This is a genomic window from Mesorhizobium sp. M0051 (genome assembly GCF_040323235.1).
Lineage (GTDB): Bacteria > Pseudomonadota > Alphaproteobacteria > Rhizobiales > Rhizobiaceae > Mesorhizobium.
On sequence record NZ_JAMYUT010000017.1, the window covers coordinates 1 to 108,097 of the forward strand.

Genomic DNA, 108,097 nt, shown 5'->3' on the forward strand with positions numbered 1-108,097 from the left:
AGGGTTTTTTGTCCCTCTTGATCGCTCTCTTCCAACTCCGGCCTAAGCCGGTCGCCGCTTAGGGGCCGGATTGTTCACGGTCGACAAAGTCGTAGAGTCCGTTGAGCCTCATTCGCGCATGATCGAACGCCATGTTCCAGCCATGCCCGTCGAAGAATCCATAGATAATCCCGTGCGGGTCCGGTGGCAGACTTTCGTATGCCATCAGGGTTGCCTCCGCGCGGGCGAGTAGCCGAGGCGCCAGCAAGGGCAGCGCCTTCGCGCGGATTGTGCTCGGTGCCTGCCAGGTACCTACCGGCTCGGCGCCAGCGGCCGCCATCTGGTTCAGGTCGAGCCGATGAAGCTCGGCGTAAAAGCGGCCCAGATCGTTGCCCAAGCGTTGGCGGGCATGTTCGGGCAATTCTTCATATCGTGCTGCCAGCAGATGTTCCCCTTTCAGTTTCTCATGTCTGGAGAACAGCGGCGGCCCCTCATGGATGCTCATATCGGGGACCGGCATCGACAGGCAAGGGCGGATCAGGGCCAGCAGGGCGGCTTCCCTGAGAAGCGCTCGTTCAGCAACCTTGTGACGCGGGAACTTGAACACCAGCCTGTCGTCGACATCGACCGCCGTCGAGTGCCAACCTGCCGTCATCAGCCGGAAGCTTGAAGTCTTCAATTCCGGGAAGACACGAATTATTGCTCGTGAGAATGTGTCCAGGTTCGGTTCAGGCATGGCCGTGTTGTAGGGGAGCTTCCCAGCCACGTGAAGGGACGGCGGTCAGGTCGGTGCAAGCTCTGCTTCCGGCTGCCTGAGATCGGCGCATTTCCCGACGCCATACAGATCGCCGGCGATCCGGGCTTCGACGCTTTTGGCGATAATCCGCAGATCGACATCCTTGCCGGAGACCTTCTCGATGGCACCAATGACGAGATCGGGCGCAATCCAGTCCGGCTTGTGGCCGAGATTATGCACCCAGACGAGTTGGGCGCCCGGTATGTCGCGCTGGAGCTCGATCGAGTGAATCTCCGCATAGACGACCTTGTCGCGATCACCCGAAATGACCACGGTCGGGGCCCTGATCTGGTTGTAGTGCGGTGCGGCGCCAAGGGCATAGCGATAGAGCCCGGCGACATCGGTGGCGTTGGCACGAAAGGCCGATGGTCGCAGGACCAACGGGATGGAGGCCGCGTCGAGATAGTTGTCCGGCACCCTGTTGGGCGAGAAGACGCAGGTCGTGGCGTCTTCCATCCGCAGCGTTCCCGTCGGATAGGTCAGCGTCTCGGAAAACAGCCAGCCGATCACCGGAATGGTCGTCAGATCGTAATACCATGAGGTTGCCCCGCCCGGCCACGGATGAGTTGCCGGCGCGAGAAAGACCAGGCCAAGCGTCTTGTCGGGATGCTCGCGGCCGAAAGTCGATGTCACCACACCACCGAAAGAATGACCGACTATAACCGCCTTCCTGATGCCCAGACGGTCCATCAACGCAGCGATGGTGTTGGCCTGAGCCGACGGGTCTTCGTTGTTGCCGGGACCACGGCCCGACCAGCCATGGCCTGGCCGGTCGAAGAACAGCATTTCGGCGCGGCCTTCGAGCAATGGCAGCAGCGGCAGCATTTGATCCCTGAGATTGGCGCTGGCACCGTGGATGAAGACGATCGGCGGCAGCTCGGCGTTCGCGGGCCCCGGAATATGGACATAGTGAATGCGGGCGCCATCGATGTCGGCGAATTCACCAATCGACGGATTGCGGCGTTCAATCAGCCATGAACCGGCGCGGGTGATGCCGACAAAGCCGAAGACAAGCGCCATCAGGAAGGCAAGGGCGGCGTAGATCAGGTTCATGGGGGAGATACGGGGATGGAGGGGGATAAGTTGTGCAGTAGGCAGCAGGGCAACCCGCAGCTTACTGCCTATTCCCTTAAATGCCTTCGCCGGCAAGTTCTTCGGACAGGGTGCCGACCTGGTCCTGGGCGCTGCGCATCATTGGATAAATCGCCAGAACCTTCTGCCAGGCCTCGAGTGCCGATTGCTTGTGGCCGGTCAGAGCCATGATCTGCGCCAGGCCGGACAGCGCGCCGAAATGGCGAGGCTCGAGTTGCAGCGTATGGTCGATGTCGGACATCGACTTGCCGTAGTTTTTCATCATGAAATGCACGGTGGCGCGCCGGTTCCAGCCCTCGGCATAGGTCGGCTGCAAGATCACCACTTGGTCGAGGAAATCGAGGGCGACGTCGAACTTCTGACCTTCGATGGCCTTCTGCGACCACTGCATCATCAGATCGATCGAGGCGCTGCCGGATTGAGACCACTCATTCCAGATGTTGCCGGCAATACGCTCGGCTGCCTTTTCGTTGCGCTCGCGCTTCAAATCGTTGAACAGCTGATCGAGACGGGCCTGCTTCGTCGTTGCCACCGGCGGCACGTCCTTGCTGGCCGGCGGCGCGACAGCATCATCCGCGTGTGCCGGGCCATAAATGGCGCTGGAAACAAGCAGAGACGTCAAAAATGCAAAAAGAATCCGCATCGCCGGACTCTAATCCCGGGCGGCGGAACGTCAAACTGAATTTGGCGTGAATGAGCCGGCAGGCGGGCAACAAGCATCACTGGGCGGAGGCAGCAGCCTCCAGCCCGAAACTCAGCCCTGGCGTGCCTTGTAGCGCGGGGCGGTCTTGTTGATGATGTAGACACGGCCTTTGCGGCGAACCAGCTGGTTGTCGCGGTGACGCGCCTTCAGCGCCTTGAGCGAATTCTTGATCTTCATGGTCTTGCCTGTCGGTGTGGACCCGGTTCGGGTCGAAATTTTAAGGCGCGCCAGAAGACGCGCCTTTGAACTGTGGGTGGCTCATAAACGAGGAGCCTTGTCCGTGTCAACCGCAAGCGTGCTCCGTCTCTCCATATCATCAAATATCCGCCATGTCGGCCTTGCGGCATTGCGCGGGCTTCAGTCGGCTGGGATGATGCGCCCGCCATGACGTGATTTGGGGATGGATATGCGCCGAATTTTCCTGTCCGCCTGCATTCTCGTGCTGGCGGGAGCCTCGGCTGCCCGCGCGCAGGAGTGCGACCGCAGCGACGACAGCCAGCAGATGATGAACATCTGCGCCGGCGAGGATTACCAGGAGGCCGACGCCAGGCTCAACAAGGCCTACCAGGATCTCATCAGCGCGGATGACGCCGACGGCAAGAGACTGCTGCAGGTGGCGCAACGCGCCTGGATCGCCTTTCGCGATGCAGAGTGCGCGCATTCCACCGCAGCCAGCGCGGGCGGTTCGATCCATCCGATGGAAGTTTCGCAATGCCTGGCCAGGCTGACCAATGATCGCATCGAGCAGCTCGCTGCCGCCGCCAATTGCGAGGAAGGCGATGCCAGTTGCGCCAGCCCTGACCAAGACGAGAGCGACGACGTGCAGTAGGCCTGTTTCGGGGGTTAGGCGCGACGGCCGATCCTGGTGAAATGGCCCATCTTGCGGCCGGGGCGTGCCTCGGCCTTGCCATAGAGATGCAGCATCAGGTCCGGCTCGGCGAGCAGGGCCGGAACACGCAGCACATCGTCGCCGATCAGGTTCTCCATCACGCAATCGGAATGACGCTGGGGATTTCCAAGCGGCAGGCCGGCGACGGCGCGGATGTGCTGCTCGAACTGCGAAACGATGCAGGCTGCTTCCGTCCAATGGCCGGAATTGTGCACCCGCGGCGCGATCTCGTTGGCCAGCAGCGAGCCGTCGGCGAGCACGAAGAACTCCACGCCGATGACACCGACATAGTTCAGCGCCGACAATATTTTAGACGCCGCTGCTCGCGCCGCTTCCGCCGTTTCGGGCCTTATTCGGGCCGGCAGGGTGGACGTATGGAGAATGCCGCTGCGGTGGACATTCTCGGCCGGATCGTAGGCAGCGACAGTGCCGTCGATGCCGCGCGCGGCGATCACCGAAATCTCGCGCTCGAACGACACGAAGCTTTCCAGGATCAGCGGCACATTGCCCATCGCCTCGCAGGTGCCGGCGAAGCCGCCCGTTTCCATGTTGCGGAAGACGCGCTGGCCCTTGCCGTCATAGCCCATGCGGCGCGTCTTCAGGATGCCGCTGCCGTCGAATGCTTCCAGTGCTGCCGTCAGTTCGTCATCATTGTCGACGGCGTGGAAATCCGCGGTGGCAATGCCGATGGCATTGAGGAATGTCTTCTCGCTCATCCGATCCTGCGCCACATCAAGCGCCCGCGCCGGCGGATAAACCGGAACCTGGATGGCAAGCGCGCTGGCGGCCGCAACCGGCACGTTCTCGAACTCGTAGGTAACGACGGAACTCGACGCGGCCAGTTCGGCAAGGGCTGCTGGGTCGTCATAGGCAGCCGCTATCTGCTGGTTCGCGACCTGCGCCGCCGGGCAATCCGCTTGCGGCTCCAGCACCACCGTGCGGTAGCCGAGGCGGGCGGCGGCAACAGCCAGCATGCGGCCGAGCTGGCCGCCGCCAATGATGCCGATGGTCGATCCAGCGGGCAGGGTCACAGCGTGTCCGTCGGTTCGGTCGCGACCTTGGCGGTCTGCGCGGCGCGCCAGGCATCCAGACGGACGGCGAGCTTGTCATCGTTCAGCGCCAGCACGGCGGCGGCCAGAAGGGCTGCGTTGGTGGCACCGGCCTTGCCGATGGCCAGCGTCCCCACGGGAATGCCGGCGGGCATCTGGACGATGGACAGCAGCGAATCCTGACCGGAGAGCGCCTTCGATTCCACCGGCACGCCAAACACCGGCAGCGGCGTCATTGCCGCCGTCATGCCGGGCAGATGCGCGGCACCACCGGCGCCGGCAATGATCACCTTGTAGCCCGCTGCCTTGGCGCCCCTGGCGAAATCGTAGAGCCGGTCTGGCGTGCGATGCGCGGAAACGATCAGCCGCTTGTGTGGAATGCCCAGGGCTTCCAGGGTTTCGGCCGCATGGCGCATCGTCGCCCAGTCGGACTGGCTGCCCATGATGATGGCGACGTCGGCGCGTTGATCGTCCAAGTCCGTGTTTCCCGGCGACAAAGGCGCGCCTTAGCGGAATTCGCGCGAAGCCGCAAGGATCGGCGGCCGCCGCAGCGGATTGGCAAGACGCAAACCATCCAGTCAGATGCCGTCGCGCTCGGCCTCGGGTGTCGAGACCAGCAAGGCCGAAGCCGCATTGGCGGCGGTGACGGCCGCTTGCATGGTCTCCCCACGGGCAAGCCCCGCGGCCAGCGCACCGACGAATTCATCGCCGGCGCCATGCGTGCTGACGACCTTGACCGGGATGGCCGGCAGCGCGAAGGCCTCGCCGGTCCGCTCGCAGCAGGCAACACCTTCGCCGCCCGCCGTGACAATCGCGACAGGCCAAAGATCGGCCAGCAGCCGCGCGGCTTGCGCGGCACCGTCCAGCGTCTCGACGACCGCCATGCCGGCCAGGAACTCCGCCTCGATGGCGTTGACCACCAATATGTCGACCAGCGCGGTCAACTCGCCGGAGAGTTTGCGCGCGGGGGCGGCGTTGAGCACGACTCGGCCGCCTTGCGCCTTCGCCGCGCGTGCGGCGGCAATATTGGCCGCTTCCGGCACCTCGTTCTGCAGCAGGAGCACCGCCGTTTGGGACATCATTTCGGAAGCGGCGGCAATATCGGCATTGCCCAGCGTGAGATTGCTGCCCGAGACGATCACCGCGCCATAATCGCCGCCTTGATCGAAGATCGCCACGCTCATTCCGGAGCCGGCACCAGCGGCCACCCTCACGAAACGACGGTCGACCCTGGCGCGATCGAGATTGGCCAGCAACGCCCGCCCGAAATCATCGTTGCCAACCGCGCCGATCATCGCCGCGCGCACGCCGGCCCTTGCCGCCGACACGGCCTGGTTGCCGCCCTTGCCGCCGCATTTCGGGTGCCAGGCATGGCCGGTCACCGTCTCGCCCTTGCGCGGACGGTCGGGCGCGTCGACCATGATGTCGTAATGCAGGCTGCCGAACACGGTGACCAGCGGCGGTGTCCTCATGAGCCCCGGTCTTTTCGCTTCGATGTCACCGCCGACATGGTGCGGCCGAGATTGCGCTCCGCCGCCTGATAGTCGCGCTGCGCGACCGCGACGAACAGAGCATCGAGGATGTTGAGCTGGGCGATACGCGCCGCCGCGTTCTCGCCCATTAATGGCGATCCCTGCGCGGTCGAGCACAGCACGATGTCGGCCACTGCAGCCAACGGCGAGTTGTCGTAATTGGTGATGGCCAGCGTCCTTGCGCCGTTCTTGCGGGCCAGTTGGATGGCGTCGATGACGGCAGAGGTGTTGCCCGAATGCGAGAAGCCGACGGCGATATCATCGCCGCCGAGCAGCGAGGCCGACATCAGCATCATGTGCGAATCGTCGTAGACGGAGGCGCGAATGCCGATGCGCAGGAACTTGTGCGAGACGTCGCGCGCAATCTGCGCCGAGCCGCCGACGCCATAGAAATCCCGGTTCTTCGCACGGTGGAGAAGCTCGGCGGCGCGGTCGAAATCCTCGATGTCGAGGATCGCCAGTGTCTCCTCCAGTGCCTGGATGGAGGTGCGGAACACTTTTTGCACGATCTCGGCCGAACTGTCGTCGGATGACAGTTCCTGATGCATCTCGGCAGTCGGCAGGCGGCTGTATTCATAGACGGCGGTGCGAAAGTCGCGATAGCCGGAAAAACCGAGCTTCTTGGCGATCTTGACCACCATTGCCTCGGACACGCCGGCCTCCTCGGCGATCTGCTTCAGCGGGATGCTCTCGTCAAAGCCGCGCCGGCCAAAGACGGTTTCCACCACCTTCGCCTCCAGTGGGGTGAGATGCGGCATCATCATGCGGATACGCGGTCCTACCGCTTTCAGGTCCAGCCCGCTCAAGGTCATCCACGCCCCCTCGTCACGCGATCGATAAGCATCGCGGCGAGGATTATAAGACCAGTTGCCAGAAGCTGATAGAAGGACTGCACGTTCATCAGCGTCAAACCGTTGCGCATCGCGCCGAGGATGACGGCGCCCAGGATCGTGCCGACGACACTGCCCTTGCCGCCCATCAGCGAGGCGCCGCCGATGGCGGCAGCTGCAATGGCGTCGAGTTCCCAGAGATTGCCGAGGATGGGCTCGGCCGCACCGAGCCGGCCGATCAGGATCTGCGCGGCAAGGGCCGCCAACAGCCCGGAGATCATGTAGGCAGCAATCTTGGTGCGGGCGATCGGCACGCCGGCGATGTAGGCAGCCTCCTCATTGCCGCCGACGGCGAGCAGATATTCGCCGAATGGCGTCTTCTTCAAAACGACCCAGGCGACGACAGCCACGAAGGCCACGATGATAACCGCCAGCGGCAGCCCGAACAGCGAGCCGTTGAAGACGGCGCGAAAGCCTGCCGGCAGGCCGAGCACCGGATTGCCGCCGGTATAGATCAGCGCCAGCGCCCGATAGGTGCTGAGTGTACCCAATGTGACGATGAAAGGCTGCAGCCCGACAAAAGCGACGAGAAGGCCGTTGACGAGGCCGCAGGCAAGGCCAATGGCGAAGCCGGCGGCGATGGCGAGCGGAAACGGTACGCCGGCGACCATCATCGAGGCCGAGATGACGGCCGAAAGGGCTGCCGTCGGCCCGACAGACAGGTCGATGCCGCCGGAGATGATGACCAGCGTCATGCCCAGCGCCAGGCAGGCATTGATGCTCGACTGTTGCAGGATGTTGATCAGGTTGCGCTCGGCGAAGAAGCCTGGCACCAGTGCCCCGAACACGGCCAAGATCACGACAAGGCCGATCAATGTGCCGGCGTCGCGCATGGAGACCCCGCGCATGAATTCGGCCCGTGGCTGCACCAGAATGGTATCCGACATATCCGTCACCTACTGTCTTGAGTCTGCGGGATGGCGTGCGCCGCGATCGCCTGTTCGCTGATGTCGTCCCTGTGGAGTTCGGCCGCGATCGAGCCGTCGCGCATCACCAGCACGCGGTCGGCGAGCCGGATCACCTCGGGCAGTTCGGAGGAGACGACGATGACACCGTGGCCTTCCCGGGCGAGCTCCTCGATCAGATGATAGATCTCCGCCTTGGCGCCGACATCGATGCCGCGCGTCGGTTCGTCGAACAAAAGGATGCGTGTTCCGGCCGCAAGCCAGCGGCCGATGATCGCCTTCTGCTGGTTGCCACCGCTGAACAGGCGGATCGGCCGATCGAGCAGGAATGGGCGCAGGTTGACGCGGCCCATCTTGTCGATTGCCACCCGTTTCAACCTGGCGTGATCGATGACGCCGCGCGGCGCGAATACGCCCATCGAGGCCAACGCCATGTTGCTGGTGATCGAGCGCAGCGGCACGATGCCCTCGCGCTTGCGCTCCTCCGGCACCAGGCCGATGCCGGCGGCAATCGCATCGCGCGGGCTGGAGAATCGCGTCGCCTTGCCATCAATTGCGATCGTACCGGCGGTGGCGCGGTCGGCGCCGGCCAGCAACCGCAGTAATTCGGTGCGGCCTGAGCCGACAAGGCCGGCAATGCCGAGCACCTCGCCACGATGCAGCTCGAACGACACATCGCGCACCTTCGTTGTCGAGGAGAGCCCGCGCGCGCTCAGCATCACCTCATTCGAGGCGTGAGAGGTATGCCGTTCCTGCGCCAGTTCGCGGCCGACCATCATCGCCACGACCGCCTTTTCCGACAGGCCTTTCAGGTCGACGGAATCGATGACCACGCCGTCACGCATGATGGTGGCGCGCCGGCAGATGCCGAACACCTCGTCCAGCTTGTGCGAGACATAGACGACGGCGACGCCGTCGCGAGCGAGACCGGTGATGACTTGTGCCAGCCGTTCGAACTCGCTCGGCGTCAGGCTCGATGTCGGCTCGTCCATGGCGACGATGCGGGCACGGTCAAGCAGCGCGCGGGCGATCTCGACGATCTGCCGTTGCGCCACCTTCAGGGTTCCGAGGGGAGCGGCCGGGTCGATGGACGGGTCAATGGCTGCAAGAGCCTCGGCAGCGCGGCGCTCCTGTTCCCGCCGGGCGACGAAGATACCGCCGCGCGTCAGCGGTTGGCCGAGGAACATGTTCTGGGCGACGCTGAGGCGCGGCACCTCCTGCAATTCCTGATGGATCATGGCGACGCCCGCGGCACGCGCGGCGACCGGATTGGCAAGCGTCACCGGCTTTCCGTCGATGAGGATGCTTCCCGCCGTCGGTCTGTAGACGCCCGACAATATGCGGAGCAGCGTCGACTTGCCGGCACCGTTTTCGCCGAGCAGACCGTGGATTTCACCGGCACTGATCGAGAACGACACGTCGTTGAGCGCCCGCACGGCCGGAAACAGCTTGGAAATGCCCTGGAATTGCAGCCGGGGTGACATTGGGTTCAATCTCCGGGCAACGGTGCCGGCCGGGAGCGAACTGCTCTGGCCGGCACCCGCCGATCGGCTTTACTGGCCCGCAGCGGCATCTTCGAGCAGGGCCTTGCGCGCGCCGGGTCCGGAATAGCGGTCGGCATTGTCCTTGGTGATCAGTGCCTGCGGCGTGGCAACGACGCGCGGCAGCTTTTGTCCAGCCACCAGCCGCAGCGCCGTTTCCAGAGCAACCTCACCGGTTAGCACCGGGAAGCTGTCGACCGTGCCGGTCAGTTCGCCGGCGCGGATCGAGGCATAGGCGTCGGAAATGCCGTCAGTGCCGAACACGGCAACCTTGTCCTGCAGGCCGGCAGCCTTGACCGCCTCGACAATGCCCAGTGCCATGCCGTCATTGTTGGCATAGAAGCCGATCAGGTCGGGGTGCTGCTGCAGGATGTTGACCGCCGCGTCATAGGAGGTCTGGCGGTCCCAGTTGCCGGGAACACTGGCGACGACCTCGAACTTGCCCCCTTCGGTGATGGTGGACTTGAAGCCATCGGTGCGCTGCACGGCTGCATAGACGCCGGCCTGGCCTTCGACGATGGCGACCTTGCCGCCATTCGGACGGTTCTTGATGAACCATTTGGCGACGCGCACGCCATTGTCGCGCTGGACATTGCCGACATAGTGCTCGGCCTGCGGGATGACTGCATCGTTGACGTTGACCACCGGCACATTGGCGGCCTTGGCCTGCTCCATGATCGGCTGCAGATTGGCGTCGGTCTGCGGCGAGACGAGCAGAACGTTGTAGCCCTGCGTGACCAGGCCTTCGGCAATGGTCAGCTGGCCGAGCTGGTCGCCTTCGCTCTGCGCCGCCTGATAGACGACGGGAATGCCGACCTTGTCGCCGAACGCCTTGTAGCCCTCTCCCAGCGAGCGCCAGTATTCATTGGTCAGCGTCTTGGAAACCGCGCCCGCCTTGGTGCCTTCTGGCAGTTTGGGGAACGTGCCGAACTTGGCCTCGACCTGCGACCAGTCGATGCGGTCCTTTTCCGTATCGGAATTGAGCGGCGCGAGATCTGTGGAAAAGGCCGAGCCGATGGATAATGCCATCAGTGCGGCGGTAGCGGTGGCAAGCAGAAGTCTCATTGTATTCCTCCCTTGTTGAAAACGGTGGTGGCTCGGATGCCTCAGCGGTCCGGCCCGAGCATGATTTCCTGGATGATGGCCTGCGACGTCACCGCGTCCTGGCTGTCCATGGCGGCGGACAGGCGATTGTCCTGCTCCAGCCGGTCGACGACGCGCAGCATGCGCTTGACGGTGGCGATGTTGACTTCGCATTCGCGCACCGGATCGAGCCCCGTCATGTCGGGGAACGTGTCGAAATAGATGGCGCCGGCGTAACCGTCGCGGCGGATCTGCCTGAGCAACTCGATGGTCTGAAGCGTATGCACCGCGCCGACCATCAGGCCGTCATCGCGCTTGGCGTAGCCGTCGTTGAGGTGCACGCCGAGCAGCTTGCTGTGATGCGCCACCAGAGCTGCGGCAAAGGCCGGCTGCTCGTCGGCATAGAGCACATGGGCGAAATCGAGCGTAACGCCGAGATTGGGCAGGCCGACATCGCGGATCGCCAGTAAGGTCGTCGCTGCGTCCGGCATCAGGCTGTAGGAGCGCGGTTCGTTGGGCTTGTACTCAAGGCTGATCTGGCAGTCGGGGTCATGCGCGGCCACTTCACGAATTCCATCGATTTCGTGTTGCCAGAGCGAAGCATAGTCAGCCTGGAAGGCGTAATCGAAGCCATCCTGGCCGAGCCACAGCGTCATCAGCTTGGCGCCCGCCTCGCGCACGGCGTCGATTCCCGCTTTGGTCAGGTCGATAGCTTCGCGGCGTACCGCCGGGTCCGGATTGGTGAAGGCGCCAAGTTTGAAGGCCGGATTGGAGTAGTAGCGCATGGCGAAGCCATTGATGGAAAGGCCGAGGTCGCCGAGTTTGCGAGCGATTTCAGCAGGCTTTTCGTCGACATGGTCGGGGTAATTCAGATCGAGGTCGGTCAGTCCGGCAACCTTGGCAGCGCGCGCCGCCATCTGCAGCAGCGACGGCTTGCCGGAGAGGTCGGGCCATTCGGCCTGTGGTCGCGAGGCAAAGGAATTCAGGCGCGTGGCGAAACGATTGGCTGTCATGATTGACCCTTCAATAGCCATAACTTCACATAAACAAAAATATTTGTAAAGTTCTTGTTTTGAGGAGCGGTGAGCAGCCGCTAGGCCGCGGTTGCGGTCGGGACTGAGCCACGTAAAGGCGCGCCGGCAGTTTCCTGGCCGGCGTCGTAGGCTGGAGAATCCGTCAGGCGGTGAATGAGTAGCCGGGCAGGGCCGTCCTTATACCGCCGCCTTGCGGAAGCGGGCGACGAAGTCATCGAGTTCTGGCCGCTCCATGTCCGAGATCGCCCAGTAGGAGAAGGCGCCATCTCTCCAATGCACCAGCGAAAAGCCGCCCGACGAAAGATCGGCGGGCTTGGCGATGCCGCCGCCCTGCTGCGGTTCGGCGACCAGCGTGATCAGGTGCTCGCGGTGGCGGTAGACCAGGGCCGGCACCGGGCGGCCCGATATCACCTCGACCCGGCCGCCGATGAGTGCGTAGCCATCCTGCGCGAGGTCTGGCGACGGCGGCGATACGCCGATCCGGGCATCGAGCCATGGCTTGACCGTATGGCGGTCGGACGAAACGATGTCGATCGGACTGGCGGCGAGCAGGCTGCGGCGATGGCCGCTGGCGACCGCCGCGGCTAAACCGTCGGACGCGTAGTTGACCATCACCCATTGCGTCGCCCCGCTGGCCAGCACCGCGCTGATCATGATCGACGCGGCTAGTGCGCGCCAATCGAAGGGGCCGAAGGTCCGCGACGAACCTGTCCTGGCGTCCCGTCTCCGGCCGCCCCCGACTGACGCCGCGATCAACCCTGGTTGCGCCGACGGCGAGTCCCGCTGCGGTTCGGCTTCGTCTTGCGCCGGTCGTGCCGTGCCTGTCGCACCAAGTGCGGCAATGCGCGCGCGCAAAGCATCGCTGACATTGGGGCGCGGCAAGCGGCCGAGCGCGCCCTGCAAGGCAATGATGCGGGCATGCTCGGCGGCCAGCGCCGGATCGGCGGCGATGCGCCGCTCCACCGCCAGTGCGGCCGCTGCATCGAGTTCGCCATCAATGAGGGCGTGGATCATCAGCCGCATGCCCTCGGGATCGTTGGGCAGCCCGTCGTCATGATTGGTCATGGCGCTCTCCCCAGTTCAGACACAAGCAGGCCGCGGGCCCGGGCCAGCCGCGACATCACTGTGCCCATCGGTACGTCCAGCATGGCCGCTATCTCGCGGTAGCTGAGACCGTTGATGTCGCGCAGCACCAGCGTCTCGCGAAAAGGCTGCGGCAGTGCTGCGATCGCCGCCTCCAGTGCCGCCGTATCGGCCCTGGCGATCAGGCTCGCCTCCGGGCCATCTTCGTCGGGCGGGCTTGTGCCGTGCGCTGCCGCCATTTCGTCGAGATCGCCGAGGTCGCCGACGGCGAGCATGCCGCGCGGCCGGTTGCGAGACATCCAGGTATAGGCGGTGTTGCGCACGATGGTCAGCAGCCAGGCGCGGGCATTGCCGCCGGCATAGCCTGATATGCCAGCATGTGCCTTCACGCAGGCCTCCTGCACCACATCCTCGGCATCGGTGGCGTTGCCGGTCAGCCAGCGGGCGAGCGCAAGCGCATCACCAAGATGGGGCAGCACCACCTCGCCGAAGCGCTCGGCCAGGGCCTTTTCGCTCAACACCGCAGCATGCTCCGGCACTCCCGGCAGGTTCTGCCACGCCCCTTCAGGGAGCGACGGTGATCTTGCCCTGCATGTGCGGGTGAAGCCCGCAGAAATAGGCAAAGTCGCCTGCTTTGGTGAAGGTGAATTCATATGTGTCACCGGTGTCAAGCGCCTTGGAGCGGAAGGAGGAATCGTTGGCGACGACAAGATGCGGGATGTCGTCGTCGTTTCTGAAGATCACCCTGGTGCCGGGCTTGACCGTCAGTTCGTGTGGCGTGAAGGCGAAGTTCTCTATTTTGACCATCGGCGCATCGACCGCCGCGCGCAGCGGCTGACAGGTTCCCGTGGTCAGGGCGAAGGCGGTGAGGATCGCGACCATGTGCCGGGCCGGAAGGCGAATGCAGAGCATGATGATTTCCTTTGCAGTCCAGGCTCAAGCCAGCGTCGAGTCGATGATGGCGAGATCCTTCCCACCTTGCTTCACGTTGACGCTGCTGGTGCCGAGCAGGCCGCGCAGTTGCCCGGCCGGCACCGTCATCGGTCCGGGCGAGGCGGCAGTTCCTGGCGCCGGCTGCGGGAAGGCAGTCGAGCGCGCCGTGTGAAAGGTGACGTTGCCTTCCACCTTCTGCATGATCTGGTGGATGTGGCCGTTGAGCACGGTGACCGAGCCGAAGCGCTTGAGCAGGGCGAGCGCTTGGGCCGCGTCGTCGGTGCCCCAGCCCCATTCGGGATAGACCGCCCACAGCGGGATATGAGCGAAGACGACAATCGGGGTCGACGCGCTGACGGCCTTCAGGTCGTCTGCCAGCCAGGCCAGCTGTTCGGGGCCGAGATTGCCGAGCCCGCCCGCCTTCAGGTTGACGACATTGACCAGCGCCACGAAATGCACGCCGTTCTGGTCGAACGAGTACCAGCCGGCACCCCTGGTGCCCTTGCCGTAGCGGTCGAGATAGGCCTTGCCGTTGCCGTCGTCGATCAAATCGTGCTCGCCCGGCACGTAGTGCACGTCGAAGCCGGCGCCGTCGATAATCTGCGCCGCATTGTCGAACTGTGCCGGCTTGGACAGATGGGTGATATCGCCGGTGTGGATCATGAAGGCGGGCTTTTGCGGCAGCGCCTGGATCTTGCCCATCGCTTCCTTCAGCGTGTCGATGGCATGCGGGTTGGCCGCCTTGTCGAAGCCGATATGGCTGTCGGATATCTGCAGGAAGGTGAAGCCGGAGGCCATGGCTTCGGCAGCTTGTGCGGCGCCGAGCAGGTTGAGCGACACCGGTATGCCACCTGAAATCGTCCAGAGTACGCCGGTGCCGGCCCAGATCATGCATTCCAGCGCATGCCGGCGGCTGATGCCGTCGCGCCCGCTGTCTTCATCGTGGTGATGGGTCATGTCGCTCTCCTCAACGCCTGGAGTGGCGTATGCTGAGGAGACCCGGAGCGGCGACGGTTTATTCCCGGCTGGGGAGGATCCGGCCGTTCACGGTCGCGTGATGGCGCGCGCCGATCGCGGCCGGCGCATTTTCAGGTGATTACCTGGCGTTTCAATCCGGCCAGCGCAAGACACCGGACGAATCCTTGCGGGCAGGCTTCATGGCATTGGCGGGCCGCTCGGCCGCGGTCAGCGTGGCGCGCAGCCGTTCTGCGACGATCTCCGCCTCGCCGCGATGAAGATTGCAGGGGTCGAGGAAGAAATGGCCGCGCTCCACCTCATGGTTGCGCACGATGATCGGCGGCGAGCCCATAGCCAATGCGGAGGCCAGACCGGCCGCCGTGAACCGGCTCTCGGGCAATACAAAGATCTGCAACCGATCCAGCGGGTTGGCGGTGGGGTCGGGGATGATCTGCGCGACGATGCCCGGCAGCCCCTGCAACGCATTCTTCCACAGGTTCAGTGCCGCTTCTTCGCGCCGTCGGATGCCGGCATGGTCGCGCTTTTCCCAGGCTTCCAGTGCGGCCATGGTGCCGGCGATGCTTTCCTTGCCGACCTTCATGGCGCGCGCGACACCGCGGTTCTGCAGGTAGGCGGCCCGCACCAGATCCTTGCGCCCGGTGACGATGCCACTGGTCGGTCCGCTCAGGAATTTATGTCCGCTGTAGATGACGATGTCGGCGCCGCGCGCAAGAAAGCCGCGCAGATCATATTCGGAGGCCGCATCGACGATCACCGGGACGCCTCTGGCGTGGCAGATCTCGCAGAATTCCTCTAGGGACAGCATGCCGTACTGCACGGTGTGGTGGGCGACGACATAGAGACCCGCTGCCGTGCGATCGTTGATCGCCTCACGCACATGGTAATCCTGCGTAACGCTGACGGTGCCAGCCGGCACGACCTTTGCGCCGGCCAGCCGGACCGACTGATCGATTGGCGCGCCGTAGTTGACGATGTGGCCGAGCTGGACGATGACCTCCGACTTCAGCCCTTCGGTGTCGTCCGGCAGCCGCTCGATGGCGAGCAGGTTGGTTCCCGTCATCGCGCCGGCAATCGCCATGGTGATGCCGCTGGCGCAGCAGGCGGTGATGAAACCGGCCTCGCCGCCGGTGAGGCGCGCAACGATCGTGCCTGCGGCACGCTGCAGATCGTCCATCTCCACCCATTGCGAGGCCATCTCCGCCATGGCGCTGATCGCTTCAGGCACGATGATCGATGCGCCAAGCGCTGTCATCGTGCCGGAGACGTTGATGATCGGGCGAAGGCCGAGCCGTTCGCGGATGGTGGTGTTGGAGCCGTCGGTGGAAGTGGTTTTCATCTCTCAAGATTCCATTTCTAACGGGTCAGGCGGCGATCTCGACGACCGCCTCGATTTCGACGGTGATGTTCCCAGGCAAGGAGCCGACGCCGATCGCCGAGCGGGCATGGCCGCCGATGGTGTCGAACACATCGGCGAACAGATCGGAACAGCCATTGACCACCTTCGGGTGATCGCTGAAGGTTGGTATCGCGTTGACGAAGCCGAGCAGCTTGACGATGCGCACGATCCGGCAAAGATCGCCAGTGGCTGCGTGCATGACGGCCAGCAGGTTAAGGCCGGTGAGACGGGCATGGCCATAGGCCTCTTCGACGGTGACATCATCCCCCACCTTGCCGGTGAACAGCGTGCCGTCGGTCCGCAGCGGCCCCTGGCCGGACAGGAAGATCAGCCGGCCGCTTTCGGCATGGGTGACGAAATTGGCGATCGGGGTCGGCGGCTCCGGCAGCGTCAGGCCCAGCGCGGCGAGCCGGATATAAGGCGTCATGAAAGAAGGCTCCTTGCGACAGCGCTCGCTGTCCCGTTTAGAAATGCGAGGCGCGGAAACGTGCCAGGAAGGTGCGCAGGCGCTCATTGTCAGTGTCCGCCGCCAGGATTTCGGCGGGCGGACCCGCCGCGCTAACGCCGCCGTCAGCCATGAAGACGATGCGGCTCGAGGCATCGCGGGCAAAGGCCATTTCGTGCGTGACCATCACCATTGTCATGCCGTCCTCGGCCAGGCTGCGCACGACCTCGAGCACTTCGCCGACCAGCTCCGGGTCGAGCGCGGAGGTTATCTCGTCGAGAAGCAGGATCTTCGGCCCCATGGCTACGGCGCGAGCGATGCCGACACGCTGCTGCTGGCCGCCGGACAGTTCGGCGGGCAGACTGTCGGCCTTGTGGGCGAGGCCGACCCGGCCGAGCCAGTGTTCGGCGATCGTGCGGGCCTCCGCACTGCTCTTGCCGCGCACCTTGGTTAGACCAAGCATGATGTTGCCGGCGGCTGTCAGATGCGGAAAGAGGTTGAAGCTCTGGAACACCATGCCGGTCTCGGCCCGCATGGCGGCCAGATCGCGTTCGCTGCGGCGCTGGCGGGCTCCGGCTTCGCGAAAGCCGACCTCTTTGCCATCGATGCGAATCGAGCCGCTGTCGTAGCTTTCGAGGAAGTTGACGCAGCGCAGCAGTGTGGTCTTGCCGCTGCCCGAGGGGCCGATGACCGTCACCACTTCGCCGCGCGTCACCTGCAGGCTGACCGAACGCAGAACCTGGACGGTTCCAAAGGCTTTGGAAACGTCGCGGATGTCGAGAAGCGCCGGGGTGTCGTTCGAGCCTGTGGACATTGCTAATCCCGAATGAAGGAGAAACGCCGCTCGAGCCGGCGGCTGGCCTGCGAGAGGGCATAATTGACCGCGAAATAGATGAGCGCGCCGAGGAGGTAGAGCGGCATCGCCTCATAGGTGCGGCCGATGACCTGGTTTATGGCCTGCATCAGATCGGTGATGCCGAGCAGCGACACCAGCGCGCTGCCCTTGACCGCGTCGGTGACGCCATTGATCCAGGGCGGCAGGAAACGCCTGAACGCCTGCGGGAAGATGACGTAGGTGAGGCGCTGGCGAAAGGTCAGTCCGATCGCCATTGCCGCCTCGGACTGTCCCTTCGGAATGGATCCGACCGCACCCCTGAGATATTCGACGACCTGCGCGGTCTTGAACAAGGTCAGCGCGAGCACGGCGGCCCAGAAGGACGGCAGATGAAGCCCGACGGCCGGCAGGCCATAATAGACAAAGAAGATGAGCACCAGGATTGGTATGCCGCGAATGGTATCGCTGAAGATGCGCACCGCCCATTGCAGTGGCATGGGGCCATAGACGAGACCGACGCCCATGATCACGCCAGCGATCAGGGAGAACACCACGACAAGCAAGGATACCCATAGTGTCAGGGCAAAGCCCTGGGCGAGGAAAGGCAAGGCATAGGCGATCTGGGTCAGCATGTCAGCGCGCCGCCCTGAACCGGCGTTCGACAAGCCGAAGCGCAAAAAGCAGTATGTAGCCGGTAAGCAGGTACATCGCAGTCACGACGAGATAGACCTCGACGATCCGGAACGTGTTGAAGTTGATCCACTGGGCGCCGTAGGTCAGTTCCGGCACCGAAATGACCGAGGCGACGGAGGTGTCCTTAAACAGCGATATGAAGGTGTTGGACAATGCCGGCAGCGTGATGCGCAGCATCGTCGGAAGGCGGACGTTGAGCAGCCTTTGCCAGGGCGTCAGGCCGATCGCCTTGCCGGCGTCCAGCTGTCCGCGCGGAACCGCCTCGAGCCCGGAACGGAACACCTCGACCAGATATGCGCCGCTGTAGAGCGAGAGCGTGACGACAAATGAGGTCGGCGCGCTGTAGGCGATATCGACCACTGTCGGCAAGCCGTAGAAGACGAGATAGACGAGCAGGATCAGCGGCACGTTGCGGATGAATTCGACATAGGCGGCGATGATGGTGCGCACCACCCGCCCGGCCGAAACGTACCAGACCGCCAGGACTAGGCCGATGACGATGCCGATGGCGATCGAGATGACGGCGAGTTCGAGACTGAGCAGCAGGCCGCTCCACAGCTTGTCGAAATGCCGCCAGATCAGATTGAAGTTGAGGGCGTAGCCCATGCGTCCGCCTCGGTTGCCGCAGGCCTTAGAGCAGTTCACCGTTTCACGGAAACGGCAAACCGCTCTAACTCTGTTTTGACGCAATTCCGGACGGAAAACCGTTTCACACTTTTCCTGGAATTGCTCTAGGGAGGCGGAAGGGCGCTGGATACGCCCTCCCGCCTGATGCAGGTCAAATGGCTGGGAAGCCCGGATGGCGCGCCGGAGGCTCCTGTCCGAAATAGTCCTTGAACGCGGCGTCGTAGAGGGCATTTTCGTGGCCGAACATGGCGATGGTGAAAGTTGAGTTGACGAAAGTCAGCCAGTCAAGGTCGCCTTGCCGCAGAGCCGCGCCATAAAGCATGCTCAGCCAGCTCTTGCCCGCATCGAAATATTTGTCCGGATTGCGCGAGGCGAGCCAGCGCACCGTGGACAGATCGACGGCAGCGGCGTCGACGCGTTTCGATTCCAGCGCCTGCAGCACGTTGGCCTGGGTATCGATCTGCATGACCTGACACTCGGGCAGCACCGAATGCACCTGCGCCTCGGCATCGACATTCTGCAGGATGGAGATGCGCGTTGCGGCGCCGCCGGCAAGCAGCTTGTCGAAAGTCCTGTTCTCGGCGGTCGGCAGGCTCAGCAGGGCAACGCCCTCGACATAATAGGGCCGGGAAAAATTGACCAGCTGCGAGCGTTGGGCGCTCATGGTCATGAACTGGATGGTGATGTCGACCTTGTTGGTGGTCACGTTGGGGATGCGCTGTGCCGGATCCTGCATGACGAACTCGACCTTGGTCGGATCGTCGAAAAGGCCCTTGGCGAGAATGCGCCCCATGGTGATGTCCATGCCGACCAATTCGCCGGCATCGTTCTCGAAGTGCCAGGGTGCGTTGGTGCTGCCGGTACCGACGATCAGCTTGCCACGATCGAGCACGGTGCGCAGCAGGCTGTCGGACGCTGCCTGGGCCGCGGCTTTCTGGGCATCGACGGTTGCCAGCACGCCAGCCGTGGCCAGCCCAGCCATTCCAAGTTTCAGAAAATCACGTCTTCCGGATGTGTCGTTCACGGCGACCTCCTTTCGTGTTGTGTTCCCCTTGTGCACAGGCAAGACACGCGTCCGGTGATTTTGTCTCTTACAAGAGACGAGTGTATCCTGTACAAGACAGATATTAACACCGGGAAGCGACAATGCAAGACGGCAATGCCACCGCGATTTCAGCCGACGAGAAAATTTCGGGCTCCCGTGAAAAGGGACTTAACCGGGTGCTCGAGATTCTGGAGTTTCTTCACACGACCCAGCGGGCGATCGGCATTGGCGACCTTGCCAAAGGGGTGAATGCACCCCGTTCGACGACCTATACGCTGGTGCGGTCGCTGGTCGATGCGGGCCTGCTGGAATTGGAAAGCGACGGCAATCGCGTCTATTTCGGCAAGAAGCTCTATCTCTATGGAATGGACTATGTGCGGGGCAACGACCTCCTCAGACGAGGGCGTCAGGAGGTCGACAATCTATCGCGCGAGACCGGCGAGACGTCCGAACTGTGCATGCTGCAGAGCGGTCGCTACACGATCGTCCACGCGAGCCCAGGCACCAGGCCTTTTCGCATCAGCTCTGCCACCGGCCTGCAGATACCGCTGCCCTGGACGGCCTCGGGGCGACTGCTTCTGGCGGGGTTGGACAGGGCTGAAATCGAAGCCATGGTGTCGGACGACGATCTCGTGCTGCCCGACGGTCGCAAACTGCGGCTTGACGATTTTGTCACCGACATCGCAAAGGCACAAGTCGCCGGCTATTGCGTCACCTCGGGCCTGGTCGATGCCTATACGAAATGCCTTGCCGCGCCGGTCTTTTCGGCGCCGGGCAAGGTCGAGGCGACGATGTGCCTGGTGGTTCCCATCGACACGTCGGAGGAACGGACCGGCAAACTCATCGGCCTGCTGCGTGATCGTGCCGCGAGACTTTCGACCGCCGGATAGGCGGTCGAAAGCGTACGCGCCCTTCAGGCAATGATGTCGGGAATGATCTTGTCTTCCAGCGCCATCAGCCGGTCCTTGAGGAACAGCTTCTTCTTCTTCATGCGCTGGATCTGCAGTGGATCGCAGGCCATGGCGATCATCGCGTTGATGGCCGCATCGAAATCGGCGTGCTCCTGCTTCAGCCGGGAATATTCGAGCCGGATATCAGCCTGTTCCTGATCGGACATTATCTACCGTCTGCACGTCTGCGGCGCCCAAAAATGGGCCTGATTGGGCGGGGCCGGTGGGATTTTGCAACCGGCGCGCAGCCCATATCACATTTCACATTGTCGTGGAATGCTACCACGGATCATTCGACATCGCTGCCGGAAGGTGACACACTGTCATCATGCCGTCACAGAAGCGAACCTGCGGTGGACGCGCCATGACGGCTGCAATCGAGGAAACCATGAAAGGGAGAACCAATCATGTCTCTTGCATCCCATCTTGATGAGTTGCAGCGGAAACACGGCGACATCGAACGTGAAATCGATGACGCGATGAACCATCCATCGGTCGATGACCTCGAAATCGTGAATCTCAAGCGACGCAAGTTGGCACTCAAGGACGAGATTGAAAAACTCAGAGGGAAACCGACCACGCATTGATGCCCTCCTGACATAGCCGCTCACCGTCCGCGGCTTCTTTTCCCGGCGGGTGCCATCCGCCGGCCTGGGAGGTTTTGATTTCCGGCACTGGGCCATCAGCCTGAGCCGGATTCCCACCCGGCTTAATTTCCGCTTCGGCCGTCGCCGGATTTCGCCAGATCATCGATTGTTTCTGGTCCTTGGCGGCGGGTCGATTCCGGCCAGTGGCGACCTGTCGCCATTGACAAGCCATCTTTGCTCATCCACCTCATGCCCGGACTTTAGCGCATCGCCCGGGGCGCCCTCTGTCGTCCAAGGGGACGTTCGGCGCTCCAGAGACAAAAGGCTGGCCGGCATGACCGGATATTTTTCCTCTCCTTTCCCTCGCCGCACCTCGGTCGGCGTCGATGTCGGCGGCGTGGTCGTCGGCGGCGGAGCGCCCATTGTCGTGCAGTCGATGACCAATACCGATACGGCCGATATCGACCGGACAGTTGCGCAAGTTGCAGCACTTCACCGGGCGGGCTCCGAGATCGTGCGCATCACCGTCGATCGCGACGAGAGCGCCGCCGCGGTGCCGCGCATTCATGAGCGGCTTCAGCGGCTTGGCATCGACGTGCCGATGGTCGGCGATTTCCACTATATCGGCCACAAGCTTTTGGCAGACCATCCGGCCTGCGCCGAAGCGCTGGCCAAATATCGCATCAACCCGGGCAATGTCGGATTCAAGGACAAGAAGGACCGGCAATTCGGGGCGATCGTCGAGATGGCGATCAGACACGACAAGCCGGTGCGCATCGGCGTCAACTGGGGGTCGCTCGATCAGGAACTGCTGACCCGGCTGATGGATGACAACCAGGCCAAGGGGTTTCCGCTGACGGCGCAGGAAGTGACGCGCGAGGCGATCGTGCAATCGGCGATCCTGTCGGCCGAGTTGGCGGAAGAGATCGGGCTTGGCCGCGAGAAAATCATCCTGTCGGCCAAGGTCAGCGGCGTGCAGGACCTGATCGCCGTCTATACCGAGCTAGCCACCCGCTCCAACCATGCGCTGCACCTCGGCCTCACCGAGGCAGGCATGGGCTCGAAAGGCATCGTGGCTTCGTCGGCTGCCATGGGCATCCTGCTCCAGCAAGGCATCGGGGATACCATCCGCATCTCGCTGACGCCGGAGCCGAACGGCGACCGCACACGCGAGGTGCAAGTGTCGCAGGAATTGCTGCAGACCATGGGGTTCAGGCAGTTCGTGCCGATCGTCGCCGCTTGCCCCGGCTGCGGCCGCACGACCTCCACCGTGTTCCAGGAACTCGCCCAGAACATACAGGCGGATCTGCGGAAAAACATGCCGGTGTGGCGCGAAAAATATCCCGGCGTCGAGAACCTCAAGGTCGCCGTGATGGGTTGTATCGTCAACGGCCCGGGCGAATCCAAGCATGCCGACATTGGCATTTCGCTGCCCGGCACCGGCGAGACGCCGACAGCGCCTGTCTTCGTCGACGGCAAGAAGGCGGCGACGTTGCGCGGGCCTTCGATCGCGGCGGATTTCGAGAAAATGGTCGCCGACTATATCGAGCAACGGTTTGGCCGCGGCAAGGCCGCAGCCGAGTGAGCCCATGCCGAAACTCTACTCCGGCGGCCACCTGAAGGCGTCTTCTGCGCTTCCGGTGCTCACGGACCAAATGTCCGCTGCGCGCGTCGCCGGGGCGACCACGAAGCCACCATCACCTGGCTCGCCGGAGCGACTTTCGGCACGGGCTCAGCGCTCGATGCAGCGTTTTCTCGGGGCTACGCTGGTTCTGCTTTGCGCCTTGGGTTGGGCGACGCTGGTTCAGGCGGATCCGCCGCAATCCGCCAAGCAACGGCTGATAGGCAAGGTCTGTAACCTGATCCAGGCGCATGCCGACCAGAATGGTCTGCCCAGGGATTTCTTCGCCCGGCTGATCTGGAAGGAAAGCCGTTTCGATCCCAACGCCGTCAGCCCGGTCGGCGCCGAAGGCATCGCCCAGTTCATGCCGGGCACCGCCAAGATGCGCGGGCTGGCCAATTCCTTCGACATCAACCAGGCGATCCCGGCATCGGCGAAATATCTCGCCGAAATGAAAACCGGCTACGGCAATCTCGGGCTGGCGGCGGCCGCCTACAATGCCGGCGAAAGTCGGGTGTCGCGCTGGCTCAGTTCCGGCGGCTTCCTGCCAATGGAGACCGAGAGCTATGTCTTCGACATCATGGGCGAGCCGGCCGACAAGTTCACCGACCGGGCCTATGCCGGAACGATCGAGCCGCTCGACGCAAAGGCGGACTTTGCCTACGCCTGCCGCAGGCTACCGGTGATCATGTCGCAGACGGTGGCGATGGCGTCGATCAACATAAAACCGTGGGGCATCCAGGTGGCCGGCAACTTCCGCCGCAGTGCAGCGATCAACCAGTGGCTGCGGGTAAGAAGCCGGTTCCCGGCCCTGCTCAGCGGGCATGATCCGGTGGTCAGCCGGGTGCGCACCCCGATCGGCCGGCGCGGCATCTACGCGGTCAGGATCGGTGTCGATGACCGTGCGGCCGCCAATGTCATCTGCCAGAAATTGCAAAGCATCGGCGGGGCGTGCGTGGTGGTTCGCAACCGGTAGCGACAAATGCGACGAATTTATTTCGAGCTCTCGTCGCGCGCCCATTCGACCGAGCAACGGCTCGGCAGTTGGCAGGGAGATCCTTATGTTGCGACCTCGCCGGAAATCATCCCAGTCGGCCGGCTGCGTTGATCCTGCAAGCCAGCGCTAAGGTCTGCCTCAAGCAATCTTTGCTGCCACCGTCTCGCTGAGCCAAGTGCCGATCTTGGTGCCGAGGCGGTCGGGTGAAACCGGCTTCGGCAGATAGTCGTCCATTCCGGCTTCGATGCACTTGTCGCGATCGCCCTTCAGCGCATGCGCGGTGACGCCGATGATCGGTATGTGGGTGCCCGTTGACACCTCTATCGTCCGGATGGCGCGGGTTGCTTCGTAGCCGTTCATTTCCGGCATCGAGACGTCCATCAGGATCAGCTTGGGGCGCAGCGCCCTGTACATCTCGACCGCCGTGCGGCCGTTGCCGGCGATGCGGTAGCTGAGCCCAAGGCCGTTGAGGATTTGGCCGAACACCAACTGGTTCACGTCGTTGTCCTCGGCAATGAGGATGTCGATCGGTCCGTTCGGCGTTGCCGATTCCGGCACCACCGCGACCGGCATCGCCGGGCCGCGGATGACAGTGAAGGCAGGTGGTGCCGCCGGGGGAGCCGGCACGATCGGTTCGCGGACGAACTGCGCCTTGCCGACCTGCGAGCGGGCCCTCTGGACGACCGAGATAACGGTGCCGAGCAGGACCGCGGAGCGGGCCGGCTTGGTCAGGTGCGCGGCGATGCCGAAGTCGATGATCATCTTGCCGAAATCGACTTGGTCGACCGAGGTCAGCAACACCACCGGGATGGAGGACAGCCTGCTGTCCAAGGCGATGGCTCTGGCGACGTCGGCGCCGTTCATGCCTGGCATCTGGTAGTCGAGGATGATGCAGTCGACGGCGGCGCCCAGCTGAAAGGCGCGATCGAGGAAGGCCAGGCCTACAGCGCCGCTTTCGGCGGCGGCACAATCGAAGCTCCAGCTTCTGAGCTGCTCGAGCAGGATTTCGCGGTTGACCGGATTGTCGTCAATGACCAGCACGCGCGCGCCGGTGACGTCGACCGGCACGATCTCGTCGCGAGCCCCGGCCTGATGCGCCGGCAGCGGCACCGCGAACCAGAACACCGAGCCGCGGCCGATCTCGCTCTCGACGCCGATCTTGCCTGCCATCAGGTCGACGAGGCGGGCGGCGATGGCAAGGCCGAGGCCGGTCCCCTCGTGGCGGCGGGTCGACGAACCGTCGACCTGGGCGAATTTTTCGAACACGTTCTGCAGTTTCTCGGCTGGTATGCCGATGCCGGTGTCCTCGACGCGAACCTTAAGCTGGACCACGTCGTTGACGATCTCGCCGCCGACATCGATCAGCACGTGACCCTTTTCGGTGAACTTCACCGCGTTGCCGAGCAGGTTTGTGACGATCTGCCGGAACCGGCCGGCGTCGCCGACGACATGGGCCGGCAGCCGCGGGTCGACACGCACGATCAATTCGAGGTTCTTTTCGGCGACGCGCGCCGATACCAGCGTCGCCACATCCTCGACCGCCTCGGAGAGACGGAAGGGAGCGGGGTCGAGGGTGAGTTGCCCGGCATTGATCTTCGAGAAATCAAGGATATCGTTGATGATGGTGAGCAGTGCATTGCCGGATTTGACGATGACGTCGGTGAAGGTCTTTTGGCGCGCCGTCAGATCGGTCTTGGCCAGCAGTTCTGCCATACCGAGCACACCGTTCATCGGCGTACGGATTTCATGGCTCATATTGGCCAGGAATTCCGACTTGGCGCGGTCGGCGGCCTCGGCCTTGAACAGGGATTCTGCGGATTCGGCAAAGGCGCGGCGGATTGCCACTTCCATCGGGCGGAAAATCCAGAAGGCGACGATGGTAAGGGCCGCGAACAGGATGGCGCTTGCCCACAGCAGCAGCCTGTCGCTGGAGGCGTCCGCCAGATGGCGTTCATCATCCATTGCGGTGCGGACGCGGACCAGCATGGGCTGGGCGAACAGGTCGTTCTGGTTGCGGATTTCGCGATAGCTCCACTCATCGACTTTCTGCGCCACCGACATCAGGTTGAAGTTGCGCACCATGTCGCGCGGCGACCAGAACAGATCGCCGTTGACGGAAGCCGATTGGAGCTCGTTGGCAGTCTTGGTCGACAGCCGCGGCTTGATCGCCGCAAGCTGCGCGGTCAGCGACTCGATCTCGCCGGTCAGGCGTTCCGAATGGCCGCGCGCCGATGAGGTCAGCGCATCGCGTGTCTCCGCCCGCCAGGCGGTGCCGGTCGTCTCGGCAAAGCTGGTCGCGTTGCGCAGGTCGCGGGTGAAGACGACGAGGTTGCTGCTCAGCGCATCGATGTCACGGCGAAAGGAATTGACACGATCAAGCGCAACCACGATTGCCACGGAAGCCAGCGCGAAGATCAGCAACCCTGAAATATAGCGAATCCGGACTGATCGGATGAAGGACGAATATTCCGGCATGCGCAACCCCAACACATACGCACCATTTTAATGGTCGGGATTACGCTTCATTTACATTAAAATTTCGTGTGGATAGCCGAGCCACGCGAACAGCCGGATGGATGACAGCTTTGACCTGACAATCCTTGCGCAACGAAAGCCTGTCGCGTCTGGACGGATTCAGACGATCCGCTTCAGGTCTTCGTTTTGATGCATGTCGTTCTCGCAAAACCGAGCAGACTTTTGAGCGACATGCATCAGGCTGCCGTCACGACGAGGGCGTGGATGCGGCCACTCACCGGACCTTCCCCGAACCGTTTCTCCATGGCATTTGCAACGTGTCGCGTCGCCTCCTCCAGCGAGCCGCCGCGCGCCTCGATCTCGGCACGCAGAAGTGTTCCCTGGCAATAGGCCGCGGCCGCGTCATGCGGCGACGGAGCGGCACTCACGGCACCCAGAGCCTCGATGCTGACATCGTGGAAGCCTGCCGCATGCACGTCGGCACGGATGGCGTCCGCATTGTGATAGCCGTGCGGCGTCCTGGCCAAGAAGCGAGGCGGATCGGCGGGGAAGAGAGTGCCGAGCGCTCGCGTCACTTCTTCGGCGAACTCGTTCTCTTCGATGGCGCTCCAGACGTTGAATACGAAATGTCCGCCCGGCCGCATCACCCGCCGGGCTTGTCCATAGGCGGCCACCCGATCGGGGAAGAACATCGCGCCAAATTGGCAGACCACGGCGTCAAACCATGCGTTCTCGAAGGGCAGCTCCTGGGCGTCGGCCTGTTGCCAGGTGATACGAGGATCGTCCGCCATGCGTGTGCGCGCGTGGTCGAGCATGGGCTGGTTAAGGTCGGTGGCCACGATGCGTGTCGGCGCCGGCAGCTTTGCTGCGAGCGCGCGTGTCACCACACCGGTGCCCGCCGCCACTTCGAGCACCGATTGAGGTCCGAGCTTCGCCACCCGCTCCGCCAGATCCCGCGCATAGGGCTCGAAGATCAGCGGCACCATTGCCCGGTCGTAGACTTCGGGAATGGAACCTGCGAACAGCGTGTCGGTTGTCGACATGGCATCTCTCCAACTGTGTCCGCACCGCGTCGTTGCCGTGTGGATGGCAAAGCCGTACCGATCCTCTGCTTTGGCAGGCGTCCGCTCAAGCTCTATTTCTGAATGGGGTGGCGGAGGACGAGCGGCCTAAATCGGCCCGATGTCCTGGTTTGACCAAACCTCAGCTGTTCCGAGCCGCCACGAACGTCGCTGCTTCCCTCAGGAGCTTGGCGCCGTCGCCATAGGGCTCAAGCAGTGCATGGGCCTGTTCGACGAGGCCGTGAAGCTGGCTGCGTGCCCAATTCGCACCGTGCAGCGCCACCAGCGTCGCCTTGCCGGCAGCGGCGTCCTTGCCGGTCGCCTTGCCCATCTGGCTGGCATCGGCGGTCAGGTCGAGCAGGTCGTCGGCGAGCTGGAAGGCAAGTCCGATCGCGGAGCCGAATTCGGCAAGTCGCTCACGGTCCTCTGCGGGAGCGCCGGCAATGAGTGCACCGGCCTCGCAGGCAAAGCGGATCAGCGCGCCGGTCTTCATCGCCTGCAGCCGGATGATGCCGGCCTCGTCCGGCGGCGTCTGTTCAGCTTCGAGGTCGAGCTTCTGGCCACCGACCATGCCGCCAACCCCGGCCCCACGGGCCAGTGCGAACACCAGTGCTATCCGCCGCTCCGCCGGCAGAGCGGTCGCCTCGCCGGCGATGATGTCGAAGGCAAGCGTCAGCAAGGCGTCGCCAGCCAGGATGGCGGTGGCCTCGTCGAAGGCCTTATGCACCGTCGGCTGGCCACGCCGCAGATCATCGTCGTCCATGGCCGGCAGATCGTCGTGGATCAGCGAATAGCAATGCACGCATTCAAGCGCTGCCGCGACGCGCAGTGCCGCCTCGCCGTCAGCGGAAAAAAGTGCCGCACTTTCCATCACCAGGAAAGGCCGCAAGCGCTTGCCACCATTCAGCACGCCGTGGCACATCGCCGCCATCAAGCGCTCAGGCCGGGCGATCTCGCCCGAAAGCGCGCGGTCGTCGAGCAACCGCCTCAGCAGCACCTCGACGGCGGCTGCCCGTCTGATGAGCGCCATTTCGAACGCCATTTCGTCGTCACTCGTCATGATCGGGACCGGTAGCCGACACTCAGACGTTGCGCAAGAAGCCAAGCGCCATTATGCCGGGGGCAGGGAGAGCACGGGTTGGGCGGCTTGGCGGAACCGATCGTCGATCATGAAACCGAAAAGCTGGACATGGCGACGAGATCGCGAGGCGTGAACCGCCGCAGTCTCAAACGCTGGGTCCGGCGCGGTATCACCGTGGCCGCGGTGCTGGCGGTTATTCCAACGCTGCTGACGGTCCTGTACCTGCCATCGTTCGTGCATCCGGTCTCGATGCTGATGTTTAAGGACCTGGCGACATTCTCGGGCTATGAGCGCCGCTGGGCGTCGATCGACGACGTGGCGCCGGTGCTGGCCAATTCCGTCATCATGTCGGAGGATGGGCAGTTCTGCTTCCATCGCGGTGTCGATCTCGGCGAATTGCGGGGCGTCGTCGACGACGCGCTGGCTGGCGAAGCAACGCGCGGCGCTTCGACCATCACCATGCAGACGGTGAAGAACCTCTTCCTCTGGTCGCGGCCGCTGGGTTCGGTGCGCAAAGTGTTCGAGCTGCCGCTGGCCGTCTATTTCGACGCAGTGATGTCGAAACGGCGCATCATGGAAATCTATCTCAACATCGCCGAATGGGGGCCGGGCATCTACGGTATCGAGGCCGCGGCACAGCATCATTTTGGCGTTTCGGCAAAACAGCTGTCGCGGCGGCAGGCCGCACTGCTCGCCGTCTCCTTGCCCAATCCGATTGCCCGCAACCCGGCCAAACCCGGACCGGGCCTGAGGAGGCTTGCCAATTTGATCGAGCGGCGCGCCGGCCGCTCCGGCGCCTATGTTGGTTGCCTCCGCTAGCCAACTCAAAAAAATTCGCTCCAGTGCTGGCCAAAACGGCACAGGGCGTGTATAGGCACCCGACTTTCTCAGATTCCGGCCCCGACATGGCCCTTTCACGAGGGCAGGCGGGGCTTTTTGACCATGTAGTGGAGCATATCCATGGCCGTTCCGAAACGAAAAACCTCTCCGTCCAAGCGCGGCATGCGCCGCTCGGCTGACGCACTCAAGGCCCCGACCTATGTCGAGGACAAGAATTCCGGCGAAATGCGCCGTCCGCACCACATCGACCTGAAGACCGGCATGTATCGCGGTCGCCAGGTGTTGACGCCCAAGGAAAGCTGAGAACAGCTTTTTCGAAGTTTTGAATTAAAAAAGGACCGGCCACTGGCCGGTCCTTTTTGCGTTTGGCGGCCGGGGAGCGCGCATTGCGAAGCGTGGACGGCAATCGCCGAGATACTCCAGACGGGGAACCGGCTGACATGCTTGTTGCGTGCGGTCTTCGACCGTGTTCGGCGCTGCCACCGAAACATCTTGACGGCGTGCCTGTGGCGCATTCTACAAGGATTGCCCCCACATGGAGACGCCAGATGTTCGGTGCCATTCCGCTGCTGATCGTGCCTTTCGTGCTCTACAACCTCGGACTTCTGGGAATATTCGGCAGCGGCGACGATCCGTGGGCGAGCGAGGTCTTCTCCTTCAGCATGATGTCGGGCGGAGTGTTCTCGATGACGCTGGGCGACTTGATGGTGCTGCTCGGGCTGATCTTCCTTTTCCTAGAAATGGCGAAGTCGGCGCGCACGACCAATGCCTCGATCATGGACCACCTTCTGTCGACGCTGGTCTTCGTGGCCTTCCTGGTCGAATTCCTGCTGGTGAAGGGCGCCGCCCATTCCGTCTTCTTCACGCTGATGGTCATCGCGCTGTTCGATGTGCTGGCCGGATTCGCGGTGTCGATGCGGTCGGCGAGCCGGGACATCAATTTGAATTAGGCCGCATTGACATTCGGGTAATGCCGGCCTGATCTGAATCTCAACGCAGCCTCGCCTCAATGTCGAAGGCTGCTCAGCCCGGATCGGCGGTGAAACCGGCTGCCTCGGTGCCGGCGATCGCCGCGGCCTCGTCATTGTCCGACGTGTCGCCGGAAATGCCGACGGCGCCGATGATGGCAGCGGCCTTGTCGCGGATCAGCACGCCGCCCACCACCGGTAGCACGCGCCCGCCCGAGACGTCCGAGATGCCGGCGACGAGATGCGGGCGCTCCTTGGCGAAGGCCTCGACTTTGCGCGAGCCCATGCCGATGGCGAGCGCGCCATAGGCCTTGCCGGCCGACATTTGCGGGCGCAGAAACGAGGCGCCGTCCTGGCGTTGGAAGGCGACCAGATGTCCACCGGCATCAAGCACCGAGACGCCGAGCGGCTTGAGCTTGAGATCGGCGCCTTTGGCAAAGGCGGCGTCGATGATTTGCCTGGCTTTTTCGAGCGGCAGTGCGGTCATGGCAGTCTCCAGTTTGGAACGCGTCGATCATTGAACGTCAGCGGGCGAGATAACATCCCCGTTTCGGTTGAAATTGCTTCGCGCAAAAAAGGCGGGAGGGAAGCGGCTTTCACCGACACCATCCGGACAGGCGTAGCGTTTGGGGTTCCGGGCGCGGCTGCTATTTTTTCTTGGCGCGGGCCGGTTTCTTGACGGGCGCCGCCGGTGCATTGGCAAGATCTTCCGCTTCCTTGGCAAGACGGAGCGCCCGCAGCTTGTTGGTTTTGGCCTGGCGGGCGTCGCTCTCGGCGACGTATTCGGCCATCGCCTTCTGGCGCACGGTTACCGCCTCTTCCTGCTTCTTGAAACGCAGGTCGGCGCGCGCGCGGGCAGCATCCCGAGGATTCTCAACCAAGAGCTTTATCCAATCCCGTGACTGTTAATTTTCCGCCTATTGTAGCAGAGCCGGCCCGAAAACGGGAAAAATAAGTTGGTCAAGCGGCCGGGCTGGCGGCGAGCGCCTTGCTGGCAACCACCGCCTCATAGGCGGCCTGCAAGGTCGCGCGGACAGAAGGACCGGAAGCTGTATCGAGCGGCATGCCGAGATGTTCGTGGCGCAACTCGTCCATGAACTTATCCCACATCGGCTGTCCGCCCTTTTCCAGCAGTTCGGCACGGATCGAGAGTTCTTCACTGACCGGCAGCCAGACGCGGCCCCAGGCACCGAGATGGGCAAGGATCGGCACCAGCGTGATTGCCATCTCGGTCAGGCTGTAGATCGCCTTCTGCTTGTGCGAGGGGTCGTCGGCCTTGGTCAGCATGCCCAATTCCATCAGCCGCTTCAGCCGGTCGGCGAGTATGTTGGAAGCGATGCCTTCCATCGACCCGTTGAGCAACTCGCGAAAATGGCGTCTGCCGCCAAAGATCATGTCGCGAAGGATGATCAGGCTCCAGCGGTCGCCGAACACTTCCAGCGACAGGTTGATCGGGCATCCGGATCGGCGATCAATGCTCATAGGATATTTTCTCCATAACCGGTTGCAATATCGTATCAGTTTAATTATCGTTCAACCGATTGCAAAACGCAATCAGTATTATGGAGTAGGAGATCGCGCCGTGACGACCATCGAACGACCCGAGATCATATCCGAAGCCTTTGGCGATCCGGCGAACCCGCCGCTGTTGCTGATCATGGGCGCGATGGCCTCCATGCTGTGGTGGCCGGAGCAGCTGTGCCGGAAGCTGGCCTACTCCGGCCTGTTCGTGATCCGCTATGACAATCGCGATACCGGCCGTTCGACCAAATATAGACCGGGCGAGCCGCCCTACACGTTCGACGACATGGCGGACGATGCGATGCAGGTTCTCGACGAGCGCGGCATCGACAAGGCTCATGTCGCCGGCATGTCGATGGGCGGCATGATCGCTCAGCTTGTGGCGCTCAAGCAACCGTCCCGCGTCGCATCGCTGACCGTGATCAGCAGCTCGCCGCTCGGGCTCGACACGTCGCATCTGCCGCAAACCAGTGATGCCTATGCCGAGCATTCAGCCGAGGGAGCCAAGGTCGATTGGTCGGATCGTGGCCAGGTCATCGATTTCATCGTCAGGGATGCGAGGGCGATCGCCAGCACCGCTCACCCATTCGACGAGGTTCGGACGAGAGCGTTCGTCGAGCAGGATTACGACCGTTCCGGCGGCTATCTGAGCGCGACCAACCATTTCATGCTCGGGGGTGGCGATGGATGGAAGGGTCGGCTGCACGAGATGATGGCGCCGTTGCTGGTGATTCATGGCACGGCGGATCCGATCTTCCCGGTGCAGCATGGCGAGGCGCTGGCCAAGGCTGTGCCCGGCGCGAAAATCATTCGAATCGAAGGCGGCGGCCATGAGCTGCATCCGGACGACTGGACGGAGATATCCGCAGCCATCGTCGCTCACATCCAGGCCAATTAATCGGCGAGTCTTGACGGATGAGTAAATGCTTCATTGTTTACCCTTGGCAAACAGAACAGCGCCAGCCATCGACAAACCACGAGACAGGCGAGCAAAAGATGTCCCTCACGCTTCATTTCCATCCGCTGGCCTCCTTCTGCTGGAAACCGTTGATCGCGCTCTATGAGAACGCCACGCCGTTCTCGCCGGTCATTGTTGATCTCGGCGATGCCGAGTCGCGCGCGGCCTTCCTGAGGATTTCGCCGACCGGCAAGATGCCGGCGCTGCGCGACGATGCGCGCGACCGCACGGTGCTGGAATCGACCATCGTCGTCGAATATCTGGCCGCACACTATCCGGGGCCGGTCGACCTCGTTCCAGCAGACGTCGACCTGGCGCTGGCAGTCCGCCAGGCCGACCGCTTTTATGATTTTTATGTGCAGGAGCCTATGCAGAAGATCGTCGGCGACCGGTTGCGGCCGCAGGACAAGACCGATCCGTTCGGCGTCGAGCAGGCTCGCGCTCAGCTGCGCAACTCCTACGCCATCATCGAAGAGGACATGCGCTCGAAGAGCTGGGCGATGGGCGACGCCTTCACCATGGCCGATTGCGCGGCCTCCCCCGCGCTGTTCTATGCCAACAAGGTCGAGCCGTTCGGCGACAACTACCCGGCCGTGACGCGCTATCACGACCGGCTGCTGCAGCGGCCATCGTTCGCCCGGGTGATCGAGGAGGCCCAGCCCTACTTCAAGTTCTTCCCCTACAACAACGGCTGATCGCGATGCTGCACGATCCCGCCCAGCTCGGCCGGATGATCCAGGCACTCGCCGACCCGGCGCGGCGGAAGATGGTCGATCGGCTGTCGCGCGGGCCTGCTTCGGTCAGCCACCTGCAGCGAGCTTGTCAGTTTTCCCAGAACTGATCGAGCCAGATGTTGAGTTTGAGGAAGCCGGTATTGCTCACGGCATAGACGCGTCTTGTCCCTTCCGGCTTGGCATTGACCAGGCCGGCATCGAGCAGCACTTTCAGATGTTGCGACACGGCTGGACGTGAGACCGGCAAGCCGGCAGCCAGTTCGGTGACGGTTTTGGGGCCGCGGCGAAGTTCTTCCAGAAGATGGCGCCGGTTGGGATCGGCAATCGCCATGAAGGCGTCGGAAAACATCATGCCTTATTTGTGGGGCAAAGCCTTTCGAATCTCAACCGTCTGCTTCTGCTTTTCTTCTGGGATCAAGCCGCAATGCTTCCGGCGTCACCGAACGGTCGGCCGGCTGCGTCTTGAAGGCATCACGATCGCCGATCGGCACCGGGGCGCGGCGGCTGATGCGCAGCAGCGTATAGCCAGCCAGGCAGAGATGCGCGAAGGCGGTGGCCAGGAACAGCCCTTCCGGGCGCATCCAGCCCATCAGGGCCGCTGCCAGCAAGGGTCCGATCATCGTGCCGAAGCCGTAGAGCAGCAACAGGCCGCCCGACACCTTGACGAAATCCTCGGAGCGCGCGTGATCATTGGCATGCGCCACGGCGATCGAATAGAGCGTATAGGCGAAGGCACCGTAGGCTGCGGTGAAGACGATGACGAAGACGCCGGAGCGTGGCTCGAACAGGAAGATCATGAGCGCGAACAAGGCCGCGCCGAAAGCCGCCCCCGCCAGCACGAAACGCCTGTCGGTCTGGTCGGACAGGCGCCCGGCCGGAAGCTGCATGGCGGCACCGGCAACGACCACGAGGCTCATCATCAGGGCGATCTCGGCGGTGGAAATGCCGATGCGGGCGCCATAGACCGCGCCTAGCGTGCCCCAGGCACCGTTGGCGATGCCGATCAATACGCATGCGACCGCCGAAACCGGCGAGTTGGCATAAAGGCCTTTGACGTCGAGCGAAACATCCTGCAGCGGCTTGGGGTGGGAGGCGCTCGAAACCGCGGTCGGAATGAGCGACAGGCAAAACAGGATGCCGGTGATCATGAACAGCGACGCCGATTTCACGTCGCCGCCGGCGACGATCATCTGCCCGCCCATGATCGAGGCATAGGTGACCATCATGTAGAGGCCGAAGACGGTGCCGCGATTCTCGTTGCTGGCCTTCTCGTTCAGCCAGCTTTCGATGACCATGAAGGCGCCGGCCATGGTGAAGCCGGTGAAGGCGCGCAGCAGGATCCAGACATATTCGTCGATGACCAGGCCGGTGAGCAGCGCCACGATGGCGCCCGACGCGGCAAAGGCGCCGAAGGCGCGCACATGGCCCGCGCGGCGCACGATGCGCGGCGCAAAGAAGCAGCCGGTGACGAAGCCGCCGGCCCAGGCCGTGCCCATCAGGCCGAGCGACGCTGTCGAGAAGCCTTCCAGCTGACCGCGCAGGGGCAGCAACAGCCCATGCAATCCAGACGCCGCCAGCAGGAAGGCGGTGCCGCGAAGCAGAGAGAGGATCGGGCGGTAGGTTGCGAACATTGTGTGATCCGGCTCGTGTTTGACAGGGCGCTGGGTCTGGAGACTGCCGCATTCGGGCTTTTCGGCGGCGGACCTTCACCGGCGCTTCTATCCGCGGCGGAACAGCGCCTCGGCAGCCGATTTGGTGGTGTCCTTGGCCTTGAGCTCAGCCTCCAGCCTGGCGATCTCGTCTCGCAGGATGCCGATGCGTTCCGACAATTCACCAACGGAAAGCAGTGACAGGTCCTGCCCGATCTCGTGCGGGCGCGCCTTCTTGGGTTCGTCGTCGAAGATCGCCATCGTCGCTCCTCCCTGATTGGCCATTTGCCTGATTTCGCAATCAGCATACATAGGGCAGGGGCGTCGATGCAAACAGCCGATCGGACAACGGCGAGGAAAGACGGGAATCTCATGGCGAGCGGACAGCAAATTCCGGCAAGAATGACGGCCATTGCGATCTCGGAGCCGGGTGGCCCGAGGGTGCTGAAGCCGGAAACGCGCGACGTGCCGCAGCCCGGTCCCGGCGAGATACTGATCAAGGTGCATGCCGCCGGCGTCAACCGGCCCGATATCCAGCAGCGCAAGGGCGCCTATCCGCCGCCGCCCGGCGCGTCGGACCTGCCGGGCCTCGAGGCGTCGGGCGAAGTGGCGGCCGTTGGCGACGACATATCGCGCTGGCGCATCGGCGACCGCGTCTGCGCGCTGACGCCCGGTGGCGGCTATGCCGAGTATGTCAAGGTTCATGCCGGCAGCGTCCTGCCGCTGCCGGCCGGCTTCACCCACACCGAAGCCGCGGCCGTGCCGGAAAACTATTTTACCGTCTGGCACAATGTGTTCGAGCGCGGCGGCCTGAAGCGCGGCGAGACGCTGCTCGTCCATGGCGGCTCTTCCGGCATCGGCACCACCGCAATCCAGCTGGCCTCGGCCTTCGGCGCCTATGTCATCACCACCGCCGGCAGCAAGGAGAAATGCGATGCCTGCCTGAAGCTCGGCGCCGACCGCGCGATCAACTATCGCGAGGGTGATTTCGTCGCCGCGGTGAAGGAGGCAACGGGCGGCAAGGGCGCCAATGTGATCCTCGACATGGTCGGCGGCGACTACGTGGCGCGCAACTACGAGGCCGCGGCGGTCGAAGGCCGTATCGTCCAGATCGCCGTGCAGGCCGGTGCTGTCGCAAGCGCGGACTTTTCGAAGATCATGGTCAAGCGGCTCGTCCACACCGGCTCGACGCTGAGGCCTCGCACCGTCGAGTTCAAGGCGGCGATCGCGGCGGCACTGGAAGCGCAGGTGTGGCCACTGCTCGGTACGCGCAAGATCGCTCCCGTGATGGACATGATCTTCCCGCTCAGCGAAGCCTGGCGGGCTCATGAGCGCATGGAAGACGGCGAGAATATCGGCAAGATCGTGCTCGACGTCGGCTAGGCCGGGATCACTTGAATCCGGATTTGTCCTGGGCGTGCGCCTCACTGCCTACAAGATGAACAGTTGTTTAATGCTGCAATGCACCATTTGCATCATTGCTATGCAAAATCGGCCATTCAAGTCCTCATCGATGATGCCTATTTGAGCATCATCAAAACGAACACTGATTTGGAGGACTACCATGAACCCGATCCGCGCTTACCGTAACTGGCGTATGTACACCGAGACCGTCCGCGAACTGAATCGCCTCAACGCACGTCAGCTCAGCGACCTCGGCATCAACCGAGGCGACATCGAAAAGATCGCCCGCAGGGCCATCTAACGTCGAGCGTGACCTGCGAAGGTCACGCCTGGCAAGCCAGAGCCGCATCAGACGGGTTTTCCGTCGCGGTTCCGAGCCCGCTGGACGCAGTCCGGCGGGTTTTGTCGTTTTGGGCGCAGTTTCGCTCGCGGCAATGGCGGGAGCGCCATCCAGTCATTGCTTCCAAAAACATTGCGAAACAACAATGGAACGGTTATACAGGCCGCGAATTTCCCATTTTGGTGGCTCTAAACCACCGCCCGCGCGGGAACGCGGGCGAACGAGAAGGATTTTTAAATGGCCAATACGCTGCTGATGCCCAAGGCGACCGCCGTCTGGCTGGTCGACAATACCGCGCTTTCCTTCGAGCAGATCGCGCAGTTCTGCGGTCTGCATCCGCTCGAGGTCAAGGCGATCGCCGACGGCGAATCGGCGCAAGGCATCAAGGGCATGGATCCGATCATGACCGGCCAGCTGACCCGCGACGAGATCGCACGCGCCGAGAAAGACCCGAACCAGCGCCTCAAGCTTTCGGACCCCAAGGTGCGGGTGCCCGAATCCAAGCGCAAGGGTCCGCGCTACACGCCGCTTTCGAAGCGCCAGGACCGGCCAAACGCCATCCTCTGGCTGGTTCGCAACCATCCCGAGCTCAAGGATGCGCAAATCTCGCGCCTCGTCGGCACCACCAAGTCGACGATCGAGCAGATCCGCGAGCGCAAGCACTGGAACTCGGCCAATCTGCAGCCGATGGACCCGGTGACGCTGGGCCTCGCCTCGCAGATCGACCTCGACATGGAAGTCAATCGCGCCTCGCGCGGTCGCGAGCAGGCGCAGCCGGCTGGTGACACGCTGCTGCCGGCGGCCTTGACCGAGCGGCTGGTGCCGGCTCCCGAGAAGCCGAAGGACGAGGATGCCGAACTCGACGCCAACGCCGTGTTCGCCAAGCTCTCGGCCTTGAAGTCGAAGAAAACCGACAACGACGACGAGGAGTGAGATTTCGACACTCTCGGCAAAAAAGCCCGCTTTCAAGCGGGCTTTTTTGTTGCGTGCGCCGGGCCTCAGCTCCGCGCGGAGCGGTCCGGCGCCATGCCATAATCCTCGCTGCGCTCGACCGCCCGGTAGAAGTCGGCAAGCTGCTTGCCGCGCTCCGGCTTGAAGATGCGGCCGGCGATGATCACCGATGCGATACGATCGATGCGGAAGGCGCGGAAGTCGTCGCGCATCTCGCACCAGGCGACCAGCGTCCACACCTTGCCCCAGAACCACAGGCCGAGCGGACGGATATCGCGGGCCGTGCCGCGGCCTGCCTCGTCCGAATAGTCGATGGTCAGCACCTGGCGCTTTTCGACCGCACGCTCGATCAGGTCGATCGCCTCACGCGCGGCGTCGCTGACCACCCACATCGGCGTGTGGATCTCGGTGCGGGCGATGCGGTCCTTTTCGGCATCAGGCAGTACCGCGCCGATCTTCACCAGCGCTTCGTCGGCGGCGCGCGCCATGGCAGCACCGCCAAAGGCGCGCACCATGCGGGCGCCCGCAACCAGCGCGACGATCTCGTCACGCGTGAACATCAGCGGTGGAAGGTCGAAACCCTCCCTCATCATATAGCCAACGCCGGCCTCGCCATCGATCGGCACCCCGGTCGACTGCAGGTCGGCAATGTCGCGATAGATGGTTCGCTCGGAAACCTCGAGCCACGTGCCGAGCTTCTGGGCGGTGACCAGACGGCCACCGCGCAGATGCTGCACGATCTGGAAGAGCCTGTCGGCGCGGCGCATCGTTTGCTTCCCCAATGTTGTTCCCATGCATGCCGTGGCTCCCGGACCGGATCCACTTCCAGATGACATGCATTACGGCTTCAGCCCTTCGCACTTGCGCTGCATGGCGACGAATTCCGCGCCGAAGGACAGTTTACTCGTTGTGTATCAAGCACGCGCCAGAAAGGGGCGATGTCGCTCAGCGCCATGCCGCGCTCAAGGTCCTCATTGGCGGCATCGGCAATCGTGCGCAGATGATAGCCTATGGTAACCGGACATGTCACTTCGGCGCCATGCTCGATGGCGAGCGCCGTGCGCAGCGGACGCACGTCCATCTCGACGCCTTCCGGAATTGAGCGGATGAAATCATCGACCTGCTGGACCGTCGGCATCAGCATAGGCTGACCTTCGATGACATCGGGCATCGTGCGCGGCCTCGGCTTCACGATGTTGATGCCTGGTGTGTTCAGTCTGTCGTTCCAACTCTTCATCGATCGTCCTTTCGACCGCCGATGCACAGGGTCTGAAGCTTGCACCATTGCACGCCCCCTCCTGACAGCATGCTGTCAGGAGGATTCAGCATACTCCTTGGCGTAAAGTGTCCGCATCTGCGCGAGATCGCCGCCTCTTTCCGGATAAAGCGTCTTCAGAAAGGCAAGCGCGAAAGTGCCCGGCGCCGAGCCCGGGGCGGAGACAATCTTGCCGTCAGCCACAGCATGCGGCACGTCCTGATAGAGGCTGACGCCGGCATAGCCGGCTTGATGACCATTGATCCAGTCGCGGCCATTGCTGGTGTGCCTGGCCTTCTCGAACAGGCCGGCGCGCGCCAGCGCCAAAGTGCCGGCGCAGATGCCGCCGACCACGCCGCCCCGCGATGCAACAGCATTGAGCAGGTCAGCAACATCCGGCGGTGCCTTACCGGCCCATTCGTCGGAGCCGATGACGGCAATGGCGTCGAGATCGGAATTCTCATCGGCTTTTGCCGAGCGATCGGGCGTCAGCTGAAAGCCGCTGATGCCGGTCACCGGCTTGCCGTCAGGCGCTAGCGATACGGCGCGGGCGCCGAACCATTCGACCGCCGAAGCCGCCAGCAGCCCGTACTCCCAGTCGGCAAAACCTTCGATGAAAAGAAAGCCGATTGTCTTCTGTTCGGGCATAAGCTCGCTCCATCCCTCACGCGCCGACCTGTTATCTGGGCGTTGCGGAGCCCACATCCAACCGCAGCGTCGAAAAATTCGTCTCACTCAATTGCCGCGAAAGCGACGGTCGGCATACATGTCCGGCCAGCCGATATCCTTGCGAATGTCCGCTGGCAGCGAGTTCATGAGCCGCCGGGTGCGGATCTCATTGCGCATCGTCCGGATCTTGCCGACATAGTGCTGCATACCGCGCAAAATGGTAAAACCGTTCATGGCTGGTCTCCTCTCTTCTGATGAAGACACTATCGCACACCCCTCCTGACAGCAGTCTGTCAGGAGGGTGGCAGGACGGCGACGATAATTCCGACTGGTGCATTTGCCAGGAAGGGATCCTTCTTTCACTGACGTCAAACCGTGATGCGCACAGGCTTCCCACATCCCGATTGTTCACTGCAACGACGCTGGTCAAGGCCCGTTGTTCAGCTTCCGGCGACGGACTGTCGGAATACGCGGCCTTCAGCGACGTGGCCGCAGTTCTGATATGAGAGGAGAAAATTCGTTCCCAAAACCAGGGAGACGACCATGAGCTTGCAACTGACAGGTATCCACCACCTCACCGCCATCACCGCCAATGCGCCGGGCAATCTTCACTTCTATACGAAGGTGCTGGGTCTGCGGCTGGTCAAGAAGACCGTGAACCAGGATGACACCTCGGCCTACCACCTCTTCTATGCCGATGGCGAAGCCACACCGGGCACCGATCTCACCTTCTTCGACTGGCCGGTCGGACGCGAGAAGCGCGGTACGCACAGCATTGCGCGGACCAGCCTCAGGGTCGGCAACCAAGAGAGCCTTGGCTGGTGGAAGCAGCACTTGGCAGGCGAAGGCATTGTGACGGGAGAGATCGCCGAGATCGGCGGCTACCCGAGTCTGGATTTCGAAGACCCCGAAGGCCAGCGCCTTCGGCTCGTGAGCGACGACGGCAAAGGCGACAGTCATCCCTGGGCGCAGAGCCCGGTGCCGGCCGAGCACCAGATCCGCGGGCTCGGGCCGATCGTCATCAGCGTCCCTGATATCACCAACACCGAGGCAGTCGTGACCAAGGTTATGAACATGCGCAAGGCGCGCGAGTACGCGTCGCCGGAGGGTCAGGTTCACGTCTTCGAAATGGGTGAGGGCGGGCCTGCGGCGGAGTTGCATATTCTGTTGCAGCCGGGGTTGGCGCCGGCACGGCAAGGTGCGGGTGCGGTCCACCATGTCGCCTTCCGGGCGCCGGACCAGGAGACGCTGCATCAATGGACCGCGCGGCTGGCCGAATTCCGGCTGCCGTCGAGCGGCGAGGTCGAGCGCTATTACTTCCGCTCGCTCTATTTCCGCGAGCCGAACGGCATCCTGTTCGAAATCGCCACAGACGGGCCGGGGTTCACTGCCGACGAGCCGCTGGAAACGCTGGGTGAAAGCCTCGCCTTGCCGCCGTTCCTCGAAGCGAAACGCGCCTCGATCGAGGCCGGCCTCAAGCCGCTGAAGTAGGTCGCTCGCCGGTCAATGGCGGGCGCCGCATTCTGGTTCGGGATCGCGGCGCCTGTTGTTCTCGGGTAAGGAACGAGGCGCTTTGACAGCCGGCCGCGTTGCTGGTCAAAGGCGGCATGTCGAAACTCCTCGCGCTCGTCATTGTTGGTATCATGGTCATTCAGCTGATCAAGCCGCTCGGCTGGCCGGGACTGAAACGGCGCAGCGACTTCTGGAAGCTGGCGCTGCTGGCAATGGCCGCGATTTCGATAACGGCCGTGCTTGGGCACTGGGCATAGCCCTCGCCTGCCGGGCGGCCGCGTCAACCTTCAGCCGCCAAGCACCGGGTCGACGAGATGCTCGGCCCAGGCGCGGTAGCCTGCTTCCGAGGCGTGAAAGCCGTCTGAGGCAAAGCCGGCCTCGGGATTGGTGATGGGCAGGCGCGACGCCGGCACCGCGCCGCGCTCCAGGCAGAGGCGTTCGCCCATCCGGTTCATGTCGATGGCGCGGATCTCAAGGATCTTGCCGAGCAACGGCGGCATTGCCGGCGCCCGCGTGAACTCCAGCACCGGCGACCACACCACCCGCGCCTCCGGCCATTTGGCACGGAGCGCATAGAGCAGGCCGCCGAACTCCTTCTTGAAGCGCGGCACGGAATGAAAATTCTTGGTGTCGTTGGTGCCGATGGCGAGCACGATGTGCGTCCATGGATCGGCCGACAGGTTGGGCAGGACATGGTCGCGGATCTGGCCCGACGTTGCCGAATTGAAGCCGGCGGCTCGCCAGCGCACGGCGCGGCCGGTGTTTTGCGCAATCAGCACGGCGAGTTGTGCGGCAAGCCCGTTTTCCGAATTGCCGATGCCGACCGAAGCGGCGGAGGAATCGCCCAGCACCAGAAGCGAGATCGCCGGCGCTATGCCGGCGATTTCGTGCATGACCGGCCCCTGCGCCGGCAGCATGCGCGTCGTGCGGCGGCGCACGCCGAGGCCTTGCCAGACATATACCGGGTAAGCGAGCCAGGTGAGGAGGGCCGGGAAGCGCATGGCAATACCGTTAACGATCGGGGCAGACTTAGCGCAAGTTTGTGCCCGGTTGAAAGCCTTCAGTCGCAGCAGTTCGGCTTTGCCGCCCATCCTTCCTGATATTCGTCGTGCAGCCGCACCCAGTCCATCAAACTGTGATACGGGCCGTTTTCGTTGCGGCCCTTCGGCGTCATATCGAGATAGTCATACGTGCCGATCAGTGACTCGCCGCCACGGGCGCGCGACATGAAGGTGAGGAAGATGTCGCCGGTCTCGTCCCTGTAGAAAACACTGGTGCCGGGAAGCTCCTTCGATGTCCTGGGACGGGTCTCGAAATTGTAGGTGGTATCGCCGGCGGCGATCTGCTTGTCGGTGAAAGAGACCTGCATGTCGAAATTGAAATCCGAGGCATAGGACGACACCCAGTCGAATTTCCAGCCCATGCGCTGCTTGTAGGGCAGAAGTTCCGCTAGCGGCGCGCGGGAGATCACGACCAGAGACACGTCGTGATGTCTCAGATGCTGATTGGCGCCGTCGATATGGTCGGCAAGGAACGAGCAGCCCAGGCAATGATGGCCGCAACCCGGCCCGAACATGAAGTGGTAGACGATCAGCTGGCTGTCGCCGGCAAACAGGTCGGTCAGTTTCTTCGGCCCTTGCTCGGTCTCGAAGACATAGTCCTTCCTGATCTTCAGCCAGGGCAGTTCACGCCGCTCAGCCGCGATCCGCTCGCGAAGCCGCGTCAGTTCCTTCTCGCGCGCCAGATGCGCCTTGTGCGCTTGAAACCAGTCTTCGCGCGAAACAACCTTGCTGCGATGCATGAATCTCTCCCTGTCTGTCATCCCAAGGACGTTCGGGATGGGCGAAAGCCGACATGTCGACTGTTTGGTTGCGCCTTTTTCCGAAACCGGATTCCACTTTTCGGGATCATGCTCCAGCGCCAAAGGGAAATAAGGACGCAGACACTCCACCCCAAGTCGGCACGTCACAAACAAAAACCCGGGCGCATGGCCCGGGCTCGACGGAAGACAGAAGGACTGCAATCAGGCGGCTTGTTCCAGGCTCGCCTTCCATTTTCCAAGCGCCGCCAGATGGTTCATATGGGCACGATGGGTGAAGGCGGCCTGGCCGGCGGCTACGTTCGACGCCTTGCCGCTCCAGGCTTTCTGCGGCGCGGCCTGTAGCGCGCGGCCGTAGGAGAAGGTCAGCTTCCATGGGTGCGGGCCGATGGCATTGATGGCGTTGAGGTTGGCGGTCGCTTCCTCGTCCGCCTGGCCGCCGGAGAGGAAGGCGATGCCCGGCACGGCTGCCGGCACGGTCTCGCGAAACAGTTTTATGGTTTTTTCCGCGACTTGTTCCGGGCTGCTCACCTTGCCCGATTTCTTGCCGGCCAGCACCATGTTGGGCTTCAGGATGGTGCCTTCGAGGACGACTCGCGCCGCATGGAGCTCGTCATAGAGCTTGATTAGCGTCGCCTTCGAAATGTCATAGCAGGTGTGGATGTCGTGGGCGCCGTCCATCAGTACTTCCGGTTCGACGATCGGCACGATGCCGGCCTCCTGGCAAAGGGCCGCATAGCGGGCGAGTGCATGGGCGTTCGAGCTGATCGAATTGGCCGAGGGCACGCCCTTGGCCTGGTCGATGTCGATCACCGCGCGCCATTTGGCGAAGCGGGCGCCGAGCTTGTAGTACTCGGCAAGGCGCTCGCGCAGGCCGTCGAGGCCCTCGGTGATGGTGTCGCCGGGAAAGCCGGCCAGAGGCTTGGCGCCGGCGTCGACCTTGATGCCGGGTATGGCACCAGCAGCCTTGATGATGTCGACCAGCGGCGTGCCGTCGGCAGCTTTCTGGCGGATCGTCTCGTCGTAGAGGATGACGCCGGAAATGTAGCGGGTCATCGCATCTCGGGCGCGAAACATCATCTCGCGATAGTCGCGGCGGCTATCGGCGGTCGATTCGACGCCGATGACGTCGAAGCGCTTCTTGATGGTGCCGGAACTTTCATCGGCTGCCAGCAGGCCCTTGCCATCGGCGACGATCGCGGCGGCAATGTCTTCGAGACGTTCGCTCATTTTGCTTCTCCTGAAGGGTTTCGTTCCGCGCTTAAGGGAAGTCTACCGCCAAAGGAAGAGCCTCGGAAAGCTCGAATCGATTGAAAGTCTCGGGCGACCTTGCCCGTTCTCTCCATGTGTTGATCGGCTTATCCGTTTCCCGCGTTCCGCGACGCCAAGCGCGTCTAGCGTTTCAGCACATCGACGCCGGGCAGCGGCTTGCCTTCCATCCATTCCAGGAAGGCGCCGCCGGCGGTCGAGACATAGGTGAAGTCGTCGGCGACACCGGCATGGTTGAGGGCCGCCACCGTATCGCCGCCGCCGGCAACGGAGACCAGCTTGCCGGCCGCGGTGCGCTGAGCCGCGTGCTTGGCCGCCGCCACCGTCGCATGGTCGAAGGGTGCGATCTCGAAGGCGCCGAGCGGGCCGTTCCACACCAGTGTCGCGGCGCGGTTGATCCATTCGCCGATGGTCGTCACGGTTTTGGCGCCGACATCGAGGATCATGCCGTCGGCCGGCACGTCCGAAATGGCGACGGTCTCGCAGGCCGCGCCTGCCTTGAATTCCTTGGCCACGACGCCGTCGACCGGCAGGATGATGGCGCAGCCGGCCTCGGCCGCTTCGATCATGATCTGCTTGGCGGTCGTGGCGAGATCATGCTCGCACAGTGATTTGCCGATATCGGTGCCGCGCGCGGCCAGGAAGGTGTTGGCCATGCCGCCACCGATGACCAATGCGTCGACCTTCTTCACCAGGTTCATCAGCAGGTCGATCTTGGTCGAGACCTTGGCGCCGCCGACGATGGCAACGACGGGACGGACCGGATTGCCCAGGCCCTTCTCCAGCGCTTCGAGCTCGGCCTGCATGGTGCGGCCGGCAAAGGCCGGCAGTAGATGTGCCAGCCCCTCGGTCGACGAATGGGCGCGGTGCGCGGCGGAAAAGGCGTCGTTGACGAAGATGTCGCCATTGGCGGCAAGCTTTTCGGTGAAAGCCGGATCGTTCTTTTCCTCGGCCTTGTAGAAGCGGGTGTTTTCAAGCAGCAGCACATCGCCCTCGCTCATGGCGGCGACGGCGCTTGCCGCGGTACCGCCAACGCAGTCGCTGGCGAAGCCTACGGGGCGGCCGAGCACGTCGGCCGTCGCCTTGGCGATCGGCTCCAGCGAAAATTCAGGCGAAGGACCATCCTTGGGCCGGCCGAAATGGGCAAGCAGGATGACCTTGGCGCCCTTGCCGGACAGTTCGGCGATGGTCGGTGCAATGCGTTCGATGCGGGTAGCGTCGGTGACCTTGCCTTCGGCGACAGGCACGTTGAGGTCGACGCGCACCAGCACGCGCTTGCCGCTGATGTTGCCGATATCGTCGAGTGTCTTGAAGGCGGCCATGCGGGTTCCTTTCGCGAAAAATCGGGCGACCATACCCCGCGCCAACGATGATGCAAGGCTTAGCCCGGGTTCGAAACGAATTTTTGAAGCCGGCACGATTTCGTGCCGCGGGCGGATGAAGGGCAGCGTCGGCAACCGAAGCTGTCAGTTTCCGGGCGCCGCCTTTTCGGGCGCGGGTTCCGGGGTAGGCATCTCGTCCGCGCGCGCCTCGTCCGCTCGCGTCTCGGTAGGCTTGCGCCAGTTGCGGATGAAGGTGGAGAGACGGTCGGCGATTTCGCCAGCGCTGAGGAAAACCGGCACCCGGGCAACCGGCGCGGTCGGTTCAAAGGAAAGGCCGAGGCCCGTGATCTTGCCCTTGTCGTCGACGTCGCGAACGATCAGTTCGATCGGGCCGATCAGCACCCGGTCGGCATATTCGGCATGGCCGCCGAGCCGCGCCGTGACCAGCGCGCCAACGGTCATTTGCTGCTCCACGTCGGTGAGCCCGGGCGCATAGGCTATTTCCAGTTCGGCGGCAGAGCGTGCAGGATCGACGGCGAAAGCGCCGAAGAAATCGGCGTCCTCGGGATCGACCACGGCGCGGCTGGCGAACAGCTTGTCCAGCAGGCGCGGATAACGGTCCGGCACGAAGATGTAGACCTGGTCGCCGGCGGCGAGCCGGCCCATGTCCTGGAAGCGCATCGAGCGACCGTCGCGCAGCACTAGCGAGGGCCGGGCCCAGCGCGGGATTCGCTCGCCGCGCGCTACCGGGCTGCCGGGTGCGACGCGATAGGCAAGAAGTTCGTGATGGGCCGAGCCCGGCAGTTCCAGCTCGACCTTGTCCAGCGGTCCAAGGCGGGCCGGCACGATCAAACCGAGGCGGCGGGCCAGCGGCCCGACCGTCCAGCCCTGGATGACCAGCGACACCAGCACGATGATGAAGGCGGTATTGAAGATGACGCGGCCGTTTTCCAGGCCGCCGAGCAGCGGGGTGATGGCGAGCAGGATCGACACCGCGCCGCGCAGGCCAACCCAGGAAACGAAGGCGACCTCGGGACGCGGCAGACGGAACGGGACCAGGCAAAGCCAGACCGCGATCGGCCGCGCCACGAACATCAGGAAGAGGCCGAGCAGCACTGCCGGCACCATGATGGCCGGGAACTGCGACGGCGTCGCGAACAAACCAAGGATCAGGAACATGATGATCTGCGCCAGCCAGGACATGCCGTCCTGGAAACGCTTGAGGATGGTGACGGCGCGGATGTCGGAATTGCCGGCGATGAGGCCGGCGAGATAGACCGCCAGGAAGCCGGAGCCGCCAATGGCGCCGGCCGCGGCAAAGACCATCAGGGACAAGGTCAGCACGAAGATCGGCAGCAGGCCGTGGTCGAGATTGAGCCGGTCGACGAGGCGCACGATCGCGAGGCCGCCGAGCACGCCGACGACGGCGCCGAGGCCCATGTTGAGAAGGAAGCCGAGGAACAGGCTGGTGACCAGGACATTGGTCTCGGGGTTGGCGTTAGCGGCGATGACCTCGACCAGAGTGATGGTCAGGAAGATGGCAATCGGGTCGTTGGTGCCGGATTCCACCTCGAGCGTCGAACGCACGCGTTCGCGCAGATTGATCTCGCCGGCGCGCAACAGGAAGAACACGGCCGCGGCATCGGTGGAGGCGACGGCGGCGCCGAGCAGGAAGGATTCCAGCCAGGTGAGGTGGAGCAGATAGTGGGCGGCGGCGCCGAACAGGCCGGTGGTGACAAGCACGCCGAAGGTTGCCAGCGACAGCGCTGGACCGGCGGCCTGCCGCAAGGCGTTGAGTGGAGTGCCGAAGCCGGAATCGAACAGAATGACGGCCAGCGCCAGTGAGCCGGCAAAATAGGCGATGCGGGCATTGTCGAACTGGATGCCGAGACCGTCGGTGCCAGTGGCCAGGCCAATGCAGAGAAACAGGAGCAGAAGCGGGGCGCCGAAGCGGAAGGCGATCAGGCTCGAAAAGGCGGCGGCGACGACAAGCGCTGTACCGACCAGCGTGACGAGATAGATCGCGTGCTCCATCCGTGATTTGGCCCTCGAATTCCTCTTTCTCTCGCTTCACGGCAGAGTGGGGCGAAGACATGACCAGTGCAAGGCAGCGGGGTGGTTTTTTGCCTATGCCGCTGATTTTCGGATGTTTTGGCGCTCAGGACCCCAATTGTGAAGGCGCAAGGCGCACTCATGAAAAACGCCCGGACGAAGCCGGGCGTCTCACGTCTCGAGAAGATGGGTCCGCGATCAGGCGATGGTCTTGCCGAAGGCGACTGCTGTATCGCCCATGCGGTTGGAAAAACCCCATTCGTTGTCGTACCAGGACAGCACCGAAACGAAGTTGCCGTCCATCACCTTGGTCTGGTCGAGCGCCACGATCGAGGAGCGCGGATCGTGATTGAAGTCGATCGAGACGTTCGGGTGATGGGTGACGCCGAGGATACCCTTCAGCTTGCCGTTGGAAGCGGCGATCACTGCGTCGTTGATCTCCTGGACGGTGGTCGCACGCTTGGCGATGAACTTGAAGTCGACGACAGAGACGTTCGGGGTCGGCACGCGGATCGAGATGCCGTCAAGCTTGCCCTTGAGGTCGGGCAGCACGAGGCCGATCGCCTTGGCGGCACCGGTCGAGGTCGGTATCTGCGACAGGGCGGCGGCGCGGGCGCGGTAGAGATCCTTGTGCATGGTGTCCAGCGTCGGCTGGTCGCCTGTATAGGAATGGATGGTCGTCATCATGCCCTTTTCGATGCCGACCGTCTCGTGCAGCACGGCTGCCAGCGGCGCCAGGCAGTTGGTGGTGCAGGACGCATTCGAGATGATGATGTGGTCCTTGGTCAGCTGGTCGTGGTTGATGCCGTAGACCACGGTGAGGTCGGCGCCTTCGGCCGGGGCCGAAACGATGACGCGCTTGGCGCCGGCGGTCAGATGCGCGGCTGCCTTGTCGCGGGCGGTGAAGATGCCGGTGCATTCGAGTGCGATGTCGATGCCAAGTTCCTTCCACGGCAGCTGCGTCGGATCCTTGATTGCGGTGACCTTGAACGTCTCCTTGCCGACGGTGATCTGGTCGCCGGACACCGAGACTTCATGCGGGAAGCGGCCGTGCACGCTGTCGTAGCGCAAGAGGTGCGCGTTGGTCTCGACCGGGCCGAGGTCGTTGACTGCGACGACGTCTATGTCCCTGCGGCCGGATTCATGGATGGCGCGCAGGATGTTGCGGCCGATGCGGCCGAATCCGTTGATGGCAACTCTGACGGTCATTATTCTCTCCCTGGGAGCTGGACGGCAGACGATGGGTCCGCAGTTTCATAGCGGCGGAAGCGGAAAGAATCCAGCCGCAGCGATGTGGATTTAAATCGATTAGGTTGGGCCAGCCCGGCGAAACCGCCTTGCGCGATTTCGCCGGCTTTGAACCAACCTACTTGGCATGCAGGCGGGCTTCCGCCGCGTTGGCCGCAGCTTCGGCGGTGATGCCGAAATGCGGATAAAGCTGTTCGATGCTGCCCGAAGCCCCGAAACCGGTCATGCCGATGAAGATGCCGTCGGAGCCGATCAGATGATCCCAGCCCTGGCGGATGCTGGCTTCAATCGCCATCTTGACCGGCGCGTCGCCGATCGTCGCCTTTCGATAGTCGGCGCTCTGCTGGTCAAACAGCTCGAAGCAAGGCACCGAGACGACGCGTGTGGGATGACCATGCTTTTCAAGCAGGTCGCGGGCACCGAGCGCGATCTCGACCTCGGAGCCGGTGGCGAAGATCGTCACCGCCGCCTCGCCGCTGGCTGCGGCCAGTTCATAGGCGCCCTGGCTGCTCAGGTTCCTGGCAACGAATTCGTTGCGCACCGTCGGCAGGTTCTGGCGGGTCAGCGCCAGCGTCGACGGCGTCTTTTCCGATGCGAGGGCGATCTGCCAGCACTCGGCGGTTTCCACCGCGTCGGCCGGGCGGAAGACATTGTGGTTGGGGATGGCGCGCAATGCGGCCAGATGCTCGACCGGCTGGTGGGTCGGGCCGTCCTCGCCCAGACCGATGGAGTCATGGGTCATGACGAAGATCGAGCGGATGCCCATCAGCGACGCCAGCCGCATCGACGGACGGGCATAGTCGGAGAAGCACAGGAAAGTGCCGCCATAGGCGATGAGGCCGCCATGCAGCGTCAGGCCGTTGATCGCGGCCGCCATGCCGTGCTCACGGATGCCGAAGTGGACATAGCGCTGGCCATAATCGTCTGATGTGATGTTCTTGGTCTGGCTGGTTTTGGTGTTGTTGGAGCCGGTCAGGTCGGCGGAACCGCCGATGGTCTCGGGCACGGCGCCGTTGATAATTTCCAGTGCCATCTCGGACGACTTGCGGGTGGCGACCTTCGGCTTGTCGGCCGAGAGCTTCTTCTTGTAATCGGCAATGACGGCGTCGAAATCAGACGGCAGCTTGCCGCTGATGCGGCGCTCGAACTCGGCCTGCAGCTTCGCGTCGGCCTTGGCGAGGCGGCCTTCCCAGTCGGTGCGCGCCTTGACGCCGGCCTTGCCGGCGGTGCGCCAGGCGTCGAGGATGTCGGCCGGGATCTCGAAGGGCGGCGAATCCCAGTTGAAGAACTTGCGCGCGCCGGCGATCTCGTCGGCGCCGAGCGGTGAGCCGTGCGCCTTGTTGGTGCCGGCCTTGGTCGGTGCGCCGAAGCCGATGGTCGTCTTGCAGGCGATCATCGTCGGCTTGTCGGAATGACGGGCGGCTTCGATCGCATAGGCGATGGCTTCCGGGTCGGTGCCGTCGATGTGGCTGGCATTCCAGCCGGAGGCCTGGAAGCGGGCGACCTGATCGGTGTTGTCGGACAGCGATACCGGACCGTCGATCGAGATGTTGTTGTTGTCCCAGAAGACGATCAGCTTGTTGAGCTTGAGGTGCCCGGCAAGCGCGATGGCTTCCTGGGAGACGCCTTCCATCAGGCAGCCGTCGCCAGCAAGCACGTAGGTGTAGTGATCGACGAGATCGTTGCCGAAGGCGGCGTTCATGATGCGCTCGCCGAGAGCGAAGCCGACCGAATTGGCGAGGCCCTGGCCAAGCGGGCCGGTCGTCGTCTCGATGCCGGTGGCATGGCCGTATTCGGGGTGGCCAGCAGTCTTCGAGCCCAACTGGCGGAAGTGCTTTATCTGGTCGATGGTCATGTCTTCGTAGCCAGTCAGATGCAGCAGCGAATAGAGCAGCATCGAGCCATGGCCGGCCGACAAGATGAAACGATCGCGGTCGGCCCAGTGCGGGGCCTTGGGATCATATTTCAGGAAGCGCGTGAACAGCACCGTGGCGATGTCGGCGCAACCCATCGGCAGGCCGGGATGGCCGGAATTTGCCTTCTCGACTGCATCCATGGAGAGAAAGCGGATCGCATTGGCCATCCGGTCATGTTGTTCACGCGACGTCATGATTCCTCCAGAAGTGGGGGTTTGGGGGCTTGGGAGAGCCCTTGAAAAGGGTGCGCGACACATAGCAGGCGCGCGCTTTTAGTCAACAAATCGGTGCACATTTGCCGGCCTTGTGATGCCGGCGGCGGGTCTACATTAGCGTTAGCAGGGGACAGTCGCGAGAGCTTTGTTGACGTTGCCTTCACCCGGTGCCTAATGTTTCCTGAATAACGCGTTCTGAACGCGAACGATTCGGTGATGGGCAGGGCACAGGAAGAAGGCCATGACCGGGGAAGCCACACTCAAGGAAGTTATCGCCAGGCTGGGAAAGGCCATCGAGGGGCTGGAAAACGCTGTCGCGGCCAAGCTCGAGCATGAGCGCGATTACTCGGAAGCCGAGGCCGAGGTGCAGCGGATGAATGCCGACCGCTCCCGGCTGGCACAGGAACTCGACAATTCCGAAGCGCGTGCCGAACGGCTGGAAGACGCCAACAAGGAAGTCTCGCGACGGCTGGTGACCGCCATGGAAACCATCCGCGCTGTGTTGGACAGGTAGGGGGCTGGACAGGTAGGCTCATGGCTCAAGTCACGGTTTCCATCGACGGCAAACAGTATCGGATGGCCTGCGACGAAGGCCAGGAAGATCATCTGATCGACCTTGCCGAACGTTTCGACCGCTATGTCTCGCATCTGAAGGACTCCTTTGGCGAGATCGGCGACCAGCGGCTGACGGTGATGGCCGGCATCATGGTGATGGACGAACTCTCGGAGCTGCAGAAGCGCGTCAAGGGCATGGAAAGCGAAGTGCTGACCTTGCGCAAGACCCGCGACGACGCCCTGACCAAGGCCGACAAGAACGACAGCGTGCTGACCAATGCGCTTGGCGCGCTGGCGCAGCGGATGGAAGACCTGACGGCGACCTTGGCGGTCAACAAGACCTGAGGCAGCGCGCACTTCGAGTTCAAACCAAAGCTCTCATCCGCTGGCGGTGCCCCCGGCAGCATGAAAATTCTCGCACTTCCGCCGACAAGAGTTTGATATTATCTCGCGGCCGCAATTTTTGCGCTAAGATGGCGATTGCCGGAGCGTGGACATGTGATGGCGGCCATGGTTTGCCGCCTCTTGCTTCTGGCGGAATCTGTTTACAGGGGAGATGTTCCATGAGCCTTCGTATCAACGATATCGCGCCGGATTTCACCGCCGAGACCACGCAAGGGACGATCAAATTCCATGAATGGATCGGTGACGGCTGGGCGATCCTGTTCAGCCACCCGAAGAATTTCACGCCGGTCTGCACGACCGAGCTTGGCACGATGGCCGGGCTTGAGGGTGAGTTCAAGAAGCGCAACGTCAAGATCATCGGCATTTCGGTCGATCCGGTTGCGAGCCACGACAAGTGGCAGGCCGACATCAAGACGGCGACCGGCCAAACGGTGCACTATCCGCTGATCGGCGACAAGGATCTCAAGGTCGCCAAGCTCTATGACATGCTGCCCGCCGGTGCCGGCGAAACGTCGGAGGGCCGCACGCCCGCCGACAACGCCACGGTGCGCTCGGTCTACGTCATCGGACCGGACAAGAAGATCAAGCTGGTGCTGACCTACCCGATGACCACGGGCCGCAACTTCGACGAGATTCTGCGCGCGGTCGATTCCATGCAGCTGACCGCCAAGCATCAGGTGGCGACGCCGGCGAACTGGAAGCAGGGCGAGGACGTCATCATCACCGCCGCCGTTTCCAACGAGGATGCGATCAAGCGTTTCGGCGCTTACGAGACCATCCTGCCCTATCTGAGGAAGACCAAGCAGCCATCCGCCTGATTGCTTCGGAACAGTTTTTGGCGTTCTCGTCGCTGCGAGCGAAATGATACTTGACTGGGTCACCCGAGCGGACGACCATGCTCCTTTCGGGTGCCGTCAGAGAAAATAGTTCCTGCTGGCCAAGCGTGGGGAAGCCGAAATTGGACGTAGCTTTGGCCAGGCCGCAGGTCAGCGGCTTCTACGACAAGCCGACTGGGGCCATTCAGTATGTCGTCGCCGACCAGGCGACGAAGCGATGCGCCATCATCGATCCGATCCTCGATTTCGACGAAAGATCCGGCGCCACGGCAACGAAGAATGCCGATGTCCTGCTCGATTTCATCAGCGAGCAGGGGCTGAGCGTCGAATGGATCCTCGACACCCATCCGCATGCCGACCATTTCTCGGCGGCGCACTATCTGAGAGAGAGGACCGGCGCACCGACGGCGATCGGCGACAGGGTCGTCGGCGTCCAGAAACTGTGGAAGGCGATCTACAACTGGCCGGATTTTCCCGCCGACGGTTCACAGTGGGACAGGCTTTTTGCCGAAGGCGAAACCTTTCAGGTCGGCACGCTTCCGGTCAAGGTGCTGTTCTCGCCCGGGCACACGTTGGCCTCGATCACCTACGTGGTCGGCGATGCCGCCTTTGTCCACGATACACTGTTCATGCCCGACAGCGGTACGGCGAGGACGGATTTTCCCGGCGGCAGTGCCGGGCGGCTCTGGCGATCGATCCAGGACATTCTGGCGCTGCCGGACGAGACGCGCGTCTTCGTCGGCCATGACTATCAGCCCGGCGGCCGCGAGCCCTTGTGGGAAAGCACGGTGGCGGCGCAGAAGGCGACCAACACCCATCTCGTCGCCGCCCGCAGCGAGGCCGAGTTCGTCGCCCTGCGCGAGGCTCGGGACAGGACGCTGCCGATGCCGAGGCTGATCCTGCATGCGCTGCAGGTCAACATGAATGGCGGACGGCTGCCGGAGCCCGAGGCGAATGGCCGGCGGTACCTGAAGTTTCCGCTGGATGGGCTGTGAGAAGTATTTTGTGCCGGGCGCGGCCGGTGAAATTGCCGATCTCCCCCGCAAGGGGGATCGGATGTCGCCCTGGCTTTCGCCAATCGCCGGCGCAAAGGTTAGACACAAAAAAGGCGGCACCAGTTTCCTGACGCCGCCGTTGTTTCATTGCCGATACTGGCTTTACGCCGCCGGTTGGGCTTCGATGGTGCGCAGCGCCTGGGTCTGACGCTTGGCGGCGGCCTTGACCGCATCCTGCACCTTCTCAAAGGCACGCACCTCGATCTGGCGCACGCGCTCGCGGCTGATGTCGAACTCGGACGACAGCTCTTCCAGCGTCAGCGGCTCCTCGGCGAGGCGACGGGCCTCGAAGATGCGCCGCTCGCGCTCGTTGAGCACGGCAAGGGCGCCCGACAGCATGCCGCGCCGGTTCTCCAACTCGTCCTGCTCGATCAGCATCTCTTCCTGGCTTTCGTGGTCGTCGACCAGCCAGTCCTGCCATTCGCCGGACTCACCTTCGCTCGCCCGGATCGGGGCATTGAGCGAGGCGTCGCCCGACAGGCGGCGGTTCATCGACACCACTTCGGCTTCGGAAACGTTCAGCCTGGTGGCGATCTCGGCGATCTGGTCGGGCTTCAAGTCGCCGTCATCGAGCGCCTGGATCTTGCCCTTCACCTTGCGCAGGTTGAAGAACAGGCGCTTCTGGTTGGCGGTCGTGCCCATCTTGACCAGGCTCCACGAGCGCAGGATGTACTCCTGGATCGAGGCCTTGATCCACCACATGGCATAGGTCGCGAGGCGGAAGCCACGCTCCGGTTCGAATTTCTTGACGGCCTGCATCAGGCCGACATTGCCTTCCGAAATCACTTCGCCGATCGGCAAACCGTAGCCGCGATAGCCCATGGCGATCTTGGCGACGAGCCTGAGGTGGCTGGTGACGAGCTTGTGCGCAGCCGTGGTGTCTTCATGCTCGGCATAACGCTTGGCGAGCATGTACTCTTCCTGCGGCTGCAGCATGGGAAAGCGACGGATTTCTTCCAGGTAGCGGCTGAGGCCGCCTTCGCCGGAAACGATACTGGGTAATGACTGGGCCATGATAGCGCCCCCTCTCTATTGGAGTGATGCCCCCGAAACGCGGCGGGCATATGACGCGAGCACCAAACGGCTCGCTCGCGACGTCAGTGGTTATACAGGAACAAAACCAGAAAAGACAGGCATTTGTTCAACACGAAACAGTGTGTCACGCTGAAGTGAACAACGCCGCTCAAGTTTTCTGGAGCAGGTTCAGAGCTTGCGAAAGCCGCATACGAGTTCCTCCATATCCCTCGGTATAGGCGCTTCGAACCTCATCGCTAGATGGGTACTCGGGTGGCGAAATGCAAGGAGCCAGGCGTGCAAAGCTTGCCGGGGAAAGGTCTTGACCTGACTTTTCAGCGGTTCGGGCAGCCGGTTGGCCTTGGTGCGGAAGGCCTGACCATAGTCTGGATCGCCGATCACGGGATGGCCGATATGCGCCATGTGGACGCGGATCTGGTGGGTGCGGCCGGTTTCGAGCCGGCACTCGACCAGACTTGCCGTGGCGAATTCCTGCTGTGTCTCGCCGAAGCGCTCCTGGACGGCAAAGTGGGTAACCGCATGGCGGGCATCGTCGCGTCCTTCCGGCACCACGGCACGGCGCACGCGATCGGCGGCGCGGCCGAGCGGCGCATCGACCTTTCCGGTCGGCCTCTGCGGTATGCCCCAAACCAGTGCCAGATAGGCACGTTCGAGATCGCCGGTCAGGCCGTGATCGGCGAAGGCTTCGGACAGCGACTTGTGGGCGCGGTCGGTCTTGGCGATCACCATGACGCCGCTGGTCTCCTTGTCGAGGCGGTGCACGATGCCGGGCCGGCGCACGCCGCCGATGCCGGAAAGACTGTCGCCACAGTGATGGATCAGCGCATTGACCAGCGTGCCGGTCCAGTTGCCGGCGCCGGGATGCACGACAAGCCCCGCCGGCTTGTTGATGACGATCAGTTCGTCGTCCTCATAGAGCACATCGAGCGCGATGTTTTCGCCTTGCGGCTCCGCCGGTTCCGGCTCCGGCATGACGACCGAGACGCTTTCACCCGGCGTCATCTTGCGCTTGGTCTCGTCGACCGGTTTGCCGTCGACGCTGACCGCGCCCTGCCTGATCAGCATCTGCACGCGGCTGCGCGACATATCCCGGCCGAGGCTTGCCGCCAGCCACTGGTCGAGGCGTTGACCGGCCGCATCCGCGCCCGCCACCAGCACGGTGGGCGCCGCCTCTATCAATTCAGGGGCCTCTTCGCTATGAGCGCTCATCGAAAACCGTTCCGGAATGTTCTGCTATGGCCATCGCCGAGGAAGACCAGGAAAAGCCGCTCGACCCCGAGGTCGAAAAGGTGCGCAGCAAACTCGTCCGCTTCGTCGGGATCAATCTCGGCCTGCTGTTCCTCGCCCTTATGGTGGTGATCGGCGCCCTTGTCTACAAAGCGCGCAACGCACCGCCGGCGAACCCGCCGCTGGCTGGCGATATCCAGACCCCCGCCGGCGAACCGATCAACGGCGATATCGTGCTGCCGGTTGGTGCCAAGGTGATCAGCCAGTCGCTGTCCGGCAATCGAGTCTCCGTCGATGCCGAGCTAGCCGACGGCAGCCGCACGATCTTCGTCTACGACATCACCGAGCGCCGCCTGATCGGGCGCTTTGCGATCCGAAACAAATGAGCGGCAGTAACGATCAGCAAGCCTCAGGCATAACCGGGTTCGCTGAACACCGCCGCGTCGCGACCGTTGCCCTGGTCGTCGCCGATTATGAGGCGGCGATCGACTGGTATGTCGAGCGGCTGGGCTTTCTGCTCATCGAGGACATCGATCTCGGCGGCGGCAAGCGCTGGGTCACGGTGGCGCCGGCCGACGGACAAGGTGCCAAGCTGCTGCTGGCCGAGGCTTCCGACGAGGCACAGAGCAGAAGCATCGGCAACCAGACCGGCGGGCGGGTCTTCCTGTTCCTCGAAACCGACGATTTTGCCCGCGACCATGCAGCGATGCTGGAGAAGGGCGTCGAATTCCGCGAAGCGCCGCGCTTTGAGGCCTACGGCACGGTGGCCGTTTTCGCCGATCCCACGGCAATCTCTGGGACCTGATCGAGCCGAAACGATAGCGCTGGGACCGGTTTTTCTGCAATGCGCTAAAGCGGCCGAACCCCAGTTGCTTTTTCCAAGCCGTCAGCCTATATCGCCGGTTCTTGAACGCGCCCATCGTCTAGCGGTCAGGACACCGCCCTCTCACGGCGGGAACAGGGGTTCGATTCCCCTTGGGCGTACCAAGGATTTCAATAAATTTTGCAGCATGCCGTCGCTCCATCCCGAGCGCCCCACCATGTGGCCGCAACCTTGAAGAGCTCGATGGCACCCGCGGCTCCAGTCTTCATTTCATTTCTCTGGCAAATATTAACGGACTCGCAACCGAGAACCTTAACTGCCCCGCAACTCGCAGGGGGTATATTAGTGCTGCCTTTAGTAGCGCAGGAGATTGAAATGCGGAAAATAATCTACCGTTTCGCCGGGGACGAGTCTGGCGCGACCGCGATCGAGTATGGCCTAATCGCGGCTCTTATCGCGCTGGCGATCATCACCGGCGCCGGCGCGCTGGGCAATTCGCTCAACGGCATGTTCACGAATATCGGCACGACGGTTAACAGCAGCGGTTCGTAAGTCGGGTACACCTTTCCGTTCGACCGCACCGGCTGGATATCCCGATTTCGACCTCCAAATGCGTAGCGTGTAGCGCCAATATCCGGTCGCAGCACGCTACTTTCTGTGCTGGCGACGCCGGGCAAGTCCCGCAGCGGGGCCCGCAAATCTTCCTCACCGCGCAAGTGCTGACGGCTAGCCGGCCCGCATTACCCTTTGCGTCGCCACTTTCGTCGCTTCTGGCGCAGCAGGGCCGATTGCTTTAGCATCGCATCATGGATCCTGGGGCACGGCTCCGCCGACGCCGAGAACGCCGGGTGCCGGGCAGATCCGGACGGGCGGTCGATGCCACGGGGAGAAGGCCAATGCAGAAACTGCAATCGCAGGGCGTTCATCACATCACGCTGGTCGGCGCAGGGCGCCAGACCTCGATTGATTTCTGGGAAGGCGTGCTCGGCATGCCGTTCATCTTCGAGCAGCCCAACCTCGACAAGGCGAGCGAAAGCCATCTCTATTTCGATCCGGGCGACGGCCGGCTGATCACTATCTTCACCGATGAGAGCCGCGTGCCGGAGAAACGGCGCACGCCGACCGATCCGGGTTGCGTCCACCACATCGCCTTTTCGGTGTCGCGCGTCACTTTCCTGCAGGCGGTCGCCCGGCTCGACGCGCGCGCCATCAAGCACAGCGGCGTCAAGGACCGCGGCTTCATGGATTCGATCTATTTCGAGGATCCGCTCGGCCTGCTGATCGAACTGGCCTCCTACCGCTTTGAGCCGCCGGCGGGCTTCACCCATGCCGACGTGCTGATGGAGGCGCACAGGCTGCGTGTCGCGCGCGGCGACTACAACATCGCGGAAGTGCACCTCGCCGATGCGATCCAGTCGCTCGTCGAGCGTTCCCGCGCAACCTTGTCGGAAGACCGGGCACCGAAGAACCCATACTGAACAGACCAGAGGGAGGAACATATGGCCAAGACAGCGACGAACAATGCCGGAAAACCCGCGGCCAAAGCAGCCGCCAAGCCGACTGCAAAAGCTGCGGCGAAGCCGGCGGCCAAGACAACTGCCAAGCCCGCCGTCAAGGCGACGGCAAAAGCCGCCCCTAGAGCCAAAGCGAAGCTGGCGAAGAGGCCTGGCGTGAAGCTCAGCATGCTGAAGCCCAGCGTCAACAACATGACGGTTCGGGTATTTGCGCGCGCGGCCGGGCTGGATGCCGCCGAGACCGATGCCTGGGGTCAGACCCGCTCACCGGAATTCATGGCACGAAACCCCGCCCATTTAACGCCGATGATCGAGGACAAGGGCCTCCCCAGGGGCGTGTTGTGGGAAAGCTGCGCGATCATGCAATATCTCTCCAACAAGCACGGGCTGGAGAAATTCTATCCGAAGGCGCCGGCCAAGCGGGCGATGATCGATAGCGCCATGTTCTACCTGGTTGGTACGCTCTACCCCTATGTGGCGCGCGCCACCTATCCGTTACTCGGTTTTCCGCAATATGCCGGCGAGGTCGGTCACAGCGATGCCCACCCGGACAAGAAGTCCGAAGCCCAGAAGGCCGCGATGGCCGCGATCGCCGAGCCGCTGGAAGTCTTTCACAGCTTCTTCAGGGACGGCAAGCCGTTCATCGGCGGCAAGAATCCATCCATCGCCGACATCCGCCTGGCGGCGACACTCGAATTCCTGGCCGTCATCGACTACGTCCTGCCCAAATGGGCGAAGGACTACGTGGCGGCGATCGAGAAGAAGCTCGGCAATGCCTATAGCGAGCCGGCCGGCGACGTGCGCGGTTACATCGCCTATGTGAAGTCGCAGGCCAAGGTCCAAGGTTAGGGATTCGTTAACCAAAGCCCTGTCTACTGCCAGCAATTCACCCCGCGACCACGGATGTACTGGCGCCGAGTGGAAGGAAAGGTCGGCGCAACGCCGGCCTTTTTGCTTTCGTGCGCCATCGCCGCGCGATCTAGCCGCGATCAGGCCACACGAGCCTCGGTGTCGCATTTTTGGCGTCAACTTTTTGCCGACAGATATTGTCATCGCTTGCTTTGGCCCTACCATCCATTTTGGCAGTCCGGCATGGATTGTCGGTCAGGCGTGAGATGAGGGCTGGCGATGAATAGCGTTGCGAGGTGGCTTGCCGCTGCGGGCATGATGCTGGCGAGCGCCGTTCATTCTTCAAATGCGGCTGAACTCAACACCATGAACGATGTCGGGACCGCGATCCAGGCATGCTGGACACCACCGGCGGACGCCGGAACCGCCAGCGTAACCTTGAGCTTCAGCTTCAAGCGGGACGGCACGCTGATCGGCCCACCGAGGCCGACGGCCGTCAAGGTGGAAGGCGATGCCAAGGCGAAAAACTCGTTTGTCGACGCCGCAACAACGGCCTTGCAGAACTGTCTGCCGCTGACGCTTTCGCCGAAGCTGGCGCAAGGAATTGCCGGCAAAGTGTTCACGTTGCAGTTCTCTTCTCCCAAGTGAGCCTGCAATCAGCGCACGCCGCTGTGCCGTAGCGGTGCGCACAGTTAATCCCATGCCGGCTTAGTGGTGGCTGCGCCTTGCTTCGGCATGCCAGGCAAGGTCAGGCGTTTCGAAGACATAGTCGTTCCAAGCCGACTCCGGAACCCGGCCGGCCAGATAGCATTCCAGCAACAGGCTTTGCTCGGGGTTGAGAGGCCTTGGCTCCAGCCCCAGCGAGTGAAACAGATTTCTTGTCAGGTCCGAGACCGTGAAGTGGATCGACATCTGCGTTCTCCTTAGGCCATTCAACTCCGAAGACGGGGCAAAGGTTTCAAGACCAACCGGCGGCAACGGCGGTTTATCACGGGCTCCTCGCGCCGCAGGCCTTCGACGATCGTTGCCACCCCTACGCGCTGAGCGAACGCCAGCCTTGAAACCGACCAGATGGCCCCACTCGACACGCGCGAGCCCTACACCGAGGTGCCGGCGGCCATCAGATACCGCGTGAATTTCAAGGCTTGCGGCTGTCAAACGCTATTGCAGCGAACCCTGTTGCGATCCGGAACAGAGAGGCGTTCACAGCGTTGTGATCGACATCAGCCAGGAGAAACGCCATGGCCACGTTCAGGGAAATGCGGGTGCTGGAGATCGTCGAAGACGACTCCCTGACCACCGAACAGAAAATCGCTGAACTGCGCGAGATCGAATCCGAGGCGCGCGGGCTGCAGCGGGCGGCCACGGAGAGCCCGATGGACGACGATGATGGCTGGCAGGACGATTTGCGTCAGGTTCGTCTTGCACTCGACAAGCTCGGTGCGAAACAGCCGAAAAAGGGTGCAGCCTCGCTGTGAGGCAGTTCGCCCAAGCTATTTGCCGATCGCTTGTTGTTTGAAAGCGATCTAAAGCGCGTCGCGGTTGAACGGATTCAGGCGACGCGCTTTAGGTCTTGTTTTTATGCATGTCGTTTTCCCAAAACCGAGGTCACTTTTGGGCGACATGCATTAGTCGCAGACCATGCGAGCTCTCTTGCCGGGTTCGCTGACGTTCCTGCATACCAGCGGCTTCGCCGGGGTAGACAGGGAGGCTGACGCGGGCAGGCTCGTCTGGTGCCGTCTCGGCGCGGCATGCGTCATCACTTTGCGGTCGGAAAATCGCCTCGACGGTTGTGGCGCCACCGGAAAGGCACTGTTCTCGACCTCGGAAGGCCCGTAGTCGACATTCGGGGGTGGCCGGTCCCAGAATCGCCGGACATCGAGCGGCCTCGGGATGACGACGGTGCCATCATAACTGCGCGAGCAGCCGCTGCCCAAAAGCAGCGCCAGCCCCATGAAAAAAGGCACGATCCATCCAGACATCAGCATTACCCCTGCTAGCGCTTATATAACGGCTTCAGTCCCGCCGACAACCGGATGGAACAACGCACTCGCGTCGACCAATTTGTCCGACGAATCCGTTATGGTTAGCGGATCGTTAATGCTTATCGGGCACATTCCGCCGACGAACCGCGGAGGAGGGTTCGGCCTTGGGTTGTCGGGGTGGGATTGCATGGCGGAAGCGGACGAAACAACCGGCGCGCGCGGCATGCGTGGGCCTCGCAAACCCACAGCGCGTGGCGACGATGCATCATCGCCCGCCACTGGTATGGATTCGGTCGACGTGCTTCGCCAACTGGTCGAAGCCGGTTCGGACTGGGTCTGGGAGATCGATGCCGAACTGCGCTTCTCCTGGCTCTCGCAAAACTACCAGGCAGCCACCGGCCTCGATCCGGCAAACGTGCTTGGCCGGTTTCGCTTCGACTTCCTCAACCAGGTTCTGAACGGCGACCGCAGCGGCGCCGCGCATCTGGAGGATCTGCAGGCGCACCGGCCGTTTCGCGACTTCGTCTATGAACTGAAAGGTGGCAGGGCCGACTGCCGCTGGGTTTTGACATCAGGCTTTCCAAGGTTCGACGGCGAGGGTAAATTCATCGGTTATCGCGGCATCGGCCGCAATGTCACGGCACTGGCCGGTGCCTTCCAAAACCCGCGGCAGGGACCATCGGCGAGCGGCGAACTCGAGCAGCATCTGATCGATCTCGAGCGGACGATGGACGCCATGCACATGGGCGTCGTGCTTCTCGACGCCAGGCTCGACACGTTGATCGTCAACAAGGCCTATCGCGACCTTTCCAGGATTCCCGACGGTGCCGTGACCGTTGGCGCTCCGTTCAGCCTGTTGATGGAACTCAACCGCCGCAACGGCATCTACGGCGACATCGACGAACCGCAATGGCGGCGCTACCTCGCCACCCGCATCGAGGAGATTCACGCCGGTTCCGTAGCGCCTCGCGAGTTTTCCCATGCCGACGGCAGGACGATGATGTTCTCGGTGACAGCGCTGTCCGGGGGCAAGCGCCTGTTGACCTACTATGAGGTCACCGAAATCAAGCACCGCGATGCCGAGATCGAGAGCGCCAACGCCAAGGTCGCCGAGACCTTCGCCAATCTCCGCACCATGGTCGATCAGATGCCGATCGGCATCCTCGTCCTCGATACCGATATGCGCGCCGAAGTCATCAACCGTGCCTTCTACGATTTCTGGCAGATCGACGCGCGGCGTGCCGAGATCGGCTGCAGCTTCCGCGACCTGATGGATGCCAGCCGTGACATTGACCCGTTTGGTTCCGAAGACGCGGCATGGCAGCGGCATATCGCCGAGCGCGAGGCGGAAATCAGGGCGGGCACCGCCGGATCGCGGCAGTTCCCGCGCAATGACGGCCGCACGCTGATATCATCGATGGCGCCGCTGGCCGGCGGCAAGCGGCTGATCTCCTATGTCGACGTCACCGACATGAAGAATCGCGAGGCCGAGGTTGCCGACGCTCTGGAGAAAGCGCGACTGGCCGAAGCAGTGATCAATGCCGTCAAGGATCCGATCTTCGTCAAGGACGACCATCTGCGCTTCGTTTTCGTCAACGAGGCGTTCGCCGCTTTGTTTGGCCAGACGCCGCAAGCCATGCTCGGCAGGCCCGGCGGCGATTTCCTGCCGGCGAATGCTGTGGCGCTTTTCGAGCAGAGCGAACGGGACGTGCTTGCCAGCGGACGCCCGTACGAAGTGGAAGAAAATTTCGAGGCCGATGGCGCCAGCCGTTCGCGCATCGTCAGGAAAAGCCGCGTCGGCATGGCCAGCGGCCGCAATTGCGTTGCCGGTTTCCTGTTCGACATTTCCGACATGAAGCGCCGCGAGACCGAAGCCGAGGATGCGCGCAAGCATCTCGCCAGCGTGCTGGAATCCTTGCCGGCGGCCGTCATCATCTATGATCGTGACGACAGGTTCGTGTTCGCCAACCGCAAGATTCACGATACGCTTCCGGCCTTGAGGCCGGCATGGCAGCCCGGCTGCACATTGCGCGAGGCGCTCGTCCTCGGCCATGCCAACGGCTATTTCCGCAGCAGCGGCGATCCGCAAGTCGACAAGCTCTACGACGACGATCCCGATCGCTGGCTGGATGCGATCCTCGCCCGCTACCGCTTGCCCAATTCCTCGTTCGAGCGCCACAACCCCGATGGCCGCTGGTATCAGGTCTATGACATGCGGACCGTCGATGGCACATTCATCGGTGTTCGCGTCGACATCTCCGAGATCAAGAGCCGCGAGGCGGCGTTGCGCGACTCGATGCGCCAGATCGATCTGTTCCGGCATGTGCTGGACGAGCTCCCGGTCGCCGCCTTCATCAAGGCGCAGGACCTGAGCATCGAGTTCGTCAACAAGGCCTGGTGCGCGATCACCGGTTTTGCCAAGGAGGATGTCATTGGCCGCACCGACCGCCAGCTGTTCGGAGTGCAGGACGCCGATGGCTACAGCGATGACGACACGCAAGTCGCCGTGACAGGCACCGTCAAGGAGGTCGAGGAACCCGTCACCCATCGCGATGGCACGGTTCGACAATTGATGACGCGCAAGAGCCGGTTGGTGGCGCTGGACGGATCGGTGCATCTGGTCGGTTCCAGCACCGACATCACGGATGTCAAGGCGCGCGAGCGCGCGCTGGAAGAGAGCATGCGCGAGAACGAGGTGTTCCGCAGCCTGATCGACAACGTGCCGGTATCGATCTACGCCAAGCGCTCCGATCTCAGGCAGTTCTACGTCAACAAGGGTTGGAGCGATCTCACCGGCTTCGGCAAGGACGAGGCGATCGGCAAGACCGATATCGAGATATTCGGGTCGGACGGCGAAGCGTTCGTCGACAGCGACCTTGCGGTGCTGCGCACCGGTGAGACCCAGGAGGCCGAGGAGACGGTGACGCTTGCCGACGGCAGCGTCCGGCATCAGTTCGCGCGCAAGGGGGCGATGATCGCGTCCGATGGCTCGCTCTACCTGATCGGCTCGACCACCGATATCACCGAGTTGAAGACGCGCGAGGTCGAACTGCGCGAGGCGCGGCAGCGCGCCGTTCTCGCCGACCGCGCCAAGTCGGAATTTCTCGCCAATATGAGCCACGAGATCCGTACGCCGATGAATGGCGTGCTCGGCATGGCCGAACTCTTGGCCAAATCGGATCTCGACCCGAAGCAGAAGACGTTTACCGACATCATCGTGAAATCGGGCAACGCGCTGCTCACCATCATCAACGACATCCTGGACTTCTCCAAGATCGACGCCGGTCAGCTGGTGCTCGACCCGGCGCCCTTCAATCTTGCCGAGGCGATCGAGGATGTGGCGACACTGGTGTCGACACGCGCCAAGGAGAAGGATCTCGAGCTCATCGTGCGCGTTGAGCCTCGTCTCGAGAGCCTGTTTGTCGGCGATGTCGGCCGCATCAGGCAGATTGTCACCAATTTGCTCGGCAATGCAGTGAAATTCACCGACGAAGGTCATGTGCTGGTCGACGTCACAGGCGAGAGGGTTGCGACCGGAACGAAGCTCACCATCTCGGTCACCGATACGGGCATCGGCATCCCCGAGGAAAAACTGAAACTGGTGTTCGAGAAATTCAGCCAGGTCGACACCTCGTCGACGAGGCGTCACGAAGGAACCGGCCTCGGCCTTGCCATCACTTCGCGGCTCGTCGAGCTGATGGGCGGCGACATCGGTGTCGAGAGCGCCGAAGGCAAGGGCTCGACCTTCTGGTTTGCGGTCACGCTGCCGAGCGCCGGACAGCAGGACGGGCAACGCATCATGCCGATCGACGTGACCGGCGCGCGCGTACTGATCGTCGACGACAACGCGGTCAACAGAGCCATCCTGACCGAACAAATGACATCGTGGACGTTCGATTCCTGCGCGGCCGAGAGCGGCGCCGAGGGCCTCAAGGTGCTGATCGCCGCCGCTGCCTATGGCGTGCCGGTCGATTGCGTCGTGCTCGACTACCAGATGCCTGAGATGAGCGGCGCCGAAATGGCGCGGATCGTGCGCAACACCGCCGGCCTTGCCGGCACGCCGATCATCATGCTGACCTCGGTCGACCAGTCGCTCGCCAACACCGGCTATCGCGATCTCGGCATCGATGCCCAACTGATCAAGCCGGCGCGCTCATCGGTGCTGCTGGAAACGCTGGTCGCAACCATCCAGCGGCATCGCCACAACACGACCGGCAGCGACGCCCTGCCGCTCGCAGGCACCGTCCCTTCGGGCGATATGGTGCCACCACAGCCGTCCGCGCCGGCAGAACAGCGGGCGCTGCTGCAGCCTCCCTCGCTACGCCCTCGGCTGCTCGCGACGGGTCGAGACGACAGGCTGGATATCCTGGTGGCAGAAGACAATGAGGTGAACCAGATGGTGTTCACCCAGATTCTCGGCGAGACCGGTTTCGGTTTCGAGATCGTCGGCAATGGCCGCAAGGCGCTCGACGCCTTCGGCCGGCTCAATCCGTGCATGATCCTGATGGATGTCTCGATGCCGGAGATGAACGGGTTGGAGGCGACCGCCGCCATTCGCCGGCTGGAGGAAGAAACCGGCACTCATGTGCCGATCGTCGGCGTCACCGCGCATGCGCTGAAAGGCGATCGCGAACGCTGCCTGGAGGCAGGCATGGACGACTACCTGTCCAAGCCGATCAGCCCCAGGGCCCTGCTCGAGAAGGTCGAGCGCTGGATGGGCGCCAGCCGCCAAGTTCAGCGCAACGCCGGGTAAGGGGTTCTCGCCGTGCCGGTTCGCGAGAACCAGGCAAAGATTCGCGACGCGTCCCACGCGCAGCACTATGGCGCGATCGCACCATATCAAAACTGTGCCTGATCAAGACAATGGCCATATTCGAATTCCGCTCTTCCCAGTTACGGGCGGGAGCAGCGACCGCCAGCATGGAACAGCGTCAACCTACCCCAACGGACCCTGTTTTTCGGCGATGGCCCGGCCACGACATCGTGGCCGCGAGCAACGCGCTCCCGTCCGGCTTTTTTTATAAGGCCGGCTAATCCCAAAACGCCGGCCAGCCTCGGGCCAAACGCAGCAAGTCCCTGATTTCGAGGACAAAGCCGAGCTCCATCAGGAGTGCTGGTCAGGCCACAATTTGTTCATCCCGATCATGCGTTACCGGGGTGACATCAAACTGTCATGCGACTGTAATAATCGAAGGCTATTGGCCTCAGCGGGCGCCGAGAGGAATGGCGCCGAGAGACCATCTTCCGAACAGGAGCAGGCCACATGAGACATTTCATCCGCTCGGCGGCCGTTGCGATCGCAATGGCTACGGCGTCCACTTTCACCCTTTCCACGGCAATGGCAGCTGATCTTTCCGGCGCCGGCTCGACCTTCATCTATCCGGTGTTCGCCAAATGGGCCGACACCTACAAGAAAGACACCGGCGTCGGCCTCAATTACCAGTCGATCGGTTCGGGCGGCGGCATCAAGCAGGTCATCGCCAAGACCGTGACCTTCGGCGCCACCGACAAGCCAATGTCCGACGCCGACCTGGAAAAGAACGGCCTCGTGCAGTTCCCGATGGTGATGGGCGGCATCGTGCCGATCGTCAACCTGACCGGCATCAAGCCGGGCGAACTTGTTCTTGACGGCGCGACCCTGGCCCAGATCTACCTCGGCGCCATCACCACCTGGGATGATGCGGCGATCAAGGCGCTGAACCCGAACCTGACCCTGCCGTCCACCGCGATTGCCGTCGTGCATCGCTCGGACGGCTCGGGCACGACCTTCAACTTCACTAACTATCTGGTCAAGCTGTCGCCTGACTGGAAGGACAAGGTCGGTTCGGACACAGCCGTCGAATGGCCAACTGGCGTCGGCGCCAAGGGCAGCGAAGGCGTTGCCAATACCGTCAAGCAGACCGACGGCGGCATCGGCTACGTCGAGTATGCCTATGCCAAGCAGAATAGCCTTTCCTACTCCAAGCTGGTGAATGCCGCCGGCAAGGTCGTCGAGCCGTCGCTCGAATCCTTCGGCGCGGCTGCTTCGAATGCCGATTTCAAAGGCGCGAAGAACTTCAACGTCATCATCACCAACGAACCCGGCGACACCAGCTGGCCGATCGCTGCTTCGACCTGGGTGCTGATCCACAAGGTTCCCAACGATGCCGCCGCCACCGGCGAAGCGCTGAAGTTCTTCGCTTGGGCCTACAAGGACGGCAAGGATACCGCCAAGGCGCTCGACTATGTCTCGATCCCCGACAGCGTCGTCGACTTGATCAAGACCTCCTGGAAGGCCGACATCCAGGCCGACGGGAAGCCGGTCTTCGCAGGCGAGTAACATCCTTCGAAGGAGCGCCGCAGCGCGGCGCTCCTTTCCCTCAACTCAAAGAGCCGAGCTTCACATGAGCGCTGTCCAGGAAGCCTTGCCAGCCATTCGAGGTTCGCGCGACGCGATCGTCAGACGATTCGCGCTGACCGACGCAATCTTCCACGGGATGACTCGGGCCGCCGCCATATTGGTGCTGGTCCTGCTTGGCGGCGTCGCGATCTCGCTGTTTGCCGGATCCTGGCAAGCCCTGTCGACCTTCGGCTTCTCTTTCCTGACCAGCGAAAGCTGGAATCCGGTGACGGAGAAATTCGGCGCGCTGGCACCGATCTACGGCACCATCATCACGTCGGCCATCGCCATCCTGATCGCCGTGCCGCTCGGCATCGGCATCGCCATCTTTCTCACCGAGCTTTGCCCGCGCCCGCTGCGGCGGCCGATCGGCATGGCGGTGGAACTGCTGGCCGGCATCCCCTCGATCATTTACGGCATCTGGGGCCTGTTCGTGCTGGCGCCGTTCCTGCAGACGACCGTGCAGCCCTTCATCATCGGCGTGTTCCACGGCATTCCCGGCCTTGGCAGCCTGTTTGCCGGTCCGCCCTATGGCATCGGCCTGCTGACCTCGTCGCTGATCCTCGCCATCATGGTGCTGCCCTTCATCACCTCGATCACCAAGGACGTCTTCGACACGGTACCGCCGGTGCTAAAGGAATCGGCCTACGGCATCGGCTGCACGACCTGGGAAGTGACCCGCCGCGTCGTCATTCCCTACACGAGGATCGGCATCATGGGCGGCGTCATGCTCGGCCTTGGCCGCGCGCTGGGCGAAACCATGGCGGTCACCTTCGTCATCGGAAACGCGCACCGCATCTCAACCTCGCTGTTCGCGCCGGCAACGACGATCTCCGCGACCATCGCCAATGAGTTCACCGAAGCCGTCGGCGACCTCTACACCTCTTCGCTGGTGGCGCTCGGCCTGATCCTGTTCGTCATCACCTTCCTGATCCTTGCCATCGCCCGCTACATGCTGATGCGCATCGACGCCCGCACCGGAGCCTGACCGATGTCGACAGCCACATCGCTTCACCAGAGCCGCAAGAGGAAGAATGCCGTGATGATGACGCTGTGTGTCACCGCGGCGGGCATCGGACTTGCCTGGCTGGCGCTCATCCTCGGCGCGCTGGTCTACAAGGGCGCGGCCGGCCTGTCCCTTGACGTCTTCACGCAGATGACGCCGCCTCCCGGCGACGCCGGCGGCCTGCTCAACGCCATCTATGGCAGCGTGGTCATGACGATCATCGCCGTCATCGTCGGCACGCCGATCGGAGTGCTGGCCGGCACCTACATGGCCGAATACGGTCGCTTTTCCAGGCTGACCACCGTGGTGCGCTTCATCAACGACATCCTGCTGTCGGCGCCGTCGATCATCATCGGCCTGTTCGTCTACGAACTTATGGTGCGGCCGATGGGGCATTTCTCGGCAATCGCCGGTGCTGTCGCGCTCACCATCCTCGTCATTCCGGTGGTGGTACGCACCACCGAAGACATGCTCAATTTGGTGCCGAACGCCTTGCGCGAAGCCGGCACCGCGATCGGCGCACCGCGCTGGGTGGTCATCAAGTCGGTCGCCTACCGCGCCGCGCTATCGGGCATTGTCACCGGCATATTGCTGTCGATCGCCCGTATCTCCGGCGAGACGGCACCACTGCTCTTCACGGCGCTCAACAACCAGTTCTGGTCGAGCAATCTCAACGCGCCGATGGCCAGCCTGCCTGTCACCATCTTCCAGTTCGCTCTCAGCCCCTACGAGGAATGGCAGCAACTGGCATGGACCGGCGCACTCATCATCACATTGACGGTTCTTGCGCTCAGCATCGTTGCGCGCAGCCTGACCGGACGCAGAGAGGACAAATGAGCCAGATGTTGTCTCCAGACATGACGATCGCCGCCGAGGCCACCGCCAAGGCCAAGATCGAGGTCAAGAACCTCAACTTCTACTACGGCCAATCGAAGGCGCTGAAGGACATTACGCTGTCCTTGCCGGAGCGCAGCGTCACCGCCTTCATCGGGCCTTCGGGCTGCGGGAAGTCGACGCTGCTGCGCGTCTTCAACCGCATCTACGAGCTCTATCCCAAGCAGACGGCCGAAGGTCAGGTGCTGCTCGACGGCCAGAACGTTCTCGACCGCTCGCAGGACCTCAACCTGCTGCGCACCAAGATCGGCATGGTGTTCCAGAAGCCGACGCCATTTCCGATGTCGATCTATGAAAACATCGCGTTCGGCATCAGGCTCTACGAGAAGCTGAACAAGTCGGAGATGGACGGCCGCGTCGAGCAGGCGCTGAAGCGCGCGGCACTCTGGACCGAGGTCAAGGACAAGCTTGACGCCAGCGGCCTCAGCCTCTCCGGCGGTCAGCAGCAGCGGCTCTGCATCGCCCGCACCGTAGCGGTGAAGCCGGAAGTCATCCTGCTCGACGAGCCCGCTTCGGCGCTCGACCCGCTGTCGACCGCCAAGATCGAGGAGCTCATCGACGAGTTGCAAGCCGATTACACGATCGTCATCGTCACCCACAACATGCAGCAGGCGGCGCGCGTATCGAAGCAGACGGCCTTCATGTATCTGGGCGAGCTGGTCGAGTTCGACCGCACGGAGAGGATATTCACGTCGCCCCGCGAGAAGCGCACGCAGGACTACATCACCGGCCGCTTCGGCTGAGCTCAGGCATACGAGGAACAGGATCATGAGCGAACATACAGTCGCTTCTTTCGACGAGGATCTCGGTCAGATCAGCAAGCTCATCAGCGACATGGGCGATCTCGCCAGCTCGATGGTCGGCGGTGCGACCAAGGCGCTCTTGAATTCCGACAACGCCTTGGCACAGCGCGTCGTCTCCGATGATGCGATCATGGACGCGCGCCAGCGCGAGCTCGACGACCGCGCAATCACGCTGATCGCCAAGCGGCAGCCGATGGCCGATGATCTGCGCCATGTCGTCGGTTCTATCCGCATGGCCGGCGATCTCGAACGCATCGGCGACCTTGCCAAGAACATCGCCAAGCGTGTCGGCACTGTCGGCCTCAGCGTCACGCCGCGCGACCTTTCGCACTCGATCGATGGAATGGCACAACTGGTGCTGATCCAGGTGCAGGGCGTCATCGAGGAATATGCGGCGCGTGACGCCGCCGCGCTGGCGAAACTGCGTGCCGACGACGAACGCATCGACGTCAAATACACCTCCGTGTTCCGCGAGCTTCTCACCTATATGATGGAAGACCCGCGCAACATCACCGCGTGCACGCATCTTTTGTTCTGCGCCAAGAACCTCGAGCGCATCGGCGACCATGTCACCAACATCGCGGAAAATGCCTATTATGTTTTGACCGGCACGCAGCTGCCGGCCAATCGTCCGAAACAGGACGAGACGACAATGTCCGCGCCCGCGGCATGACGACAGGGGTAACCAGCCGATGATCGCGCCACGCATCATGGTGGTGGAGGACGAGGAGCCGCTAGGCGTGCTGCTCCGTTACAATCTGGAGTCCGAGGGCTATCAGGTCGAGGTCGTGACGCGCGGCGACGAGGCCGAGATCCGGCTGCAGGAGAACGTGCCTGACCTTCTGGTGCTCGACTGGATGGTACCGGCGGTCTCCGGCATCGAACTCTGCCGGCGCCTGCGAATGCGTCCCGAGACCGAGCGGCTGCCGATCATCATGCTGACCGCGCGCGGCGAGGAGAGCGATCGCGTGCGGGGCCTCTCGACCGGCGCCGACGATTATCTGGTAAAGCCGTTTTCGACACCGGAGTTCATGGCCAGGGTCAAGGCGCTGCTGCGCCGTGCCAAGCCGGAACTGCTGTCCAGCGTGCTGAAGGTCGGCGACATCGTGCTCGATCGAGAATCGCACCGGGTCTATCGCAAGAAGAGCGAGATCCGGCTCGGGCCGACCGAATTCCGCCTGCTCGAATTCATGATGCGCCATCCCGGCCGCGTGTTCTCGCGCAGCCAGCTGCTCGACAACGTCTGGGGCGAAACGATCTACATCGACGAACGCACGGTAGACGTGCATGTCGGGCGGCTGCGCAAAGCCGTCAACAACGGCCGCATGCCCGACGTCATCCGCACCATTCGGGGCGCAGGCTACGCGATCAGGGAAGACTAGCCGATAGATCGGAACCAAGGTTCAAATTCGATCAGCAGGTCGTCGCCAATGGCCACGCGATGGCAGACATTCAAGCAGGCGGCATCGAAGTCTAAACTGCCCTTCGCGGTCGCGGGCTCGCGCGTACCTTGACTGGCTGGCGATTGCCTTCCGATCTCCCAATTCGCTTTTCTGCCAGGCTGGCCGCAGGAAGCACGGCCCGTGACACTTTAGTTGGTCACATTGCTATCTTGCCCGCAGACCTCCGATCAAAGTCGCGCGCCTCAAGAAACAATTTGAACTAATATGGCTATGTGCCCGCTAGAGGATGTGGTTTCGCATAAATTCGCAATTTTATTAAAAATTGCATCCGACTAAGAGCGAGTTTCCCTCTTCTTTATTGATTGTATGTGCTCCGAATAGTCAATACGATCTTGGATCTGATGATGATTCCGCGGGAACGATCTCGTTCGTTGCAACGTTGCTTTGAAAGCGGTCGCCGGACGCTGCGCCGAATGATTTGACCAGGTCGGACACTAAAGAGGAAGGATTTCTGATGAGCACGGTCTTAAACGCCAAAGGTATTCCTCTTCCCTACACCGGCGCGTCCAGTCATTGGTTCTCGGCAACCGGAGCCGGGGCCGAACTGCATGGCACTTCAGGCAACGACTCCTTCTGGGGAGACACCGGCGTCTATGTCACGATGTACGGTGGCGCCGGCGATGACTACTATCACCTCTATTCCACCAACAATAAGGCGGTCGAAGATCCCGGGGCCGGGATCGACACGATCGACACCTGGATGAGCTACAAGCTCCCCGACAATTTCGAGAACCTGGTCGTTACCGGCGCCAATCGATATGCGTTCGGAAATGCGTTGGACAACATCATCAAGGGCGGGTCGGGTCATCAGACGCTGGATGGCGGCAAGGGAAATGATGTCCTGATCGGCGGTGACGGCGCCGACACTTTCGCCATCTCCAAAGGAAATGGGAGCGATCTTATCTTCGATTTCGGTGCGACCGATGTGGTGCGCCTTAACGGCTATGACTTCACTTCGTTCGACGCCGTCCGTTCGCAGATGGTTCAGGTGGAATCGAACGTGATGCTGAACCTCGGATCTGACGAGATCCTGGTGTTCAAGAATACGACCATCGACAAGTTGCAGCCCACCCAGTTCGAACTGCCGATAGACAAGTCCGGAATGACGCTGTCCTTCTCCGACGAATTCAACACGCTGAGCCTTCGGGACGGGCAGGACGGCACGTGGAATTCCAATTTCTCGTGGGGCGCGCCGAACGGCAGCACATTGAGCAGCAATGGCGAGTTGCAATGGTATATCGACGCCAATTACGGGCCGACGAGTTCCGTCCACCCGTTCAGCGTTGAAAACGGCGTCCTCACCATCACCGCCGCGCAGGCGCCGGAGGACATCAAGCCTCTGATCAACAACTACGAATACACATCGGGGATACTGACGACCCACGACACCTTCGCGCAAACCTACGGCTATTTCGAAATGCGGGCGGACCTGCCCGAAACGGCCGGAGCCTGGCCGGCCTTCTGGCTGCTTCCGGAAGACGGATCGTGGCCGCCGGAGCTGGACGTCGTCGAAACGCGCGGTCAGGATCCGAACACGCTTTTCATGACAGCGCACACCAATGAGACGGGAGAGCACACGAAGGTTTCGTCCACCGTGAACGTTGCGGACACTGACGGTTTCCACACCTATGGCCTGCTCTGGACAAAGGATGAGCTTGTCTGGACCTATGACGGTGTGAAGGTCGCCCAAGCGGCGACGCCGTCCGACATGCACGACCCCATGTACATACTGGCCAATCTCGCGGTGGGCGGCATTGCCGGCCAGCCTCCTGACCATCTGGCTACTCCAGCGGAGATGAAAATCGACTATATCCACGCCTATACGCTGGACCAACCCTTGGACATGGCAAGCGACCACTCGGTCTAAGCGGCGGCTTCATGTTTGAGGCCATTAGCCGTCAGGGAGCGCGGGGATGATTGGAGAGTCCAGTTTGCGGGCAGTTTTCAGGCGCGCCATCGCCGATGTCGGTGCTTTCTCGTTCCTCATCAACATCCTGCTGTTGGTGATCCCCCTTTATCTGTTGCAGGTCTATGACCGCGTCCTGCCTTCCTACCGCGTCGAGACGCTGTTCTACCTGTCGGCTATCGCGGTTCTCGCGCTAGCCTTTCTCGGTCTCCTCGATGCGGTCCGCTCCATCTACACGCAGCGCGTTGCAGCCACTGTCGACGACAGACTGGGTGCGAGGACATTCGCCGTCTCGCTTGAAGCCAAGTACGCCGGCGGCGCAGCCATGTCTCCACTGCGCGACCTTGCCTCGATATGCGCCTTCATCAGGTCACGCAGCGTGGCGGTCTTGTTCGACCTGCCGTTTGCTCCCTTCTTCCTCACCCTGCTGTACCTCATCCATCCCTTTCTGTTTTGGCTTACGCTGGCAGGGGTTGCGCTGTTGCTTACGCTGGTCCTGGCAAATCAGCTCGCCGTCGGCAGGAACGACGCTTTGTCCGCGGAACGTTCGGCTGTCGCCAGCCTGTCGGAGCAGGCCTTTGCCCGCAACGCGGAGACGCTGCTCGCTATGGGTATGGTCCAAAACGCCGCGCGCGTCTGGGGCAGGCACGTGGCGGAGGCGCTAGTTCTTCATGACCGTTCGTCCACGGCCAACGCGATCTTCAGCGGAACATCGCGAGCCGTACGCATGATCCTTCAGCTGGCGATACTGGGCGTTGGAGCATGGCTCGTGCTGCAAGGGAAGATGACGGCAGGGATGATCTTCGCGTCTTCCCTGGTGTCGTCCCGCGCGCTGCAGCCGCTCGATCAACTGATCGGTTCATGGCGGCAGATCGTCGACGCCAGACGATCGTGGAAGCGGTTGGACAAGGCGCTTTCCGCCCATCCGGCACACGCGCGAAAACTGACCTTGCCGGATCCGTCGGGCGAAATTGTCGTGCAGGGGCTGATCCTTGTCGCTCCGAACGCCACGCCCGGCACCGAACCCATCATCAAGCGACTGAACTTCCAGATCGGCGCCGGCGAAGCGGTTGCGATAATAGGTCCAAGCGGGGCCGGCAAGTCCACCCTGGCAAGATTGCTTGTCGGTGCGATCCAAGCGACCAGCGGCTGCGTCAGGATAAACGGCGCCGACCTCAGAAACTGGGACGAGAAGCAGCTTGGCCGTCATATCGGATATCTCGCTCAGGAGGTGGAGCTCTTTCCCGGATCAATCGCGGAAAATGTCGCCCGCTTTGAACCTGATGCAAGTGACGCCTCTATCGTCGAAGCGGCAAAACGTGCCCAGGCGCATGAACTGATACTGGCGCTGCGCGATGGCTACCAGACCGGAATAGGTCCGTCGGACAGAACACTGTCGGGCGGCGAACGCCAAAGGATCGGGCTGGCGCGCGCCTTTTACGGCAATCCGCGTATTCTTGTGCTGGATGAGCCCAGCACACATCTCGACGGCAGCGGCGAAGCCGCGCTCGAAGACGTGCTTGCCGCGGCGAAAGGAGCGGGCGTTACGACGATCGTGATAACGCACCGCCCTTCGGTCGCCGCAGCCTGCGACCGCGTGATGCTTCTGCGCAGTGGAGTGATCGAAGCCTTCGGTCCAAGCGGCGACGTGTTGCGGCAGCCGATCGCCGGCATCGGCCTTCCCCCGAAGCGCAGCATGGCGGTGACAGGGTCCTTTGTAACGACGATCCGCAGCACCCCTCATAACGTCCGCTTTGGATCCTAGAAGATGGCAGCACAGAGTCTCGTCTGGGAAGGCAAAGCGCGCACCGACATCCGGCGGGTGGCTTTCGCCGGATATGCGGCAACAGCGATATTGATAGGTTGTTTTGGCTATTGGGCGGTCAGTGCACCGTTGTCCGGCGCGGTCATCACGCAAGGCACAATCTCGGCGACAGGCGGAAACATCCTCATTCAGCATCCTGAGGGCGGTATCATTCAAGCGTTGCTCGCCCATGAAGGCGATCGCGTGCAGCAGGCCCAGGATCTGATCCTGCTGGATAGAACGGCCGCGCAAGCCGAGCTCAACCGGCTGACGAGACAGTCGATCGCGTTGAAGGCGAGCGCCTCGCGGCTGGAGGCGGAACGCGACGGATTGGACCAGCTTGCGCCAATCACGGGGGCCGCGCCAGCACCGTTCCAGGACGATTTCGAGATTCTGGTTCGAGAACAGCAGAAGGAATTCAATGCCAGGCTCGCCCGGTTTCGATCGGAACAATCGATCCTCGCGCAGCGGGTTGCCATGCATCGCCAGTCTGTCGTCGGATTGCAAGCCCAGAAACTGGCCGTCCAGCAACAGGCCGAAGTGGTGAAGAAAGAGCTCGGCATCAAGACCAATCTGCTGGACAAAGGCCTCACCAATCGCACTGAATATTCGCAGCTTTTGCGCAGCGAAGCCGATCTCGTCGGGCAGGCAGGGGCGCTGGAGGCAAATCTTGCAGCGGCCAACACCCAGATCGTCGAAGCCCAGGAGCAAATCGAGCGCCTGACCACGCAACGCGTGGAGGAAGCCCTGACGAAGCTCGACGAGGTACGGTCTTCGCTGGCCGACATCGACGAACAGATGCGGGCGTCCGAGGCAGTGCTGCGGCGGACGACGATCAAGGCACCGGCAGCGGGCATCGTGGTGTCGTCCACCTATAATTCCAAGGGCAGCGTGATTGCCCCCGGCGAGAAGATCATGGAGATTCTGCCTACGACATCGGGTCTGGTCGTCGATGCACGGCTGCCGCCGAAAGACATCGACCAGGTTCGTGTCGGCCAGCCGGCAAGACTGCGACTATCAGCGTTGAACATGCGGCTCACGCCTGAGATTTCAGCCATCGTGACACAGGTTTCCGCAGACCGGCTCATCGACCAGGTTACGCATGAAGCGTATTTCCGCGCGAAGCTGAAAATTGCCTCCGCCTTGCCGCCCGGCGTGAAAGCGGAGCAGCTCTATCCTGGAATGCCGGTAGAAGCGTTCATAAGTACTGGCGACCGGAGCTTTTTCGAGTATCTCGCACGGCCAATGCGCGATTCCTTCGCTCGCGCTTTCACGGAGCGGTAGATGTCGCGGACCGCGCAATCGATCGGCGCAGCAATGACTGCAAGGGACTTGGCTGTGAGAGTTCAACCGAGGACGTGCTAACTTCCGCCTAGCGTCGAACTCGGCTGTTCACAATTATTGGCTTTTGACCCTGGTCTCACGCGACACTCTTTCCGGCGCTCCCTCTCGCCAGCACACCTGGCGCAAAAATCTCCTGGTCGACGAAGGTCAGTGCCCGCATGGCGCAGCCTTCGCGGATCAGCGGCAGTTCGTTCGGCTCGGCCTCGAAGGAAATCCATTCGGAATGCTGGCCGCCGGCGGTCTGGGCGATGGCCTTGCGCAATGCCGGCTCGATCAGGTCGAAGGCGGCGGCGCTGACGCCGACCATGGCGACGGGCGCCGGATCGATCAGCGCGAAAAGGCTGCCGAGACCGTAGCCGAGGGCTTCGCCGGCCTTGCGATAGGCCTCCCGTTCGGGCCCGTCACTTTCGCGGGCCACAGCCGCCAGCGAGCGCATGTCGGCGTCGCTGACATCGGCGACGGGTTCCGCGTCCTCACCCAATTGCCTTGCATTGCGCCAGATGGCGTAGTTGCCGGCATAGGCCTCGACGCAGCCGCGCCGTCCGCAGCGGCAGAGCGCGCCGTTCGGCCGATGGATCATATGACCGAACTCGCCGCCCGACGAGTGGGTGCCGGTGAACAATTCGCCTTTCAGCACCAGGCCCATGCCGATGCCGTGCGACAAAAGGATGGCGATGAAATCGTTGCGGTAGCGATCGGGATCGCGCCAGCGCAGCGCGATCGCCATCATGTTGCAGTCGTTCTCCATGGTGGCGGGGATGCCGAACTCGTCTTCGAGGATGTCGGCGAAGGCGATATCGGTGTGCGGCGTGATTGGCGACCACAGCATGGCGCGAGCACGGGTGTCGGTGATGCCCTGGATCGCCAGCGCGATGCGGGCGATCCTGTGAACGTCAAGATCGGGATCTTCGAAACGACGCCGCACGATTGCCGTGCATTCGCCGATCAGCGCGTCGCGCGCTATGGTCAACGTGTCCAGCCGGCGCTGTTCCTCTGATATCACCTGGCCCGCATAGTCGATGACGGCGACGGAGAGAAAATTCAGCGACAGCACCACGGTCATCACCGCTGCCGCTTCCGGGTTGAGGCTGAGCCCGACCTGGGGCCGGCCACGTTTGAGCGAGCCGGCCTCGCTTGGCTTGCTTTCTGTCAGGATGCCTTCACCGATCAGGTCGGAGGAGATCGCCGATATGGTCGAGTGGCTGAGGCCCGTGGTTGCGGCGATCTCGGTGCGTGAAGGCTGTCTGGCGCGGCGGACAGCGGCGATCACCATCGCCCGGTTGCGCCGGCGCAAATCGTCGTGGCGGATTCCGACCGACATGTCTGTTCAAGTCCTCCCGGTCGCCGCGGTTCTCCGTCCCCTCGAACGCTGTCGGCAACGCTGTCAAATACTGGCAGAAGCCGCCCGGCCTGTCATTTATTTATTCCGGAGCTCGAAAAAAATTCGCAGACACATCAAAATCCCTCAGAATCGATGTTGACAGCGTTCGGGTGTTGGATCAGTATTTTTTCGAGGCTCGAAAAAATAGAGCCTTTGTGCCGGCCTTAGGGTCAGTTTGGTCGCGCCATACGCGGCGCAGGGAGGATAATATGAAAAGATTCACAGCCGCCATCCTGGCGGGTGTCGCCATGTCGCTGACGCTCGCGTCAGTCGCGCAGGCGAAGGACAAGGTCATCGGCGTTTCGTGGTCCAACTTCCAGGAAGAGCGCTGGAAGACCGACGAGGCCGCCATGAAGACGGCGATCGAGGCAGCCGGCGACAAGTACATCTCCGCCGACGCGCAGTCCAATCCCGGCAAGCAGCTTACCGATGTCGAGAGCCTGATCTCGCAGGGCGCCAATTCGCTGATCATCCTGGCGCAGGATGCCTCGGCTATCGGCCCGGCGGTACAGAAGGCGCTGGACGAAGGCATTCCGGTCGTCGGCTATGACCGGCTGATCGAGAACAAGGACGTCTTCTATCTGACCTTCGACAACAAGGAAGTCGGCCGCATGCAGGCCCGCGAAGTGTTCAAGGTCAAGCCGGAAGGCAACTATGTCTTCATCAAGGGCTCGGGTGCCGATCCGAATGCCGACTTCCTGTTCGCGGGCTCGATGGAAGTGCTCAAGGAAGCCATCGACAGCGGCAAGATCAAGAATGTCGGCGAGGCCTATACGGACGGCTGGCTGCCAGCCAATGCCCAGAAGAACATGGAACAGTTCCTGACCGCCAACGACAACAAGGTCGATGCCGTGGTCGCGGCCAATGACGGCACCGCCGGCGGCGTCGTGGCGGCGCTGACGGCTCAAGGGTTGGCCGGCACCGTGCCGGTCTCGGGTCAGGACGGCGACCACGCCGCGCTGAACCGCATCGCCCTCGGCACGCAGACCGTGTCGGTGTGGAAGGATGCGCGCGAACTCGGCAAGAATGCCGCCGAGATCGCCTCGCAACTTGCCGATGGCAAGAAGACGGGCGACATTGCCGGCGCCAAGGACTTCACGACGCCGGGCGGCAATACTGTCAAGTCGCTGTTCCTGACCCCGGTTGCCATCACCAAGGACAATCTCAACGTCGTCATCGACGCCGGCTGGATCAAGAAGGACGAGGTCTGCGCGGGCGTCGCCGCCGGCACCGTCGCAGCCTGCAACTAAAGCTGGGCTCTCTCTGCATTCTCAACGCCGCGGCCCAAAAGCCGCGGCGTTTTCTCAAAAAGATTTGTGTTTCCGCATCACGCGGATAGCTTCTAGGCTGGTTCCGGTATTCGCGTCAGACGGCCCGCCGGTTGGGAGGAAATCATGACCGACACGACGTCCAACCTACCTGCTGCAAATACCCCCGCAGACCAGGCGCGTGCGTCCGAACTGAGCACTGTCGGACGCTTCCTCAAGGCAACCGAACTCGATACGCGCATGCTTGGCATGGTTGGTGCGTTGCTGGTCATCTGGGTTGGCATTCACATCTTGTCGGGCGGACTTTTCCTGACGCCGCGCAATCTCTGGAACCTGTCGGTGCAGACCTCCTCGGTCGCGATCATGGCAACCGGCATGGTGCTGGTCATCGTCATGCGCAACATCGACCTTTCGGTTGGTTCCGTCGAAGGCGTGATCGGTATGATCATGGGCGTGGCGCAAGCCGAATTCCTCATTCGTGTCATCGGCTTCCAACTTGGAAATCCCTGGCTCTGGATCATCGCCCTGGCCGCCGGTGTGGTGCTCGGCCTTGCGATCGGCGCCTTCCAGGGCTTCATCATCGCCTATCTTGAGGTTCCTGCCTTTATCGTGACGCTGGGCGGTCTTTTGGTTTGGCGCGGCATGGCATGGCTGATCACCAACGGGCGCACGGTCGCGCCGCTTGACGCCACCTTCCAGCTGATGGGCGGCGGGCCGCGGGGCTCGGTCGGCGCCACCGCCAGCTGGATCATCGGCGTCGTCGCTTGCGTGGCTGTCGCTTTCGCGCTGCTCAACGGCCGCTCGCAGCGCAAACGGTTCAACTTTCCACTGCGGCCCGTCTGGGCGGAGATCTTCCTCGGCGTGGTCACCTGTGCGGCCATCCTTGGGGCCGTCTGGATCGCTAATTCCTATCCGTGGCCAATCGGCATCGTGCGCCAGTATGCGCAGCAGAACGGCATCACCATTCCCGAAGGTGGGCTGTTCATCGCCCACGGCGTCGCCATACCGGTGCTGATGGCGGTCGCGGTCGGCATCGTCATGACTTTCATCACCAAGCGCACCCGTTTCGGTCGCTACGTCTTTGCAATCGGCGGCAATCCGGAGGCCGCCAATCTCGCCGGCATCAACACGCGCTGGGTGACTATGAAGGTGTTCATGATCATGGGCGTGCTGGCCGCGATCAGCGCGGCGATCTCGTCGGCCCGCCTCAACGCGGCGACCAATGCGCTGGGCACGTTGGACGAGTTGCTGGTGATCGCCGCCGCCGTCATCGGCGGCACCTCGCTTGCCGGCGGCTCCGGAACGGTGCTCGGCGCCATGCTCGGCGCGCTGCTCATGCAGTCGCTGCAGTCCGGCATGGTGCTGCTTGGCATCGACTCGCCGCTGCAGAGCATCGTCGTTGGCGCCGTGCTGGTCATCGCCGTCTGGCTCGATACCGTCTATCGCAAGCGGGTCTGAGCATGATCCCGAGAAGTGAAAACGGTTTTCTCGGACAAACGGAAATCGTTTGTCCAGAGATCATGCTCAAGCAGGAACTATCGGGAGAAACGATCATGGCTGACAAAATCGACCCCGCGGACACCGCGCTGATCGACATGCGCAACATCTCAATTGCGTTCGGCGGCATCCGCGCCGTCGACGACGCCTCGATCGATCTTTTTCCCGGCGAGGTCGTGGCGCTGCTTGGCCACAACGGCGCCGGCAAGTCGACATTGATCAAGATCCTGTCCGGCGCTTACAAACGCGATGCGGGCCAGATCTTCGTCAACGGCGAGGAGGCAGCTATCTCCAATCCGCGCGACGCCAAGAAATACGGCATAGAGACGATCTATCAGACACTGGCGTTGGCCGACAATGTCGACGCCGCAGCCAATCTGTTCCTCGGACGGGAGCTGATGACCGCCTGGGGTACGCTCGACGACGTTGCCATGGAGGCCGAGGCGCGTAAGGTGATGGGCCGGCTCAATCCGCGCTTCCAGCGCTTCAAGGAGCCAGTGATCAAGCTGTCGGGCGGCCAGCGGCAGTCGGTGGCGATCGCGCGCGCTATCCTGTTCAACGCGCGCATCCTGATCATGGACGAGCCGACGGCGGCGCTTGGCCCGCAGGAGACGGCGCAGGTCGGCGAACTGGTCAAGCAGCTCAAATCCGACGGCATCAGCATCTTCCTGATCAGCCACGACATCCACGATGTGTTCGACCTTGCCGATCGGGTCTGCGTCATGAAGAACGGCCAGGTCGTCGGCACCGCCCGCACTACGGACGTGACCCAGGATGAGGTGCTCGGCATGATCATTTTGGGCAAATGCCCGCCTGGTGCCATTCCTGGACCGGGCGCGCTGAAGATCGCCGCTTGAGGCTTGCCGGTAGCGATGCCGCCTGACCCGAGGAATGTGCCGGGTCCGGACCATCCGATGTGCCAGCCGTCAGGATGGCTTGTCCTTGCCATTGTATTGGCACGGCGACTTCCCCATAAAAGGCTCGACATGCTCATGGACCGCATCATCCGTTGAAGAAGCTTTTTCCAACCGTCGCGTTCATCGCCGTCGCGCTGATCAGCATGACGATGGCGGGGTTCGCCTATTTCGCGACGCAAGAGGCCGCCCGCATCAAGTTCGAAGCGACTGCCGACGACGCGCTCAACCGGATCGAGAGCCGCATCGACCTGCATTTGTCGCTGCTACGCTCGACACAGGCCCTGTTCGATGCCCGCAACGGCGATATTTCCGGCGCCGAGTTCAACGCGTTCTTCAAAGCGCTCGATGTCGACAGAAATTTTGCCGGCTTGCGCGGCATCGGCTATCTCAGGCTGGCAAAGGCTGGAGACGAGACGGCGGTCGAACGCGATATGCAGTACGACCATGGCGTCAACCATCCAATCTATCCCGACACCACGCAGCCCTGGCGCACCCCCGTCGTGCTGTTCGAACCGCTGGACCCGTCCAACCAGGCCAGCATCGGCTACGACATGTTCAGTGAACCGGTGCGGCGCGCAGCGATTGAAAAGGCGATGTTGGATGACCAGCAGCACGCCAGCGGGCTGGTGCAACTGGGCCAGGAGACGGGTGCCGCGCAGACGTTCACCGGCTTCCTCGTCTTCGTGCGGCTCAATGTCGAAACGGCACCCGATGCCATCGATGTGCCTAGATCCTCCACGGCGGGTTTTCTTTATGCGGCTTTTCGAACCAGCGATCTGTTCCAGACCGCGCTCAGTCGATCGCCGCTGCTGCCGGTCAACACGGAAATCTACGACGGCGACGGCGCGGTGAACGGCGACAATCTGCTGTTCCGGTCGGAAACGCCACCGGCTTCGACCTTCGGCGACAGGCTGCTGGTCACCCGCAAGATCGTTGTGGCCGGGCGGCCATGGACTGTTTTGTTCCGGCCGACGAGCGCCTTCTCGCAGCCTTCGTCGCGCGCCATTCCGGTGATGCTGGGGCTGTTCGGCCTGTTGTTGGCGGGCGCCATCGCGCTGGTCGCGCGTTACCAGGAGCGCGCCTATGAGGCGGCGGCGCGCTTGCACGAGACGACGGAAAAGAGCCTGCTCGAAAAAGACCTGATGCTGCAGGAGATGAAGCATCGCATCAAGAATTCGATCACCAGGGTGCTGGCGATCGCGCGCCAGACGGCTTCGCGGGCCACGGACGTCAATGAGTTTTCCTCATCCTTCTCGGCCCGGCTCCAGGCGATGGCGGCGTCCCAGGACATGCTGACGCGCTCGCGCTGGCAAAAGGCCGATCTTGCCGATCTCTTGCGCATCGAGCTTGGCCAGGTGTTCGGCAAGGAGCTGCCCGAAGGGCTGTTGTCAGGGCCGCAGGTGCTGCTCGACGAAAACACGACGCAAGCGCTCGGCTTGATCTTTCACGAACTGGCGACGAATGCGCTGAAATACGGCGAAGCCGGCAATTCGGCCAATTCGCTCAAGGGGGACTGGGCGCTGAAAGTGGACTGGTCGCTCGAAGGACGCGGGCGTGACAGGACGCTGGCTCTCAACTGGCGCGAAACCGGTCAGAAGAAACTCGAAGCGCCTGCCAAGACCGGATTCGGCACCAAGCTGATAGACCTTAACGTCACGCGCGAATTGCGCGGCACGATCCATCGCGATTACCGGGCCAATGGGCTGAACGTGGAAATCAGAATCCCCCTGGCGAACTGAGCGCGATCGCCAGGCGCAGAGTCAACCATCCAAACAACGAAAATCCGGAGGCCGGCGGACCGGTCTCCGGATCAACGTTTCGATTATCGCCGAACTAGTTGCAGCGAGCCGTGTAGATCCGGCCGCGATGATCGCGATACTGGCAATAGCCATTGCGCAGGTTGCGCACCAGCAGGCCGGAACCGGCACCCACGGCCGCGCCGATCAGCGCGCCCTTGCCGCCGCCGACCAAGCCGCCGACACCGGCGCCAATCAAGCCGCCGCCAACCACGTCCTGTTCGGTCGAGGTGCAGCCACTGACCGCCACTACCGCAACCATGGCAATAATCATCTTCCGCATAGAGTCACTCCTCACTTTGTGTCCCACTTTAGCAAGCTCCAGCTACCATTTAGCATGAAACGGCGGCCTTTGCTGCTGCAATCTATTGTTGGTGAAGAGAGTCTTTTTCTGGGCGTACCATGTTCGACGCTATCGCGACGCTGGAATAGCCAGGGAAGCATCGACAGTGCCGTCGAAACGCACATTCCAGACGATCTGGCCATAATCGTCTTCCGGAGCCGGACCGACCGAAAGGCCCGATATGCCGAGCCTGCTCCTGACCATCGACGCATCGGTCAGCGGTCCCGAATCACTCTTGCCACAGTAACGGTCCTCACTCGGCAAAGTTCTGGACGGCAGGCTTCGCGACCCATTAGGATGAAGGGCATGGCGCGCGGGGCGCCGACTATCAGTAGGCCAGTTGGAAGAGCACGACTGCGAGTATGACCGCAGCCAGACTTAAGGCGAGAAGGCGCTGTGAGGCCTGAGGGATAGGAGGCATCGGCACGGACGCCTCGGAATCTTCAAACTCGCCCATGGAGATACGAGCCGCCTGTTCCAGTCTGTTCATGTCGGCAACGGTCAAGGCATTCCTCCCGCACCATGCTGCGGAAATGTCCGGCGATACAACGGGTTCCAGCGGTATCTCGGAAAAACAGCATCGACGTTTATGGTGAACAGCCGGTTAAGGATCCGGCAAACGCCGGTCGCTCATTCCGTCTCGAAATTGCCATGCGGAACAACAAGGCGGTATTCAAGGCGATCGGCCGCGATTTCGAGCGTCGCCGTGCCGTTCAGCGATGCCGGCACGACCCGTTCGAGTGCGACGCTGCCGAAGCGCTTCTCGCTACGCTGGTTGTCGTTGGCTCCGATTGTCTCGGCCCACGTCAGAGACAGGGAGGTCCCGGTGTCGTCGGGAGTCAGGCTGGCTGTAACCTCGACAAACCCATTCGGCCGCGACAGGGCGCCATAGCTCACCGAGTTGACGGCGAGTTCATGCATGGCGAGGCCGATATGCAGGGCAGCGTTGGGATTGAGATAGGGGTTTGCCCCCTGAAAACGCAGGCTGCGAACCGGATCCCCGCCGTAGCGGCCAACCTGGCCCGACACCAGTTCGCGAAGTGCGGCGCCCCGCCAATTGGAGGAGGTCACGAGATCCTGGGATGAAGCCAGTGATTGCAGCCGGCCGCGGAAGCGTGTCAGGAAATCGCCGATGCCGTCGGAGTAGCGCCCGGTCTGGGTGGCTATGCTTTGAATGATCGCCAGCAGATTCTTCGAGCGATGACTGACTTCACGCAACAGCGTCGTGAGGGTCTGCTCGCGGCGTTTCTGCTCGGTCGTCTCGACCATCGTGGTGACGACGCCTTGCACCGTGCCGCCATCGCCGTGGTCGGCATCGATCCAGACTTGAAACCAGCGGATGCCATCCTCGGCGGGAACGCTGATCTCGAGATGTTGCGGGTTGCCGGATGCAATGACGTCGCGTTTGGCCGCGCCAATCCGGTCTGCTTGCGCCGCCGGCAGGATGCCATTGCTGTCGGCGGTATCGGAGACCCAGGGCGCACGCATGTTGCGCGCCCATACGGTCCTCATCTCGCGATCCTGATAGAGAACGGAAATGCCTGCATTGTGCAAAGCGTGGAGAAGAGCCCGACCAAGCTGCATGCCGTTTTCGGCAGGATGCAAGGCGATGACCTCATCGCTTTGCACATCGTCCTCTCTATTTCCGATTCTGGAACGCATCGACCAACCTGTCCACCCAACTCAGGCTGAACGGCTCACTGTTGAATGGGTTCCACAGGAGATTTCCCGAAATGAGCCCCCAAAAGCGGTCCGCCGGACGGTGCCCTTTGAAGGATACCGCCCGGCGGTGACTGGAAACCGTTTGAGGGGTGCGGCTTCCAGTGTTCGCTCGATGATCGCTCGGTCCTCACGCCCGTCTGAAAAGACCCGCAAGAAGCGAAATGATCAGGAAAGCGAGAAAGATGAAAAACAATATCTGCGCTATGCCAGCAGATGTACCGGCGATACCGCCGAAACCAAGCGCGCCGGCGATGATTGCCACGACGAGAAATACGAGCGCCCAGTAAAGCATGATCCATCTCCTTCGAATGGTGCGATGAAAACGTGGGTAGATGCGGTTTGTTCCACCCTTTGCCGAAAAAGACGATGCTTGCAAATCGTTCGGAGCTGGGGGCGCGGGGAAATTTGCCGTTGCCGCCCGATGCGTGCATCAGGCGGCACGAATTGGAGAATTGATGAATTGAAGATATGGAGAAAATCGGCGAGCGAGGCTACCGCCTCGGGTTCGTCAATTCTTCAATTCATCCACTCCTCAATTCCCGACTATGCGGCGGCTTTCGCCTGGCGATCGAAGAACAGCGCCTGGCTGATCAGCGCCTTGACCATGTCGGGATTGAACGGCTTGGTGACCAGAAAGGCCGGCTCGGGACGTTCGCCGGTCAACAGACGCTCGGGAAAGGCGGTGATGAAGATCACCGGCACCGACGTCGACGACAGGATCTCGTTCACCGCCTCGATACCCGAACTGCCGTCGGCAAGCTGAATGTCGGCCAGCACCATCTTCGGTCGTGTCTTGCCGAACATCGTCACCGCCTCGTCATGGGTACGCGCCGTTCCGACGACGCGGTGCCCGAGGCTCTCGACCATTTCCTCTATGTCCATTGCGATCAGCGGTTCATCCTCGATGATCAGTACGTCGGTGGCCACCTGGCGAGAAATCTCGCTGCTAGCCTGCGCCAGCAGCTCCGAAAATTCCTGGTCGCCGACATCGAGTATCTCTGCCGCCTCGTCCTCGCTGAAACCTTCGACGGCGACGAGCAGGAAGGCCTGACGGGGAAGCGGCGCAATCGCATTCAGATTGGCGGCGGCCCGCTGTTCCCACGCCGATTGCGCGTGCTCCTGCGGGACGCGGATGGCGACCGATGTGAACAGCTTGGCGAAAACCTTGTACAGTGCGATACGGTCGCTCGATGCCTCAGGGAAGATGTCGATATCGGCTATGATGGCTTCGAGCATCGCGGCGACCATGGCGTCGCCACTTTCCTGCGATCCGGAAACGGCCCGCGAGAAGCGGCGCAGGAACGGCAGGTGTGGTGCGATGGTGGCAGATAAGCTCATGATAGTACGTCTCCCTCAGAATGACGTGGTTGCATAGATGGCAGATCGAGCCGATTGCAAGCCCAGTCAAACAACGCCGGTCCTGAGAAAAAGTTCCCGGCCCTGATGGAACTAATGCGGGAAGAGAGCGTTTGGAATGGGGATGGGGCAACCAGACGAGGGGGGGCCGCTTGCGTTGTCGAGTCCGTTGTGAGCGGCTTGGTTTCTGGAATATAAGGGCAAAATGAAGGATATGACGAAAGATATTCTGGCTGGCGCCGCGGGCAGGCGCCGGAACGGTTCCGGTGACGCGCTTGGGCCGAACTCCGAAATCGGACGCAAACTCAAACAATATTACGACGAACTGGTCTCTGACGATGTGCCGGATCGCTTCGCCCGGTTGCTCAGCCAACTGGAACAGGCCGAACCTGCGCAGAAGAAGGACTGAGGCATGGCAGCGGTCTCCCAAGGCTTCAAGACCGATCTGCTTGGGGCGATCCCGAGCTTGCGCGCTTTTGCTGTGTCGCTGACGCAGAATGCCGACAAAGCGGACGATCTTGTCCAGGAAACGCTGGTCAAGGCGTGGGACAAGCATGAGAGCTTCCAGCCCGGTACCAACCTCAAAGCATGGCTTTTCACCATCTTGCGCAATGAATTCTATTCGCAGATGCGCAAACGCGGGCGCGAGGTGCAAGACAGCGACGGTATCATGACGGCCAGGCTTTCCGTTCATCCGGCCCAGCATGGCCAGCTCGACCTGAAGGATTTTCGCGGCGCCCTCGAACAATTGCCAGAGGACCAGCGCGAAGCCATCATCCTTATTGGTGCGTCGGGTTTCTCCTACGAAGAGGCCGCCGAGATCTGCGGATGCGCGGTCGGGACGATCAAGAGCCGGGTCAGCCGGGCCCGCACACGCTTGCAGGAGATTCTGAAAATATCAGGCGAAGACGAGTATGGTCCGGATGCGATTTCTGCCCAGGTCACGGGCACGCCGGCCAGTTGACCTGCGATCGCCAGCCGCAATCCGCAAGGTCGGGATATTGTTTCAATCGGAAAAGGCACGTCCGCAGGCCGCCGCCACCGCTTGCACCAGGTCTTCACCCGAATAGGGTTTGCCGACCAGCCTGACGCCAGGAAAGGCTGCCTTGATTTCATCGGCATCCGAATAGCCCGTCGCAAATACGAAAGGTACGCCTGCCGCGCGCAGCCCCGAAGCGAAATCGAGTGTCGAGGCACCGGCCACCATGAGATCGACAATGGCTGCATCGAACTGTGTGGCGACCTCGCGGCCATCGACCTCGGTCAGATCGCGGGCGATCACCACTTCACCGGCGCCGTGGTCACGGCAAAGCTGCTCGACATCCATGGCGATGAGAAATTCATCCTCCAGAACGAGAATCCGCAATCCGTCAAGCAATGTGGGCACAGGCGATGTCTCCTTGAAACGCATTAAGTCATGATCACTAATTGGCGTGCTGTCATTTAAAAAAGACATGTGGCCGGCGGCGGAACCTCAATCCTTGCAACGCGTTGAAATGCAGTTCGTCCGAAGAGCGGCTTTTCAGCGCAAAGCAGTCGCTCCCCTCTACCCACCAATATAGCTGCGAGAACTGCCCGTTGCGGCCGTTGCCGGTTTTCCGCGAGTTCGAAAAACAGGAACTGGCCTTCGTCAGCAAATTCAAAAAGGGCAACTCGCTGTCGATAACGGTGCCACGGTCCGGGCCAAGGTCGTCGGGCTGAACGGCAAGCACTCCATCCAGATACCGATCACTCAACAACACATCGCCGACACGCTCGGCCTGTCGCTGGTTCATACCAACAAGACGATCCGCCAACTGATGGATCGCAAGCTGATCGCCTGGCGCGACGGCGGCTGCGAAGTCATCGACGCTGAAGGGCTAAAGCGGCTGGCCGGCTGGGAAGGGTTAGGCGAGGCGCGCCGGCCGCTGATCTGACGAGGCGCCTTTTGCCTTGTCGGCGGACGAGGTGCGCGCCGATGCGTTTTCGGCTAGTTTGTCCCCGGTGTCGGAACCTTGAGACATGCGGTGCGTTTGAAATCGAGCAATCACAGGGAGTTAAGCGATGGCAACTGCCGCAGGAAAGACCGCAAGCGATGCCCGTGCAAATGCGGACCTCGAAGCCGATATCAGGCAGCTGAAGGCCGATATCGACAAGCTCACCAAGCAGTTGGCCAAGACCGGCGAGCATGGCTATGGCACCGCGCGTCGTGCAGCCACGGAAGGCGTCGAGCAGCTGCGTGCGCAAGGCGAAGCAGCCTTTGACAGCCTGCGCAGCAACGCCAAGGATATCGAAGCACAAATGATGGCAAGCGTGCGTGAGAAACCGGTGACGTCATTGGCGATCGCTGCCGGCGTCGGTTTCCTTTTCGCGCTCCTCGCGCGTCGCTAGTCGCATCCCCTGATGGGAATGCTCGCATCCCTGATTTCCGGCTTGGCGTCGGGCGAAGCCGTTGCCGCCGTGCGCCGGGCGCGCACGGCGGCAATCGTCTATGGGCTGGCTCTGACGGCCGCGCTCTGTGGTCTCGGTTTTCTGGTCGGCGCAGCCTATATCTGGGCGGCGACGCGCTACGGGTCGCTTGCCGCCGCACTGGGCTTTGGCGCCGCCTTCTTGGTGCTTGCCGGGCTGATTCTGCTGATTTACCAGCTATCCGCAGGCTCGCGCGCCCGACGCCGGGCGCAACGCCGCAACGCCGACATGAAAGCAATTGGCATCGCCGCCGCGCTCGCCGTGCTGCCGACGCTGCTCAAGGAAAAAGGCGGTCTCGGGTTCATTCTGGGTCCGGCCGTAGCGCTCGCGGCTTACGCGATCTACCGCGAGAATGTGAAACCCGACGATCCGGACGAGAGCGAGCGGAAATAGGGTCGTTTTTCTGTCGACCATGATCTTTCCCGAAATCGGCTTCCACTTTTCGGGATTGTGGCCTGTTACTTCGACAGATCCTCCAGCGGCATCGATATCTCGGCAAACACACCTTCCGGTCGGAACTCGTGGGTCACTTCGCTGGCAATGACCTTGGCAAGGCTGCGGCGGATGAGGATCGAGCCGAAGCCGTGCCGCTCAGGCGGGACGACTTGCGGGCCGCCGCTTTCGCGCCAGGTCAGCACAAGGCGTTGGGCGCCCTTTCTGCCTTGCTTCCTCCAGCCGAGATCAATCCTGCCTGATACCACCGACAGCGATCCGTACTGCAGTGCATTGCTACCCAGTTCATGCAGGATCAGGCCGAGCCCTACGGCCTGGTCGGGCGACAGCAGCAAATCGTCGCCGGAGATCGTCAGGCGCGCCTGTTTGGCCGTGTCGAAGGGCCTGACCTCGATCTGGACGAGTTCACGGATGCCGATGCCACGCCACTCGCGGTCGGACAATAGGTTGTGGGCGATGCCCAGGGCTTGAAGCCTGGCACCGAAGGCTTCGAGGAATTCGCTCGGCTGGCGGGCATGGCGCACGGTCTGCGTCGCCAGTGCCTGGACCGTCGCCAGCGTGTTCTTGACGCGGTGGTTGAGCTCACGCAGCAGCAGCCGTTGACGTTCGTCGCCAAGCTTGCGCTCCGATATGTCGTAGTTGACGCCGAAGATCAGCGTCGGCTTGCCGTCGCCGTCTCGCTCGATGACGCGGCCACGCGTGGCGAGCCAGCGTGGCGGATGAATGCCCTTCACCCGGTATTCGCCGAAATAGTCGTCGCTACCGGTCAAGGCATCGCGAAAGCGGGTCTCGGTCTGGTAGACGTCGCGCGGATCGATGGCGGTGAGGATGTCGCGTGCCCGCAGCCGGTTTGAGCGCGGCAGGTTGAACAGCTCTGTCAGCAAGGTGTCGCATTCGATGACGTCGGTACGGATGTCCCACGCCCAGCTGGCGAGCGACGCCGCGTCGAGCGCGATGGCGCGTCGTTTTTCCTCGCGCACGAGTGCAGCCTCGGCGATGGCGCCGCTGCGGGTCGCGTCCTTCAAGATGAACAGGCTGGCGGCGAGGTCGGCGAGCGCCTTCAACTGGTCGAGCTCGGCGCGGGATGGAAAGGGATGAGGCTTGCTGTCGAGCACGCACAGCGCGCCGATGCGGGCACCAGCCACGATTATCGGCGCGCCGGCATAGAAGCGTACATGGTGCTTGCCAGTGACCAGCGGGTTGGCCTTGAAACGGGGATCCGTCGTTGCATCCGTGACCACCATCGGTTCGTGGCCGGCGGCAATCGCATGGGCGCAGAAGGACGTGTCGGTCGCGGGTGCGGTCTTGTCCAAACCGAAGCAGGATTTGAACCATTGCCGCCCATGGTCGAGGAGGGTGACAGTGGCGATCGGCACCTGCATCACCGCCGCGGCAAGACTGCTGATGCGGTCGAAATCCGGGTCGGCCGCAGTATCCAGTATCTCCAGCCCATGCAGCACGGCCAGCCGGTCCTCGTCCTCGACCGCGCACGCAACTTCGGCCGGCAAATCCGGCACTATCTTGGCCTTGCTATTCACCCAAGTCCCCAATGCCCGGTCTTCGTCCTCGCCGGCGCGCCGTCTTCGTCGGCCCGGAACCATCCTAGCGAGGAACCGTTACCTGACCATATTGTGCCAGACGCGTCACCTGGTGCAAAACGAGATAAGGACCGACCATGCCCAAGATCATTCCCGAAAACAAAGCGCGTCAGGGGCGATGGGGCTGGCACGGCCTGCGCATTTTGATTGCCGCACTGTTGCTGGCCTTCGCCGCCTGGGGCATCGCCGAGATCTATGGTGAAATTGTCAAGACGCCGGCGACAGAGCAAGGAAGTGCGCCGAGCGGCTAGATTTTCGGGCTTCATCGCTAGAGATCGCATCAGGCAGCCTTTGCCTCGGCGACGCTGGCCGGCACCAGGACATTCAGTGCGCCAGGGTGGATTTCGATCGTCGTTTCACGGTCGAGACGGACCAGTTCTCCATCCATCACGGCGCGAAACTTGCTGCTCCCCGAATGGATTTTCAGGACCGTCTTGTTCGCCTGATGAATTTCGACATGTTCGTTGTCGCGCCATTTGCCGCGCGCCATATTGAAGAAGAATTTGACCAGTTCGGCGCGCTGTTGCGCCACCGTGATATAGACGCCAAGCACGCCGCCTGCCGGGTTGTCGGCATATGGCAAGTGGCCTTCGCCGAACAGATTGTTGGTGATGCCGATGCCGGTAATGCGGGCCGCCATCTCGGCGTCGCCGATGCTGAGCGTCACGTTCATCGCCGGTGGATTGTTGATCGTGGCCCAGGCCGCCTTGGCCGAGGCGCGGATTTTCCCCAGGCGTGAACCAAACTCCATCTTTTGGCGCAGTTGCACCAGCTTCGCATGTATGCCGATCGAGAACTGGTGGATGAAGGGCCTGCCGTTGGCAGTCGCCATGTCGACCGCAATGATTTCGCCGTCGGCGAAAGATTCAAGCGCGGCATCGAGCGTCTGGGGAATACCCAGCCCGCGCGCGAACAGGTTCATGGTACCTGCCGGCAATATGGCGAGCGCCTTCTTCGTGCCCATTAGCCGGGCAGCCGCGGCGGAAATGGTCCCGTCGCCGCCACCGGCCAGCACGACATCGATAGTGCGACGTGAAGCCACGCTGTCGAGCGTTTCCACTACATCCTTGCCGGCGACAATCTCGATGCTGAGAGAGTGACCTGCCGTCTCCAGCGCCCGATGCATCCTATCGGAGAAAGCGGCAATGTCGGTTGTGCGCAAGGTGCCACCTTCCCGGTTCAGCACCGCTGCAAATTTCATGCCCCGCTCCGTTATTCGACCATGGTTGGACCGGGACAGACCCAGCCGCAGGCTGAAACGCGGCGAAGCGGGAAAGGTTCCGCTCGAGAGCAATCGACATTCGCTCGGCTTGCTCTGCGGCCAAGGCACATCGCCCGGTGATTCTGGCACGGATGCCCCGCGCTTTTTGTCGGAACAACAGCATGCTCACGACGTTGTGAAGCTGTAAAAGACGCCGCGTCCGATCGCCTTTAGCGACGATGCGTGGCGTGCACGAAATCAGGCACGAGGAGAGAACATCATGACCCGCAACCTCTTAGCCACGACCGCACTCGCAGCGCTGGTCGCGACCGGGGCCTACGCGCAGAGCACGACAGCCCCGGCGCCAGCGACCGGTCCTGCCGTTCAGCAGCCAGGCGCCGCTCCAGTGCGCGCAGAGGGCAGCATCGTCACCAACATCATCGGCGAATCCGTCTACAACGGCACCGCCGATGATGCCGAGAATATCGGCAAAGTCACTGACGTCGTCTTCGACAAGGATGGGCAGGCGAAATCCGTCATCATAGGCGTGGGCGGCTTTCTGGGTGTAGGCACGAAAAATGTCGCGTTCGACTATGACAAACTGCAATGGGCCGAAAAGAACGGCGACCGCTGGCTGGTTGCCCGGACCACCAAGGAAGAGTTGACTGCGCAGGCTGAATTCGACACGAAACCCTACGCTCCTGCGCCTGCCGCTCCGACTGCGGCGCCAACAGCACCTGCGACGACGGATACCGCGCAAAAGCCTGTCGACATGAACGCCGCTCCGACGGAACCCGTGAAGCGCGCCGACGGCAATCTTGCCACCAACATCATTGGCGAAACCGTCTACAACGGCACCGGCGATGACGCGCAGAACATCGGCAGTGTCAACGACATCGTTCTGACCAAGGAAGGCAAAGCGCAGTCCCTGATCATCGGCGTTGGCGGATTCCTTGGTATAGGGGCCAAGAACGTCCCCTATGATTTCAACAAGGCCAAATGGGCCGAGAGGAACGGCGATCGCTGGCTGGTGGCCCAGACCACCAAGGAAGAGCTGCAGGCGCAGCCGGATTTCAACCGCAAGGCCTATGATCCGCTGCCGGCAACGACGGCTTCCAATGCGCCTCCAGCAACCGCACCGGCCGCCGCGACGGCACCCGACCAGACAAAGACCGCAGCCATCGACAAGTCTGCGCTGACGGAAATGCCGGTTGGTGAGATCCGCGTCGACGATCTGAAGGGCACCACCGTCTACGGTGCCAACGACGCCAAGGTCGGCGTGATCGGCGACGTCGTCTTGACCCCCGACAAAAAACCCGATGCAGTGATCGTCGATGTCGGCGGCTTCCTCGGCATTGGCGCGAAGGAAGTCGCGGTCGGCATGGACAATCTCAAATTCATGACCGACAAGAACGGCAAGAGGTATCTCTACACGACCTTCACCAAGCAACAGCTTGAGGCTCAAACCGCCTATGACAAAGGCAGCTATGCCCAAAAGCGCGATCAGCAGCGCATGATCATGAGGTAGGCAACAGGCAGTAGGGCTGGACCGTCGACGTACCGGTTCGCCTTACTGCCCTATTCCCTTACCACTCCAGGCTATGTGACCAACCACGCCGTGCTCGGTCAGTTCTGCCAGTGCCAGCGACTGGTCGAGATGTTCGGCTCGCCAGGCAAGCAGCCGTTCGGCGAACTCCAGCCGCACGATGAGATAGGCTGGATCGGCGGCCAGATTGTTCAACTCGCCCCTATCATTTTCCAGATCGAACAGCAGCGGCGGCAGGCCGCCACCGAAATGCACATATTTGAATTTTTCTGTGCGGATGACGGCGAGGTTGCACTGGCGTGAGGCGATGCCGAAATGCCGTTCAGCCTCACCATCGGCGATCGAACGGAAATCGAACTCCCAGTGCGCGGCATCGCGCCAGTCCGGAGGGCTTCCGCCGTCCAGGAACGGCTTCACCGAGTATCCGTCGAGATGCGGCGCGGGTGCTTCGCCGAGCAGATCGAGAAGCGTCGGCAAAATGTCCACAGCTTCGGTGAAGCGATCGACGCTGCCGCCGGCGGCCTGGGCGTGGCGCGGGTCGCGAATGATCAGCGGAATGTGATAGCTGCCGTCGAAGTAGCCGCCCTTGCCGAGCATGAAATGGTCGCCCATCATTTCGGCATGGTCCGATGTCAGCACGATGATGGTGTCGTCCCACGCGCCCGCGGCCTTGACCGATTGCCAGATGCGACCGAGCTGCGCGTCGACCTCGGAGATCATGCCGTAATAGATCGCACGGATGCGGCGAAAGTCGTCCTCGTTCCAGTCGTGCACCTTGCCCTTGGCGTCGGGACGGAATTTCATCTGCTTCTGCCGGCCTAGATCAAAGGCGAGATAGGGATGGCTTTCAGCCTCTGTCTGCCAGTTTGCCGCACGCTGGAAGGAAGGCCCGTCGCCCGGATCATACATCGTGTTGTAGGGCTCCGGGACGATGAAGGGCGGGTGCGGGCTGATGAAGGAAAGATGCGCGAACCAAGGCGCCGCGTCCTGCTGCTCGCCGAGCCAGCGCGTGAATTCACAGGTCAGGAAGGCGGCTGGAGTTTCGTTCCTGGCGTAAACAGGCGGCGCGTTGCTGACGGATGCGCTGGCCTTGCCTTGGGCCACCGGGCGGTGGATGTCGGGAGATCCGGCGCTGATGTCGATGCCCCGCTGCTTCAGCCAGGAAAGCCACTGTTTCTGATGTTCAGGCAGCAACTGGCGCACCGCAAAGCCCGGCAGCACGCCTTCATAGCTTTGCAGCCGCGGGTCGCCCGGCGCCAGCAAGCGTGGATCGAGCGAGACGTCGGTGTAACCGAACAGCGTCGGATCGTAGCCCAGGCCGCGCGCATGCAGCGCGATATTGCCGTGGCTGGCATCGAGCGGCGTGCCGTTGCGGCAGACGCGGTTGTTCATCTGGTAGAGGCCAGTGTAGAGGCAGGCGCGGGCCGGCGAGCAGGGCGCCGCGCCGCCATAGTGCCGCTTGAACAGCACACCCTCCGCGGCCAGCGCATCGGCATTCGGCGTCTTCACGAGCGGGTGGCCCGCGGCCGACAGGCAATCGCCGCGCCACTGGTCGCATGTGATCAGCAGAATGTTAGGCCGCCTGGTTTTCCCAGTCACTCGCGATACCCCCTGTCCGGATGCTCGAAAACGCCGCTCATGGAACCGAATTCTGCCGACGGCGCAAGTCTGTCTTGTGAGTCGTTTGGTGAACGGTTCCCCATGAATTGTTCACTTATACAACACAGTCCATTCTGTGTTTGCCGCCTTTGCCTTAAGCGCCCGCGTCCTCATATTGGCGTGGACAGCGGCGAGGGCCGCACAAGCACCAAGGGAAGGAGCAAGACAATGCTCGACCAGATCAAGGGCCTGCATCACGTCACCTCGATGGCCAGGGATGCCCGGCAGAACAATGAGTTCTTCACCCAGAAGCTCGGCCAGCGCCGAGTCAAGAAGACCGTCAACTTCGACGCGCCCGATGTCTACCACCTCTATTATGGCGACGAGACAGGCACGCCCGGTTCGGTGATGACCTATTTCCCGTTCCCCAACATCGGAAAGGGCCGGCATGGCGTCGGCGAAGTCGGTACCACGGTTTATTCGGTGCCGGAGGGTACGCTTGACTATTGGGAAAAGCGTTTTGCCGATGAGGGCGTCGCCGGCGTGTCGCGCGAAGTGACGTTCGGCGAGAAGCGTCTGGCCTTTGCAGGCCCCGATGGCGATGGCTTCGCGCTGGTCGAAGACAAGGCGGACAGCAGAGCGCCATGGGCGAAAGGCGGCATTCCCGTTGATGAGGCGATCCGCGGCTTCCACTCGGTGTCGCTGCGTCTGAAGGATGGCGGCGCTACCGAGGAGCTTTTGAAATTCATGGGCTACGAGGAGATCGAGAAATCAGGCAATGTCAGGCGGCTCGCTGTGAAGAACGGCAACGGCGCCGATGTCGTCGACATCGAATCGCTGCCGACCGCCGCCTTCGCCGATCTGGGCGCCGGCTCCGTCCACCATGTCGCCTTCGCGGTCGAGAACCGCGCCAAGCAGCTCGAAGTGCGCAAGGCGTTGATGGACACCGGCTATGGGGTGACGCCGGTGATCGATCGCGACTATTTCTGGGCGATCTATTTCCGCACGCCGGGTGGCGTGCTGTTCGAAGTCGCCACCAACGAGCCAGGCTTCGATCGCGACGAGGATACCGCTCATCTCGGCGAGGCGTTGAAGCTGCCGACGCAGCATCAGCACCTGCGATCCCATCTCGAACAGCATCTGCAGAAACTGGAAGGCTGAGCTCATGAGCAAGGACGCGTACGTCCACAAGCTGCTGCCCGGTTCGCCGGGCGGTCCGCTGCTGTTCGTCCTCCATGGCACGGGAGCCGATGAGAACCAGCTTCTGTCGCTGGGGCGCGATCTCGCGCCGCAGGCGACCATCATTTCGCCGCGGGGCGACGTGTCGGAACAAGGTGCCGCGCGCTTCTTTCGCCGCACCGGCGAGGGCGTCTACGACATGGACGATCTGGCACGGGCGACGGACAAGATGGCGGGCTTCGTCAAGGCGCATGTCGAGGCGGCGAAGCCGTCGGCCGTGCTCGGCCTCGGCTACTCCAACGGCGCCAACATCCTGGCCTCCGTTATTTTTGCCAGACCGGCGCGGTTCGACGCCTCAGTGCTGATGCATCCGCTCATCCCGTTCGAACCGAAGGTCAAGGGCAGCCTCGCGGGCCGTCATATTCTGTTGACCGCCGGCAAGCGCGATCCGATATGCCCGCCGAACCTGACGACGCGGCTCGAAGCCTATTTGCGTGCCGATGGTGCCGATGTCACTGTGGAGTGGCATGAAGGCGGGCACGAGGTGCGGCCAAACGAGATCGAAGCGGCGCGGCGGCTCTTCGCCGGCGCCACCCAAGGAGTGTAAGCGATGCCTGACCAACTGCCTGAGATCGAATTGGAGGATCGCGGTTCCAAGGGGCGCTATGTCCTGCGCGGGCCCGGTGGCGCCGAGGCCGAAATGACCTTCACCAAGATTGGCGAGCACCAGATCATCATCGACCACACCGAGGTGCCGGACGCGTTTCGCGGCCAGGGTGCCGGGCTTCGGCTCGTCACCCGCGCCGTCGAGGATGCGCGTGCAGCGGGCAAGAAAATCATTCCTCTCTGCCCGTTCGCCAACGCCCAGTTCCGCCGCCACCAGGAATGGGCCGACGTGCTGAAGAAGTAGGGATATCGTTGTTCGCAAACGGCGTGGCAAGCGGCTGCAGTCTCACCGGGGTGGCTTTGGCATTTGCCCGGGTGGCGCATCCTGCCTAAGTAGATATGATCTACAGCAGCCACATCGCCGACAAACGAACCGAATGATCCCCCATGACCGAAACCGACCTCGTTCCCGTCTTCGACGGCCATAACGATACGTTGCTCAGACTTTATCAGTCGAAAGACGCGGATGTCGAAAAGCTGTTCATAGAGGGAAAATCGGGCGGCCATATCGACCTGCCGCGTGCCAAGGCCGGCGGCTTTGCCGGCGGCATGTTCGCCATCTTTCCGCCGCCCGTCGAGAAATCCAGGCGCAGCCCCGTGCCCCTGGCTCCGAGCGATGCGGAGCCGCTGCCGCCCGAGGTTCCGCGTAGTGATGCGCTAACCTCGACGATCGCGATGGCCTCGATCCTGTTCCGGCTGGAACGGGCCGGAGCTCTCACCGTCTGCCGCAGCGCGGGCGACGTGCGCAATGCCATGGCGCAAGGCTCGATCGCAGCTGTGTTCCATATCGAAGGGGTCGAAGCGATCGATCCCGAGCTTACCATGCTCGACGTGCTGCATCAGGCCGGCCTGCGCTCGCTCGGCATCGTCTGGAGCAGGCCTAATGCTTTCGGTCACGGCGTGCCGTTCCGCTTCCCCTCCTCGCCCGACACAGGGCCCGGCCTGACCGATGCCGGCAAGGCACTGGTCAAGGCCTGCAACCAGCTGAAGATCATGATCGATCTCTCGCATCTCAACGAAAAAGGTTTTCGCGATGTTGCCGCGCTTAGCGATGCGCCGCTGGTCGCCACCCATTCCAACGTGCATGCGATCAGCGGCCATTCGCGCAACCTCATCGACTGGCAACTCGGTGCGATCCGCGAATCCGGCGGTATGGTCGGACTGAATTTCGCCACCGGCTTCCTGCGCGAGGACGGCCGGATGAATGCCGACACCAGCCTCGACATCATGGTGCGCCATGTCGATTCGCTGCTGCAGGCTTTGGGTGAGGACGGCGTCGGCCTCGGCTCGGACTTCGACGGCGCCATGATCCCGGCGGCCATCGGCGACGTCGCTGGCCTGCCGAAGTTGATCGATGCTTTGGCAGCGCGTGGCTTCGGCCACGCGCTGATCGAGAAGATCGCTTATCGCAACTGGCTCAACATGCTCGAGAAGACGATAGGTTAGAGCGATCTATTGGAAGCCCATGCGCTTCAACCAATCGCTGCCGATCCCGCGATCACGGATGATCGGCAGCGGATTTTCGAAATCGAGCCGTGCGCAAATGCGGTAGACTTCAAGCGTCTCGGCGCTCATCTCGTTGCGCTTGTAGAAGAACATGGCGGCGGCATACCGCGTGCGGCCTGACCACTTTTCGCCGAGGGGCGTGTTGATGAGCGCCCACTGCTCGGCGGCTTCCCCATCTTCTCCAGGCTTGTCGGCGTCGTCCATGATCAGAAATCCGCCGGCGGATTGGCGGCGCGGCGGTCGAGCTTGATGAACGGCCGTGCCACCACCTTGGCCCGCTTCATCAGTTTCTGGTACTGCAGCTCGCGCATGGCGTAGATCTCGACCCAGAGGTCGCCAGCCATAGTATCACCACATGGCCGCGCCAGCGATGGCGATGTTGCCCTTGGCCATCGTGGTAGGCGATGGAGTGTTCGGCCGGGGTGTTGTCTTCGATCTCCAGCCCGACAAGGACATGGCGCAGCCTGCGAACCTGGGAAGTCATGCAGAAGGTGCTTGACAGTGGTGAGCACCGTCCCACTGACTTTGCGGTCGAAAGCCGGTTGAATAGCCGGCGATGCTGGAGACCATCAGACCCATGAAGACAGCAGTCGCCAAGGAGGCCCTCGTTGAATCGGCGCGGAAAGCCGAATCCGAAAAGCGCGGGCGCAAGGCCTCGAAGGAGGTCAGGCAGCATCAGCTCATCGAGGCGACGATCGATTCCCTAGCCAAGCGCGGCTATTCGGAAACCACGATGGCCGATGTCGCGGATGGCGCCGGCCTGTCGCGCGGCATCGTCAATTTCCATTTCGAGAGCAAGGAGAAGCTGCTCATCGCGACCTTGCAACATATGTATGACGAGTATTCGGCGCACTGGCGCAATGCCTTGCAGAAGGCAGGCGATGACCCCGCCGATCAGCTTCATGCCCTGGTCTCCGCCGATTTCGACCGTTCGATCTGCAACAAGCGCAAGCTCGCCGCCTGGTGCGCCTTCTGGGGCGAGGCCAAGTCGCGGCCGAACTACCAGGCGCTGAGCAATGCGCGCGATGCCGTCTATCAGACCATATTCATCGACCTGTGCGCGACGCTCAAGCAGAGCGGCGATTATGCGTATGAGCCGCAGGTCATGGCCCTGGCACTCAGCGCCATGCTGGAGGGGCTGTGGCTGCGGTTGACGATGGGAACCGAGGACACCACCCGGGAGATCGCGTTGCAGGCGGCCAATGAATTCCTGTCGGCCGCATTCCCCAGGCACTTTCCGTGGAAGGCCGCCGGCGCGACGGAACCATAGAAAACGACAGAGGATGGAACGGCGATGAAGATACTGACCCGAGGCCTGACGGTGAGCTTGGCGCCCGGCGTGTCGGACCACTTGGTCAAGACCTTGGGCTATGGCCATGGCAAATGCTCCGGCATGGCGGCGATCGACCACACAGCGCTCGTCGAGCGTGACTTCGACAATCTCGATAAGTTTTTCGACAACACGCTGTTCCAGCAGCCGGTGGCGCCGGAGTTCAAGCAGCGCAGGGTGGCAGAGTTCGAGAAGATCGAGGCCGGCTATTGAAGAGCGAACAGGAAAGAACCGATGTCGTCATCGTCGGCGCCGGCTTCACCGGCCTGTCGGCAGCGCTTGCGCTCAAGGCAGCCGGCATCGATTTCGTTCTGCTCGAAGCCCGCGATCGCGTCGGCGGGCGGGTCGAGTCCATGGCGATCGGCGACGGCGAGCGTGTCGACAGCGGCGGTCAGTTCCTGTGCGAGGATATGCCGGCGCTGATGGCGTTGGTCGAGGAGCACGGCAAGACGCTGGTCGAGACCTATGTAGACGGCGAATTCGTCGCCCAGCCGGCTATGTCTGCGGGGGAGGCGGAACGAACCTATGTCGGCTCGATGGCGATCCGCGATCGCATGAACGCGATCGCGCCTGGTGATACTGATATCGCCGGCTTGTCAGTCGCCGCCTGGCTCGATCGCCAGGACGACCCCAAGGACGCCAAGGCAGCGTTTCGCTCAATGATCGAAGGTCTGTGGTGCCAGGCGCTGGAGAAGCTGCCGCTTTGGCATCTCATCGACAATGATCGCCGTATCACCAACGAGGTGTCGGAGCTGCAATATTTTCTCGCAGAGACCATGCATTCGCTGGCGGAGGATTTGGCTCAAGAACTGGGCGCCCGGGTGCGGCTTGGCGCGCATGTCACGCGCATCGAGCAAGGCGCAAATGGCGTGTCCACCCATACCAGCGCGGGTTCGATAGAGGCTCGTTGTCTGCTCGTCGCCGTGCCGCCGGTCATGGCCTCGAGGATAGATTATTCGCCGCCACTGCCGGCGGCTCTGGAGAAAGCACTTGGCGTCTGGCGCAGCGGGACGGTGATCAAGATGCTGCTGCGCTATCCCACCACCTTCTGGCGAGCCAAGGGCCTGAGCGGCATGGTGATGTGGCGTGACCAGCCAGGTTTGTTTGCCTGCGACGCCAGCAAGGATGACGATCATCCGGCGCTGGCGGTTTTCATCGGCGGTCCATCGGCCATCGAATGGCGTGGCTTTGGACAGGAAGGCCTCCGCACCAGAATTGCGGCGCGTCTCGTTGCAGCGCTCGGTCCGGAAGCTGCAAAGTGGATCGGCCTTGCCGTCCGATACTGGTTCGACGACCTCGGCGGCGTCGGCGGCTACAGCGACCTCATCGTCGACATGGATGCGACCGACGCCGAGCGCATCATCCTGGCCGGCGCGCCACCCGTGCATTTCGCCAGTTCGGAACTGTCGCCGTCATTTCCGGGCTATGTCGAAGGCGCCATCATTGCCGGACGGATCGCTGCGCGAAGGGTGATCGCCGAGCTTCAGTCGGAAATCGCTACCAAAGCCTCGGGATCGTAGGCGAGGCGGATCGAGGTCCCGACCGGGGTGTCGTCGGCGCCGAAATCGTTGGTTTCGGTCACCGATAGCGGTCGCAGGAGCTCGCATGAGCTCGGCCTGCTGGTCCGGCCGCTGATCAACATGTGCTTGATGGGGATAGCTCCCCTCTCCCGTTCTACAGGGAGAGGAGCGCTCATCGTCGTCTGCCCTTACGACCTCGACCTCAGCGCGTCATTCAAATTCCACATGTCCTTCTCCTCGGGCGCGGTCTCCAAGCCCAGCACCGGCAGCATCTTGCGCAGATGGTCGTGGTGGGTGCGCACGCCGTATTCGAGGTCGGAGAGATAAAAACCCTCGAAGGCTTCGGACAGCATGGATTCGTTCGACCACACCGAGAGTTGCACATCTTCCGACATGGTGTCGCGGTCGATGCGGAAAGAGAGGTAGCGGGCGGCGGCCTGCTTGCGGCTTTCGTCGCGGTAGCGGTAGACGGCGCCGCGCAGCAGCGTCTCGCCCGTCGACAGCGGAAACTCCTGATAGAACTGCACCGATTCCGGCATCATCGAAATGACCGCGTTGGGGAAGATGCCATAATAGACCCAGGCCTTCTTCAGGTAGTCGGGCAGATGCGCCGGCTCCGGCGCGATCTTGACGTAGTTCTTGACGCTCCAGCGCCGCCCGGCATGCGGGTTGTAAGTGGCGAATGAGCGCGACACGCCGTTGATGAAGGGCTCGTCGAAATAGGTGGCGCCATAGAGGTCCTGCAACGCAGGATGCGCCATGGCGACGTGATAGCCTTCATTGTCGACATCGCGTACCGACTTCCAGTTGACCGGGCTCTTCTGCGTCCAGATGCCCCAGGAGGGCACCATGTCGGCGGCGCTGTAGTGCGCGAATTCGGGCTCGATCGGCTTCATCAGTTCGGCAACCGAGGGCTGCGGCCCGCCATTGCGGAAACGGATGAAGATGAAGCCCATCCAGACTTCCAGATCGAGCGGCATGAGGCCGAATTCGGTCTTGTCGAGGTCGGGGAAGGAGCGCGGGCGTGCGGCACCGCGCAGCGTGCCGTCGAGATTGTAGACCCAGCCATGGAACGGGCAGACCAGCGCATTCTTGCAATTGCCTTGGCTTTCGGCGACGACGCGGCTGCCGCGGTGGCGGCACATATTGTTGAAACCGCGCACGACGCCATCCTTGCCGCGCACGATCAGGGCACGCTCACCGACGACGTCCATGGTCAGATAGTCGCCGGCGAGAGGTACGTCCGATAAATGCCCGAGGATTTGCCAATGATTCCGAAAGACATGTTCCTTCTCAAGCTCGAGAAGGGCATCGGAATGGTAGCTCCAGCCCGGTAGTCCCCGCCGGTCCCAATCGTTGGGGATCGCCAGGTCGCGGAGGAGCGGGTTCATAAAACGTCTCTTCTTTTTATTGAATACTTGTTCAATACAAGCATATTTTGCATTGAAATGCAATGGTTTGTGCAAAACGGGCTGGATTCCCAGCAGAATCCGCGAGGCCTCCGGCGGCAAAATCCGCGCTGCTGGCGGCCCGGAAAGTCCCGAAGAATCCGGGTGTTAGTCGGGGTTTCAGGGCGCGGTCTGGACCGGACTTCGTGAACCATCGGAGCGGAGCACGAGGGCGCTTTTCAGAGGAATCGGCTGGAATCGGTCGAAAGTCGCTGTCGGAATGGGGCGGATGAGTGCCCGACTTTGCCCGGTTTTGCCCGAAATGCCGTTTCAAACTCGTTACATTGCTGGTCTTGCGTCCACCTTGCCTTGTTACAAAGCGCGGCTAAGTTCGTTTCATCACCAAAAAAGAAACTCAGCGAAGGGGAAGGCAATGTATGCGAAAATCCAGACGATCCGCGGCGGACGCCGCCTCCAGGCTCCAGAGCGCAATGACCGCCGTCCGAAACTGGCGCTGCGCCAGCGGGCCAGCGACCATCCCATGGCGATGTTCATGGTGCTGGCTGCTTGCGCCTTCGTCGGCATGGCGTTCACGCCGACAATCGGGCCAGCCTTCGCTTCGTTAAACCCGCCGGCCAACCTGATCGAGGGCGCGCAGACGACGACCAAGACCGCACGTCTGCCGATCCCGGTGACCGACTTCGCCTGCAAGGGCCAAGCCTGGGGCGCCGAGAGCATCGATTGCCTCCGCGCCATCGCCGAGCAGTCCGGAGTGCACAAGACCCGCGCGATCCGCATGATCGCCAACGCGGCGCCATTGACCGACACGCCGAACATTTTCTGATTTCTGTCGAAGCATGATTCCGAAACAGGTTCCCGTTTGGGGATCATGCTCTGACCTCCCCGAGCGCTCCTCAGCGCTCCCTTCGGCTCCCGCCGCAAGTCGGGGGCCCCTTTTTATCCTTTTGTCATCGCCTGCTCGGCAATGGCCGACAGTACGCTGCGCACATCCAGCGTGCTGAATGGCTTTTCGAGGATCTCCGGCCGCTGATGTGCCGGCAAGGCCTCGATTTCGGCTTTCGCGCCGATAAGGTCGCCGGTGACCAGCACGAAACGCCGTGCCAGGTCAGTCTTTTCGGCAAGCAACTCGCGATAGATCGATATGCCGCTGATGCCGGGCATGCGCAGGTCCGAAAAGACGATGTCAGGCGGCATGTGGCCGCTCAAGGTGGCCGCACCCGATTCCCAGACTGGAACGATCCGCGACTTGATGCCCATCAGTTCGAGAATATCGGAGAGCGAGCCGGCGACATCCGGCTCATCGTCGATGATCAGGGCATGGCGCAGGCCGCTGGATCGCGGCTGGTTGTCGCCTGTAGTGGCGAGGCCGGCCACAATGGCCGGCAACTGGACGACGAAACGCGCGCCTCTCGGGATCACTTCCTCGAACCAGACATTGCCATTGTGCCGCTCGATGATGGATTTCGAGATCGACAGGCCGATGCCCGTGCCGACGCCAACCGGCTTGGTGGTGAAATAAGATTCGAAAATGCGGCTGCGGATCGCTTCCGGCACGCCGGGCCCATTGTCTTCGACCGAGAAGCAGGGATGACCCCGGTCGCTGCGGAACGTCCTCACCTTGATCAGCCGATCGCCGGCAATGCCAGCCAAGGCATGCTGGCTGTTGATAAGGAAATTGGCGGCCACCTGCGTCACATGGTCGGCGTCGGCCATGGCCAGCAGCGGGCCGGCGGCGAAGTCGGTGTCGATGATGATGCCGCTTGAGCGCGCGCCATAGGCGGTCACTTCCAGCGCCGCCCGGATCACCTGGTTGAGGTCGGTCTCGGCTTGTGCCGCGGGATGAAGCCGGACCATCGACAGGAAGCTCTTGACGATGCGGCCGCAGCGCTCGGCGGCGGCACGTACTTTCTCGGCGCGCACCTTGGTCTGCGGATCGGAGGCGAATTCGTGCAGCAGCGTCGATTGCGCCACCACCACGGCCAAAGGGTTGTTGAGCTCGTGCGACACGCCGGCCAGCAACGAACCCATCGCCGCCATCTTTTCGTTCTGGTGCAGCTTCTCGCGCTGACGGCCGATCTCCTCCTCGGCGCGCAATTTATCGCGCAGGTCGCGGATGGAGCCGAAAATCAGGCGACGGTCGGCGACCCGCATCTCGGTCGCCGTCAGCTCGATCGGGAACACTTCGCCGGCTGAGTTCTGGGTCACCGTCTCAAGCCGTTGGCCGACCATTGGCGCGCCGCGGCCGGTCATGTATTCGGCCCCCGAAGCATAGCCCTTTCGGTAGTAGATAGGCACGATGGTATCGAGCAAGTCCTTGCCGAGGATGTCGCTGCGCTGGAAGCCGAACATCTTCTCGGCGGCCGGATTGAATTCGATGATCGAGCCGGTCTCGTCGATGACGACGATGGCATCGAGGGAGGCCTGCAGCATGGTGCGGCGGATGACCTCGCTGGCATGGGCTTCGGAGGGCGAGCGTTCGATGGCGTCTCCGATGGCGAGCGCGATGATGTGCAGCGTCGCCTCTTCCTCATCGGTCCATTTACGCTCGTTGACGCAATCGTTGACCGCCAGCGTGCCCCACAGATGGCCGTGCGCGAAGACCGACACCGACAGGAAAGACTTGATGTTCTGCTTTTCGAAATCGGCTCTCAGAAAGCCCTCGAGATCGCGCGTATGCCCGGCGAAGATCTTGCCTTGCCGTTCGTCCTCGGCCAGTCGCTCCAGCAGCGGATCCGAATTGACGATCGACTGCACGATGACGGTCGGCGACGCCAGTTCGCCACCAAAGAGAGGGTCGATCCAGTAGGCGGCGACGGACTGGGCGAAACCCTGGCCAGGCAGCTCGCGCAAGCGAAACAGGATGCCACGCTGGCAATCTATCGCCCGGCAGAGCGTTTCCAGGATGCCGTCCATCTCGCGCTGCCAGTCTCCGGCCTCACGCAGTCGGCGAACGACGCGGACTGCCGCCATTGCCGCGCCCTGCCTGAACCCCTGCATATCCGTGCTTGCTGCTTCAGCGATCATCTTCTGCCGCCATTCCGGAACCGTGCCAATTCGATCAGCGAGCAACAGCTGCGAATCCGAACCCCACTGGCCTCGGAGCTCAGTTGCCGTCGCCGGTCGGCAGCGAGAAGATATAACCCTCTCCGCGCACCGTGCGCAGGAATTTCGGGTTGGCCGGATCGGTCTCGATCTTCTTGCGCAGCCGCATGATGCGAATGTCGACCGCGCGCGATGAATCCGGATCTTCGGTGAAGCCGATCGCCTCGGAGATCGCGGCGCGGGTCAGCAGCCGGTTGGCGCGGGTCAGGAAAACCTCCAGCACGTCGAATTCGCTTTTGGCCATGTCGACCACCGTGCCGTTGGCGCCGGTGACCAGCCTGCCGTCGAGATCGGCCTGGAAAGGGCCGAATGCAACGGAACGACGATCCGTCCTGGCCTTCTTGTCCTGAAGCTCCTGCGGCTGGGGAACCCGGCGCAACACGCTGCGGACCCTCGCCAGCACTTCGCGCAATTCGTAGGGTTTGACGATGTAGTCGTCGGCGCCGAGTTCCAGCCCGACGATACGGTCGAGCGCGGTGCCGGCGGCGGTCGCGTAGATGATGCCGATCGGCAGTTTCGAGCGCAGCCAGCGGCCGAGCGAGAGGCCGTCCTCGCCGGGCATGGCGATGTCGAGGATGGCGAGATGGAACGACTGCGTTTCAACGAGGCTGCGTGCGGCGGCAGCGCTTTCGGCGGTGACCACGTCATAGCCCGCGGCGCCAAGATATTCGGCGACCGCATCCCTCAAGTCGGGCTCATCCTCGACGATGACAATTCTTGCCCGCACGATGTTTTCGCTCCCACTTTCAGTGGAAAGTAGATTGGGTATAAACATGATGTCCAGCACTCATATCCGGTTGCCAGGGAACGGTTTGAAAACATGGCCGCACGATCGAACATCGCGCTTGTCTCCGTTGCCGAAGTGATCGCGACCGAGCTCGCCGACCATCTCGAGCGGCGCGGACATGATGTGCATCAGGCGCGCCAGCCCTGGGAGGCCGAATCGCTGCTGTCGGGAAAGGGCATCGACGTCGTCGTCGTCGGCGACAGTCTCAGCCAGGCCGAGGGGCGGGACCTGCTTCGGCGTTATGGCGGCCAAGGCGGGGGCGGCGAGGGCGGACCGGATTTCATCCTGATCTGCCGGCCGGCCGATCTTGTCGACAAGGTACTGGCGCTGGAGCTTGGGGCGGCCGACGTCGTCGAGAGCCCGCTCAATGTCAGGGAGCTCGCCGCCCGTGTTGGCGGCCTGCTTTCGCGACGCGGCAGGGGCACCCCGGAACTGATCGTGCTGGAGAACGCGACCGTCGATCTGAGGTCGGCCATGGTCATGCATCGCTCCGGCACGGAAGAACAGCTCTCGCCGGGTCAGGTGGCGCTGCTCCGGCTGTTCCTGGCCAGTCCGCGCAAGGTGCTGACGCGCGACGATATCATCGCCGCAGCGCCGGCAGAAAACGCCGACGCGTTCGATCGCTCGATCGATTCGCGCATCGTGCGG

At 62.5% G+C, this 108,097-nt stretch carries 119 protein-coding genes, 1 tRNA gene and 3 pseudogenes (1 of these 123 cut by a window edge); 58 read left to right on the forward strand and 65 right to left on the reverse strand.

Annotated elements, in window-relative coordinates; all coding sequences use genetic code 11:
* Positions 1–58: 58 nt before the first annotated feature.
* The 4 genes from NKJ90_RS18315 to ykgO all read right to left on the reverse strand — a co-directional run bounded on the left by NKJ90_RS18315 (position 59) and on the right by ykgO (position 2,747).
* Positions 59–715 (reverse strand): phosphotransferase family protein, encoded by a 657-nt coding sequence (locus NKJ90_RS18315; RefSeq protein WP_023757469.1) that lies wholly within the window; start codon positions 713–715, stop codon positions 59–61.
* Positions 716–760: 45 nt separating this feature from the next.
* Positions 761–1,828, reverse strand: a complete 1,068-nt coding sequence (locus NKJ90_RS18320) for an alpha/beta fold hydrolase (RefSeq protein WP_023757468.1) — start codon at positions 1,826–1,828, stop codon at positions 761–763.
* A gap of 76 nt (positions 1,829–1,904) precedes the next feature.
* Positions 1,905–2,510 (reverse strand): tetratricopeptide repeat protein, encoded by a 606-nt coding sequence (locus NKJ90_RS18325; RefSeq protein WP_023757467.1) that lies wholly within the window; start codon positions 2,508–2,510, stop codon positions 1,905–1,907.
* A 111-nt stretch (positions 2,511–2,621) separates the two neighbouring features.
* Positions 2,622–2,747: a type B 50S ribosomal protein L36 gene (gene ykgO, locus NKJ90_RS18330; RefSeq protein ID WP_006327841.1), complete on the reverse strand. Its 126-nt coding sequence runs from the start codon at positions 2,745–2,747 to the stop codon at positions 2,622–2,624.
* A 229-nt stretch (positions 2,748–2,976) separates the two neighbouring features.
* Between ykgO and NKJ90_RS18335 the strand changes: the two genes are divergently transcribed.
* The gene (locus NKJ90_RS18335; RefSeq protein ID WP_023757466.1) at positions 2,977–3,399 is read left to right on the forward strand and encodes a lysozyme inhibitor LprI family protein; all 423 of its coding nucleotides are present in this window, start codon (positions 2,977–2,979) and stop codon (positions 3,397–3,399) included.
* 14 nt (positions 3,400–3,413) lie between these two features.
* On the opposite strand, the gene NKJ90_RS18340 is transcribed toward NKJ90_RS18335, so the two are convergent.
* From NKJ90_RS18340 to NKJ90_RS18425, 18 genes are all read right to left on the reverse strand, one after another.
* Entirely contained in the window at positions 3,414–4,490 is a 1,077-nt protein-coding gene (locus tag NKJ90_RS18340; protein ID WP_023757465.1) for a 5-(carboxyamino)imidazole ribonucleotide synthase, read from the reverse strand.
* Entirely contained in the window at positions 4,487–4,984 is a 498-nt protein-coding gene (purE, locus tag NKJ90_RS18345) for a 5-(carboxyamino)imidazole ribonucleotide mutase (RefSeq protein WP_023757464.1), read from the reverse strand. Before purE ends, NKJ90_RS18340 begins: the two co-directional genes overlap by 4 nt.
* 102 nt (positions 4,985–5,086) lie before the next feature.
* Complete coding sequence (locus NKJ90_RS18350; RefSeq protein WP_023757463.1) at positions 5,087–5,980, reverse strand: ribokinase; 894 nt, start codon at positions 5,978–5,980, stop codon at positions 5,087–5,089.
* Positions 5,977–6,852, reverse strand: a complete 876-nt coding sequence (locus NKJ90_RS18355; RefSeq protein WP_023757462.1) for a MurR/RpiR family transcriptional regulator — start codon at positions 6,850–6,852, stop codon at positions 5,977–5,979. The genes NKJ90_RS18350 and NKJ90_RS18355 overlap by 4 nt, the downstream gene beginning before the upstream one ends.
* Positions 6,849–7,817 (reverse strand): ABC transporter permease, encoded by a 969-nt coding sequence (locus NKJ90_RS18360; protein WP_023757461.1) that lies wholly within the window; start codon positions 7,815–7,817, stop codon positions 6,849–6,851. The genes NKJ90_RS18355 and NKJ90_RS18360 overlap by 4 nt, the downstream gene beginning before the upstream one ends.
* A 5-nt stretch (positions 7,818–7,822) precedes the next feature.
* Complete coding sequence (locus NKJ90_RS18365; protein ID WP_023757460.1) at positions 7,823–9,319, reverse strand: sugar ABC transporter ATP-binding protein; 1,497 nt, start codon at positions 9,317–9,319, stop codon at positions 7,823–7,825.
* 69 nt (positions 9,320–9,388) lie between these two features.
* Positions 9,389–10,441, reverse strand: coding sequence for a sugar ABC transporter substrate-binding protein (locus NKJ90_RS18370; protein WP_023757459.1), 1,053 nt, complete (start codon positions 10,439–10,441; stop codon positions 9,389–9,391).
* Between the two features lie 41 nt (positions 10,442–10,482).
* Entirely contained in the window at positions 10,483–11,472 is a 990-nt protein-coding gene (locus tag NKJ90_RS18375; protein WP_023757458.1) for a sugar phosphate isomerase/epimerase family protein, read from the reverse strand.
* Positions 11,473–11,670: 198 nt separating this feature from the next.
* Positions 11,671–12,558, reverse strand: a complete 888-nt coding sequence (locus NKJ90_RS18380; RefSeq protein WP_023757457.1) for an anti-sigma factor family protein — start codon at positions 12,556–12,558, stop codon at positions 11,671–11,673.
* Positions 12,555–13,094 carry a sigma-70 family RNA polymerase sigma factor gene (locus tag NKJ90_RS18385; RefSeq protein WP_023757456.1) on the reverse strand — a complete coding sequence of 180 codons (540 nt, stop codon included), beginning with the start codon at positions 13,092–13,094 and terminating at the stop codon, positions 12,555–12,557. The genes NKJ90_RS18380 and NKJ90_RS18385 overlap by 4 nt, the downstream gene beginning before the upstream one ends.
* Before the next feature lie 46 nt (positions 13,095–13,140).
* Positions 13,141–13,488, reverse strand: coding sequence for a cupredoxin domain-containing protein (locus NKJ90_RS18390; protein WP_023757455.1), 348 nt, complete (start codon positions 13,486–13,488; stop codon positions 13,141–13,143).
* A 24-nt stretch (positions 13,489–13,512) separates the two neighbouring features.
* Positions 13,513–14,466 carry a metallophosphoesterase family protein gene (locus tag NKJ90_RS18395; protein WP_023757454.1) on the reverse strand — a complete coding sequence of 318 codons (954 nt, stop codon included), beginning with the start codon at positions 14,464–14,466 and terminating at the stop codon, positions 13,513–13,515.
* A 151-nt stretch (positions 14,467–14,617) separates the two neighbouring features.
* Complete coding sequence (locus tag NKJ90_RS18400; RefSeq protein WP_031259607.1) at positions 14,618–15,823, reverse strand: aminotransferase class V-fold PLP-dependent enzyme; 1,206 nt, start codon at positions 15,821–15,823, stop codon at positions 14,618–14,620.
* 25 nt (positions 15,824–15,848) lie between these two features.
* A complete protein-coding gene (locus NKJ90_RS18405; RefSeq protein ID WP_023757452.1) occupies positions 15,849–16,310 on the reverse strand; it encodes a RidA family protein in 462 nt (153 codons plus the stop codon).
* A 37-nt stretch (positions 16,311–16,347) separates the two neighbouring features.
* Positions 16,348–17,142, reverse strand: coding sequence for an amino acid ABC transporter ATP-binding protein (locus NKJ90_RS18410; protein WP_023757451.1), 795 nt, complete (start codon positions 17,140–17,142; stop codon positions 16,348–16,350).
* A gap of 2 nt (positions 17,143–17,144) precedes the next feature.
* Positions 17,145–17,795: an amino acid ABC transporter permease gene (locus tag NKJ90_RS18415; protein WP_023757450.1), complete on the reverse strand. Its 651-nt coding sequence runs from the start codon at positions 17,793–17,795 to the stop codon at positions 17,145–17,147.
* A 1-nt stretch (position 17,796) separates the two neighbouring features.
* Positions 17,797–18,462, reverse strand: a complete 666-nt coding sequence (locus tag NKJ90_RS18420; RefSeq protein ID WP_023757449.1) for an amino acid ABC transporter permease — start codon at positions 18,460–18,462, stop codon at positions 17,797–17,799.
* Positions 18,463–18,634: 172 nt separating this feature from the next.
* A complete protein-coding gene (locus NKJ90_RS18425; protein ID WP_032906966.1) occupies positions 18,635–19,507 on the reverse strand; it encodes a transporter substrate-binding protein in 873 nt (290 codons plus the stop codon).
* Positions 19,508–19,629: 122 nt separating this feature from the next.
* On the opposite strand from NKJ90_RS18425, the gene NKJ90_RS18430 reads away from it, so the two are divergent.
* The gene (locus NKJ90_RS18430) at positions 19,630–20,418 is read left to right on the forward strand and encodes an IclR family transcriptional regulator (protein ID WP_023757447.1); all 789 of its coding nucleotides are present in this window, start codon (positions 19,630–19,632) and stop codon (positions 20,416–20,418) included.
* A 23-nt stretch (positions 20,419–20,441) separates the two neighbouring features.
* Here NKJ90_RS18430 and NKJ90_RS18435 read toward each other — a convergent pair whose 3' ends face one another.
* Positions 20,442–20,645 (reverse strand): YdcH family protein, encoded by a 204-nt coding sequence (locus tag NKJ90_RS18435; protein WP_023757446.1) that lies wholly within the window; start codon positions 20,643–20,645, stop codon positions 20,442–20,444.
* Between the two features lie 240 nt (positions 20,646–20,885).
* On the opposite strand from NKJ90_RS18435, the gene NKJ90_RS18440 reads away from it, so the two are divergent.
* The 3 genes from NKJ90_RS18440 to NKJ90_RS18450 all read left to right on the forward strand — a co-directional run bounded on the left by NKJ90_RS18440 (position 20,886) and on the right by NKJ90_RS18450 (position 23,662).
* The gene (locus tag NKJ90_RS18440) at positions 20,886–21,065 is read left to right on the forward strand and encodes a YdcH family protein (protein WP_013529217.1); all 180 of its coding nucleotides are present in this window, start codon (positions 20,886–20,888) and stop codon (positions 21,063–21,065) included.
* Between the two features lie 334 nt (positions 21,066–21,399).
* A complete protein-coding gene (gene ispG / locus NKJ90_RS18445) occupies positions 21,400–22,650 on the forward strand; it encodes a flavodoxin-dependent (E)-4-hydroxy-3-methylbut-2-enyl-diphosphate synthase (RefSeq protein WP_023757445.1) in 1,251 nt (416 codons plus the stop codon).
* 157 nt (positions 22,651–22,807) lie between these two features.
* On the forward strand, positions 22,808–23,662 hold the full coding sequence (locus NKJ90_RS18450) for a lytic transglycosylase domain-containing protein (protein ID WP_023757444.1): 855 nt from the start codon (positions 22,808–22,810) through the stop codon (positions 23,660–23,662).
* Between the two features lie 159 nt (positions 23,663–23,821).
* Here the strand turns inward: NKJ90_RS18450 and NKJ90_RS18455 are convergent, their stop codons facing one another.
* The 3 genes from NKJ90_RS18455 to NKJ90_RS18465 form a co-directional block, all read right to left on the reverse strand.
* Positions 23,822–26,158, reverse strand: coding sequence for a response regulator (locus NKJ90_RS18455; RefSeq protein WP_352486452.1), 2,337 nt, complete (start codon positions 26,156–26,158; stop codon positions 23,822–23,824).
* A 236-nt stretch (positions 26,159–26,394) separates the two neighbouring features.
* Complete coding sequence (locus NKJ90_RS18460) at positions 26,395–27,201, reverse strand: class I SAM-dependent methyltransferase (RefSeq protein WP_023757443.1); 807 nt, start codon at positions 27,199–27,201, stop codon at positions 26,395–26,397.
* A 160-nt stretch (positions 27,202–27,361) separates the two neighbouring features.
* Entirely contained in the window at positions 27,362–28,279 is a 918-nt protein-coding gene (locus NKJ90_RS18465; RefSeq protein ID WP_023757442.1) for a polyprenyl synthetase family protein, read from the reverse strand.
* 78 nt (positions 28,280–28,357) lie between these two features.
* Here NKJ90_RS18465 and NKJ90_RS18470 point away from each other — a divergent pair, with 78 nt between their 5' ends.
* The 3 genes from NKJ90_RS18470 to NKJ90_RS18480 all read left to right on the forward strand — a co-directional run bounded on the left by NKJ90_RS18470 (position 28,358) and on the right by NKJ90_RS18480 (position 30,090).
* Entirely contained in the window at positions 28,358–29,119 is a 762-nt protein-coding gene (locus NKJ90_RS18470; RefSeq protein WP_031259605.1) for a biosynthetic peptidoglycan transglycosylase, read from the forward strand.
* A 141-nt stretch (positions 29,120–29,260) separates the two neighbouring features.
* On the forward strand, positions 29,261–29,443 hold the full coding sequence (gene rpmF, locus NKJ90_RS18475) for a 50S ribosomal protein L32 (RefSeq protein WP_008834724.1): 183 nt from the start codon (positions 29,261–29,263) through the stop codon (positions 29,441–29,443).
* A 245-nt stretch (positions 29,444–29,688) separates the two neighbouring features.
* Complete coding sequence (locus NKJ90_RS18480) at positions 29,689–30,090, forward strand: hypothetical protein (RefSeq protein WP_023757440.1); 402 nt, start codon at positions 29,689–29,691, stop codon at positions 30,088–30,090.
* A gap of 73 nt (positions 30,091–30,163) precedes the next feature.
* Here the strand turns inward: NKJ90_RS18480 and NKJ90_RS18485 are convergent, their stop codons facing one another.
* From NKJ90_RS18485 to NKJ90_RS18495, 3 genes are all read right to left on the reverse strand, one after another.
* Entirely contained in the window at positions 30,164–30,595 is a 432-nt protein-coding gene (locus tag NKJ90_RS18485) for a GlcG/HbpS family heme-binding protein (protein WP_023757439.1), read from the reverse strand.
* A gap of 160 nt (positions 30,596–30,755) precedes the next feature.
* The gene (locus NKJ90_RS18490; RefSeq protein ID WP_023757438.1) at positions 30,756–30,989 is read right to left on the reverse strand and encodes a hypothetical protein; all 234 of its coding nucleotides are present in this window, start codon (positions 30,987–30,989) and stop codon (positions 30,756–30,758) included.
* Between the two features lie 79 nt (positions 30,990–31,068).
* Positions 31,069–31,590 carry a winged helix-turn-helix transcriptional regulator gene (locus NKJ90_RS18495; RefSeq protein ID WP_023757437.1) on the reverse strand — a complete coding sequence of 174 codons (522 nt, stop codon included), beginning with the start codon at positions 31,588–31,590 and terminating at the stop codon, positions 31,069–31,071.
* 100 nt (positions 31,591–31,690) lie between these two features.
* Between NKJ90_RS18495 and NKJ90_RS18500 the strand changes: the two genes are divergently transcribed.
* From NKJ90_RS18500 to NKJ90_RS18510, 3 genes are all read left to right on the forward strand, one after another.
* A complete protein-coding gene (locus NKJ90_RS18500; protein ID WP_023757436.1) occupies positions 31,691–32,527 on the forward strand; it encodes an alpha/beta fold hydrolase in 837 nt (278 codons plus the stop codon).
* 98 nt (positions 32,528–32,625) lie between these two features.
* Complete coding sequence (locus tag NKJ90_RS18505) at positions 32,626–33,282, forward strand: glutathione S-transferase family protein (protein ID WP_023757435.1); 657 nt, start codon at positions 32,626–32,628, stop codon at positions 33,280–33,282.
* 5 nt (positions 33,283–33,287) lie between these two features.
* Positions 33,288–33,428, forward strand: coding sequence for a hypothetical protein (locus NKJ90_RS18510; RefSeq protein ID WP_502904918.1), 141 nt, complete (start codon positions 33,288–33,290; stop codon positions 33,426–33,428).
* On the opposite strand, the gene NKJ90_RS18515 is transcribed toward NKJ90_RS18510, so the two are convergent.
* The 3 genes from NKJ90_RS18515 to NKJ90_RS18525 all read right to left on the reverse strand — a co-directional run bounded on the left by NKJ90_RS18515 (position 33,410) and on the right by NKJ90_RS18525 (position 35,231).
* The gene (locus NKJ90_RS18515) at positions 33,410–33,673 is read right to left on the reverse strand and encodes an ArsR/SmtB family transcription factor (protein WP_023757434.1); all 264 of its coding nucleotides are present in this window, start codon (positions 33,671–33,673) and stop codon (positions 33,410–33,412) included. The two genes, NKJ90_RS18510 and NKJ90_RS18515, sit on opposite strands and share 19 nt — an antisense overlap.
* Before the next feature lie 31 nt (positions 33,674–33,704).
* A complete protein-coding gene (locus NKJ90_RS18520) occupies positions 33,705–34,952 on the reverse strand; it encodes an MFS transporter (RefSeq protein ID WP_023757433.1) in 1,248 nt (415 codons plus the stop codon).
* Between the two features lie 87 nt (positions 34,953–35,039).
* The gene (locus tag NKJ90_RS18525; protein ID WP_023757432.1) at positions 35,040–35,231 is read right to left on the reverse strand and encodes a DUF1192 domain-containing protein; all 192 of its coding nucleotides are present in this window, start codon (positions 35,229–35,231) and stop codon (positions 35,040–35,042) included.
* Between the two features lie 111 nt (positions 35,232–35,342).
* On the opposite strand from NKJ90_RS18525, the gene NKJ90_RS18530 reads away from it, so the two are divergent.
* From NKJ90_RS18530 to NKJ90_RS18540, 3 genes are all read left to right on the forward strand, one after another.
* On the forward strand, positions 35,343–36,353 hold the full coding sequence (locus NKJ90_RS18530; RefSeq protein ID WP_032906965.1) for an NAD(P)H-quinone oxidoreductase: 1,011 nt from the start codon (positions 35,343–35,345) through the stop codon (positions 36,351–36,353).
* A gap of 181 nt (positions 36,354–36,534) precedes the next feature.
* Positions 36,535–36,675, forward strand: coding sequence for a DUF1127 domain-containing protein (locus NKJ90_RS18535; RefSeq protein ID WP_023757429.1), 141 nt, complete (start codon positions 36,535–36,537; stop codon positions 36,673–36,675).
* A 276-nt stretch (positions 36,676–36,951) separates the two neighbouring features.
* Positions 36,952–37,647 carry a DUF1013 domain-containing protein gene (locus NKJ90_RS18540; RefSeq protein ID WP_023757428.1) on the forward strand — a complete coding sequence of 232 codons (696 nt, stop codon included), beginning with the start codon at positions 36,952–36,954 and terminating at the stop codon, positions 37,645–37,647.
* 65 nt (positions 37,648–37,712) lie between these two features.
* Here the strand turns inward: NKJ90_RS18540 and NKJ90_RS18545 are convergent, their stop codons facing one another.
* The 4 genes from NKJ90_RS18545 to NKJ90_RS18560 form a co-directional block, all read right to left on the reverse strand.
* Complete coding sequence (locus NKJ90_RS18545) at positions 37,713–38,432, reverse strand: helix-turn-helix transcriptional regulator (protein ID WP_023757427.1); 720 nt, start codon at positions 38,430–38,432, stop codon at positions 37,713–37,715.
* A gap of 80 nt (positions 38,433–38,512) precedes the next feature.
* Positions 38,513–38,902: a hypothetical protein gene (locus NKJ90_RS18550; protein ID WP_245266417.1), complete on the reverse strand. Its 390-nt coding sequence runs from the start codon at positions 38,900–38,902 to the stop codon at positions 38,513–38,515.
* A gap of 75 nt (positions 38,903–38,977) precedes the next feature.
* A complete protein-coding gene (locus tag NKJ90_RS18555) occupies positions 38,978–39,568 on the reverse strand; it encodes a DJ-1/PfpI family protein (RefSeq protein ID WP_023757426.1) in 591 nt (196 codons plus the stop codon).
* Between the two features lie 87 nt (positions 39,569–39,655).
* Positions 39,656–39,823: a hypothetical protein gene (locus NKJ90_RS18560; RefSeq protein ID WP_023757425.1), complete on the reverse strand. Its 168-nt coding sequence runs from the start codon at positions 39,821–39,823 to the stop codon at positions 39,656–39,658.
* A gap of 309 nt (positions 39,824–40,132) precedes the next feature.
* On the opposite strand from NKJ90_RS18560, the gene NKJ90_RS18565 reads away from it, so the two are divergent.
* Positions 40,133–41,080, forward strand: coding sequence for a ring-cleaving dioxygenase (locus tag NKJ90_RS18565; RefSeq protein WP_023757424.1), 948 nt, complete (start codon positions 40,133–40,135; stop codon positions 41,078–41,080).
* A gap of 98 nt (positions 41,081–41,178) precedes the next feature.
* A complete protein-coding gene (locus NKJ90_RS18570) occupies positions 41,179–41,358 on the forward strand; it encodes a hypothetical protein (RefSeq protein ID WP_032906964.1) in 180 nt (59 codons plus the stop codon).
* 30 nt (positions 41,359–41,388) lie between these two features.
* Here NKJ90_RS18570 and NKJ90_RS18575 read toward each other — a convergent pair whose 3' ends face one another.
* The 7 genes from NKJ90_RS18575 to tkt all read right to left on the reverse strand — a co-directional run bounded on the left by NKJ90_RS18575 (position 41,389) and on the right by tkt (position 50,921).
* A complete protein-coding gene (locus tag NKJ90_RS18575; protein ID WP_023757422.1) occupies positions 41,389–42,102 on the reverse strand; it encodes an SGNH/GDSL hydrolase family protein in 714 nt (237 codons plus the stop codon).
* Between the two features lie 59 nt (positions 42,103–42,161).
* Positions 42,162–42,902, reverse strand: coding sequence for a DUF899 domain-containing protein (locus NKJ90_RS18580; RefSeq protein ID WP_023757421.1), 741 nt, complete (start codon positions 42,900–42,902; stop codon positions 42,162–42,164).
* A gap of 222 nt (positions 42,903–43,124) precedes the next feature.
* The gene (locus NKJ90_RS18585) at positions 43,125–44,150 is read right to left on the reverse strand and encodes a class I fructose-bisphosphate aldolase (protein ID WP_023757420.1); all 1,026 of its coding nucleotides are present in this window, start codon (positions 44,148–44,150) and stop codon (positions 43,125–43,127) included.
* Between the two features lie 164 nt (positions 44,151–44,314).
* Entirely contained in the window at positions 44,315–45,511 is a 1,197-nt protein-coding gene (locus tag NKJ90_RS18590; protein ID WP_352486456.1) for a phosphoglycerate kinase, read from the reverse strand.
* A 144-nt stretch (positions 45,512–45,655) separates the two neighbouring features.
* A complete protein-coding gene (locus NKJ90_RS18595) occupies positions 45,656–47,545 on the reverse strand; it encodes a potassium/proton antiporter (RefSeq protein WP_023757418.1) in 1,890 nt (629 codons plus the stop codon).
* A gap of 216 nt (positions 47,546–47,761) precedes the next feature.
* Positions 47,762–48,772, reverse strand: a complete 1,011-nt coding sequence (gene gap, locus NKJ90_RS18600) for a type I glyceraldehyde-3-phosphate dehydrogenase (protein WP_023757417.1) — start codon at positions 48,770–48,772, stop codon at positions 47,762–47,764.
* Positions 48,773–48,929: 157 nt separating this feature from the next.
* Positions 48,930–50,921: a transketolase gene (gene tkt, locus NKJ90_RS18605; protein WP_023757416.1), complete on the reverse strand. Its 1,992-nt coding sequence runs from the start codon at positions 50,919–50,921 to the stop codon at positions 48,930–48,932.
* 262 nt (positions 50,922–51,183) lie between these two features.
* Here tkt and NKJ90_RS18610 point away from each other — a divergent pair, with 262 nt between their 5' ends.
* The 4 genes from NKJ90_RS18610 to NKJ90_RS18625 all read left to right on the forward strand — a co-directional run bounded on the left by NKJ90_RS18610 (position 51,184) and on the right by NKJ90_RS18625 (position 53,733).
* Entirely contained in the window at positions 51,184–51,456 is a 273-nt protein-coding gene (locus tag NKJ90_RS18610; RefSeq protein WP_013529251.1) for a DUF4164 domain-containing protein, read from the forward strand.
* A gap of 20 nt (positions 51,457–51,476) precedes the next feature.
* The gene (locus tag NKJ90_RS18615; protein WP_023757415.1) at positions 51,477–51,842 is read left to right on the forward strand and encodes a cell division protein ZapA; all 366 of its coding nucleotides are present in this window, start codon (positions 51,477–51,479) and stop codon (positions 51,840–51,842) included.
* A gap of 218 nt (positions 51,843–52,060) precedes the next feature.
* The gene (locus tag NKJ90_RS18620) at positions 52,061–52,720 is read left to right on the forward strand and encodes a peroxiredoxin (protein ID WP_023757414.1); all 660 of its coding nucleotides are present in this window, start codon (positions 52,061–52,063) and stop codon (positions 52,718–52,720) included.
* 140 nt (positions 52,721–52,860) lie between these two features.
* Entirely contained in the window at positions 52,861–53,733 is an 873-nt protein-coding gene (locus NKJ90_RS18625) for an MBL fold metallo-hydrolase (RefSeq protein ID WP_023757413.1), read from the forward strand.
* A gap of 162 nt (positions 53,734–53,895) precedes the next feature.
* On the opposite strand, the gene rpoH is transcribed toward NKJ90_RS18625, so the two are convergent.
* Both rpoH and NKJ90_RS18635 read right to left on the reverse strand, forming a co-directional pair.
* A complete protein-coding gene (gene rpoH / locus NKJ90_RS18630; protein ID WP_023757412.1) occupies positions 53,896–54,807 on the reverse strand; it encodes an RNA polymerase sigma factor RpoH in 912 nt (303 codons plus the stop codon).
* Between the two features lie 189 nt (positions 54,808–54,996).
* Positions 54,997–56,037 carry an RluA family pseudouridine synthase gene (locus NKJ90_RS18635; RefSeq protein ID WP_023757411.1) on the reverse strand — a complete coding sequence of 347 codons (1,041 nt, stop codon included), beginning with the start codon at positions 56,035–56,037 and terminating at the stop codon, positions 54,997–54,999.
* Between the two features lie 26 nt (positions 56,038–56,063).
* Between NKJ90_RS18635 and NKJ90_RS18640 the strand changes: the two genes are divergently transcribed.
* The 7 genes and pseudogenes from NKJ90_RS18640 to tolA all read left to right on the forward strand — a co-directional run bounded on the left by NKJ90_RS18640 (position 56,064) and on the right by tolA (position 59,889).
* Positions 56,064–56,441, forward strand: a complete 378-nt coding sequence (locus NKJ90_RS18640) for a fimbrial protein (RefSeq protein WP_352486458.1) — start codon at positions 56,064–56,066, stop codon at positions 56,439–56,441.
* 29 nt (positions 56,442–56,470) lie between these two features.
* A pseudogene (locus NKJ90_RS18645) lies at positions 56,471–56,877 on the forward strand (VOC family protein).
* Between the two features lie 90 nt (positions 56,878–56,967).
* Positions 56,968–57,042: transfer RNA gene (locus tag NKJ90_RS18650), tRNA-Glu, on the forward strand.
* A gap of 211 nt (positions 57,043–57,253) precedes the next feature.
* Positions 57,254–57,430, forward strand: a complete 177-nt coding sequence (locus tag NKJ90_RS18655; RefSeq protein ID WP_023757409.1) for a Flp family type IVb pilin — start codon at positions 57,254–57,256, stop codon at positions 57,428–57,430.
* Between the two features lie 344 nt (positions 57,431–57,774).
* The gene (locus tag NKJ90_RS18660; RefSeq protein ID WP_023757408.1) at positions 57,775–58,356 is read left to right on the forward strand and encodes a VOC family protein; all 582 of its coding nucleotides are present in this window, start codon (positions 57,775–57,777) and stop codon (positions 58,354–58,356) included.
* A gap of 21 nt (positions 58,357–58,377) precedes the next feature.
* A complete protein-coding gene (locus NKJ90_RS18665) occupies positions 58,378–59,241 on the forward strand; it encodes a glutathione S-transferase family protein (RefSeq protein WP_023757407.1) in 864 nt (287 codons plus the stop codon).
* 279 nt (positions 59,242–59,520) lie between these two features.
* Complete coding sequence (gene tolA, locus NKJ90_RS18670) at positions 59,521–59,889, forward strand: cell envelope integrity protein TolA (protein ID WP_023757406.1); 369 nt, start codon at positions 59,521–59,523, stop codon at positions 59,887–59,889.
* 60 nt (positions 59,890–59,949) lie between these two features.
* Here the strand turns inward: tolA and NKJ90_RS18675 are convergent, their stop codons facing one another.
* Positions 59,950–60,153, reverse strand: a complete 204-nt coding sequence (locus NKJ90_RS18675; RefSeq protein WP_023757405.1) for a hypothetical protein — start codon at positions 60,151–60,153, stop codon at positions 59,950–59,952.
* Positions 60,154–60,482: 329 nt separating this feature from the next.
* Between NKJ90_RS18675 and NKJ90_RS18680 the strand changes: the two genes are divergently transcribed.
* Complete coding sequence (locus NKJ90_RS18680) at positions 60,483–60,719, forward strand: hypothetical protein (protein WP_023757403.1); 237 nt, start codon at positions 60,483–60,485, stop codon at positions 60,717–60,719.
* Between the two features lie 150 nt (positions 60,720–60,869).
* On the opposite strand, the gene NKJ90_RS18685 is transcribed toward NKJ90_RS18680, so the two are convergent.
* Entirely contained in the window at positions 60,870–61,223 is a 354-nt protein-coding gene (locus NKJ90_RS18685) for a hypothetical protein (RefSeq protein ID WP_023757402.1), read from the reverse strand.
* Between the two features lie 190 nt (positions 61,224–61,413).
* Between NKJ90_RS18685 and NKJ90_RS18690 the strand changes: the two genes are divergently transcribed.
* The 10 genes from NKJ90_RS18690 (at position 61,414) to NKJ90_RS18735 (ending at position 76,765) form a co-directional block, all read left to right on the forward strand.
* On the forward strand, positions 61,414–65,979 hold the full coding sequence (locus NKJ90_RS18690) for a PAS domain-containing protein (protein WP_023757401.1): 4,566 nt from the start codon (positions 61,414–61,416) through the stop codon (positions 65,977–65,979).
* 510 nt (positions 65,980–66,489) lie between these two features.
* Complete coding sequence (gene pstS / locus NKJ90_RS18695) at positions 66,490–67,545, forward strand: phosphate ABC transporter substrate-binding protein PstS (protein WP_023757400.1); 1,056 nt, start codon at positions 66,490–66,492, stop codon at positions 67,543–67,545.
* A 64-nt stretch (positions 67,546–67,609) separates the two neighbouring features.
* On the forward strand, positions 67,610–68,593 hold the full coding sequence (pstC, locus tag NKJ90_RS18700) for a phosphate ABC transporter permease subunit PstC (RefSeq protein ID WP_023757399.1): 984 nt from the start codon (positions 67,610–67,612) through the stop codon (positions 68,591–68,593).
* A gap of 3 nt (positions 68,594–68,596) precedes the next feature.
* Positions 68,597–69,448, forward strand: coding sequence for a phosphate ABC transporter permease PstA (gene pstA, locus NKJ90_RS18705; protein ID WP_023757398.1), 852 nt, complete (start codon positions 68,597–68,599; stop codon positions 69,446–69,448).
* A complete protein-coding gene (gene pstB / locus NKJ90_RS18710; protein ID WP_023757397.1) occupies positions 69,445–70,248 on the forward strand; it encodes a phosphate ABC transporter ATP-binding protein PstB in 804 nt (267 codons plus the stop codon). The genes pstA and pstB overlap by 4 nt, the downstream gene beginning before the upstream one ends.
* 25 nt (positions 70,249–70,273) lie before the next feature.
* Positions 70,274–70,981: a phosphate signaling complex protein PhoU gene (gene phoU / locus NKJ90_RS18715; RefSeq protein ID WP_023757396.1), complete on the forward strand. Its 708-nt coding sequence runs from the start codon at positions 70,274–70,276 to the stop codon at positions 70,979–70,981.
* Positions 70,982–71,000: 19 nt separating this feature from the next.
* On the forward strand, positions 71,001–71,690 hold the full coding sequence (gene phoB / locus NKJ90_RS18720; protein ID WP_032906962.1) for a phosphate regulon transcriptional regulator PhoB: 690 nt from the start codon (positions 71,001–71,003) through the stop codon (positions 71,688–71,690).
* 535 nt (positions 71,691–72,225) lie between these two features.
* On the forward strand, positions 72,226–73,638 hold the full coding sequence (eglC, locus tag NKJ90_RS18725) for an endo-1,3-1,4-beta-glycanase EglC (RefSeq protein ID WP_023757394.1): 1,413 nt from the start codon (positions 72,226–72,228) through the stop codon (positions 73,636–73,638).
* Between the two features lie 64 nt (positions 73,639–73,702).
* Positions 73,703–75,442, forward strand: coding sequence for a type I secretion system permease/ATPase (locus NKJ90_RS18730; RefSeq protein ID WP_245266415.1), 1,740 nt, complete (start codon positions 73,703–73,705; stop codon positions 75,440–75,442).
* A gap of 3 nt (positions 75,443–75,445) precedes the next feature.
* Positions 75,446–76,765 carry an HlyD family type I secretion periplasmic adaptor subunit gene (locus tag NKJ90_RS18735; RefSeq protein ID WP_023757392.1) on the forward strand — a complete coding sequence of 440 codons (1,320 nt, stop codon included), beginning with the start codon at positions 75,446–75,448 and terminating at the stop codon, positions 76,763–76,765.
* Between the two features lie 136 nt (positions 76,766–76,901).
* Here NKJ90_RS18735 and NKJ90_RS18740 read toward each other — a convergent pair whose 3' ends face one another.
* A complete protein-coding gene (locus tag NKJ90_RS18740) occupies positions 76,902–78,146 on the reverse strand; it encodes an ROK family protein (RefSeq protein ID WP_023757391.1) in 1,245 nt (414 codons plus the stop codon).
* A 269-nt stretch (positions 78,147–78,415) separates the two neighbouring features.
* Between NKJ90_RS18740 and xylF the strand changes: the two genes are divergently transcribed.
* The 4 genes from xylF (at position 78,416) to NKJ90_RS18760 (ending at position 83,627) form a co-directional block, all read left to right on the forward strand.
* Complete coding sequence (gene xylF / locus NKJ90_RS18745) at positions 78,416–79,456, forward strand: D-xylose ABC transporter substrate-binding protein (RefSeq protein WP_352486460.1); 1,041 nt, start codon at positions 78,416–78,418, stop codon at positions 79,454–79,456.
* 144 nt (positions 79,457–79,600) lie between these two features.
* A complete protein-coding gene (locus NKJ90_RS18750; protein WP_352486462.1) occupies positions 79,601–80,932 on the forward strand; it encodes a sugar ABC transporter permease in 1,332 nt (443 codons plus the stop codon).
* A gap of 95 nt (positions 80,933–81,027) precedes the next feature.
* Positions 81,028–81,828, forward strand: a complete 801-nt coding sequence (locus NKJ90_RS18755; RefSeq protein ID WP_031259599.1) for an ATP-binding cassette domain-containing protein — start codon at positions 81,028–81,030, stop codon at positions 81,826–81,828.
* 152 nt (positions 81,829–81,980) lie between these two features.
* Positions 81,981–83,627: a CHASE domain-containing protein gene (locus tag NKJ90_RS18760; RefSeq protein ID WP_023757388.1), complete on the forward strand. Its 1,647-nt coding sequence runs from the start codon at positions 81,981–81,983 to the stop codon at positions 83,625–83,627.
* Positions 83,628–83,721: 94 nt separating this feature from the next.
* Here NKJ90_RS18760 and NKJ90_RS18765 read toward each other — a convergent pair whose 3' ends face one another.
* The 6 genes from NKJ90_RS18765 to NKJ90_RS18790 form a co-directional block, all read right to left on the reverse strand.
* A complete protein-coding gene (locus NKJ90_RS18765; RefSeq protein ID WP_023757387.1) occupies positions 83,722–83,967 on the reverse strand; it encodes a YMGG-like glycine zipper-containing protein in 246 nt (81 codons plus the stop codon).
* Positions 83,968–84,096: 129 nt separating this feature from the next.
* Positions 84,097–84,231, reverse strand: a complete 135-nt coding sequence (locus tag NKJ90_RS18770; protein ID WP_023757386.1) for a hypothetical protein — start codon at positions 84,229–84,231, stop codon at positions 84,097–84,099.
* Positions 84,232–84,355: 124 nt separating this feature from the next.
* Entirely contained in the window at positions 84,356–84,532 is a 177-nt protein-coding gene (locus tag NKJ90_RS18775; protein WP_023757385.1) for a hypothetical protein, read from the reverse strand.
* Positions 84,533–84,657: 125 nt separating this feature from the next.
* Positions 84,658–85,689, reverse strand: a complete 1,032-nt coding sequence (locus tag NKJ90_RS18780) for a sensor histidine kinase (protein WP_023757384.1) — start codon at positions 85,687–85,689, stop codon at positions 84,658–84,660.
* Between the two features lie 187 nt (positions 85,690–85,876).
* Entirely contained in the window at positions 85,877–86,041 is a 165-nt protein-coding gene (locus NKJ90_RS18785; RefSeq protein WP_006203859.1) for a DUF1328 domain-containing protein, read from the reverse strand.
* Between the two features lie 251 nt (positions 86,042–86,292).
* Positions 86,293–87,087 carry a response regulator gene (locus NKJ90_RS18790; RefSeq protein WP_023757383.1) on the reverse strand — a complete coding sequence of 265 codons (795 nt, stop codon included), beginning with the start codon at positions 87,085–87,087 and terminating at the stop codon, positions 86,293–86,295.
* A gap of 223 nt (positions 87,088–87,310) precedes the next feature.
* Here NKJ90_RS18790 and NKJ90_RS18795 point away from each other — a divergent pair, with 223 nt between their 5' ends.
* Positions 87,311–87,514 carry a NepR family anti-sigma factor gene (locus NKJ90_RS18795; protein ID WP_023757382.1) on the forward strand — a complete coding sequence of 68 codons (204 nt, stop codon included), beginning with the start codon at positions 87,311–87,313 and terminating at the stop codon, positions 87,512–87,514.
* A 3-nt stretch (positions 87,515–87,517) separates the two neighbouring features.
* Positions 87,518–88,069, forward strand: a complete 552-nt coding sequence (locus NKJ90_RS18800) for a sigma-70 family RNA polymerase sigma factor (protein ID WP_023757381.1) — start codon at positions 87,518–87,520, stop codon at positions 88,067–88,069.
* Positions 88,070–88,111: 42 nt separating this feature from the next.
* Here the strand turns inward: NKJ90_RS18800 and NKJ90_RS18805 are convergent, their stop codons facing one another.
* Together NKJ90_RS18805 and NKJ90_RS33530 are read right to left on the reverse strand one after the other, a co-directional pair.
* Positions 88,112–88,516 (reverse strand): response regulator, encoded by a 405-nt coding sequence (locus NKJ90_RS18805; RefSeq protein WP_050589472.1) that lies wholly within the window; start codon positions 88,514–88,516, stop codon positions 88,112–88,114.
* 28 nt (positions 88,517–88,544) lie between these two features.
* Positions 88,545–88,901, reverse strand: coding sequence for a hypothetical protein (locus NKJ90_RS33530; RefSeq protein WP_502904919.1), 357 nt, complete (start codon positions 88,899–88,901; stop codon positions 88,545–88,547).
* Here NKJ90_RS33530 and NKJ90_RS18810 point away from each other — a divergent pair.
* The 3 genes and pseudogenes from NKJ90_RS18810 to NKJ90_RS18820 form a co-directional block, all read left to right on the forward strand.
* A pseudogene (locus tag NKJ90_RS18810) lies at positions 88,785–89,021 on the forward strand (helix-turn-helix domain-containing protein); the annotation flags it as partial. The gene NKJ90_RS33530 and the pseudogene NKJ90_RS18810 sit on opposite strands and share 117 nt — an antisense overlap.
* A gap of 127 nt (positions 89,022–89,148) precedes the next feature.
* Positions 89,149–89,475 (forward strand): ElaB/YgaM/YqjD family protein, encoded by a 327-nt coding sequence (locus NKJ90_RS18815; protein WP_023757377.1) that lies wholly within the window; start codon positions 89,149–89,151, stop codon positions 89,473–89,475.
* A gap of 12 nt (positions 89,476–89,487) precedes the next feature.
* Positions 89,488–89,946 carry a hypothetical protein gene (locus NKJ90_RS18820; RefSeq protein WP_023757376.1) on the forward strand — a complete coding sequence of 153 codons (459 nt, stop codon included), beginning with the start codon at positions 89,488–89,490 and terminating at the stop codon, positions 89,944–89,946.
* Between the two features lie 65 nt (positions 89,947–90,011).
* On the opposite strand, the gene NKJ90_RS18825 is transcribed toward NKJ90_RS18820, so the two are convergent.
* A complete protein-coding gene (locus NKJ90_RS18825) occupies positions 90,012–91,544 on the reverse strand; it encodes a sensor histidine kinase (protein WP_352486464.1) in 1,533 nt (510 codons plus the stop codon).
* A 137-nt stretch (positions 91,545–91,681) separates the two neighbouring features.
* Here NKJ90_RS18825 and NKJ90_RS18830 point away from each other — a divergent pair, with 137 nt between their 5' ends.
* Positions 91,682–91,855 carry a hypothetical protein gene (locus tag NKJ90_RS18830; RefSeq protein ID WP_023757374.1) on the forward strand — a complete coding sequence of 58 codons (174 nt, stop codon included), beginning with the start codon at positions 91,682–91,684 and terminating at the stop codon, positions 91,853–91,855.
* 29 nt (positions 91,856–91,884) lie between these two features.
* On the opposite strand, the gene NKJ90_RS18835 is transcribed toward NKJ90_RS18830, so the two are convergent.
* Positions 91,885–92,805, reverse strand: a complete 921-nt coding sequence (locus NKJ90_RS18835; protein ID WP_023757373.1) for a diacylglycerol/lipid kinase family protein — start codon at positions 92,803–92,805, stop codon at positions 91,885–91,887.
* Positions 92,806–93,085: 280 nt separating this feature from the next.
* Between NKJ90_RS18835 and NKJ90_RS18840 the strand changes: the two genes are divergently transcribed.
* On the forward strand, positions 93,086–94,333 hold the full coding sequence (locus NKJ90_RS18840; protein WP_023757371.1) for a PRC-barrel domain-containing protein: 1,248 nt from the start codon (positions 93,086–93,088) through the stop codon (positions 94,331–94,333).
* Positions 94,334–94,375: 42 nt separating this feature from the next.
* Here NKJ90_RS18840 and NKJ90_RS18845 read toward each other — a convergent pair whose 3' ends face one another.
* Positions 94,376–95,950 (reverse strand): alkaline phosphatase family protein, encoded by a 1,575-nt coding sequence (locus NKJ90_RS18845; RefSeq protein ID WP_023757370.1) that lies wholly within the window; start codon positions 95,948–95,950, stop codon positions 94,376–94,378.
* A gap of 228 nt (positions 95,951–96,178) precedes the next feature.
* Here NKJ90_RS18845 and NKJ90_RS18850 point away from each other — a divergent pair, with 228 nt between their 5' ends.
* The 4 genes from NKJ90_RS18850 (at position 96,179) to NKJ90_RS18865 (ending at position 99,241) form a co-directional block, all read left to right on the forward strand.
* The gene (locus NKJ90_RS18850; RefSeq protein WP_023757369.1) at positions 96,179–97,111 is read left to right on the forward strand and encodes a VOC family protein; all 933 of its coding nucleotides are present in this window, start codon (positions 96,179–96,181) and stop codon (positions 97,109–97,111) included.
* 4 nt (positions 97,112–97,115) lie between these two features.
* A complete protein-coding gene (locus tag NKJ90_RS18855) occupies positions 97,116–97,736 on the forward strand; it encodes an alpha/beta hydrolase (protein WP_023757368.1) in 621 nt (206 codons plus the stop codon).
* Between the two features lie 3 nt (positions 97,737–97,739).
* Positions 97,740–98,039, forward strand: a complete 300-nt coding sequence (locus NKJ90_RS18860; protein WP_023757367.1) for a GNAT family N-acetyltransferase — start codon at positions 97,740–97,742, stop codon at positions 98,037–98,039.
* A gap of 143 nt (positions 98,040–98,182) precedes the next feature.
* Positions 98,183–99,241 (forward strand): dipeptidase, encoded by a 1,059-nt coding sequence (locus NKJ90_RS18865; RefSeq protein ID WP_023757366.1) that lies wholly within the window; start codon positions 98,183–98,185, stop codon positions 99,239–99,241.
* Positions 99,242–99,247: 6 nt separating this feature from the next.
* Here NKJ90_RS18865 and NKJ90_RS18870 read toward each other — a convergent pair whose 3' ends face one another.
* Positions 99,248–99,505: a hypothetical protein gene (locus tag NKJ90_RS18870; RefSeq protein WP_156938475.1), complete on the reverse strand. Its 258-nt coding sequence runs from the start codon at positions 99,503–99,505 to the stop codon at positions 99,248–99,250.
* A 2-nt stretch (positions 99,506–99,507) separates the two neighbouring features.
* A complete protein-coding gene (locus NKJ90_RS33535; RefSeq protein WP_023757364.1) occupies positions 99,508–99,645 on the reverse strand; it encodes a hypothetical protein in 138 nt (45 codons plus the stop codon).
* A 212-nt stretch (positions 99,646–99,857) separates the two neighbouring features.
* Here NKJ90_RS33535 and betI point away from each other — a divergent pair, with 212 nt between their 5' ends.
* Genes betI through NKJ90_RS18890 form a run of 3 tightly spaced genes read left to right on the forward strand, consistent with a single transcriptional unit; the run spans position 99,858 to position 102,151 of the window.
* Positions 99,858–100,571 (forward strand): transcriptional regulator BetI, encoded by a 714-nt coding sequence (betI, locus tag NKJ90_RS18880; protein WP_031259591.1) that lies wholly within the window; start codon positions 99,858–99,860, stop codon positions 100,569–100,571.
* Between the two features lie 24 nt (positions 100,572–100,595).
* Positions 100,596–100,844, forward strand: coding sequence for a hypothetical protein (locus NKJ90_RS18885; protein ID WP_023757361.1), 249 nt, complete (start codon positions 100,596–100,598; stop codon positions 100,842–100,844).
* Positions 100,841–102,151: a flavin monoamine oxidase family protein gene (locus NKJ90_RS18890; RefSeq protein ID WP_023757360.1), complete on the forward strand. Its 1,311-nt coding sequence runs from the start codon at positions 100,841–100,843 to the stop codon at positions 102,149–102,151. Before NKJ90_RS18885 ends, NKJ90_RS18890 begins: the two co-directional genes overlap by 4 nt.
* On the opposite strand, the pseudogene NKJ90_RS18895 reads toward NKJ90_RS18890, so the two are convergent.
* Positions 102,115–102,231 (reverse strand): annotated as a pseudogene (locus NKJ90_RS18895) (Fe3+/spermidine/putrescine ABC transporter ATP-binding protein); the annotation flags it as partial. The gene NKJ90_RS18890 and the pseudogene NKJ90_RS18895 overlap by 37 nt on opposite strands.
* Positions 102,232–102,339: 108 nt before the next feature.
* The gene (locus NKJ90_RS18900; protein ID WP_352486468.1) at positions 102,340–103,542 is read right to left on the reverse strand and encodes an aromatic ring-hydroxylating oxygenase subunit alpha; all 1,203 of its coding nucleotides are present in this window, start codon (positions 103,540–103,542) and stop codon (positions 102,340–102,342) included.
* A 430-nt stretch (positions 103,543–103,972) separates the two neighbouring features.
* Between NKJ90_RS18900 and NKJ90_RS18905 the strand changes: the two genes are divergently transcribed.
* Complete coding sequence (locus NKJ90_RS18905) at positions 103,973–104,383, forward strand: hypothetical protein (RefSeq protein ID WP_023757357.1); 411 nt, start codon at positions 103,973–103,975, stop codon at positions 104,381–104,383.
* Positions 104,384–104,496: 113 nt separating this feature from the next.
* On the opposite strand, the gene NKJ90_RS18910 is transcribed toward NKJ90_RS18905, so the two are convergent.
* Positions 104,497–106,584, reverse strand: coding sequence for a sensor histidine kinase (locus NKJ90_RS18910; RefSeq protein ID WP_023757356.1), 2,088 nt, complete (start codon positions 106,582–106,584; stop codon positions 104,497–104,499).
* Between the two features lie 79 nt (positions 106,585–106,663).
* On the reverse strand, positions 106,664–107,437 hold the full coding sequence (locus tag NKJ90_RS18915; RefSeq protein ID WP_198032173.1) for a response regulator: 774 nt from the start codon (positions 107,435–107,437) through the stop codon (positions 106,664–106,666).
* A gap of 45 nt (positions 107,438–107,482) precedes the next feature.
* Between NKJ90_RS18915 and NKJ90_RS18920 the strand changes: the two genes are divergently transcribed.
* Positions 107,483–108,097: the 5' portion of a response regulator transcription factor gene (locus NKJ90_RS18920; RefSeq protein WP_023757354.1), read on the forward strand. It continues 87 nt past the right edge of the window; the window shows 615 of its 702 coding nt (coding positions 1–615); its start codon is at positions 107,483–107,485; its stop codon lies off the right edge, out of view.

Excerpts from the sequence above, each read along its gene's own strand:
- xylF (WP_352486460.1), top strand. The coding sequence starts at position 78,416 with ATGAAAAGATTCACAGCCGCCATCCTGGCGGGTGTCGCCATGTCGCTG.
- NKJ90_RS18595 (WP_023757418.1), bottom strand. The coding sequence starts at position 47,545 with ATGGAGCACGCGATCTATCTCGTCACGCTGGTCGGTACAGCGCTTGTC.
- NKJ90_RS18665 (WP_023757407.1), top strand. The coding sequence starts at position 58,378 with ATGGCCAAGACAGCGACGAACAATGCCGGAAAACCCGCGGCCAAAGCA.
- ykgO (WP_006327841.1), bottom strand. The coding sequence starts at position 2,747 with ATGAAGATCAAGAATTCGCTCAAGGCGCTGAAGGCGCGTCACCGCGAC.
- NKJ90_RS18820 (WP_023757376.1), top strand. The coding sequence starts at position 89,488 with ATGGGAATGCTCGCATCCCTGATTTCCGGCTTGGCGTCGGGCGAAGCC.
- NKJ90_RS18635 (WP_023757411.1), bottom strand. The coding sequence starts at position 56,037 with ATGAGCGCTCATAGCGAAGAGGCCCCTGAATTGATAGAGGCGGCGCCC.
- NKJ90_RS18360 (WP_023757461.1), bottom strand. The coding sequence starts at position 7,817 with ATGTCGGATACCATTCTGGTGCAGCCACGGGCCGAATTCATGCGCGGG.
- NKJ90_RS18885 (WP_023757361.1), top strand. The coding sequence starts at position 100,596 with ATGAAGATACTGACCCGAGGCCTGACGGTGAGCTTGGCGCCCGGCGTG.
- rpmF (WP_008834724.1), top strand. The coding sequence starts at position 29,261 with ATGGCCGTTCCGAAACGAAAAACCTCTCCGTCCAAGCGCGGCATGCGC.
- NKJ90_RS18690 (WP_023757401.1), top strand. The coding sequence starts at position 61,414 with ATGGCGGAAGCGGACGAAACAACCGGCGCGCGCGGCATGCGTGGGCCT.
- NKJ90_RS18455 (WP_352486452.1), bottom strand. The coding sequence starts at position 26,158 with ATGCCGGAATATTCGTCCTTCATCCGATCAGTCCGGATTCGCTATATT.
- NKJ90_RS18915 (WP_198032173.1), bottom strand. The coding sequence starts at position 107,437 with ATGTTTATACCCAATCTACTTTCCACTGAAAGTGGGAGCGAAAACATC.
- NKJ90_RS18660 (WP_023757408.1), top strand. The coding sequence starts at position 57,775 with ATGCAGAAACTGCAATCGCAGGGCGTTCATCACATCACGCTGGTCGGC.
- NKJ90_RS18795 (WP_023757382.1), top strand. The coding sequence starts at position 87,311 with ATGAAGGATATGACGAAAGATATTCTGGCTGGCGCCGCGGGCAGGCGC.
- eglC (WP_023757394.1), top strand. The coding sequence starts at position 72,226 with ATGAGCACGGTCTTAAACGCCAAAGGTATTCCTCTTCCCTACACCGGC.
- NKJ90_RS18430 (WP_023757447.1), top strand. The coding sequence starts at position 19,630 with ATGCAAGACGGCAATGCCACCGCGATTTCAGCCGACGAGAAAATTTCG.
- NKJ90_RS18515 (WP_023757434.1), bottom strand. The coding sequence starts at position 33,673 with ATGATGTTTTCCGACGCCTTCATGGCGATTGCCGATCCCAACCGGCGC.
- NKJ90_RS18840 (WP_023757371.1), top strand. The coding sequence starts at position 93,086 with ATGACCCGCAACCTCTTAGCCACGACCGCACTCGCAGCGCTGGTCGCG.
- NKJ90_RS18860 (WP_023757367.1), top strand. The coding sequence starts at position 97,740 with ATGCCTGACCAACTGCCTGAGATCGAATTGGAGGATCGCGGTTCCAAG.
- NKJ90_RS18440 (WP_013529217.1), top strand. The coding sequence starts at position 20,886 with ATGTCTCTTGCATCCCATCTTGATGAGTTGCAGCGGAAACACGGCGAC.
- pstS (WP_023757400.1), top strand. The coding sequence starts at position 66,490 with ATGAGACATTTCATCCGCTCGGCGGCCGTTGCGATCGCAATGGCTACG.
- NKJ90_RS18855 (WP_023757368.1), top strand. The coding sequence starts at position 97,116 with ATGAGCAAGGACGCGTACGTCCACAAGCTGCTGCCCGGTTCGCCGGGC.
- NKJ90_RS18450 (WP_023757444.1), top strand. The coding sequence starts at position 22,808 with ATGCAGCGTTTTCTCGGGGCTACGCTGGTTCTGCTTTGCGCCTTGGGT.
- NKJ90_RS18640 (WP_352486458.1), top strand. The coding sequence starts at position 56,064 with ATGGCCATCGCCGAGGAAGACCAGGAAAAGCCGCTCGACCCCGAGGTC.
- NKJ90_RS18685 (WP_023757402.1), bottom strand. The coding sequence starts at position 61,223 with ATGTCTGGATGGATCGTGCCTTTTTTCATGGGGCTGGCGCTGCTTTTG.
- NKJ90_RS18680 (WP_023757403.1), top strand. The coding sequence starts at position 60,483 with ATGGCCACGTTCAGGGAAATGCGGGTGCTGGAGATCGTCGAAGACGAC.
- NKJ90_RS18530 (WP_032906965.1), top strand. The coding sequence starts at position 35,343 with ATGGCGAGCGGACAGCAAATTCCGGCAAGAATGACGGCCATTGCGATC.
- NKJ90_RS18740 (WP_023757391.1), bottom strand. The coding sequence starts at position 78,146 with ATGTCGGTCGGAATCCGCCACGACGATTTGCGCCGGCGCAACCGGGCG.
- NKJ90_RS18765 (WP_023757387.1), bottom strand. The coding sequence starts at position 83,967 with ATGCGGAAGATGATTATTGCCATGGTTGCGGTAGTGGCGGTCAGTGGC.
- NKJ90_RS18800 (WP_023757381.1), top strand. The coding sequence starts at position 87,518 with ATGGCAGCGGTCTCCCAAGGCTTCAAGACCGATCTGCTTGGGGCGATC.
- NKJ90_RS18815 (WP_023757377.1), top strand. The coding sequence starts at position 89,149 with ATGGCAACTGCCGCAGGAAAGACCGCAAGCGATGCCCGTGCAAATGCG.
- NKJ90_RS18395 (WP_023757454.1), bottom strand. The coding sequence starts at position 14,466 with ATGACCCATCACCACGATGAAGACAGCGGGCGCGACGGCATCAGCCGC.
- NKJ90_RS18675 (WP_023757405.1), bottom strand. The coding sequence starts at position 60,153 with ATGTCGATCCACTTCACGGTCTCGGACCTGACAAGAAATCTGTTTCAC.
- NKJ90_RS18400 (WP_031259607.1), bottom strand. The coding sequence starts at position 15,823 with ATGAAAACCACTTCCACCGACGGCTCCAACACCACCATCCGCGAACGG.
- gap (WP_023757417.1), bottom strand. The coding sequence starts at position 48,772 with ATGACCGTCAGAGTTGCCATCAACGGATTCGGCCGCATCGGCCGCAAC.
- NKJ90_RS18410 (WP_023757451.1), bottom strand. The coding sequence starts at position 17,142 with ATGTCCACAGGCTCGAACGACACCCCGGCGCTTCTCGACATCCGCGAC.
- NKJ90_RS18655 (WP_023757409.1), top strand. The coding sequence starts at position 57,254 with ATGCGGAAAATAATCTACCGTTTCGCCGGGGACGAGTCTGGCGCGACC.
- NKJ90_RS18495 (WP_023757437.1), bottom strand. The coding sequence starts at position 31,590 with ATGAGCATTGATCGCCGATCCGGATGCCCGATCAACCTGTCGCTGGAA.
- tkt (WP_023757416.1), bottom strand. The coding sequence starts at position 50,921 with ATGACGTCGCGTGAACAACATGACCGGATGGCCAATGCGATCCGCTTT.
- NKJ90_RS18460 (WP_023757443.1), bottom strand. The coding sequence starts at position 27,201 with ATGTCGACAACCGACACGCTGTTCGCAGGTTCCATTCCCGAAGTCTAC.
- NKJ90_RS18505 (WP_023757435.1), top strand. The coding sequence starts at position 32,626 with ATGTCCCTCACGCTTCATTTCCATCCGCTGGCCTCCTTCTGCTGGAAA.
- NKJ90_RS18350 (WP_023757463.1), bottom strand. The coding sequence starts at position 5,980 with ATGAGGACACCGCCGCTGGTCACCGTGTTCGGCAGCCTGCATTACGAC.
- NKJ90_RS18335 (WP_023757466.1), top strand. The coding sequence starts at position 2,977 with ATGCGCCGAATTTTCCTGTCCGCCTGCATTCTCGTGCTGGCGGGAGCC.
- NKJ90_RS18575 (WP_023757422.1), bottom strand. The coding sequence starts at position 42,102 with ATGCGCTTCCCGGCCCTCCTCACCTGGCTCGCTTACCCGGTATATGTC.
- NKJ90_RS33535 (WP_023757364.1), bottom strand. The coding sequence starts at position 99,645 with ATGGCTGGCGACCTCTGGGTCGAGATCTACGCCATGCGCGAGCTGCAG.
- phoB (WP_032906962.1), top strand. The coding sequence starts at position 71,001 with ATGATCGCGCCACGCATCATGGTGGTGGAGGACGAGGAGCCGCTAGGC.
- NKJ90_RS18585 (WP_023757420.1), bottom strand. The coding sequence starts at position 44,150 with ATGAGCGAACGTCTCGAAGACATTGCCGCCGCGATCGTCGCCGATGGC.
- NKJ90_RS18375 (WP_023757458.1), bottom strand. The coding sequence starts at position 11,472 with ATGACAGCCAATCGTTTCGCCACGCGCCTGAATTCCTTTGCCTCGCGA.
- tolA (WP_023757406.1), top strand. The coding sequence starts at position 59,521 with ATGAATAGCGTTGCGAGGTGGCTTGCCGCTGCGGGCATGATGCTGGCG.
- NKJ90_RS18510 (WP_502904918.1), top strand. The coding sequence starts at position 33,288 with ATGCTGCACGATCCCGCCCAGCTCGGCCGGATGATCCAGGCACTCGCC.
- NKJ90_RS18415 (WP_023757450.1), bottom strand. The coding sequence starts at position 17,795 with ATGCTGACCCAGATCGCCTATGCCTTGCCTTTCCTCGCCCAGGGCTTT.
- NKJ90_RS18540 (WP_023757428.1), top strand. The coding sequence starts at position 36,952 with ATGGCCAATACGCTGCTGATGCCCAAGGCGACCGCCGTCTGGCTGGTC.
- NKJ90_RS18485 (WP_023757439.1), bottom strand. The coding sequence starts at position 30,595 with ATGACCGCACTGCCGCTCGAAAAAGCCAGGCAAATCATCGACGCCGCC.
- NKJ90_RS18750 (WP_352486462.1), top strand. The coding sequence starts at position 79,601 with ATGACCGACACGACGTCCAACCTACCTGCTGCAAATACCCCCGCAGAC.
- NKJ90_RS18365 (WP_023757460.1), bottom strand. The coding sequence starts at position 9,319 with ATGTCACCCCGGCTGCAATTCCAGGGCATTTCCAAGCTGTTTCCGGCC.
- NKJ90_RS18785 (WP_006203859.1), bottom strand. The coding sequence starts at position 86,041 with ATGCTTTACTGGGCGCTCGTATTTCTCGTCGTGGCAATCATCGCCGGC.
- NKJ90_RS18325 (WP_023757467.1), bottom strand. The coding sequence starts at position 2,510 with ATGCGGATTCTTTTTGCATTTTTGACGTCTCTGCTTGTTTCCAGCGCC.
- NKJ90_RS18355 (WP_023757462.1), bottom strand. The coding sequence starts at position 6,852 with ATGACCTTGAGCGGGCTGGACCTGAAAGCGGTAGGACCGCGTATCCGC.
- NKJ90_RS18865 (WP_023757366.1), top strand. The coding sequence starts at position 98,183 with ATGACCGAAACCGACCTCGTTCCCGTCTTCGACGGCCATAACGATACG.
- NKJ90_RS18905 (WP_023757357.1), top strand. The coding sequence starts at position 103,973 with ATGTATGCGAAAATCCAGACGATCCGCGGCGGACGCCGCCTCCAGGCT.
- NKJ90_RS18315 (WP_023757469.1), bottom strand. The coding sequence starts at position 715 with ATGCCTGAACCGAACCTGGACACATTCTCACGAGCAATAATTCGTGTC.
- NKJ90_RS18910 (WP_023757356.1), bottom strand. The coding sequence starts at position 106,584 with ATGATCGCTGAAGCAGCAAGCACGGATATGCAGGGGTTCAGGCAGGGC.
- NKJ90_RS18735 (WP_023757392.1), top strand. The coding sequence starts at position 75,446 with ATGGCAGCACAGAGTCTCGTCTGGGAAGGCAAAGCGCGCACCGACATC.
- NKJ90_RS18390 (WP_023757455.1), bottom strand. The coding sequence starts at position 13,488 with ATGCTCTGCATTCGCCTTCCGGCCCGGCACATGGTCGCGATCCTCACC.
- NKJ90_RS18435 (WP_023757446.1), bottom strand. The coding sequence starts at position 20,645 with ATGTCCGATCAGGAACAGGCTGATATCCGGCTCGAATATTCCCGGCTG.
- NKJ90_RS18480 (WP_023757440.1), top strand. The coding sequence starts at position 29,689 with ATGTTCGGTGCCATTCCGCTGCTGATCGTGCCTTTCGTGCTCTACAAC.
- NKJ90_RS18320 (WP_023757468.1), bottom strand. The coding sequence starts at position 1,828 with ATGAACCTGATCTACGCCGCCCTTGCCTTCCTGATGGCGCTTGTCTTC.
- NKJ90_RS18870 (WP_156938475.1), bottom strand. The coding sequence starts at position 99,505 with ATGGACGACGCCGACAAGCCTGGAGAAGATGGGGAAGCCGCCGAGCAG.
- NKJ90_RS18545 (WP_023757427.1), bottom strand. The coding sequence starts at position 38,432 with ATGCGCCGCGCCGACAGGCTCTTCCAGATCGTGCAGCATCTGCGCGGT.
- NKJ90_RS18420 (WP_023757449.1), bottom strand. The coding sequence starts at position 18,462 with ATGGGCTACGCCCTCAACTTCAATCTGATCTGGCGGCATTTCGACAAG.
- pstC (WP_023757399.1), top strand. The coding sequence starts at position 67,610 with ATGAGCGCTGTCCAGGAAGCCTTGCCAGCCATTCGAGGTTCGCGCGAC.
- NKJ90_RS18850 (WP_023757369.1), top strand. The coding sequence starts at position 96,179 with ATGCTCGACCAGATCAAGGGCCTGCATCACGTCACCTCGATGGCCAGG.
- NKJ90_RS18610 (WP_013529251.1), top strand. The coding sequence starts at position 51,184 with ATGACCGGGGAAGCCACACTCAAGGAAGTTATCGCCAGGCTGGGAAAG.
- pstA (WP_023757398.1), top strand. The coding sequence starts at position 68,597 with ATGTCGACAGCCACATCGCTTCACCAGAGCCGCAAGAGGAAGAATGCC.
- NKJ90_RS18380 (WP_023757457.1), bottom strand. The coding sequence starts at position 12,558 with ATGACCAATCATGACGACGGGCTGCCCAACGATCCCGAGGGCATGCGG.
- NKJ90_RS18615 (WP_023757415.1), top strand. The coding sequence starts at position 51,477 with ATGGCTCAAGTCACGGTTTCCATCGACGGCAAACAGTATCGGATGGCC.
- phoU (WP_023757396.1), top strand. The coding sequence starts at position 70,274 with ATGAGCGAACATACAGTCGCTTCTTTCGACGAGGATCTCGGTCAGATC.
- pstB (WP_023757397.1), top strand. The coding sequence starts at position 69,445 with ATGAGCCAGATGTTGTCTCCAGACATGACGATCGCCGCCGAGGCCACC.
- NKJ90_RS18590 (WP_352486456.1), bottom strand. The coding sequence starts at position 45,511 with ATGGCCGCCTTCAAGACACTCGACGATATCGGCAACATCAGCGGCAAG.
- NKJ90_RS18560 (WP_023757425.1), bottom strand. The coding sequence starts at position 39,823 with ATGAACGGTTTTACCATTTTGCGCGGTATGCAGCACTATGTCGGCAAG.
- NKJ90_RS18535 (WP_023757429.1), top strand. The coding sequence starts at position 36,535 with ATGAACCCGATCCGCGCTTACCGTAACTGGCGTATGTACACCGAGACC.
- NKJ90_RS18790 (WP_023757383.1), bottom strand. The coding sequence starts at position 87,087 with ATGAGCTTATCTGCCACCATCGCACCACACCTGCCGTTCCTGCGCCGC.
- NKJ90_RS18770 (WP_023757386.1), bottom strand. The coding sequence starts at position 84,231 with ATGGTCAGGAGCAGGCTCGGCATATCGGGCCTTTCGGTCGGTCCGGCT.
- NKJ90_RS18525 (WP_023757432.1), bottom strand. The coding sequence starts at position 35,231 with ATGGCGATCTTCGACGACGAACCCAAGAAGGCGCGCCCGCACGAGATC.
- NKJ90_RS18830 (WP_023757374.1), top strand. The coding sequence starts at position 91,682 with ATGCCCAAGATCATTCCCGAAAACAAAGCGCGTCAGGGGCGATGGGGC.
- NKJ90_RS18580 (WP_023757421.1), bottom strand. The coding sequence starts at position 42,902 with ATGCATCGCAGCAAGGTTGTTTCGCGCGAAGACTGGTTTCAAGCGCAC.
- NKJ90_RS18755 (WP_031259599.1), top strand. The coding sequence starts at position 81,028 with ATGGCTGACAAAATCGACCCCGCGGACACCGCGCTGATCGACATGCGC.
- NKJ90_RS18405 (WP_023757452.1), bottom strand. The coding sequence starts at position 16,310 with ATGACGCCTTATATCCGGCTCGCCGCGCTGGGCCTGACGCTGCCGGAG.
- NKJ90_RS18550 (WP_245266417.1), bottom strand. The coding sequence starts at position 38,902 with ATGAAGAGTTGGAACGACAGACTGAACACACCAGGCATCAACATCGTG.
- NKJ90_RS18835 (WP_023757373.1), bottom strand. The coding sequence starts at position 92,805 with ATGAAATTTGCAGCGGTGCTGAACCGGGAAGGTGGCACCTTGCGCACA.
- NKJ90_RS18805 (WP_050589472.1), bottom strand. The coding sequence starts at position 88,516 with ATGCGTTTCAAGGAGACATCGCCTGTGCCCACATTGCTTGACGGATTG.
- NKJ90_RS18520 (WP_023757433.1), bottom strand. The coding sequence starts at position 34,952 with ATGTTCGCAACCTACCGCCCGATCCTCTCTCTGCTTCGCGGCACCGCC.
- NKJ90_RS18780 (WP_023757384.1), bottom strand. The coding sequence starts at position 85,689 with ATGCGTTCCAGAATCGGAAATAGAGAGGACGATGTGCAAAGCGATGAG.
- NKJ90_RS18565 (WP_023757424.1), top strand. The coding sequence starts at position 40,133 with ATGAGCTTGCAACTGACAGGTATCCACCACCTCACCGCCATCACCGCC.
- ispG (WP_023757445.1), top strand. The coding sequence starts at position 21,400 with ATGACCGGATATTTTTCCTCTCCTTTCCCTCGCCGCACCTCGGTCGGC.
- NKJ90_RS18620 (WP_023757414.1), top strand. The coding sequence starts at position 52,061 with ATGAGCCTTCGTATCAACGATATCGCGCCGGATTTCACCGCCGAGACC.
- betI (WP_031259591.1), top strand. The coding sequence starts at position 99,858 with ATGCTGGAGACCATCAGACCCATGAAGACAGCAGTCGCCAAGGAGGCC.
- NKJ90_RS18900 (WP_352486468.1), bottom strand. The coding sequence starts at position 103,542 with ATGAACCCGCTCCTCCGCGACCTGGCGATCCCCAACGATTGGGACCGG.
- NKJ90_RS18370 (WP_023757459.1), bottom strand. The coding sequence starts at position 10,441 with ATGAGACTTCTGCTTGCCACCGCTACCGCCGCACTGATGGCATTATCC.
- rpoH (WP_023757412.1), bottom strand. The coding sequence starts at position 54,807 with ATGGCCCAGTCATTACCCAGTATCGTTTCCGGCGAAGGCGGCCTCAGC.
- NKJ90_RS18465 (WP_023757442.1), bottom strand. The coding sequence starts at position 28,279 with ATGACGAGTGACGACGAAATGGCGTTCGAAATGGCGCTCATCAGACGG.
- NKJ90_RS18555 (WP_023757426.1), bottom strand. The coding sequence starts at position 39,568 with ATGCCCGAACAGAAGACAATCGGCTTTCTTTTCATCGAAGGTTTTGCC.